The sequence below is a fragment of the Rossellomorea sp. LjRoot5 genome (assembly GCF_964253455.1).
Lineage (GTDB): Bacteria > Bacillota > Bacilli > Bacillales > Bacillaceae_B > Rossellomorea.
In genome coordinates, this window is record NZ_CAXUQN020000001.1 from 4,075,759 (window position 1) to 4,191,101 (window position 115,343).

At 43.8% G+C, this 115,343-nt stretch carries 98 protein-coding genes, 3 rRNA genes and 4 riboswitches (1 of these 105 running past the window's edge); of the genes, 16 read left to right on the forward strand and 85 right to left on the reverse strand.

Annotated elements, in window-relative coordinates; all coding sequences use genetic code 11:
• Positions 1 to 533 precede the first annotated feature (533 nt).
• The 7 genes from thiT to ACSQ2E_RS20845 form a co-directional block, all read right to left on the reverse strand.
• Positions 534 to 1,130, reverse strand: coding sequence for an energy-coupled thiamine transporter ThiT (gene thiT, locus ACSQ2E_RS20815; protein WP_435993788.1), 597 nt, complete (start codon positions 1,128 to 1,130; stop codon positions 534 to 536).
• A 72-nt stretch (positions 1,131 to 1,202) separates the two neighbouring features.
• Positions 1,203 to 1,301, reverse strand: a riboswitch (TPP riboswitch).
• Positions 1,302 to 1,370: 69 nt separating this feature from the next.
• On the reverse strand, positions 1,371 to 1,670 hold the full coding sequence (locus ACSQ2E_RS20820) for a hypothetical protein (protein ID WP_435993790.1): 300 nt from the start codon (positions 1,668 to 1,670) through the stop codon (positions 1,371 to 1,373).
• A gap of 269 nt (positions 1,671 to 1,939) precedes the next feature.
• Positions 1,940 to 2,305, reverse strand: a complete 366-nt coding sequence (locus ACSQ2E_RS20825) for a thioredoxin family protein (RefSeq protein ID WP_435993792.1) — start codon at positions 2,303 to 2,305, stop codon at positions 1,940 to 1,942.
• Between the two features lie 4 nt (positions 2,306 to 2,309).
• Positions 2,310 to 2,852, reverse strand: coding sequence for a histidine phosphatase family protein (locus ACSQ2E_RS20830; protein ID WP_435993794.1), 543 nt, complete (start codon positions 2,850 to 2,852; stop codon positions 2,310 to 2,312).
• A 79-nt stretch (positions 2,853 to 2,931) separates the two neighbouring features.
• Complete coding sequence (locus tag ACSQ2E_RS20835) at positions 2,932 to 3,747, reverse strand: ZIP family metal transporter (RefSeq protein WP_435993796.1); 816 nt, start codon at positions 3,745 to 3,747, stop codon at positions 2,932 to 2,934.
• A 221-nt stretch (positions 3,748 to 3,968) separates the two neighbouring features.
• Positions 3,969 to 5,591 (reverse strand): hypothetical protein, encoded by a 1,623-nt coding sequence (locus tag ACSQ2E_RS20840; protein WP_435993798.1) that lies wholly within the window; start codon positions 5,589 to 5,591, stop codon positions 3,969 to 3,971.
• Positions 5,592 to 5,593: 2 nt separating this feature from the next.
• Positions 5,594 to 6,379 carry an ABC transporter ATP-binding protein gene (locus ACSQ2E_RS20845; RefSeq protein ID WP_435993800.1) on the reverse strand — a complete coding sequence of 262 codons (786 nt, stop codon included), beginning with the start codon at positions 6,377 to 6,379 and terminating at the stop codon, positions 5,594 to 5,596.
• Positions 6,380 to 6,849: 470 nt separating this feature from the next.
• Here ACSQ2E_RS20845 and ACSQ2E_RS20850 point away from each other — a divergent pair, with 470 nt between their 5' ends.
• The 5 genes from ACSQ2E_RS20850 to ACSQ2E_RS20870 all read left to right on the forward strand — a co-directional run bounded on the left by ACSQ2E_RS20850 (position 6,850) and on the right by ACSQ2E_RS20870 (position 11,661).
• Positions 6,850 to 7,245: a GntR family transcriptional regulator gene (locus tag ACSQ2E_RS20850; RefSeq protein ID WP_034760902.1), complete on the forward strand. Its 396-nt coding sequence runs from the start codon at positions 6,850 to 6,852 to the stop codon at positions 7,243 to 7,245.
• On the forward strand, positions 7,232 to 8,134 hold the full coding sequence (locus ACSQ2E_RS20855; RefSeq protein ID WP_435993803.1) for an ABC transporter ATP-binding protein: 903 nt from the start codon (positions 7,232 to 7,234) through the stop codon (positions 8,132 to 8,134). The genes ACSQ2E_RS20850 and ACSQ2E_RS20855 overlap by 14 nt, the downstream gene beginning before the upstream one ends.
• The gene (locus tag ACSQ2E_RS20860; protein WP_435993805.1) at positions 8,106 to 10,070 is read left to right on the forward strand and encodes a DUF6449 domain-containing protein; all 1,965 of its coding nucleotides are present in this window, start codon (positions 8,106 to 8,108) and stop codon (positions 10,068 to 10,070) included. Before ACSQ2E_RS20855 ends, ACSQ2E_RS20860 begins: the two co-directional genes overlap by 29 nt.
• Positions 10,071 to 10,093: 23 nt before the next feature.
• Positions 10,094 to 10,627 carry an RNA polymerase sigma factor gene (locus ACSQ2E_RS20865; protein ID WP_435993807.1) on the forward strand — a complete coding sequence of 178 codons (534 nt, stop codon included), beginning with the start codon at positions 10,094 to 10,096 and terminating at the stop codon, positions 10,625 to 10,627.
• A gap of 167 nt (positions 10,628 to 10,794) precedes the next feature.
• Positions 10,795 to 11,661: an STAS domain-containing protein gene (locus ACSQ2E_RS20870; RefSeq protein WP_435993809.1), complete on the forward strand. Its 867-nt coding sequence runs from the start codon at positions 10,795 to 10,797 to the stop codon at positions 11,659 to 11,661.
• A 66-nt stretch (positions 11,662 to 11,727) separates the two neighbouring features.
• Here the strand turns inward: ACSQ2E_RS20870 and ACSQ2E_RS20875 are convergent, their stop codons facing one another.
• Complete coding sequence (locus ACSQ2E_RS20875; protein WP_435993811.1) at positions 11,728 to 14,472, reverse strand: GTP-binding protein; 2,745 nt, start codon at positions 14,470 to 14,472, stop codon at positions 11,728 to 11,730.
• Positions 14,473 to 14,718: 246 nt separating this feature from the next.
• On the reverse strand, positions 14,719 to 15,909 hold the full coding sequence (locus ACSQ2E_RS20880) for an MFS transporter (protein WP_435993813.1): 1,191 nt from the start codon (positions 15,907 to 15,909) through the stop codon (positions 14,719 to 14,721).
• 522 nt (positions 15,910 to 16,431) lie between these two features.
• Between ACSQ2E_RS20880 and pxpB the strand changes: the two genes are divergently transcribed.
• The 3 genes from pxpB (at position 16,432) to ACSQ2E_RS20895 (ending at position 19,371) form a co-directional block, all read left to right on the forward strand.
• Complete coding sequence (pxpB, locus tag ACSQ2E_RS20885) at positions 16,432 to 17,151, forward strand: 5-oxoprolinase subunit PxpB (RefSeq protein ID WP_435993815.1); 720 nt, start codon at positions 16,432 to 16,434, stop codon at positions 17,149 to 17,151.
• Positions 17,148 to 18,152, forward strand: coding sequence for a biotin-dependent carboxyltransferase family protein (locus tag ACSQ2E_RS20890; RefSeq protein ID WP_435993817.1), 1,005 nt, complete (start codon positions 17,148 to 17,150; stop codon positions 18,150 to 18,152). Before pxpB ends, ACSQ2E_RS20890 begins: the two co-directional genes overlap by 4 nt.
• Before the next feature lie 76 nt (positions 18,153 to 18,228).
• Positions 18,229 to 19,371 carry an NRAMP family divalent metal transporter gene (locus ACSQ2E_RS20895; RefSeq protein WP_435994675.1) on the forward strand — a complete coding sequence of 381 codons (1,143 nt, stop codon included), beginning with the start codon at positions 18,229 to 18,231 and terminating at the stop codon, positions 19,369 to 19,371.
• Between the two features lie 173 nt (positions 19,372 to 19,544).
• On the opposite strand, the gene ACSQ2E_RS20900 is transcribed toward ACSQ2E_RS20895, so the two are convergent.
• From ACSQ2E_RS20900 to ACSQ2E_RS20920, 5 genes are all read right to left on the reverse strand, one after another.
• Positions 19,545 to 19,742 carry a YwbE family protein gene (locus tag ACSQ2E_RS20900; protein WP_060671570.1) on the reverse strand — a complete coding sequence of 66 codons (198 nt, stop codon included), beginning with the start codon at positions 19,740 to 19,742 and terminating at the stop codon, positions 19,545 to 19,547.
• A 42-nt stretch (positions 19,743 to 19,784) separates the two neighbouring features.
• Positions 19,785 to 20,015 carry an excisionase family DNA-binding protein gene (locus tag ACSQ2E_RS20905; RefSeq protein ID WP_435993820.1) on the reverse strand — a complete coding sequence of 77 codons (231 nt, stop codon included), beginning with the start codon at positions 20,013 to 20,015 and terminating at the stop codon, positions 19,785 to 19,787.
• A 19-nt stretch (positions 20,016 to 20,034) separates the two neighbouring features.
• A complete protein-coding gene (gene rlmD, locus ACSQ2E_RS20910; RefSeq protein ID WP_435993822.1) occupies positions 20,035 to 21,411 on the reverse strand; it encodes a 23S rRNA (uracil(1939)-C(5))-methyltransferase RlmD in 1,377 nt (458 codons plus the stop codon).
• Positions 21,412 to 21,543: 132 nt separating this feature from the next.
• A complete protein-coding gene (locus ACSQ2E_RS20915; RefSeq protein ID WP_435993824.1) occupies positions 21,544 to 21,915 on the reverse strand; it encodes a hypothetical protein in 372 nt (123 codons plus the stop codon).
• Positions 21,915 to 22,220 carry an antibiotic biosynthesis monooxygenase family protein gene (locus ACSQ2E_RS20920; protein ID WP_435993826.1) on the reverse strand — a complete coding sequence of 102 codons (306 nt, stop codon included), beginning with the start codon at positions 22,218 to 22,220 and terminating at the stop codon, positions 21,915 to 21,917. Before ACSQ2E_RS20920 ends, ACSQ2E_RS20915 begins: the two co-directional genes overlap by 1 nt.
• A 217-nt stretch (positions 22,221 to 22,437) precedes the next feature.
• Between ACSQ2E_RS20920 and ACSQ2E_RS20925 the strand changes: the two genes are divergently transcribed.
• Positions 22,438 to 22,788, forward strand: coding sequence for a hypothetical protein (locus ACSQ2E_RS20925; protein ID WP_061810366.1), 351 nt, complete (start codon positions 22,438 to 22,440; stop codon positions 22,786 to 22,788).
• A 52-nt stretch (positions 22,789 to 22,840) separates the two neighbouring features.
• Here the strand turns inward: ACSQ2E_RS20925 and ACSQ2E_RS20930 are convergent, their stop codons facing one another.
• The 7 genes from ACSQ2E_RS20930 to ACSQ2E_RS20960 form a co-directional block, all read right to left on the reverse strand.
• Positions 22,841 to 23,755: a diacylglycerol kinase gene (locus tag ACSQ2E_RS20930; protein WP_435993828.1), complete on the reverse strand. Its 915-nt coding sequence runs from the start codon at positions 23,753 to 23,755 to the stop codon at positions 22,841 to 22,843.
• 303 nt (positions 23,756 to 24,058) lie between these two features.
• A complete protein-coding gene (locus ACSQ2E_RS20935) occupies positions 24,059 to 24,856 on the reverse strand; it encodes an arylamine N-acetyltransferase (protein WP_435993830.1) in 798 nt (265 codons plus the stop codon).
• Between the two features lie 14 nt (positions 24,857 to 24,870).
• Complete coding sequence (locus ACSQ2E_RS20940; RefSeq protein WP_435993832.1) at positions 24,871 to 25,647, reverse strand: class I SAM-dependent methyltransferase; 777 nt, start codon at positions 25,645 to 25,647, stop codon at positions 24,871 to 24,873.
• A gap of 343 nt (positions 25,648 to 25,990) precedes the next feature.
• Complete coding sequence (locus tag ACSQ2E_RS20945) at positions 25,991 to 26,371, reverse strand: helix-turn-helix domain-containing protein (protein ID WP_435993834.1); 381 nt, start codon at positions 26,369 to 26,371, stop codon at positions 25,991 to 25,993.
• A 183-nt stretch (positions 26,372 to 26,554) separates the two neighbouring features.
• Entirely contained in the window at positions 26,555 to 27,121 is a 567-nt protein-coding gene (locus tag ACSQ2E_RS20950; RefSeq protein ID WP_435993836.1) for a thioredoxin family protein, read from the reverse strand.
• 420 nt (positions 27,122 to 27,541) lie between these two features.
• The gene (locus ACSQ2E_RS20955) at positions 27,542 to 27,706 is read right to left on the reverse strand and encodes a hypothetical protein (RefSeq protein ID WP_258263430.1); all 165 of its coding nucleotides are present in this window, start codon (positions 27,704 to 27,706) and stop codon (positions 27,542 to 27,544) included.
• Positions 27,684 to 28,100, reverse strand: coding sequence for a DUF4257 domain-containing protein (locus ACSQ2E_RS20960; RefSeq protein WP_435993839.1), 417 nt, complete (start codon positions 28,098 to 28,100; stop codon positions 27,684 to 27,686). Before ACSQ2E_RS20960 ends, ACSQ2E_RS20955 begins: the two co-directional genes overlap by 23 nt.
• Positions 28,101 to 28,201: 101 nt before the next feature.
• On the opposite strand from ACSQ2E_RS20960, the gene ACSQ2E_RS20965 reads away from it, so the two are divergent.
• The gene (locus ACSQ2E_RS20965; RefSeq protein ID WP_435993841.1) at positions 28,202 to 28,357 is read left to right on the forward strand and encodes a hypothetical protein; all 156 of its coding nucleotides are present in this window, start codon (positions 28,202 to 28,204) and stop codon (positions 28,355 to 28,357) included.
• A gap of 78 nt (positions 28,358 to 28,435) precedes the next feature.
• Here the strand turns inward: ACSQ2E_RS20965 and ACSQ2E_RS20970 are convergent, their stop codons facing one another.
• From ACSQ2E_RS20970 to gatC, 4 genes are all read right to left on the reverse strand, one after another.
• Positions 28,436 to 30,064, reverse strand: coding sequence for a M4 family metallopeptidase (locus ACSQ2E_RS20970; protein WP_435994677.1), 1,629 nt, complete (start codon positions 30,062 to 30,064; stop codon positions 28,436 to 28,438).
• A gap of 1,020 nt (positions 30,065 to 31,084) precedes the next feature.
• On the reverse strand, positions 31,085 to 32,515 hold the full coding sequence (gene gatB / locus ACSQ2E_RS20975) for an Asp-tRNA(Asn)/Glu-tRNA(Gln) amidotransferase subunit GatB (RefSeq protein ID WP_406685864.1): 1,431 nt from the start codon (positions 32,513 to 32,515) through the stop codon (positions 31,085 to 31,087).
• Between the two features lie 12 nt (positions 32,516 to 32,527).
• A complete protein-coding gene (gene gatA / locus ACSQ2E_RS20980; protein ID WP_435993843.1) occupies positions 32,528 to 33,988 on the reverse strand; it encodes an Asp-tRNA(Asn)/Glu-tRNA(Gln) amidotransferase subunit GatA in 1,461 nt (486 codons plus the stop codon).
• Between the two features lie 12 nt (positions 33,989 to 34,000).
• Entirely contained in the window at positions 34,001 to 34,291 is a 291-nt protein-coding gene (gatC, locus tag ACSQ2E_RS20985; RefSeq protein WP_034760864.1) for an Asp-tRNA(Asn)/Glu-tRNA(Gln) amidotransferase subunit GatC, read from the reverse strand.
• A gap of 540 nt (positions 34,292 to 34,831) precedes the next feature.
• On the opposite strand from gatC, the gene ACSQ2E_RS20990 reads away from it, so the two are divergent.
• Both ACSQ2E_RS20990 and ACSQ2E_RS20995 read left to right on the forward strand, forming a co-directional pair.
• Entirely contained in the window at positions 34,832 to 35,188 is a 357-nt protein-coding gene (locus ACSQ2E_RS20990; RefSeq protein WP_435993846.1) for a cupin domain-containing protein, read from the forward strand.
• Between the two features lie 73 nt (positions 35,189 to 35,261).
• A complete protein-coding gene (locus ACSQ2E_RS20995; protein WP_435993848.1) occupies positions 35,262 to 36,326 on the forward strand; it encodes an AbrB family transcriptional regulator in 1,065 nt (354 codons plus the stop codon).
• Here ACSQ2E_RS20995 and ACSQ2E_RS21000 read toward each other — a convergent pair.
• The 17 genes from ACSQ2E_RS21000 to ACSQ2E_RS21080 form a co-directional block, all read right to left on the reverse strand.
• Positions 36,323 to 36,778 carry a YueI family protein gene (locus ACSQ2E_RS21000; protein ID WP_435993850.1) on the reverse strand — a complete coding sequence of 152 codons (456 nt, stop codon included), beginning with the start codon at positions 36,776 to 36,778 and terminating at the stop codon, positions 36,323 to 36,325. The two genes, ACSQ2E_RS20995 and ACSQ2E_RS21000, sit on opposite strands and share 4 nt — an antisense overlap.
• Before the next feature lie 150 nt (positions 36,779 to 36,928).
• The gene (gene argF, locus ACSQ2E_RS21005; protein ID WP_435993852.1) at positions 36,929 to 37,882 is read right to left on the reverse strand and encodes an ornithine carbamoyltransferase; all 954 of its coding nucleotides are present in this window, start codon (positions 37,880 to 37,882) and stop codon (positions 36,929 to 36,931) included.
• Positions 37,879 to 40,947 (reverse strand): carbamoyl phosphate synthase large subunit, encoded by a 3,069-nt coding sequence (locus tag ACSQ2E_RS21010; protein ID WP_435993854.1) that lies wholly within the window; start codon positions 40,945 to 40,947, stop codon positions 37,879 to 37,881. Before ACSQ2E_RS21010 ends, argF begins: the two co-directional genes overlap by 4 nt.
• Complete coding sequence (locus ACSQ2E_RS21015) at positions 40,940 to 42,004, reverse strand: carbamoyl phosphate synthase small subunit (RefSeq protein ID WP_435993856.1); 1,065 nt, start codon at positions 42,002 to 42,004, stop codon at positions 40,940 to 40,942. The genes ACSQ2E_RS21010 and ACSQ2E_RS21015 overlap by 8 nt, the downstream gene beginning before the upstream one ends.
• Before the next feature lie 68 nt (positions 42,005 to 42,072).
• Positions 42,073 to 43,233, reverse strand: a complete 1,161-nt coding sequence (locus ACSQ2E_RS21020; RefSeq protein ID WP_435993858.1) for an acetylornithine transaminase — start codon at positions 43,231 to 43,233, stop codon at positions 42,073 to 42,075.
• Positions 43,230 to 44,039 carry an acetylglutamate kinase gene (gene argB, locus ACSQ2E_RS21025; protein ID WP_435993860.1) on the reverse strand — a complete coding sequence of 270 codons (810 nt, stop codon included), beginning with the start codon at positions 44,037 to 44,039 and terminating at the stop codon, positions 43,230 to 43,232. Before argB ends, ACSQ2E_RS21020 begins: the two co-directional genes overlap by 4 nt.
• A complete protein-coding gene (argJ, locus tag ACSQ2E_RS21030; protein ID WP_435993862.1) occupies positions 44,002 to 45,231 on the reverse strand; it encodes a bifunctional ornithine acetyltransferase/N-acetylglutamate synthase in 1,230 nt (409 codons plus the stop codon). Before argJ ends, argB begins: the two co-directional genes overlap by 38 nt.
• Positions 45,232 to 45,245: 14 nt before the next feature.
• Positions 45,246 to 46,280: an N-acetyl-gamma-glutamyl-phosphate reductase gene (argC, locus tag ACSQ2E_RS21035; protein ID WP_435993864.1), complete on the reverse strand. Its 1,035-nt coding sequence runs from the start codon at positions 46,278 to 46,280 to the stop codon at positions 45,246 to 45,248.
• 190 nt (positions 46,281 to 46,470) lie between these two features.
• Complete coding sequence (gene aceA, locus ACSQ2E_RS21040) at positions 46,471 to 47,751, reverse strand: isocitrate lyase (protein WP_435993866.1); 1,281 nt, start codon at positions 47,749 to 47,751, stop codon at positions 46,471 to 46,473.
• A 155-nt stretch (positions 47,752 to 47,906) separates the two neighbouring features.
• Positions 47,907 to 49,496, reverse strand: a complete 1,590-nt coding sequence (aceB, locus tag ACSQ2E_RS21045; RefSeq protein WP_435993868.1) for a malate synthase A — start codon at positions 49,494 to 49,496, stop codon at positions 47,907 to 47,909.
• A gap of 520 nt (positions 49,497 to 50,016) precedes the next feature.
• Positions 50,017 to 51,168, reverse strand: a complete 1,152-nt coding sequence (locus tag ACSQ2E_RS21050; protein ID WP_435993870.1) for a CamS family sex pheromone protein — start codon at positions 51,166 to 51,168, stop codon at positions 50,017 to 50,019.
• A 15-nt stretch (positions 51,169 to 51,183) separates the two neighbouring features.
• Positions 51,184 to 53,190: an NAD-dependent DNA ligase LigA gene (ligA, locus tag ACSQ2E_RS21055; RefSeq protein WP_435993872.1), complete on the reverse strand. Its 2,007-nt coding sequence runs from the start codon at positions 53,188 to 53,190 to the stop codon at positions 51,184 to 51,186.
• Positions 53,191 to 53,250: 60 nt separating this feature from the next.
• Positions 53,251 to 55,476, reverse strand: a complete 2,226-nt coding sequence (gene pcrA / locus ACSQ2E_RS21060; RefSeq protein ID WP_435993874.1) for a DNA helicase PcrA — start codon at positions 55,474 to 55,476, stop codon at positions 53,251 to 53,253.
• 85 nt (positions 55,477 to 55,561) lie between these two features.
• The gene (locus ACSQ2E_RS21065; protein WP_435994679.1) at positions 55,562 to 56,248 is read right to left on the reverse strand and encodes a heptaprenylglyceryl phosphate synthase; all 687 of its coding nucleotides are present in this window, start codon (positions 56,246 to 56,248) and stop codon (positions 55,562 to 55,564) included.
• A 136-nt stretch (positions 56,249 to 56,384) separates the two neighbouring features.
• On the reverse strand, positions 56,385 to 56,684 hold the full coding sequence (locus ACSQ2E_RS21070) for a YerC/YecD family TrpR-related protein (protein WP_060671598.1): 300 nt from the start codon (positions 56,682 to 56,684) through the stop codon (positions 56,385 to 56,387).
• A 21-nt stretch (positions 56,685 to 56,705) separates the two neighbouring features.
• Complete coding sequence (locus ACSQ2E_RS21075; RefSeq protein ID WP_435993876.1) at positions 56,706 to 57,743, reverse strand: DUF3048 domain-containing protein; 1,038 nt, start codon at positions 57,741 to 57,743, stop codon at positions 56,706 to 56,708.
• A gap of 30 nt (positions 57,744 to 57,773) precedes the next feature.
• Positions 57,774 to 59,513, reverse strand: a complete 1,740-nt coding sequence (locus ACSQ2E_RS21080) for an adenine deaminase C-terminal domain-containing protein (RefSeq protein ID WP_435993878.1) — start codon at positions 59,511 to 59,513, stop codon at positions 57,774 to 57,776.
• A 125-nt stretch (positions 59,514 to 59,638) separates the two neighbouring features.
• Between ACSQ2E_RS21080 and ACSQ2E_RS21085 the strand changes: the two genes are divergently transcribed.
• Entirely contained in the window at positions 59,639 to 60,091 is a 453-nt protein-coding gene (locus tag ACSQ2E_RS21085; protein ID WP_435993880.1) for a YgaP family membrane protein, read from the forward strand.
• Between the two features lie 156 nt (positions 60,092 to 60,247).
• A complete protein-coding gene (locus tag ACSQ2E_RS21090) occupies positions 60,248 to 60,361 on the forward strand; it encodes an EYxxD motif small membrane protein (protein ID WP_435993882.1) in 114 nt (37 codons plus the stop codon).
• Here ACSQ2E_RS21090 and purD read toward each other — a convergent pair.
• From purD to ACSQ2E_RS21285, 39 genes are all read right to left on the reverse strand, one after another.
• On the reverse strand, positions 60,339 to 61,613 hold the full coding sequence (gene purD, locus ACSQ2E_RS21095) for a phosphoribosylamine--glycine ligase (protein ID WP_435993884.1): 1,275 nt from the start codon (positions 61,611 to 61,613) through the stop codon (positions 60,339 to 60,341). The genes ACSQ2E_RS21090 and purD overlap by 23 nt on opposite strands.
• Before the next feature lie 234 nt (positions 61,614 to 61,847).
• Positions 61,848 to 63,383: a bifunctional phosphoribosylaminoimidazolecarboxamide formyltransferase/IMP cyclohydrolase gene (gene purH / locus ACSQ2E_RS21100; protein ID WP_435993886.1), complete on the reverse strand. Its 1,536-nt coding sequence runs from the start codon at positions 63,381 to 63,383 to the stop codon at positions 61,848 to 61,850.
• A gap of 121 nt (positions 63,384 to 63,504) precedes the next feature.
• Positions 63,505 to 64,080: a phosphoribosylglycinamide formyltransferase gene (purN, locus tag ACSQ2E_RS21105; protein ID WP_435993888.1), complete on the reverse strand. Its 576-nt coding sequence runs from the start codon at positions 64,078 to 64,080 to the stop codon at positions 63,505 to 63,507.
• A gap of 35 nt (positions 64,081 to 64,115) precedes the next feature.
• Positions 64,116 to 65,144 (reverse strand): phosphoribosylformylglycinamidine cyclo-ligase, encoded by a 1,029-nt coding sequence (gene purM / locus ACSQ2E_RS21110; protein ID WP_435994681.1) that lies wholly within the window; start codon positions 65,142 to 65,144, stop codon positions 64,116 to 64,118.
• Positions 65,145 to 65,155: 11 nt separating this feature from the next.
• Positions 65,156 to 66,577: an amidophosphoribosyltransferase gene (gene purF / locus ACSQ2E_RS21115; protein ID WP_435993890.1), complete on the reverse strand. Its 1,422-nt coding sequence runs from the start codon at positions 66,575 to 66,577 to the stop codon at positions 65,156 to 65,158.
• Positions 66,553 to 68,787 carry a phosphoribosylformylglycinamidine synthase subunit PurL gene (gene purL, locus ACSQ2E_RS21120; protein WP_435993892.1) on the reverse strand — a complete coding sequence of 745 codons (2,235 nt, stop codon included), beginning with the start codon at positions 68,785 to 68,787 and terminating at the stop codon, positions 66,553 to 66,555. Before purL ends, purF begins: the two co-directional genes overlap by 25 nt.
• Positions 68,771 to 69,457 carry a phosphoribosylformylglycinamidine synthase subunit PurQ gene (gene purQ / locus ACSQ2E_RS21125; protein WP_435993894.1) on the reverse strand — a complete coding sequence of 229 codons (687 nt, stop codon included), beginning with the start codon at positions 69,455 to 69,457 and terminating at the stop codon, positions 68,771 to 68,773. Before purQ ends, purL begins: the two co-directional genes overlap by 17 nt.
• On the reverse strand, positions 69,454 to 69,708 hold the full coding sequence (purS, locus tag ACSQ2E_RS21130) for a phosphoribosylformylglycinamidine synthase subunit PurS (protein WP_098438396.1): 255 nt from the start codon (positions 69,706 to 69,708) through the stop codon (positions 69,454 to 69,456). The genes purQ and purS overlap by 4 nt, the downstream gene beginning before the upstream one ends.
• Entirely contained in the window at positions 69,696 to 70,421 is a 726-nt protein-coding gene (purC, locus tag ACSQ2E_RS21135) for a phosphoribosylaminoimidazolesuccinocarboxamide synthase (RefSeq protein WP_435993897.1), read from the reverse strand. The genes purS and purC overlap by 13 nt, the downstream gene beginning before the upstream one ends.
• Before the next feature lie 108 nt (positions 70,422 to 70,529).
• Positions 70,530 to 71,828 carry an adenylosuccinate lyase gene (purB, locus tag ACSQ2E_RS21140; protein ID WP_435993899.1) on the reverse strand — a complete coding sequence of 433 codons (1,299 nt, stop codon included), beginning with the start codon at positions 71,826 to 71,828 and terminating at the stop codon, positions 70,530 to 70,532.
• Positions 71,825 to 72,985 carry a 5-(carboxyamino)imidazole ribonucleotide synthase gene (gene purK, locus ACSQ2E_RS21145; RefSeq protein ID WP_435993901.1) on the reverse strand — a complete coding sequence of 387 codons (1,161 nt, stop codon included), beginning with the start codon at positions 72,983 to 72,985 and terminating at the stop codon, positions 71,825 to 71,827. The genes purB and purK overlap by 4 nt, the downstream gene beginning before the upstream one ends.
• A complete protein-coding gene (gene purE / locus ACSQ2E_RS21150; RefSeq protein WP_435993903.1) occupies positions 72,972 to 73,451 on the reverse strand; it encodes a 5-(carboxyamino)imidazole ribonucleotide mutase in 480 nt (159 codons plus the stop codon). Before purE ends, purK begins: the two co-directional genes overlap by 14 nt.
• A gap of 159 nt (positions 73,452 to 73,610) precedes the next feature.
• A riboswitch (purine riboswitch) is annotated at positions 73,611 to 73,712 on the reverse strand.
• Positions 73,713 to 73,801: 89 nt separating this feature from the next.
• A complete protein-coding gene (locus ACSQ2E_RS21155) occupies positions 73,802 to 73,999 on the reverse strand; it encodes an NETI motif-containing protein (RefSeq protein WP_435993905.1) in 198 nt (65 codons plus the stop codon).
• A complete protein-coding gene (locus ACSQ2E_RS21160; RefSeq protein ID WP_060671612.1) occupies positions 73,996 to 74,547 on the reverse strand; it encodes a DUF2179 domain-containing protein in 552 nt (183 codons plus the stop codon). The genes ACSQ2E_RS21155 and ACSQ2E_RS21160 overlap by 4 nt, the downstream gene beginning before the upstream one ends.
• Before the next feature lie 1,183 nt (positions 74,548 to 75,730).
• Positions 75,731 to 75,847, reverse strand: a 5S ribosomal RNA gene (gene rrf, locus ACSQ2E_RS21165).
• 230 nt (positions 75,848 to 76,077) lie between these two features.
• Positions 76,078 to 79,014 (reverse strand): 23S ribosomal RNA (locus ACSQ2E_RS21170).
• 223 nt (positions 79,015 to 79,237) lie between these two features.
• Positions 79,238 to 80,789 (reverse strand): 16S ribosomal RNA (locus ACSQ2E_RS21175).
• Together the 16S, 23S and 5S rRNA genes form the textbook arrangement of a ribosomal RNA operon.
• A gap of 399 nt (positions 80,790 to 81,188) precedes the next feature.
• The gene (gene ptsG, locus ACSQ2E_RS21180) at positions 81,189 to 83,258 is read right to left on the reverse strand and encodes a glucose-specific PTS transporter subunit IIBC (RefSeq protein ID WP_435993907.1); all 2,070 of its coding nucleotides are present in this window, start codon (positions 83,256 to 83,258) and stop codon (positions 81,189 to 81,191) included.
• Between the two features lie 179 nt (positions 83,259 to 83,437).
• On the reverse strand, positions 83,438 to 84,280 hold the full coding sequence (gene glcT / locus ACSQ2E_RS21185) for a glucose PTS transporter transcription antiterminator GlcT (protein WP_435993909.1): 843 nt from the start codon (positions 84,278 to 84,280) through the stop codon (positions 83,438 to 83,440).
• A gap of 217 nt (positions 84,281 to 84,497) precedes the next feature.
• On the reverse strand, positions 84,498 to 85,832 hold the full coding sequence (locus ACSQ2E_RS21190; RefSeq protein WP_435993911.1) for an NCS2 family permease: 1,335 nt from the start codon (positions 85,830 to 85,832) through the stop codon (positions 84,498 to 84,500).
• A gap of 108 nt (positions 85,833 to 85,940) precedes the next feature.
• A riboswitch (purine riboswitch) is annotated at positions 85,941 to 86,042 on the reverse strand.
• Positions 86,043 to 86,208: 166 nt separating this feature from the next.
• A complete protein-coding gene (gene guaA, locus ACSQ2E_RS21195) occupies positions 86,209 to 87,762 on the reverse strand; it encodes a glutamine-hydrolyzing GMP synthase (protein ID WP_435993913.1) in 1,554 nt (517 codons plus the stop codon).
• Positions 87,763 to 87,889: 127 nt separating this feature from the next.
• A riboswitch (purine riboswitch) is annotated at positions 87,890 to 87,991 on the reverse strand.
• A 39-nt stretch (positions 87,992 to 88,030) separates the two neighbouring features.
• The gene (locus ACSQ2E_RS21200) at positions 88,031 to 90,235 is read right to left on the reverse strand and encodes a DUF4129 domain-containing transglutaminase family protein (RefSeq protein WP_435993915.1); all 2,205 of its coding nucleotides are present in this window, start codon (positions 90,233 to 90,235) and stop codon (positions 88,031 to 88,033) included.
• Entirely contained in the window at positions 90,232 to 91,347 is a 1,116-nt protein-coding gene (locus ACSQ2E_RS21205; RefSeq protein WP_435993917.1) for a DUF58 domain-containing protein, read from the reverse strand. Before ACSQ2E_RS21205 ends, ACSQ2E_RS21200 begins: the two co-directional genes overlap by 4 nt.
• 102 nt (positions 91,348 to 91,449) lie before the next feature.
• The gene (locus ACSQ2E_RS21210) at positions 91,450 to 92,406 is read right to left on the reverse strand and encodes an AAA family ATPase (protein ID WP_435993919.1); all 957 of its coding nucleotides are present in this window, start codon (positions 92,404 to 92,406) and stop codon (positions 91,450 to 91,452) included.
• A 227-nt stretch (positions 92,407 to 92,633) separates the two neighbouring features.
• Positions 92,634 to 93,461, reverse strand: coding sequence for an ammonia-dependent NAD(+) synthetase (gene nadE / locus ACSQ2E_RS21215; RefSeq protein WP_435993921.1), 828 nt, complete (start codon positions 93,459 to 93,461; stop codon positions 92,634 to 92,636).
• Between the two features lie 71 nt (positions 93,462 to 93,532).
• Positions 93,533 to 95,002: a nicotinate phosphoribosyltransferase gene (locus ACSQ2E_RS21220; protein WP_435993923.1), complete on the reverse strand. Its 1,470-nt coding sequence runs from the start codon at positions 95,000 to 95,002 to the stop codon at positions 93,533 to 93,535.
• Positions 95,003 to 95,124: 122 nt separating this feature from the next.
• A complete protein-coding gene (locus ACSQ2E_RS21225; RefSeq protein WP_435993925.1) occupies positions 95,125 to 97,659 on the reverse strand; it encodes a right-handed parallel beta-helix repeat-containing protein in 2,535 nt (844 codons plus the stop codon).
• Between the two features lie 12 nt (positions 97,660 to 97,671).
• Positions 97,672 to 99,072: a fibronectin type III domain-containing protein gene (locus tag ACSQ2E_RS21230; RefSeq protein WP_435993927.1), complete on the reverse strand. Its 1,401-nt coding sequence runs from the start codon at positions 99,070 to 99,072 to the stop codon at positions 97,672 to 97,674.
• Positions 99,073 to 99,301: 229 nt separating this feature from the next.
• Positions 99,302 to 100,489 carry an alanyl-tRNA editing protein gene (locus ACSQ2E_RS21235; protein WP_435993929.1) on the reverse strand — a complete coding sequence of 396 codons (1,188 nt, stop codon included), beginning with the start codon at positions 100,487 to 100,489 and terminating at the stop codon, positions 99,302 to 99,304.
• Between the two features lie 64 nt (positions 100,490 to 100,553).
• Positions 100,554 to 100,706, reverse strand: coding sequence for a hypothetical protein (locus tag ACSQ2E_RS21240; protein WP_435993931.1), 153 nt, complete (start codon positions 100,704 to 100,706; stop codon positions 100,554 to 100,556).
• A 720-nt stretch (positions 100,707 to 101,426) separates the two neighbouring features.
• On the reverse strand, positions 101,427 to 101,996 hold the full coding sequence (locus tag ACSQ2E_RS21245; protein ID WP_435993933.1) for a hypothetical protein: 570 nt from the start codon (positions 101,994 to 101,996) through the stop codon (positions 101,427 to 101,429).
• 194 nt (positions 101,997 to 102,190) lie between these two features.
• Positions 102,191 to 102,985, reverse strand: a complete 795-nt coding sequence (locus ACSQ2E_RS21250; RefSeq protein WP_435993935.1) for a hypothetical protein — start codon at positions 102,983 to 102,985, stop codon at positions 102,191 to 102,193.
• Between the two features lie 258 nt (positions 102,986 to 103,243).
• Positions 103,244 to 103,471, reverse strand: a complete 228-nt coding sequence (locus ACSQ2E_RS21255; protein ID WP_435993937.1) for a YciI family protein — start codon at positions 103,469 to 103,471, stop codon at positions 103,244 to 103,246.
• A 121-nt stretch (positions 103,472 to 103,592) separates the two neighbouring features.
• Complete coding sequence (locus tag ACSQ2E_RS21260; RefSeq protein WP_435993939.1) at positions 103,593 to 103,991, reverse strand: GIY-YIG nuclease family protein; 399 nt, start codon at positions 103,989 to 103,991, stop codon at positions 103,593 to 103,595.
• A gap of 603 nt (positions 103,992 to 104,594) precedes the next feature.
• Complete coding sequence (locus ACSQ2E_RS21265; protein WP_435993941.1) at positions 104,595 to 105,605, reverse strand: PD-(D/E)XK motif protein; 1,011 nt, start codon at positions 105,603 to 105,605, stop codon at positions 104,595 to 104,597.
• A 24-nt stretch (positions 105,606 to 105,629) separates the two neighbouring features.
• Positions 105,630 to 108,434 (reverse strand): Z1 domain-containing protein, encoded by a 2,805-nt coding sequence (locus ACSQ2E_RS21270; protein ID WP_435993943.1) that lies wholly within the window; start codon positions 108,432 to 108,434, stop codon positions 105,630 to 105,632.
• 243 nt (positions 108,435 to 108,677) lie between these two features.
• Positions 108,678 to 108,932, reverse strand: a complete 255-nt coding sequence (locus ACSQ2E_RS21275; RefSeq protein ID WP_435993945.1) for a hypothetical protein — start codon at positions 108,930 to 108,932, stop codon at positions 108,678 to 108,680.
• A 179-nt stretch (positions 108,933 to 109,111) separates the two neighbouring features.
• The gene (locus ACSQ2E_RS21280; protein WP_435993947.1) at positions 109,112 to 110,014 is read right to left on the reverse strand and encodes a hypothetical protein; all 903 of its coding nucleotides are present in this window, start codon (positions 110,012 to 110,014) and stop codon (positions 109,112 to 109,114) included.
• 35 nt (positions 110,015 to 110,049) lie between these two features.
• Complete coding sequence (locus ACSQ2E_RS21285; RefSeq protein ID WP_435993949.1) at positions 110,050 to 110,364, reverse strand: excisionase family DNA-binding protein; 315 nt, start codon at positions 110,362 to 110,364, stop codon at positions 110,050 to 110,052.
• A gap of 168 nt (positions 110,365 to 110,532) precedes the next feature.
• Between ACSQ2E_RS21285 and ACSQ2E_RS21290 the strand changes: the two genes are divergently transcribed.
• Together ACSQ2E_RS21290 and ACSQ2E_RS21295 are read left to right on the forward strand one after the other, a co-directional pair.
• The gene (locus ACSQ2E_RS21290) at positions 110,533 to 111,018 is read left to right on the forward strand and encodes a helix-turn-helix domain-containing protein (protein WP_435993951.1); all 486 of its coding nucleotides are present in this window, start codon (positions 110,533 to 110,535) and stop codon (positions 111,016 to 111,018) included.
• A gap of 8 nt (positions 111,019 to 111,026) precedes the next feature.
• Entirely contained in the window at positions 111,027 to 112,217 is a 1,191-nt protein-coding gene (locus ACSQ2E_RS21295; RefSeq protein WP_435993953.1) for a tyrosine-type recombinase/integrase, read from the forward strand.
• 44 nt (positions 112,218 to 112,261) lie between these two features.
• Here ACSQ2E_RS21295 and ACSQ2E_RS21300 read toward each other — a convergent pair whose 3' ends face one another.
• The 4 genes from ACSQ2E_RS21300 to groL all read right to left on the reverse strand — a co-directional run.
• Complete coding sequence (locus tag ACSQ2E_RS21300; RefSeq protein WP_435993955.1) at positions 112,262 to 112,594, reverse strand: hypothetical protein; 333 nt, start codon at positions 112,592 to 112,594, stop codon at positions 112,262 to 112,264.
• A 113-nt stretch (positions 112,595 to 112,707) separates the two neighbouring features.
• Positions 112,708 to 113,103 carry a hypothetical protein gene (locus ACSQ2E_RS21305; RefSeq protein WP_435993957.1) on the reverse strand — a complete coding sequence of 132 codons (396 nt, stop codon included), beginning with the start codon at positions 113,101 to 113,103 and terminating at the stop codon, positions 112,708 to 112,710.
• 12 nt (positions 113,104 to 113,115) lie between these two features.
• Positions 113,116 to 114,207 carry a hypothetical protein gene (locus ACSQ2E_RS21310; protein ID WP_435993959.1) on the reverse strand — a complete coding sequence of 364 codons (1,092 nt, stop codon included), beginning with the start codon at positions 114,205 to 114,207 and terminating at the stop codon, positions 113,116 to 113,118.
• Positions 114,208 to 114,462: 255 nt separating this feature from the next.
• Positions 114,463 to 115,343, reverse strand: partial view of a chaperonin GroEL gene (gene groL, locus ACSQ2E_RS21315; protein ID WP_149157832.1) — the 3' portion only. Its footprint extends 757 nt past the window's final position; 881 of the gene's 1,638 nt are visible here — the last part of the coding sequence; its start codon lies off the right edge, out of view — the gene reads right to left on this strand; the stop codon is at positions 114,463 to 114,465.

Consider the following 115,343-nt stretch of genomic DNA (forward strand, 5'->3'; position numbering starts at 1 on the left):
GCTACTTCCGTACTATGAGAACGTCTGACTTCTCTATCCACATTATCCATTTCGGAATTCCTTATAGGACAATGCCCTGACGGTAAGATAGAGATCTCACGGGGTCATCGCACTTTCCTTCTGTACATACCCAGCACCATCACTTGATAAGTTGAGCTCATTCGGCTGATTCTTTGAATGAACACCTTTAAGACTTCCCATTATTTTCGCATGGTCGCCAACTTACCCAGCCGCCGTGCTTCACACTTTTTGCATTTGGGTCTGCACATCCGACTACGGGTCTCTCGATTATCCGCATCTCCTCCGAACACAATCTCACAATTATGCCCTAGATTAGTCTTCGTTAGTTGTATCAGCACTCTAACGGAAGGACTTTCACCTTCGAGACGATGAATCTTCCGGGATTCGGGAGCCGTTTATACTACGTATCGTACTCCAACCCTTAACAATTCATCTTGAGTGTGGAACACTCAAGGTGCGACTGCCCGTCGCACGAAAAAACCGACCCTATTAAAGGATCGGTCGATAAGATTTTACGATGCCTTTCGGCTGATTTCCTGTTGATGCGACTGCACTTTGATCAATCTTGGTGCCATATTTGCTATGAACACCAACACTATGGAGCATAAAAATGCCGAACCCAACATGGTGATTCCGTTCATGACGAAAGAGAATAGCAACGGGGACATATCGTCCGGTGCATACTCGGCAAAGAACACGAACCCGGCGATAAAATGCCAGAAATAACGGGCAAGGCTTCCTGCAAATGTTGCGATCACTACCCATAAGATCGCTTTGGATCGTCGGCTGCTTCCCAGTGCGTCCTGTATCCTCCCCGCAAAAAGCCCGGCAAAGCCGATAAAAGCAAAGGCGATGAAGTACTCAATCACCATTTGAACCGGGGTCGCAATCCACGCATCCCCGAGGGCAATCTGAAGGATCCCCCATAAAAAGCCTCCTATCAATCCTGCTCTCCATCCTCTTCGATAGGATAATAGAAAGATTGGAACCATAGCAATTGAAATCGAGATACTCGGTGATAGCTTAATAGAAGGCAGCATATCGAGAATGACTGCAAAAGCCGCCATCAACGAAGCTTCAAGCAATACGACAAGTCGAGTGTTTTTCATAACAAAAATCCTCCTTATGTAATAAAACGAAACCATAAGGAGGGAGAATGAAATAATCGAAATAAGCACTATGATGCATATCTTCCACATCCCTACGCTAGTCCTAACTAACAGGTTCAGAGGGTCAGAACAGATTGTTCACTCTCAGCTTTCGCTCCCCTTGTGGTACCGTTTATAAAGTTGTTATGGTTTATTATACATGAAGAATGATATTTGAAAAGCATGATAAGGAACTTTTTCTTAAGGTGTCTCACTAAGAGGATCATGAAGGATGATGACGGGCATTGACTTAGGGGTGACCATAAATCCATATACCTTACCATCTTTGTCCTTATACGCTACAGAATAATCTCCGAACTGGGGTGAGAATTCGACGTTTTGGTATTCAAGGTCAAGTTCCTGATATTTCAGGCTCACATACAGGTTGGTGGCGATTCTTGCCGTCAGATGTTGTACAGTGGAAATCCGGTTGGCTACTATTATGAGGATGATTGCGAAACAGAGTAACATGACTTTCTTTGTCCTGGACAATCTGATCATTCATCAAGCCCCCTTTTATTTCTCATAACTACTATACTCTTATACTCTCTATTATATACCTATTCACTGAACCATGACAAAAGAGCTACTCTAATGAGGTATGTCAAAATACCCATTTTTAGCAGCTCTTTTAAGTTTTAAGATTAAATATGAAATTATAATCCAACCTATCATTTATGTTTGAGCTCTCATATTTTACATCCTAAACAACTGTTTAACCTATCCAAGCCAGACCAATCAACGTTTTCACTTACTAATCAAACGTTTGTTTAGTCGTCTAACATCTCTGTCAGGCGTGAAATCTGGCTGTGAAGTTCGTCGATTGGAACGAAGCGTGCTTTTCTGACCATTTCTTTGCCGTCTACAAATACGATGATGACGGGCACGGTGAAGATGGAAAACTCTCCTGCTATTTCCGGGATTTCTTCTGCATCGGCATGGATGGATCTCACAGATTTGAAATCCTTCAACATCTCTTCCACCTGTGGCAGGAGTGCGTGACAAACAGAACAATCGGGCCTTGATATGTATAGCAGTAGCAGTTTCTCAGCTTCCAGCTTTTCATGGATGGCTTTCAGTGAATGAACTTCTTCCATTTTCGGTTTCCCTTCTGAATTATTGTACCGATTGGGCAAGTGATCACCCTGTCCGGTCTTGATATACATACAACTTCCCGTTGGAGGGTCTCCTGAACGACGGTCCAGTAAATCCCCGCTTTCGTAATTCTTTTTTCATAAATATCATGATTCCCCCATGACCTACGATGAGCACATCTTTCCCTTCCTGGACGACCCTATCGACCACAGCACGGATCCTCTCTTCGATTTCCCGCTTGCTTTCAGGCTGGGACCGATGATTGAACCACCAGGCGAGCCTTATGAATGCTAAATGAAGGAACAGTGGCAGCTTCCTGTCAGACCGGAATATGGGAGATAATTTGATTTCCCTCAGTTCCTTTAGAAAGGTAATTTCTCCTTCATAAACCGTTTCAGCCGTTATTTGAGCCCTTGATAAGTCACTGGAATAGCAGCTTTTCCATTCAATATCTTTTAGATCAACTGTATTGCTTTCTACGCCTGAGATATCATATTCTTCCACCCACTTCATCAGCTCATCACTCGTTACATACGAAGCAGGATAACCCCTGGTTACTTTAAAATGCCTTATAAGACCAATCTTCATACAGATCCCCTCCCCCTTCCATTATACTAGTTTATGGAAGGGAAAAGGCATGCGCTTTGGGCGCATGCCTTCTGATTAATCATCCTAAAGAAACGTCCAGAATCATCATCACAACAAAACCGAGCATTAATCCCATTGTGGCCAAGTCCGTACTTCCTGAGGATTGCGACTCAGGAATCAGTTCTTCGACGACGACGAATATCATCGCTCCCGCCGCGAAAGCAAGGGCATAAGGCAGCAGCGGCTGCACCATCAGGACGGCAGCGGCTCCGATCACGGCTGCAATCGGCTCTACGATGGCTGATAGCTGACCGTAATGGAAGGATTTCAAACGGGACATCCCATCTCCCCTCAGCGGAATGGAAAGAGCTGCCCCTTCAGGCATATTCTGAATACCGATTCCGATGGCAAGGCCGATGGCTCCCACTAAGGTTGCGTCTCCGAGGCCAAGTGACGCAGCACCGAAGGCAACACCGATGGCAAGACCTTCCGGAATATTATGGAGGGTGATCGCCAGGAATAATAAGGTCGATTTTTTGAATTTGGTTGGAGGTCCTTCGGCTTTTTCCGATTCGTTCCCCAAGTGTAAATGCGGTACGACAAAGTCTAAAAGTCTAATAAATATGCCGCCAAGTAAAAAGCCGATGGCAGGGGCAAGCCATGGTATCTGACCGTTTTGCTCACTGAACTCTATTGAAGGCGCAAGCAGTGACCAAAACGATGCTGCTATCATGACTCCAGCGGCAAACCCGAGCATCATGTTCAACGTATGCTTTTCTATTTTCGTAAAGAAAAACACCGTGGCTGCTCCAAGGGCCGTCAGCCCCCATGTCACCAGACCGCCGAACAGCGCCTGCATCGTAGGATTAAATCCACTTAACCAGTCTATGAACATACGAACCACTCTCCTCCGATCAACATTTTGAATACTACCATCTTGCATCAAGGAAACTTTCTTTGTCAAAGGAAACGGCATACTACCTATTTACCAGTGCCCATTATTTTTCTATATATATGTCATTCGCTTGAAATGGTGTATGTATCGTTTATACTTTCCATACAACCATGGGGGATATACAAAAAACGCCTCTGCCTTATAAGACAGAGACGTGCTTCCTACTCAACCCTTATGGCTGTTTTCCATAAGATCAGGTTGAGGACGAGTAAAAGGAGGAGATAGCCCGGGATGCCGAACGGGATCTGAAGGGCCAGGAAATGAAGGCCAAAGAACACTCCTACGATGAGATAAAACGGCAGCACCTTCCAACTGTCACTTTGCTGAACTCCTTCAAAGCTTTCGGAAAAAGGCAACGATCCTCTCATCAATGCCAGGCAGATCACGGTAAAGATACAGGCGCTAATAAAAACGATGACGATCTCGGGGATTATCCGGAAACCAAACAGGATGATAAAGACAATGCTTATGATGGCATATAGCGGAAGGAACAGTTTCATAAGAAAGGCCTTCAATGTCCCTTTGTAGATGGACACACGGCTCGCGACTGGTGCTACTTTGTACACCCAGGATCCCTTGTATTTCCCTGAATAACTGAGCATCATCACGACTGTCGGTATGACGATGAAGCTTGAATAGATCGATAGGTACATGCTTGAAGTCAGGAGATCTTCCCTTGTTCCATCCATCAATCCATTGAAGATGAATATAAACGGCATGATGATGGCAAACCCAAGGGCGGGATACACCTTCAACTTAAATTCCCTTTCATTTTTCATCATATAATGGGCGAACCTGTAAAATGCCCGCTCTTCGCTCGACTTGGATAATACCTTCATGAGACCATCCCCGAACCGGATACGGGCTTTCTTCTTCTTACCGCCATGGGAAGATAATTTCTGAAGATTCTTCTCAAATGTCGGCAATGCTTTCACATAAACGATAAGAGCAAGGAATGGGATCAGTACCGCGGTACATGAAAGAATCAGGATCATGGTCTGGTGATTACCGTTCAGGAACCATTCAAACGGAGCTCCGAACCAGATGGGAGGCAGAAAGATATTCCACCAATCCGGTGTAAAAGAGATCGTCAAATCCACAAATTCAAAGGAACGTGCCACCACCTGATATCCTACGGCAAGTCCGATGGATAATCCGATCTGCACATAGTTGATGATATCCTTCAGTTTTTCCCCATCAAAATATTGAAGGATAAAATAATAGAGCATAGCCGTAAATACAACGATGAAGATGTTCATCAAGATGACCCCTGCCAGGAAAATGAAAAAGAAGGAAAGACCTTGATTGATCAACCCTACGACCAATGGAATGGCGGTCAGGGAACCCGTCAGGAAAAACAGATAAATAAACACATGAAGCGTTTTAGCCAGGCTGATGGTTTTCCTTTCGACAGGCTTGGTAAACAGAATCGTATGATCTCGGATGTCCAGAATGACGACTGAGAAATCAGAAATCATCGACGTCATGACGATGAAAATAAGTACGGTAAAGGTGATGCTCATCTGAAAAACATATTGATCTCCCATCACAATGAAAGGAATGACGAATAATCCAAACAGCGCATATACCCAGAGGGATTTAATAAAACGGTTTTCATCCTTCCCTTTCTTCCTTCCCTGCTGTTGGAAGATCGTAGGCACACGCCTTTGATCCATCGTCAGCTTGACTTGAAGTATCTTTCTCAACAACCTGTAATCGAATCCAAGCCTCGTAAACAATCCTTGAAACCAATCCAGAAACAATAGGGTACGAAATTCCTTCATTCTTACACCTCTTGCACAACAGAAACAATTTCCGCTGCCGTTTCTTTATGCTCATTGAATCCGGTTAATTGGTTGAAGATTTCCTCCAGTGACCCTTCCATATTCTGATTCTTCAATTCTTCAAAACTGCCATCCGCCACGATTTGGCCGTTATGCAAAAGAACGATACGGTTGCTGATCTTTTCCACAACATCCATGATGTGAGAGGAATAGAAGATGGTTTTCCCCTTTGCGGCAAGCTGGGCGAGGAGCTCTTTAAAAATCATGACCGAGTTGGCATCGAGTCCATTGATGGGCTCATCCAAAAATAAAACATCGGGATTATGTAATAAACTCGAGATGATTAGAATCTTCTGCTTCATCCCTTTTGAATAAGATGCGATCCTTGATTCATATACTTCTGATAGTCCAAACAATCCGATGAGCCTCTCCGCTTTCTCCTGCGCCTTTTTTGGTTCCATTCCGTATAGTTCACCCATGAATGTGAGGTACTCTTCTGCTGTCAGGTTATCATAAAGATCCGCCATCTCAGGCACATAACCTATCCGTTTCTTATATTCTACGGAACTACCGGATATATCTTCACCGAATAGCGTCACTTGCCCCGAACACCCTTCTTCAAGGCCGAGGATAATCTTGACCGTCGTACTTTTCCCGGCACCATTCGGACCGATATAGCCGATGATCTGTCCTTTATACACATCCAGCTGGACACCCGTCAACACTTCCTTACTACCAAACTTCTTCTTCAAATCCCTTATCGACAAAATCGGTTCACGTACGTCCATAACAATCCCCTTTTTCCTTTAGATATGCCTATATGCTAACATAAATTCCATTTTATGGTGAGAGGTTCATGTGATAAATAAAATAACGAATCATTGTGGACGTTCTCCTACCCATGCGCTTTACGTCTGTCCTCATCCATTCAATATTAGCTATAAGGTTAAGACTGTATTTAGTGTTGAATTACTATGATGTTTTCAAAAAGTTATTTCTGAAAGTTTATTGGATTTTGTATCATCTTTAAAAATTGGTACTAAGTTGATTGGAGTGGAAGGATGCTCGCTTTCCTCACCGCCAGCCCCGAGGAAAGCGAGCATCCTGGAACGGAAATCAACTACTGCTTTCTACTAAAACATTACAACAAACTATTTGAAATTTTTTTCATTCCCCCCTTCCCAAACTGGCAGAACTTGTTATATACTTTAACTGTATTAAGACACATAGTACACTACACACAGTCGGGAGGGTGGATATGTTTGAGCTTGATTTAAGAAGTCGTAAACCCATCTATGAACAATTAGTCGAAAAGCTTAAAGAATTAATCATCAATGAAGTGCTGAAGCCGGACGAACAATTACCTTCGGTTCGTACCCTGGCACAGCAGCTGACCATAAATCCAAACACAATCCAAAAAGCCTACAGGGAACTCGAATCTCAAAGATTCATTTATTCTGTGAAAGGACGGGGTAGCTTTGTTAATCCTTCAAGTCACATTCAAAACGCGGAGAAAATCATGAAAGTAAAAGAAGAGTTGTCTAAACTTTTGTCTGAAGCCCTTTACTTGGGGATCACAACGGAAGACTTAAAGCAGATGATTGCAGAAATCGAGGCAACGGTTGGGGGTAATCAAACTGATGATCGAGATTAAATCCATAAACAAAGCCTTTGAAGGCACAAAAATCTTACATGACATCTCTTTCTCTGTTCAAAAGGGATCGATCTACGGCCTGCTCGGATCGAACGGTGCAGGAAAGACCACTTTGTTGAAGACCATCGCGGGAGTGTTAAAGCCTGAAAGTGGAGAGGTGTCCGTAAACACCCAGCCCGTCTATGAAAATATCCCGACGAAGGAAACCCTGTTTTTCATTCCTGATCAACCGTTTTTCTTTGCTCATTACTCATTGACTCAAATGGCCCGTTTTTACCAGAACACTTATAGCCGTTGGGATGAGGATCGCTTTCAATCATTGAGTAAATTATTCGGGATTGATCCTCATAAAAGCCTTCATAAATTCTCTAAAGGTGTGCAGCGGCAGGCGGCTTTCATCCTGGCCCTGGCCACTCAACCCGACGTACTGATCCTGGATGAACCGATGGACGGCCTTGATCCCGTTGTCAGAAAAAAAGCCAAAAGCGTACTGATTTCAGAAGTTGCCAACCGGGACATGACCATCATCATCTCATCTCACAATCTCCGGGAAGTGGAAGATATTTGTGATCATATCGGAATTTTGCATGAAGGGGAATTTTTACTGGAGAAGGAACTCGATGATTTGAAGTCCGGCATTCACAAAGTACAGCTGGCATTCAAGGGGGCGATTCCCGAGCAGCTCTTTAGTGATCTTGATATCCTGCATAACGAAACGAGGGGAAGCGTGTCCCTCTGTATTGTCCGCGGCGACGAGCAACGGGTGAGGAGCTTGATTCAGCCCTATCGTCCAGTGATCTTTGACTTATTGCCCCTGACACTTGAAGAAATTTTTGTTTATGAAATGGAGGACGTCGGATATGCCATCCAAAACATCATGGATCAATAAAGAAATCATCGTTCAAAGCCTGCGGAATGTTGGATGGGTCGGCATAGTCTACTTTATTGGACTTCTCTTTTCTTTACCCGTCGACATTATCGGTCAGTTATCCAAGGATCAACAAAGGTACCCGGTTGCGATTTATGAAAATCTATTTAAAATGCAATACCCGATCCAGATAGGATTGTTGTTGATTATTCCAGTGATCCTATCCTTGTTCCTATTTCGTTATCTGCATGTGAAACAGGCCGGGGACTTCATGCACAGCCTGCCGATCACCCGCAGAAAATTATTTTTCCATTTTACCGGGACAGGGTTTGGGATTCTCATCCTTCCGGTTCTACTGAATACCGTGATATTACTTTCCCTTTATTCATTCACGGACCTTCAGCAATATATAGGGGTTCAGGATATTTTTGTATGGGGCGGCATTACGATACTTATGAGCGTCCTCCTGTTCACAGCCTCTACATTCGTTGCCATGGTAACGGGACTGACAGCCGTTCACGGTGCACTGACTTATATCCTGCTCCTGTTGCCTGCAGGGATGTTTATGCTCGTGTGCTACAGTTTAAAAAATCTGTTATTCGGATTTCCTGAGGACTATTTCTTTAATGTTCAAATCGAGAAATACTCACCGCTCATTAAAACGGTGTACCTAGAGAACGATCTCCTGTCCGGTACGGATGTCTTGTTATTCATCTTGATCACTCTCGTATTCTATGGTTTCTCATACGTGTTATACAAAATAAGAAAAGTGGAGACTGTCTCCCAGGCGATTGTATACCCTTTCTTGAGACCGTTGTTTAAATATGGTATCTCCTTCTGCTTCATGTTGCTCGGCGGGATGTACTTCAATGGAATTTATCAGTCCCAAGGCTGGACCCTATTCGGATATTTCTTCGGTTCCCTCATTGGTTACTACATCGGTGAGATGATTTTACAGAAACATTGGAGAGTATTCCGTCAATGGAAGGGATATGCAGGATTTGCAATCGTCATTGTTCTTCTGGGCTTTATCATTCAGTTCGATCTGTTTCAATATGAAGAGAAAGTACCAGAATTGGCAGATGTAGAAAAGGTTCATGTCAGTCAGAGCTATTATTCCCTGACGGATAACCCTGAAAATCTGATAAAAGACCCTTTTATGACTGATCCGAAAGCGATTGAAACCGTCCTGAATCTTCATGAAGCGATTGTGGATCATCAGAATCATAAAAATAGAGCAGATGAGAAAAACGAGCAGATCTTTCTCTATTACAAAATGAAGGACGGCAGCAAAATCGTACGGAATTACCTGATTGATATAGAAGATGTGAGATCTCAGTATGCTTCCCTTTATGAAATGAAGAATTATAAGGAGAAAACCGAACAACTTTATAGTGTCGACTCAGATAAAGTCGACAAACTCACCATTTATAATGAGATGGGGAATAAACCTGCCATCACCATAGCAGATCCCGCAGATATCGAGGAAGCCATCAATACCCTAAAAGAAGAAACGTACGATGATTCCTTTGAGAACCGCGACAAAATCAATCTATATAATGTTGAATTCCTAATGTCCAAGGACACTTGGGCAAACACCGGCGTTAAAAAGAACGATAAGAAGTTCATTGCATGGCTCGAGGATAAAGGATACTTAAAAGATCTTAAGATGACGGCATCTGATATCGAATGGATGTATGTGACGCAGCCAGTTGATTACAACGATCCTTTCTCTCAACCTGTGGAAGAGGCGGTCCTCGAGTTAAAGAAAGAAAACAAGGGAATCGAAGTGAAAGATGCGGAACAGATCGAATCCATTATGGATGAGCTTGTATACGATCATATGAATAGTGCGTACACCGTCATCATCAAGTACAAAAACCAAGGATCCATCCAGACTCTTGGGTTACAGAAGGAAGATGCCCCTTCCTTTATCAAAAGAGAACTGAACGATTGATTATAGAAAGTCGAGGTGACCATATGGACACACTAAATACATCTTCATCTCCTCTGAACTTCGAGGAGATGTATGATCAATTTCACAAGTTGATCTATCACATCGCTTACAACATAACGAAAGACATTCATTTATCAGAGGACGTCAGACAGGAAACGTTCCTGAAAGCTTATATTAAAATGGATACTCTTAAAGACCCGGCAAAAATAAAAACATGGCTCACTGCGATTGCAAAATGTACAGCCATCGACATCTTCCGCCAACGATCCAAGCGCAATGAAATCTGCCTAGAAGAACATGTTGAGTTCCATTCCATAGAGGATCACCGCTCCCTGGAAGATGAAATCGATGCCCGCTTCCTTAAGAGCAGCATTCAGGACCATATCACACGTCTTCCATTCACACAGCAGGAAGTCATGGCACTGAAAGTCATGGAAGACCTGAGTGACAGTGAAATCGCCACAAAGCTGAACCTGCCCCCTTCAACCGTGAAAACCCGCTTTCACCGGGCCAGGAAACAGTTGTATTCGATTGTTCAAACGAAAGTATCCGCATAACAAAAGGAGCCTCTGGGAGGGCTCCTTTTTTGAATGCATAAGTTTAAGCCACGGATAAAAAGATGTATTTTATGTATTAGGTTAGTAGCATTTTTAACCTTAATCATTGACAGCCCTTCCAATAGGTTACAAAATAGAAGAATAAGCCAATTTCAAAGGGAGAGTTTATGGATACACATTCGCCTTATTTATATGAATACTTAGTCGATCACGCCTTAGAATTTACAGAAGACTGGCTCCGATTCCAGAATATTAAAACGGGATCACATTATTCTCTTGACTCTCCTCCTGAGGTTCTGAATAAAGTCAAAGAACAAAACTCCAATTATGTTAAGGTCATAGCAAGATGCCTCTTACTTTCGAATGAGGAATCAAAAGAATTGATTTCTAACTGGACGAAGGAAACGGCAACCGACCGCAGCAAATCCAGTACAACCCTCGATGAAGTGGTGCGAAACTCAGGTGTTTTCAGAAGGGTGTATTGGACGTATGTCGAAAGATTCACAGAAGAACATTCTGAATTAAACATCCAATTAAAAGAGGTATTTGAGTGGGAGCGAAAGATTAACTTCGCCTTGGACTATGTGCTGGAAACGTTCACTTCGACATTCCTTGCGATCTTAATGAATAGGCTGCAGGCTCAGTCCACATTGATTCAAGAATTAAGTACACCCGTCATTTCTTTAACCTCGGAAGTAGGTCTGCTTCCGATCATTGGGGATATTGATACAACCCGTGCCCGAATGATCATGGACTCAACCCTTCAGCAAAGTGCAGATGCCCATCTGTCCATGCTGATCATCGACTTGTCTGGTGTTGTATTGATGGACACCATGGTGGCCCAGCAGATCTTCCGCCTCATCGATGCCTTGAATCTATTGGGAGTGAGATCCGTCATCACGGGTATCCGACCTGAAGTCGCCCAGACAGCGATCCACCTCGGACTCGATTTCTCCACCATCCATACTGAAAATTCCCTGGAACGGATCATAGCCGAAGTCATCCAGGAAAACAGCAGCTTTTTGCACAAGTAAGTTTTGAACAAAAGAAAAGACTGATTCATCCGAGGGTGACCTTTCGAATGAATCAGTCTAATTATTTTATGAAAAATGATGTGAAGCCTTGTAGCTTGCCTTCACCATGTATTCATGCTGAAGAAGTTTCACCTCAAACAGGGTGATCGGATCGAAATATTGTTCCGGATTTGCTTTCATTTTCTTCAATGAATCCTGATCGGATGCGATCGCCGCTTCCGTATCCTTGATCGTTACCTCCAGTTGCTTGAACGGCTCCGCGAAGAATGAATGAACATCCTGCTGCAGAGATTTCTCAAATAAATCAAACTGAAGGAAGAACTTGTGAACAACGGATGCCGTTATATCCTGATAGTCTTCGCTCTCCAAATAACGCTTGTACTGGTTGTATAATAATGACTTATTCTGCGGCAGTACCCCAAGTAGCTTTCCTGCGCTTTTCAGAAGGAACTGAGCCGGTTTAAACCGCAAAAGGATATTCTCTTTATCTATCTGTGCCCTCGTTCCCATTCTGCTGACGTCCCTGCGCCAATCATCAACCACTTGAAAGTCGCATTGTAAAACGACTTTATCTTTCCCAAATAGTCCGTTAAACGTTTCACTCATTTCATTCAAGTAGTCCTGGCTGTCCTGCAGCTCTTGTTTTGAAAAGGCAAGCCACTCCTCAAGGGACGTGACGTAACGAGGCATGAGATCGTCCTGGATATACTCTTGGATCCTTGTATTCATCGCATCATTTAATTCCGTATGGATTTGTTTGAAATCACTTTCTTCGCTGATCAATTCCGAGCAACCACTGAGTATCGCAGGGATTTTCTCAGAGATTTCCTTCTTCATGGCTTCCTTCTTTTTATGGAAGGAATCCTTGATGATGGAAACCTTATCGCTTTGCATGTCTCCCAAGTAGTTCTCAAATCCGTTTAGACGTGTGAGGATATCCTCATTTTTCTCAATACCCTCTTTCAACTCTTTTTCATGATTTTTACGTTTGGAGTATAGATCCCTTAACGTTTTTCTCACTAAATAAAATAATTTGCTTCCACGCTCTCCCTTAAGGGCACCGCTCTTCACATGATAATGATCCCTGAGGAACGTCTCCACATCTTTACGCTGAAGATGTACGGCTTCGAGGGACGAATAAGGCAGCACCTCTGCATCCGGGAACCATTCACGGGCTTTGTTCCGTGCAGATTCAATGATTTCTTCCGTTCTCTCTGTGTGGGATACTTTATCCATCTTATTTAATAAGAAATGTACGTTCACAGGCTGTCCGATTTCCGCTAATTTCCGTAAGGTCTGACGGTCTTCTGCATTAAACGGAGCATCGGCATTCAGGACATATAATAACCCATCGGCAGCAGGATAAAAAGCAGTCAAATCGTCAAGCTTCCTCTTACCCGTTTGAACATCGATGAGGGCCGTTCCATTTTTCTTAAGGAACTCTGAAGGTAGCTTATACTCGACAAAGGCTTCCCGCTGCATCAACTCTTCGAAGTCTGCAATGCTTTCCACCTGGTGGACCCCTTGGTCGTGAATCTCCTTCACTTCCACCTGCTGATCATGATAGCTGTAGATGATCGTTGAATCTTCTGCTTCTCCCACACTTTCACCCAAGACGGATTGGACGAAGGAGGACTTTCCACTTGATGCACTTCCTGCAATCAGTAGATGATGTTCACTCAGGTCCATCAACTGCTCTGCGATCCACTGAGTTTTGTAACCTACAGAGGCGTCATTCCGTTCGGCCCACTGGATGATTTTATTTAAGAACAGAATGACGTCTTCAAATCGGGCCTGATAGGAATTCTCCTCTAACAGAATCATTTCCGCTTCTTCCGTCACCATTGGTTCGATGCTGTAGGAAAAGACATCGTTCCAGGCCAGAACGGCTGCTGCCGGAAATAGCGGCTGCTGCTCCCTGCTCACCTTCAACCAATTCGTCAGCATACTCGGCATGAAGCCTTCAAGGTCTTTCACAAGGTAGTCACCTTCAAGGAAGCCGATATATGCCTCTTTAAAGTGGGAAAGGATTTCCTGCCAGGATTCGTTCGGAAGGATCTCCACATATTCAAAGATCGTATTCACCGTCAGCATCCATTCGATATGGGCAGCCGAGTGGCTTCTGTAACTTGCCCAGAGAGCAGATACGAGATCTTTAAATTGTTTACGGTCTTTCTCATACACGGTGATCAATAGATCATAGAAATAATCCGGAGCAAATGACCTTGTGTAACCTTGCTCACCATACTCTCTCAAAATCATGAACCATGCAGGTTCCCTCGTTCGGATCGATTCCTTCACCCCCAGTTCCACCGCTTTATTCCAGTCCCCCTGCTCCTCATAAAAAGACCTTGCCAGATCCGTGACATTTGGATAATCCGGTTCGATTGATAAGGCTTTCTCAATCGTATGATAGGCAGATTGGATCTTGTTCCTCTCAATGTAAAGGGAGAATAATTGCAGGGACACCTCCATGGTTAACATCGTACTATCGGTTTGGATGGCTGTGTATACATCCTCGGCCGATGACAGCATTCCAAGCTCATAGTAAGAATCCGCAATGTTCTTCTTAGCCCATGGTTCCAGTTCGTTCAAAATACTTTCCCATTTGAAGATGGCCGCTTCATAATCCCTGCTATGAAAATAAACTTCCCCTTGGGCATAGCGGATGTATGTTAAATCATACGGTTCGTTTTGCTGTTCTTCGACAAATGCTCCTCCAAGTACTTCTATTGGATGACGGTTCGTGTCCTGATCTACTAAAAAAGTTCGATAAAATGACTTCTCCATCAGTAATTTTTCTTCTGTCATAATGTCCTCCGTTATATGTGGGACTCCCTTGCCGGAAACCTCACAGACTTGTCTATTTCTCTCATTCTAACAGAATTTCATTGGGATAAAATTTCATTTCCTTTTCATTTTCCGATTGATACTTTCTGCCGTGATCCAATGGAATCACTTCCGTTACAGAATAAAGGACTATCCGTTACGAAAGGCTTTGAGGCACTTTCAAAACAGATAGTCCTTTATACTTACCACTATTATTCTCCCATCAAACTATGCGGAAGTTTGATGGACAAGCTTTTTCTGTTTTCTGCCTTCAAAAATCGCCACTACGAGGGCAATGAGTAAGAACAGGCTGGAAATTTGGAATAGTACACCCGTCTCGACATACTGAGCCAGCACGCCGAATACTAAACCGCTCAACCCGATACCAAGATCGATGGATGAGAAAAACATACCGTTCGCCACTCCACGTCTATGATCCGGCGTCATGGACAATGTCCAGGATTGAAGGGTCGGAATCAGTGATCCGAATCCAACGCCGAAAAGAAGACCGGATACGACGATCAGCAAATCGGAATGTGCGAAAGAAAGTGCCCACATGCCGATAAACGTCACCACGATACAGAATACCACAAGTCCCTTTGGTCCCCGTTCATCAAACCACTTTCCTGCTATCGGCCTTGAAAGGGACGCCATGATCGCATTACATAAGTAGAACAGGAAGATATGCTGTATTCCGCGCTCTTCCCCGAAGATGACGATGAATGTTACGATCGATCCATATCCAAATGTCACCATGATTGTAATGAAAGCAGGGAACCAGCTGGATTTTTCGACTAAAGAACCAAGGTAAGAAAACTTCAAGTCTTCTTTCTTCGTTTCTTTGACCACTTTAGGCGTCTGATAATGAACGATTCCCAATAGCAAGATCGCAATGACACCCAGTACACTTGATGTGATGATCAGATTCGTGAAGGTTGTCACCTGGAATAAATAGATTCCGAGACTCGGGGCGATGATCATTCCGATCGTAATCGACAAACCGTAATACCCCATTCCTTCTCCTAAACGGGATTTAGGCACCACATCGACGGCTGCTGTTCCATTAACCGTCGTGGACCAGCCCCATGCGAGTCCGTGCACAAAACGGAATAAAAGGAAGATGAACACCACACTCGACAATGGATAAATCACCGTAATCGCGAGTAACGAGACCCCCCCTATCAAAACAAGGGGCTTCCTGTCCCTGTATTCCAACATAAACCCAATGAACGGCCGGCTCAACACAGCCCCGATTGAAAACAGCGTCGTCACCAATCCAATCTCAAGCCCTGAAGCCCCAATCGATTTAATATAAGGAGGAAGCGTCGGAATCAACATCTGAAACGACATAAACACAAACAAATTCCCCACCATCAACATAATAAAAGACCTCGTCCATAGAGGATCCTTCACCTTCATAAAAAAACCTCCCTTCCCATCTATCAAACCCCACCAGCAGATGGGGATATTATTTCGGATTACTAAATAATAGCACATAAAACACAATTGCGATACGAAATAAAACAACGGAAATGTGTAAGTTATTAACAGAATGCAAATAGTAACAAATGGACCAAATTCATTATTATAGTGAAAATAAATCTCAACTGTTTTTTGGCTTATTCCGAGTAGAGAAGGGCAGCCGAAAGAGCAAATTCATTTGCTCCTTTCGGTTGCCCTTCTCTACCCGGCCTTTCAGCCCAAGCTGAAAGGCGAGTGAAACGAACGTTTCACTCGAATAAGCCAGAAAACGCATACTAGGATCAAAGTCATAATCCATTCAATTATTCAGCTAATTCCCAAGCTTTTATTGAAAACACAAAGAATTATACTATAATAACAACATGGTCAAACTTTCTGAATAATCTTTTTTACGTGGCCACTCATACATATTTACTTTTTATTTCCTATAAACATACAATCGTGAATGGAGGTCATTCCTTGAATTATACGTTACGCCCATTAGGCGACCACGCTGTCGTCATCCAATTAGGCAGCTCGATTCAACAAGAAACACACAACCTGGTGAAAGCGGTAACAAACATAATCGAAACCCAATCATTCCACTGGCTGGTAGAATTCATCCCGGCCTTTACAACCGTCACACTCTATTACGATCCAATCAAAATCACCGAATCTCACAAACCCTTTCAAAACACGCTTCCATATAAGGTCGTCTGTTCTGAAATCGAACACATGCTTTCAACTCTGAAAACCGAAGAAAACGAAGAAGCAAGAATCATCGACATCCCCGTATGCTACGGAGGAGAATTCGGGCCTGACCTTGAAGAAGTAGCCACCCATCATCAACTATCCACTGAAGAAGTCATCACGAAACACATAAACGGTGACTATCTCGTATACATGATCGGCTTCGCTCCCGGATTCCCTTATATCGGCGGCATGTCTCCGGAAATCGCGACGCCGAGAAGAAAGTCCCCACGCCTGAAAATACCGGCAGGCTCTGTTGGGATAGCGGGGGAACAAACAGGGGTATACCCCATCGAAACACCAGGGGGATGGCAGCTGATCGGCCGTACACCCGTAAAACTGTTCCAACCTGATAACGCCGATTCACCAAGCTTACTGAAAGCCGGGGACCGAATCCGCTTCACTCCGATTTCCCTTGAAGAATATAAAGCATTGGAGGAGGAACAATGATTAATATAATCAAACCCGGCCTCCTGACGACCATTCAGGACTTAGGAAGGTACGGATACCAAAAATATGGCGTCATCGTGAGCGGAAGCATGGATCCCCTCGCCCACAAAATCGCGAACCTGCTCGTCGGCAACGATGTGGACGAGGCCACCCTTGAAATCACCCTGATGGGACCTGTCCTTGAATTCAAGGAAACATCCCTTATCTCGATTTGCGGGGGAGACCTTTCTCCGACCATTGATGGGAAGCACGTTCCTTTAAGAAGATCCCTGTTGATCAAAGCAGGAAGCATCCTGAAGTTTGGATCATGCACAAATGGCTGCCGCAGTTACCTGGCGATTGCAGGAGGTTTTAACGTTGAAAAGGTCATGAACAGCAGATCCACATATGTAAGGGCGGGAATCGGAGGATTCGAAGGTCGTCCCCTTCAGGCGGGCGATTCCCTTAAAGCAGGAACCCTCAACAAAGAATCTGCCAATATGATCGACTATCTACTTCCCTATGTGGAGAAGAGTGACTTCACGGAAATTGACTGGTCGATTTCATCTGAATTCATTTCTTCCTATCATCAGAAGAAAGCCATTCGGGTGATTCCTGGAACGGAGTACGGTTTATTTTCCGAAGAGAGCCGCGAACAGTTTTTCAAGCAGCCATTTAAAGTGTCTTCCCAATCAGATCGGATGGGATACCGCCTTGAAGGTCCGTCCCTCCATCTTGATGAGGAGTTCGACATGATTTCAGAAGCGGTGGTGTTTGGAACGATTCAGGTCCCGTCGAATGGGCAGCCGATCATTCTGTTGGCTGACCGGCAAACGACGGGAGGCTATCCGAGAATGGGATACATTGCATCCGTGGATCTTCCCCTCATTGCTCAAACGAAGCCGGGAGAAGATATTACATTCACGAGGATCTCCCATGAAAAAGCTCAGGAGCTATACATAGATCGCGAGCGCCAATTAAACCATTTAAAGCAAGGAATCGCCTTGAAGTTTAACTCTTAATCCAAACGACAACAAAGGAGAGAACCCCTTGAAGAAAAAATCGAATTTCAGCCTATTACTGGGAGCAGCGTTCCTGATGGCGACCTCCGCCATCGGACCGGGCTTCCTGACTCAAACAACCGTTTTTACTGAAAAGCTTGCCGCAAGTTTTGGTTTCGTCATTTTAATTTCCATCCTTATCGATATTGGCGCACAGCTGAATATCTGGCGCATCATCGCCATTTCTGAAAAAAGGGCACAGGATATCGCAAATGATGTCCTTCCCGGATTAGGATATTTCCTTGCCATCCTCATCGTGGCAGGGGGCCTTGCCTTTAACATCGGAAATATTGCCGGAGCTGGACTCGGTACGAATGTCCTCTTTGGCATTTCCCCTAAAATGGGTGCCTTATTCAGCGGAATTGTCGCTGTCGGGATCTTCCTGGTAAAGGAAGCGGGCAGATTAATGGACAAATTCGCTCAAATCCTGGGATTATTAATGATCATCCTTACGGTATATGTCATGTTTACAGCGAATCCACCTGTCGGCGAAGCCGTAACGAAAACATTCGCTCCCGACACCATCGATTTTCTCGCAATTATCACCCTGGTTGGCGGGACCGTCGGTGGATACATCACCTTTGCCGGGGGGCATCGATTATTGGAGGCTGGGATAACAGGGAGAAAAGCTCTTCCTGAAATCACAAAAAGCTCCGTATCAGCCATCGGAATCGCGTCCATCATGCGGATCTTTTTATTCCTTGCCGCGTTAGGGATCGTGGCTCAAGGGTTTACTTTAGACCCTAAAAATCCCCCGGCATCTGTATTCCAGCTGGCTGCTGGTGATATCGGGTACAAAATGTTCGGAATCGTTATGTGGTCTGCCGCTGTGTCATCCGTTGTCGGGGCAGCTTATACGTCTGTATCCTTCATCCGTACATTCAGCCCGCTCCTTGAGAAATATCATAAGTGGCTGATCGTCGGTTTCATTACGATTTCAACCCTTGTTTTCGTGATTGTCGGTAAACCCGTTGCCATCTTGATCCTGGTCGGCTCCCTCAATGGATTGATCCTGCCGATCGCCCTCGGTGTCATGCTGATTGCCGCACATAAAGCAAAAATCGTCGGTGACTACAAGCACCCGATCTGGATGACGGTATTCGGTGTACTGATCGTCGTGGCCATGTCTTATATGGGTGTGTACTCGTTGATCCAGGGCATCCCTCAATTGTTTAGTTAAGAAAAAAAGGAAAGACCTCAGCTCCCTTTCATGGGACCTGAGGTCTTTTTGTGTCGGCTGACTTTTTTGTACCTGGTACAATCCATCTTTTTTGTACCAGGTACAATCCAACCTTTTTGTACCTGGTACAATCCACCTTTCAAGACATAGAAAAAAGAGACCGCTCCGGCCTCTTATTTCTGAATGATATTCTTCACCCGGCCAACCTGTCCATCTGCTAATCGGACTTTGATGCCATGTGGGTGATTCGGGGAATTCGTTAAAATGTCTTTCACAATTCCCCGAGTCAATTTGTCTGTTCGCTGGTCTTTTTTCAGGACGATGTCCACTTCAAGACCCGGTTTAATATTGGATCGCTGTTGTCCGTTCATTGTATTCTCCATTTCTTAAGGGATTTCTGGATTCGTCCAGGACTAGTCTTCATCCTTCACATCGATATCTTCAGGAATCGGTTCACTTAAATAGTCAGCAAGCTGCCGCTTCATTTTTTCCATTTGCTCCAAATGCTGATTGAATTGATCCCTGAATAGTAAATATTGTTCTCCGTCATGAACTGCCCGTATCTTCTTCTGCTGCACGAGGCTTTCGATATACGATTCAGGCAGGGACAGATATTCGGCTGTTTCTTTGATGGTGAGATACATGGCTATCTTCCCTCACTTTTTATTCAACTAACTCTATCTTCGCAACGGCTTCACAGTGCATAGTCTGTGGAAACATATCGACCGGCTGCACCTCCGATGTTTTATACCCGCCGTCTTCCAATATTCTAAGGTCACGGGCAAGGGTTGCCGGGTTGCAGGATACATAGACTACGCGCTTCGGCTTCATGGCAAGGATTGTGTTCAGGAGTGCTTCATCACAGCCCTTTCGCGGTGGATCCACGACAAGGACATCTGCTTTGATCCCTTCCTTATACCAATCGGGGATGACGACTTCTGCAGGTCCCGCTTTGAATTCCACATTCGCCATACCATTCAACTCGGCATTTTGCTTTGCGTCTTCAATCGCCTGTGGAACGATTTCCACCCCATATACCTTCTTCGCCTTTTGAGCGAGGAATAATGAGATCGTCCCGATTCCGCAATACGCATCGATGACCGTTTCTTCCCCTTGCAAATCGGCATACTCCAACGCTTTATCATAAAGCACTTTCGTCTGCTCCGGGTTCACCTGATAGAAGGATCTTGCTGAGATCGCGAACTTCACGTCACCGATATAATCGTGGATCACTTCTTCCCCCCAAAGGACGCGGGTTGTATCACCCATGATTACGTTTGTTCGTTTAGGGTTCACGTTATGAACGACCGATTTCAAGCCTTCTATATTTTCGATAAGTACTTCGACTATCGCCTTCTTGTGTGGAAGCTCAGGCGTCCGCGTGACCAGTACCACCATCACCTCACCCGTCGTATACGCCGTCCGGGTCATAATATGGCGGAGAGTCCCTTTATGATTCTTTTCATCATAGGGACGGACCTCCAATTTTCCACATATATCCTTCACATGCTGGATCACTTCATCATTTTTTTCATATTGAATGATGCATTTGTCCATATCGATGATTTCATGACTACGCTTTTGATAGAATCCTGCTACAAACCGTCCGTCCTTTTCCCCTACAGGAACCTGGGCTTTATTGCGGTAGCGCCACGGTTCTTCCATTCCCAGAACCGGGTGCACGTGCAGGTCATGAAGCTTACCGATACGCTGCATGACGTCCCTTACGTTCTTCTCTTTCGCTTCCAGCTGACCTTCATACGTCATATGCTGGATTTGGCAGCCTCCACATTCCCTATAGATCGGACACGGTGGTTCCTGACGAAACGGACTTTCTTTCGTACGTTCTGACAGTCGGCCGAACCCGTAGCCTTTACTTGTTTTCACGACTTTGACCCGGCCTTCTTCCCCGGGCAGGGCATTGGGGACGAATAATGGGTATCCGTCGACCTTGGTGACTCCATTTCCGTCATGTGTCAAATCTTCAAATACAGCTTCATCTATATAATCATTTTTTTGAACGGGTGCTTTTTTACTCACGTATATCTTCCTTTACGAATTCCTTTTTAAGACTCTACTGATTGTACCATAAATGGATAAGGAGAATGAAATGGATAGAGGTCCGTCCCTCTCTATGAAAAAAAGCATCGACTTAGCCGATGCTTTTTACATTCAGGATGAGGTGGGTTCTTCTCTGTCAACGGACTGAATGGATTCGATTGCCTGTTTCAGATAAAGCTTGAAGACTTCACCTTTTTCAACTCCGGTCTCTGCGAGGGATTCCATGATGCATTTGAAATTATCGATGAGATGATCCGATTTCATGCCCCTGCTCACAAGCACACTGTTCAGCCAGAGGGCATAATCGGAAAACACCTTCGACTCGCCTACATCGGCAGCAGACTCCAGATAGTTGAAATGATGAATGTTATCTTCATAGCATTTCTTCCGTCCCGCTTCTCCATATTTATCTTCCAATTCCGGGTATCGATCGTACAATTTCACAACAGCTTCATCTATCACACGTTTATATTTATTTTCCATCAGTGCGCCACCACTTTATACCGGTGAATGGATGGGATGATGGATGCCAATTCCTGATCCGGGTATTTCTTTTCCAGATCATGAATCCGCTTATAGTCTTCACTCTGTACCCATTTCATGAAGTCTTCTTTCGTATCCCACTCCATATGGACCGTGATCTCTCCCGGCTTTTTCTCATTTTGCAGCAGGAGAAACCGTTGAAATCCTTCTGCTTCGTCTACCAGACCTGAGCGGGAATGATAGATTGAAATGACTTCCTCTGCCTTCTCATCAGGCACTACAAATGTTGAATGCACGATATACATTAAATTCACCCTTCTCAGTGGCACATGATCAGACATGCTTTTTATTCACTGTAACACAGTCAGTGAGTGCCGGGGGATACAAAATTTAACAGACTTTAAAAGAAAGATACATAATGTACATTTTCTAGTTGGGATGTAAAAACTTACCGCGTTTTATCCGATCTACAAAGGGTACAATGGTATGTGCAACAATTCTAGAAAGAGAAGGTAGATATACATGAACCCAGACTTCTTAGTAAACCTTATCCTCGTAGGGAATGTTTTTCTTGGAGTGTTATTCGCTCTCAAGTCAAGAAGGTGGTGGCTACCCTATATACTGATCGGACTCACCTTTTTAACCTTGACCTTTGGATTCGGGATATCCCTTTTGCTGAATAAAGAATCGATCCTTGCCTATTTATTTGTGTTCGTCGTCGGGCAATTGATATGGGTCTTTGCCTTTGTGATTGTCGCCCATCTATTGTCCTGGATCGTTAGGAAGGTTCCTTTCCGTCATAAACAACAGATAGGATGGGGCTTTTTGATCGGATTTCCATTGACGTTTTCAATTTTTTTGTTCGTTAACTAGATAATCATCATACAAAAAAGGAATGCCGTAACCCCAACGGCATTCCTTTTTATCATTCTGCTTTATCTTCCGGACGGATCTTATCAAGTGGGACGAAGACTTGTAGGTGACGGTACAGGTTTTCGAATTCGGCTGGAAGAACCCCTCCAAGCTCGCCGTCCACATTCAGCTGCACTTTTTCTTTCGCCTTGATCTTGATTCGGTTGGCTTGTGTGTATATGACGTTCGGATCGTTCACATGCTCTCCCCGTACTGCCAGGGACGCAATGCGGATAAATTCCGCCAGATTCGTTTTCTTCAGTATCAGGAGTGAAAATAAACCGTCATTGATTGAGGCATCTGGAGCAAGTTTCTCGAAGCCCCCGACCGAGTTGGTCAATCCGATGAGGAAGAGCATCGCTTGTCCTTCAAACAACTTTCCGTCATATTCAATTGATACATCTGTCGGTTTTATGGAAGGAAGCATTTCAATACCCTTCAAATAATAAGCAAGCTGCCCCATCATGGTTTTAAGCTTACTCGGTACTTCATAGGTCAATTCCGTGATTCTTCCCCCGCCAGCAATATTGATGAAATAGCGTTCATTCATGCGTCCGATATCGACAGGGATCGTTTCACCCTTCGTAATCACATCAATGGCAGAGCTGATATCCTTTGGAATATGCAGGGCACGGGCGAAGTCATTCGTTGTCCCCATTGGAACAATCCCAATCTTCGGCCGGTAATCCTGTTCGGCTAATCCGTTGACGACCTCATTTAACGTACCGTCCCCACCTGCAGCCACGACGATATCATATTTGCGTTCGACAGCGATTCGTGCCGCTTCCGTTGCATCTCCTTCACAAATGGTTGCGTGAACAGATGTTTCATATCCTGCCTGCTCCAATTTGATTAATACTTCAGCCAGATGCTTTTTAAAAAGCTCCCGCCCCGAAGTCGGATTGTATATTATTCGTGCTCGTTTCATACCCATCATCCTAATCTGTGTTAATTAAAAAAATAACTCGTCCATGTATAAACCATCTTTTAACATCATATACCAATTTAAATAATTCATGCAAAATATGTTCAAAAGGCAGGATTTTTCAAATCGTCCACCGGTCAATATCATAACTCTTTTCACTCGAAAAATCTAATGAAATATGAAATTTCTTATGCTCGAAGGGAGCTAGTTTGATCATTGTCAGAAAGAATACATAAATGGAGGCACTCACTAGAAATGAATCAAAAAAAATAACCCTTTAGAATATCACCATGATATTCTGAAGGGTTATGGGAATAGATGTATGTTCCGTTTTTGCAAAAATCGGATGGATTCTTCCAGGGACTTCATATCAAAATGATAGACTTCGCCAATGATGTCTTTCCATTTATCCAGATCCTTCATTTGATATTCACGGATATTCCGGTAGGTCATGACCTTCAACGTCCGGTTACGGAGAAAATAGCACTGACTGCCCTGGAAGCGGACGGCCGTGATCCTTCTCATGGTGATGTTGTCATCGGAATCCAGATAGGATGCCTGAATATCCGTCTCCAAATCTTCTTCTTCAAGCGGTATCCACTCGATGGTCTTTTTTACAAACGTCTTCCCGTTTGAACGGCGATCGACTTCGAACTCCCGGATGTCCTTCTGTGTAAAGATGATCTCCTCCCCAAAGCCGTGAAGAAGATGCTTCTGTCTCGCCTCAAGCTCGACCGGCTTCATAATGGGAGAACCATAACCCACATCAACATACAACTTACGGTTATCAATCGAGATCATCAGTCCCAGGTGACCCGGGTTCACTCTGACAAATTGACAATGGAAACCTAATTTTTTCAACAGCCTTCCAAAATTAATATTCAGCGTAAAGCAAGTTCCTCCCCATCCTTTCAGATGGAGATTTTCTGCAAATGTCTCTAACGAAGGGACAAAGGATCCACCCTGGGAGAAATAATAAAATTTACTGAATGTCTCATAGGGAATCCGTATCAAATGCTGTTGGATCAGCCGCTGTAAGTAGTTCAACGTAGGAGGCTCTATATCCATATTTAAATAGTTCACATATTTTTTTACTGCTTCCAAACCGATCACTCTTTCTACTTTTTCATCAGGCAGACTGTAAACTGGTGCTGAAGAGTAAACTCATGGAGAGAATCGTGACGTCTGGACAAGAAAGTATGTAATGATTGCAGTAATCCTTCTTTCTCCGTATCCTCTAAATGAGAGAGCCAGGAAAGGGACCCTACGCGCTCGCACCAGGACTGTATGGTGAAATCAACCATATAGTAAAATGTATAAAAATCTTTGATCGTAAAGTCCGCTTGCTGCCATTCTAACAACCACTCCACGGGAATGCCATTCACTTGATTGCCCTGATCAGCTTTTGCTTCCGGGGTTTCACCGATATATTCATGTAAAAACGTCATCGTATCCTTTACTACTTCCTGAGTCGGAAGGAAGCTTGAATCGCTTACAATAAACGTTCCTTTCTCCTTCAAAATCCGCTTCATTTCATGTATCGCTTTCGGGCGATCGAATAAATGCCAGCTTCTATGGCTCATCGTTATATCGTAATAGTGATCTGGCAGATTCGTTGATTCTGCAGTGCCGGTCAGATAAGGGATCTCAAGGTATTGCCTGCTTTCCAATGCCTTGGCTGTTTTCCTCAGGTCAATGGAAGGCTCGACACCGATCACTTCGGCTCCACGCTTATGTAGCTTTCTTGTCAAAGCTCCGGTACCTGAACCAATTTCAGCCACTTTCCTTCCTTCCCACACAATTCCTCTTACCTTCAACGTATCAAAAAATTGATGCGGAATATCATCACAAGACGCAGCGTAACGGGAGGTCACATTACTAAAATTCACTTCCATTCACTCTCTTCCCCTATCATAATTGATTTTCACTCTGCTGAACGTTACGATTTCATGTCAACTCCATCACAGCCGCCTGCACAAAGAGCCTTCCTACATACTACATTCTGTATGCCAAGGGGAAACTCCTGCCGAGGGACGGACCTCGCTTCCCTTTATATCGTCATAATTTGGAATCCTTTAATTGATCGGTTACTTTATGAAATTAGCCTATTTGGCCAGGTGATAAACCTAATAGGATATTATATTTCTATCATTTTAGAGGGGGATTTCATTAAGAAATGGAGGTCCGTCCCTAAAAAAAACGGTCATCTGAGATGACCGTTTGCTGTGCACGTGTTCTTTAGTTGTTGGCTCCTGCTGCGATCCGCTTTACGTTTTGTTCGGCGGTTTTCGTGAGGTCCGGGGTGAATCCGTTTTTCATCCGCTTGTTTTCTTCGTTGAAGTAGTCTTGGACTTCCTGGTCGAATTCTATTTCAATAAGATCACGAATGTCTGTAATTCTGAGGGCGATCATAATGGATACAAGGTGAGCCACTGTTAAGGATTTCTTCTTGAAATTCACTAACTCATTGATCGTAGCCACTCTTAATCCTGTTAAGCGATGAAGATCGCCTTGAGTCAATCCTCGTTCACGCAGGATTTCTCCCAATTTAATGTGAATTTTATGGGGAAATTTATTTAGCGTTTCTATAACAATTGTATTTGTCTTTTGGTGAATCATGATGCTTCAGCTCCTCATCCTATATCATATTAACTTGAATACACCCATTCGTGAACCGGCAATAAATACCATCCCAACGGGTACTTATGACCATTTCCTTTTGAGCATCCAGGAAGCATCATGAACCACCTGAAAGAAGACCTCCGAAACGTATTCCGGGGGCTCCTGCCATATTCTAACGTTTTACATCAATATATTTTGAACGAGGCTCGTCTTCAAGCTTTCGTACACTTCCTGCCAGACCTCTCTATCCTTGATGTACTGAGAGGTCAAGCGCTGGATCATCTCTTTCTGCTTTTCAGGGAAAAGTTCATGATCCCTCGGGGGAAGCTTCGCCCGCTCATCATCGACGATCTTTTTCATCATTGGAGCTCTCGGCCCCCACACAAGCTTCTCCTGACCTTCCTTATCAATAAAAATGAAGATCGGAATGGCTCTCGACGTTCCATTGGTTAGATATTGATCCATCAGTTCAAGATTTTCGTCCCTCAGTATCATCCGAACGTCCAGATTGGCCGCCTCCGCAACAGTAAGAAGAATCGGGATGTTCAGCATGGCGTCACCGCACCAATCCTCCGTTATGGCAATCACCCTTAAAGATTGCTCTCCCAGTTGATTCAACACATCTACGTCTTCTTGCGGAATCTTAAAGCCCTTTCGAATGGCTTCTGTATTTTCTTTATGAGCACTCATATTCTCTATGTATTCTTCCGGTGTCATTCCTTTATCAAACCATTGTTCCAAGTTCATTCATTTTCCTCCTCCAGTGGTTCTCAGGCAGTGAATCACTGTGCTCTTTTCTTGGAAATTCTCTCTCTAGCATATGCATGTTTGTCGTAATCTACAAGTGAAAGTCATATAGAATTCAATCAAAATTTCAATTGTACGATTATGCCTGTAGGAATATAATATAAGAAAAGCAACTTCGTGAACAGGTTCGAATGAACTGGCCCCTGACGAAACTTTTCCATAAAAAAAGGAATAGCTGCGCTAAGCTACTCCTAAAGCCATTTTTCCAGAGGGGGTTGGAAATAGGTAAGTATGGAAAAAGGTATCTCTTTCTTGCCTCTTTCCCTGACAGAAAAAAAAGCTGACTCAATTGTCAGTTTCATCCTCTCATTTTTTGGTTAAATTAAATGGGTATAGGACGACTCTTTCCATTGAACCATCTTAGACATTCTGTGATTTTTCAATTATTTTTGCCACTTTATTGTAGTAGTAGTTCAGCTCGACTAGGCTATCTGCCTCCTTCAGCCGCTTAAGGTAGTGGTTCGCTTTTTCATAGTCTTCTGGTGGCAGTTCAACCTTGATTCTATTTTTCTTCCACTTCGCCAACAGGTTTCACCTCATTATGGTTTGGAGATCCTCCCTTAGAGGTCGGTTCGAGCTGATAATGAGATAGCTCTTGAATGTAGGATGCTTTGGTACTTGCTAAATTTTGTTCGATTTTTCGTGTGATGACGGAACTTCCCCCGATTCCCGATAATAAACTGATATAGATGACGTACCACATCGGGACGGTGTCCACCACCGGTAACACGGACAGATACCCTGCCAGAACCCCTATGATAATATCCTTCGTTGAGCCAAAAAGATAATGTTTTTCACCCTGGTCATCGATGAATTTTCGCGGAAAAGTGAAATGACCATTTTTGAAAACCAGAATATGTCCTAAGCCCCCAATACCACCCATCAACATTGGCAACAAGATCACTTCGAATAAGGACATTCTATCCACCCTCTGGAATCATTTACTATTATTATATATTATTTACAGAAAATTCAGAATAGATAATTGGACGCAATTTTGTCCACTAAAGGAGCGCCATTATGAGAAAAATTGTGATGAAAGTCTCGTCAGTCGACAAACTTCGATTTCAAAACTATATGATGCAGCTAAAAAGAGCCGAAACGAAAGTAGAAGCAGATACTTATTACCGCTTAGCCAAACAGATCCTGGAGAAGGCAAAAAGGAAACGAATATGATGATTCCTTACTGTGCTCCTTGTAAAAAACTCAAAAAAAAGAAGAGCCACTACAGCCCTTCTCTCTGAGTCCGCCTTTTTAGTTGACACCTACCGCATTATACGCAGCATTCACACTTGCCACTTCAGCACTGCCAGAACCATATAAATCCGTTGCCGCCTGAACCGCCGCCGAACGCAGCTGGCTGTAGTTTGATGATGGTGTCAAGTATTGAGTCAGGGCACGATAATAAATCTTCCCGGTCTTGTCCGTTCCGATTCCCGTTACCTTCACCCCATAGTGTGTACCACCTTGACTTAACAGGTAAGCCGCCTTATTCCCGATTCCGCTGTTGATATGAACCCCGCCATTATCCTGTGTCCCTGTGTATCTTACTGAATAGTGATCGGGATCACCGTATTTGGCCGGATCAGACATGGATCGAAGCGCATCTCCACCCTTATTAGGTGTATAAATGTCTTCCCCGATCTCCCAATCCGGATTATTATTTGCGTCGTACTCTACCAATGTTCCAAAAATATCCGACATAGATTCATTGATGGCCCCTGATTCATTTTGATAGATAAGATCGGCTGTTGTATCCGTCACGGCATGCGTCAGCTCATGGGCGATGACGTCAAGTCCGCCGGATAATGATACGAACGTCGATCCATCCCCATCACCGTATACCATCTGCTGCCCATTCCAGAATGCGTTATTATAGTTTCTTCCGTAATGGACAGTCGATTTCAAGGCTGCTCCATTTCCGTCATAGCTATTTCGGTTATGGGTATTTTTATAATAATCGTACGTGGTTCCTGCATAATAATGGGCATCTACCGCTGCTGCGTCATAGCTTGCGTTAAATACATTGTCGCTGTCTGCCCACAGGGAGCCGGGAAGACGTGTGCGGTTTGAACCGTCATACGTGAAAATGCCATTTCCTCTCGTACGATCCTGTAAATAATAGGTGGAAGACGAAAGATACGTATTGAGTGATTTCGTATCTCCCAATACGCCCTTACCAGATCCGACAGTGTCCGTGCCTCCAACAGCTCCGCCACCGCCGCCGGGTTTACCTGCTCCGTTATTTGCCTCATGGATTTCATTCACCTTGGCAAGGATATCGCCTGTGACAGCATCCACGAAATAATTCCAGTTCCCAGGCTCCGGTGACAGGAAATTATAGTTTACGAGATAGGCATAATGAGCTTCCCCGTCTTTCACATAGATTACTGAATCAGATTTTGGGGCATATTCATAATCAGGCTGACTGCCTACTGCCTTAATCAAATCCTTTTCAGCTGTTGAAACAGCTTCTTTTTTTGATAGCTTCTTCGTTTGTTTCAGGTTTTGTTTCTCATCCAGGTTCGCTGCAGGTGCTCCCGATAATGCTGTGAGAACTCCATCTTTATTTACGTGGGCAGTCAGAACAGCCCCATAAACAGGAGTTCCCTTATATACTTGCTGGATGCGAAGATATGTAAATCCCAGATCATCCTTCTGCTTTTCTACTACTTTGAACGATAATGTTGAATCACCTTTAAACTTAAACGTCTTTTGTTTGGCTGTTAAATAATCAAATACCACTGTTTCCGGAGCCTTTGAAGACGCCTTTGTTAATTGACCCGAAATAAATTGAGGAGTCCCCATCTGTGAATTGAAATTCACTTTCTCACTGACACTCGAAGCTCCAAATGCTTCTTGTGCTAATACCGGACTCATCATTAATCCTGCTGTTAATCCTAATGCAACGACTTTTTTCTTCAATTACAACACCTCTTTATAAGAATTTTCTAACTATTTAAAACATTAGATATACTATAATACAAGCCTCCAACATTACGAACGAGCCGAAAGACCTAAAATTCACCTTTTCCAACATCGGGTTAAATGACCTATTCAAAACGGGCAAAAACCACTTCAATCAGGAAAACTTGAACAAAAGAGGCTGGGACAAAAGTGTTTTGTTAAATGAAAACCCGAACGATCATTCGAAATTTTTTTTGAAAATCGAAATCGTTCGGATTCATCATTTGGTTATTTACTTAAATTGATGCTTTGGGATGGAATGTGGATATTGCTACACCATTGCATACACCAACTCTTATTCTATTAGTTGCAGTGACCGATTACAGGTAATCATACAAATACTCTTTTTCACCTGGTATGAATGGTCCATTCTGCCCCGGCACACCCCAAATGATCTAACATTCGAAAACGATAGTCTTTCTATTCATAACAACAACCTTAGTGAAATGGACGTATTATAATTGCTAAAGCATATCCAATGTATATAGCAGGATCCAGCTGTTGATTGGAGTGCAAGACGAAGACTCCTACGGGAAAAGCGGAATAGGTGAGACCCCGCAGGAGCGAAAGCGAAGCCACTGAAAAAGTAGTCACTTTATAAAAATGCTGTTTTTTAGGGGGTCAAATATGTCTCCCTACCAGTCTATCGTCGCTTAGAAGCGAATCTGGAGCCTCGTTTTTTAAACATCATTTTTCATCTCTAAAATGCTGGACTTTTTCAGTGGCCTCAGCGAAAGCTGTGAGGAGGCTCGCCTTCCGCCCGAGGAAAGCGAAGTCTTGCACGGAAATCAACAGCGGTGAAACAAGTGACCCTAACTGATTTTTGATTATTCGTCTTTAGATAAAATGGATATAGTTACGTCCAAGCCTTTTGCACAAAGAAAAGCCCCCAGAAAACCAATTGGTTTCAGGGGGCAATTCAATCAAAAGTAATGATTAACGTTTTTGAATTTCTTGAAGTAATAGTTTGTTTACAAGCGGCGGATTGGCCTGACCTTTTGTCGCTTTCATGATTTGACCGACAAGGAAGCCGATGGCGCGGTCTTTTCCGTTCTTGTAATCTTCGATGGATTGTGGATTCGCATCCAGAGTTTCCGTCACGATCTTGAGTAAGGCACCTTCGTCAGAAATTTGAACAAGACCTTTGTCTTTCACGATTTGCTCAGGATCTCCACCGTTTTCTACTAATTCCTTGAACACTTTCTTCGCAATCTTGGAAGAAATCGTTCCTTTTTCGATCAACTCAATCATGCCTGCGAGTCCTTTAGGAGTCAGCTTAACATCCTCCAGTTCCTTCTGCTGTGCATTCAGGTATGCCGAAACTTCACCCATCAGCCAGTTAGAGGCAAGCTTCGCATCCGCACCTGCTTCAACGGTATCCTGGAAGAAATCAGACATTTCCTTCGTCAAAGTCAGAACCATGGCATCGTACGCAGGTAAGCCAAGTTCCTCTACGTAGCGCTTTTTACGCTCATCCGGAAGCTCAGGGATCTCTGCACGGATGCGGTCCATCCACTCTTGGTCGATATGCAGGTGTAGTAAATCCGGTTCAGGGAAGTAACGGTAATCATCCGAGCCTTCCTTTACACGCATGAGAATCGTTTTACCCGTCGATTCATCAAAACGGAGCGTTTCCTGCTGAATCATCCCACCTGATAATAGAACCTTTTCCTGACGGACGATTTCGTATTCCAATCCTTTTTTAACAAAGTTAAAAGAGTTCAGGTTTTTAAGCTCGGCTTTCGTTCCGAACTTCTCCTGACCGATTGGGCGCAGGGAAATGTTGGCGTCACAACGAAGGGATCCTTCTTCCATCTTACAGTCTGAAACGCCTGTGTATTGAATGATGGATTTCAACTTCTCAAGGTACGCATACGCTTCTTCAGGAGTACGGATATCCGGCTCGGATACGATCTCAATCAGTGGTGTTCCTTGACGGTTATAGTCGACAAGGGAATAGCCGTCGCCTGAGTGCGTCAGTTTCCCTGCATCTTCTTCCAGGTGCAGACGAGTGATCCCGATGCGTTTCTTCTCACCGTTCACTTCAATCTCGATCCAGCCATTCTCACCGATCGGCTTATCAAATTGAGAAATTTGGTACGCTTTCGGATTATCAGGATAAAAATAGTTTTTACGGTCAAACTTTGTATCCGTGGCGATCTCACAGTTCAATGCGATCGCTGCTTTCATACCGAACTCAATGGCACGTTTGTTAACGACCGGAAGAACACCAGGGTATCCAAGGTCGATCACGTTTGTATTTGTATTCGGCTCTGCTCCGAAATGGTTCGGTGCCGGAGAAAACATCTTACTGTCCGTTTTTAATTCTACGTGGACTTCTAGTCCGATTACTGGTTCAAAGTTCATTGATTTCACCCCTTACAGTTGTGGTCTTTTTGTATGGAAGTCTGTAGCCTGCTCGAATGCATGAGCTACGCGATAAATCGTGCTTTCGTCAAAATGCTTTCCGATGACCTGCAGTCCAAGCGGCAGTCCCGTTGAAGAGAATCCACAAGGAACCGAGATTCCCGGCACGCCTGCAAGGTTTACTGGAATCGTTAAAATATCATTGGCATACATCGTTAATGGATCATCGATCTTTTCTCCGATTTTAAATGCAGGAGTCGGCGTTGTCGGTCCGATGATGACGTCATATTTCGCAAATACATCTTCAAAGTCTTTCTTGATCAGCGTACGGGCCTGCTGTGCTTTCTTGTAATAAGCATCATAGTAACCAGAGCTCAATGCAAACGTTCCAAGCATGATACGACGCTTCACTTCGTCCCCGAAGCCTTCTGCACGTGTTTTTTTGTAAAGATCAAGAAGGTTCTCTGCGTTCGGCGTACGGTATCCGTAACGAACACCATCGAAGCGTGCAAGATTGGCAGACGCTTCAGAAGATGCTAATAAGTAATACGTTGAAACACCGAATTTAGAATGAGGAAGGGAAACCTCTTCCCATGTTGCACCCATGCCTTCCAACACTTTCAGTGAAGCAAGAACGGCCTGGCGGGCTTCTTCCCCGACACCTTCACCTAAATATTCTTTCGGAACAGCAATTTTCAAGCCTTTTACATCACCTGTAAGGGCCTCTGCATAATTCGGAACCTCTACATTCGCTGAAGTGGAGTCATTCGGATCAAGCCCGGCGATTGCCTGCAGCAGGTACGCGTTGTCTTCTACATTACGAGTGATTGGTCCGATTTGATCAAGTGAAGATGCGAATGCTACCAGACCGAAACGCGATACGCGCCCGTATGTAGGCTTTAATCCGACAGTGCCCGTGAATGCTGCCGGCTGACGAATCGATCCACCTGTATCAGATCCAAGTGAGAAAGGAACTTCCCCAGCTGCAACAGATGCTGCTGATCCACCTGAAGATCCGCCTGGAACCGTTTCAAGATTCCAAGGGTTGCTCGTCTTTTGGAAACCGGAGTTCTCAGTAGATGAACCCATCGCAAACTCATCCATATTCAATTTACCGATCGTGATCGTATCGGCACTATGTAATTTATTGATGACCGTCGCATCATAAATCGGATTGAAGTTTTCAAGAATTTTACTTGCACAGGTTGTACGAAGACCCTTTGTAACGATATTGTCCTTAATTCCGATCGGCATTCCGAAAAGAAGGCCTTTACTTTCATCCGTACCAAGCTTCGCATCCATTTCCTTCGCTTTACTGCGGGCATTTTCTTCATCCAATGTTAAAAACGCCTTTACTTTATCTTCCACGGCATCGATTCGTTTGTACGACTCGTCAACAAGATCTGTGACAGATACTTCTTTCTTATGTAAAAGTTCATGAAGCTCTGATAATTTATGGTCAAATAATGACATGAGGTCCCCTCCTTAGTCCAAGATCGATGGAACGCGAACTTGTCCATCTTGTTTGTCTGGTGCGTTCTTCAATACTTCTTCACGTGGCAGTCCTTCAACAGGCTTATCTTCACGCATCACGTTCTTCATATCCAGTACATGACTCGTTGCTTCCACATTTGAAGTATCTAATTCATTCAGCTGCTCGGCAAACCCGATAATCGCATCCAGCTGAGTTGTAAACTTCTTCGCTTCATCTTCAGTGATGGCTAGTCGTGCAAGGTGTGCTACATGCTTTACCTGCTCTTCAGAAATTCTAGACATCTTCTTCACCTCCGTATATGTTCGAACACTCACAATACTATTGATAATACCAAAATTCGCTTCATTAAAGCAACTATGATAAGAGATAACCATTGTTAAGGACATGGCTGATTCTTGCCCATACCTCCGTCTATTCTATCACGAAATGAGGGGTGGGTGTGATTTTGTGAGGGATACTGGTTTAGACTGTCCGCCCCTGTATAAATGATAGGGATAGATTATCTTTTTTAGCTGGGGAGTGGTTCTTCATGGTGATTCATGGACGATTTGGCGTGGATTCTATGATTGAGATCTTCCTTCGCGATTTTCTGAGCGAAGTCTCTGCTAATTTATGGAGGAAAAGGATGTCAATAGGGGGCATGGGGAATAGATTGCGTCATTATGGCTGATGATTGCGTCATTTTTCAAATAATTGCGTCATTATTTTATTTATTGCGCCATTTTTCTTTTAATTGCGTCAATTACCATATGATGGAATAAATTTACACTATTAAAGGACTACCCGTCCCCGAAACCGAATCTATAAAAAGAGGTGATTTCATGAAAATACACAGTTTCAAACAAAATACCGGAAAATCCATTCAGCAATTCAACAGCCAAAATGTGACTATCCATCCTTTGTTAAGGCCTGTTGAGCCGTTTCAGATCGGTTACTTATATCTAGAAGCCAACAGCGTGCTGGGCATGCATCCCGCTATGTGCGATCAGCTTCTGATGATCACGTCTGGACGTGGATGGGTGAGGGTCGAGGGAGGAGAAAAGATTACAGTGGAACCGGGCATGGCGGTCTTCTGGCAGGAAGGTGAAATGCATGAATCCGGATCCGATGATGGTATGACTGCCATTGTAGCCGAAGGAAGCAGTCTCGCCCCCGAGCGATACCTCCCTACCAACTAAAGCATTCCATTTGCTTCCTCTCCTTCATTTGATTACCTTTAAATAGAGTACGTAAATGGAGAGGGTTTTCTACATGCATCCAATTCTATCAGCCTTCATAGCAGGGGTTATAGGCGGCGGGCTGTTCACGCTCCTGCATCTTCCTCTGTCCTGGCTTCTAGGTTCCATGGTTTCTGTCTTTCTCATTAACAAATGGACAACATTTGAGCTGGCATGGCCATCTTATCTCAGGGATCTTGGATTGATCATTGTCGGCTATGCCATCGGGCAGTCGTTCAGTCAGAAAACGATGATTGAAATCTTCACTCAGCTTCCTTCCATGCTGACGATGACGGTTGCGATCATTGCCTTCAGTATGGTCCTTGCTTACATCACGTCCAAAATGACGGGAATCGGTTTGTCTTCGACGATTACCGGTAGTATTCCTGGTGGGCTTTCACAAATGGTGGCTCTCGGGGAGGAAATGAAGAATATTGACTTAACCGTCGTGACGATCCTTCAGGTCATCAGGCTGTTATCGGTCATCTTTGTGGTACCGTTCATGGTGTTCAGTCCCCTATTAGCTGGAGGGGGGACGGGTCCCGGTCCTGCGGGGCGCCCCTTTGAGCTTCCTTCTTTTCCCTTGGGGTTTGTCCTTTTTTTTATGATTGCCATTGCAGCAGGCTTCATGGCTAGAAGAATCCACTTGCCTACCCCGACCTTACTTGGCCCGATCCTGGTGATCGGCGGCTTCATGGTGGCTGAATTGCCGGTCCCGCATATGCCCGGACTGTTCATTATCCTTGCTCAATTATCCCTGGGTATTTATTTTAGTTTCATGATGAATTTCTCGTCATCCAAATCGATGGGCAAGTTTATCTTATGGTCGTTATTTACTTCCCTGTGCCTGCTTTTAGGTTGTGTGGGACTAAGCTTTTTATTGAGCCGCTGGCATGATGTGTCTTTTTTGACCGCGTTCATTAGCATGGCTCCCGGGGGTATGGCAGAGATGGCACTGGTCGGACAAGCCGTCAACGCAGATCTTTCCATCATTACCGGATACCATTTATTCCGGATTTTATTTATTCTGTTCATCATCCCAGCGATTTTGAAAGGGCTTTTTAAACTCTCGATTTTTCAAAAAGGCAATCACGATTAGAAAAGCTTATTTTTAATGGATGAGAATAGGCTTTTCTTTTGTTTTTGCTTTGGCTTGGATTTTGCTTCAACCGCTTTCTCACTTTTTTTCTGCACATATATCTCTTCCTGATCAATGGCATGATCATAAGCGAGAACGAGTCCGATATCCGTTTCGATTTCCTTATTGGTAACCATGGAAAACGACACGTGATACGAATCGGCAAGCTTGATGTATTTAGATAAAAAGGTGTAGCTCATGTTACCATTCAGTAAAAGTTTTGCATCAGGATGCTTTTTCAAATGATCCTGAACTTCCTTGTATATTCCCTTTTCCCTCACCTGACTTTGGGTAAGGGCAATGACGATCCGCTCTCTCAGGGTCCCCAGAAACTTCCTTCTTTCATCAGGCTTGGTTTGTTTTTGTCCATATATTCCATTTTCCAAATAATCATCCATTGTTGGCTTACTCAAAAACATTGCACCTCCAAAACGTCTTATTTCAGTTTCTCCTACACTATATGTTTACATGTGTTCATTTGGTTCTGTCCCATTTTCTCTTATGGGAATGCTTTCAGGCAACTAAAAGGGTCCGCTCTGAAACGTGAGCGGACCCTCTGCCATTTATATAAACAATGATTGTAAAATCGCCTTCTGAACATGCAATCGATTCTCCGCCTGTTGAAATACGGCGGAACATGGACCGTCGATGACGGCTGCAGTAACTTCTTCTTCCCGGTGTGCCGGAAGACAATGGAGGAATGTCACATTGGGAGAAGCATGACTCAACAGATCTTCATTCACTTGATATCCTTTAAAGTCCTGGAGGCGCTTGAACGCTTCCTCTTCCTGCCCCATACTGGCCCAAACGTCCGTGTAGACGACATCAGCACCCTTCACCGCTTCATTCGGATCATGGGTCAGGGTAAAACTCCCTCCGCTGTTCACGGCCAGATCCACCGTTTTCCCTATGATATCTTCCTTCGGTTCGTACCCTTTAGGACAAGAAACGACGACCTCCATCCCAAGCATGGTACAGAGGATCATAAAGGAATGGGCCACGTTATTGCCATCGCCGATATAGACGACCTTCACCCCTTTCAACGTCCCCTTGGTTTCCAGGATCGTTAGGGCATCGGCCAACGCCTGGCATGGATGATACGTATCGCAAAGTCCGTTGATGACGGGGACACTTGCGTATTCTGCCAACTGTGTCACCTTCTCCGTCTCGAATGTGCGAATCATGATCCCGTCCACATAAGATGACAGGACGCGTGCCGTATCCGCAATCGACTCTCCTCTCCCAAGCTGGATATCACGGGAATTCAAATAGATGGCGTGACCTCCCAGTTGGAGCATTCCCGCTTCAAATGACACTCGTGTTCTCGTGGATGACTTTTCAAAAATCATTCCGAGAGTCTTTCCTTCGAGGCTCTTCGAGTAAGGGTTTTCCTTCAAGTACTGAGCCAATGATAAGAGTTCATGGACTTCTTCAGCTGTGTAATCGAGCCACGTGACGAGGTCTCTTCCTTTTAACGACATTTTCTCCGGAGAGGGTGCAATGGTTGAATGATTCATACTCGGCTCACTCCCTGTATGGATTTTGAATGAACTAAAGGCTTCTGTTGAACATGTGCGTTTTTGCTCCGCATGAAGGCTTGCAAGGTTTCTATTTCGGTTATAACGATGACACCTGCTTCCAAAGCAGCAATTCTTCTCTTCTTCATCGTATCCGTTTCCTCATTATTGAAGTAGACACATGCATGATCGGTTTTGATCCATTCACTGAATGATGGTTCTTGAGCCGTTTGATATTGCTTAGCCTGCTCACAATCGACGTACATGGTTCCCCCTGCTTCCACTCCCCCATGCAGCTCTTCAAATACTTTGTATAGAGCTTCTTCAACGGTTTCACCGAGACAAAGCCCCTCTCCCGTCGACTTCATATTCGCACCGAGGATCTGATCGATCTCCGGCAGGGCATGGGATGAGAACACGGGATACTTCACCCCGACTCCTTTTATTTCGGAAGGAGGGTCAAAAGCATCGATGGTCAAACGCTCCCCGCACATGAGATCCGTGGCCATATCGATCAACGGAAAGCCAAGGACCTTACTGACGATCGGTACGGTGCGGCTCGCCCGGGGATTGACTTCTAATACATACACTTTTCGACTCTGCAGCAGGAATTGAATATTCATGATCCCTTTATACTGAAGCGCGGATACGATATTACGGGCATACCCTTCGATCGTCTCCTTGATTTCCGCCGAGAGGGATTCGGAAGGGAAGATGGACATGCTGTCCCCCGAGTGGACGCCCGCCCTTTCAATATGCTCCATCACACCGGGAACATAGACGTCCTCCCCGTCTCCAACAAGATCGATCTCAACTTCCCGACCTTCTTTAAATTCATCTACTAATATAGGAAAATATTCTTCATCTGCGGTTTGGATGAAGCGCTGCATTTCCTCAAGGCTCTTCACTTTCACCATCCCTTTGCCACCGATGACATAGGAAGGGCGACATAGAAGAGGAAAGGCCAGATTTCCGGCAACATGTATCGCTTCTTTTTTACTGTGGCAGATGTCCCCTTTCACACGGGGGATCTCACATCCATCAAGCAGTTGATAAAAACGCTCCCGATCTTCAACTTGGTCAATGATATCGGAAGAGGTCCCGAGCAGTGTGATTCCCTCCCCTTCTAACATACCGGCAAGGTTCAACGCCGTTTGTCCACCAAATTGAATCAGTACGGTATCGACCTTCTCATGCTCGATGATGGAAAGGACCGCTTCTTTCGTTATCGGTTCAAAGTATAATCTGTCTGCAGTTTCATAATCGGTACTGACGGTTTCAGGATTGTTATTCACCATGATTGTGGTGTACCCGTGCTCTTTCAAGCGCTGGATGGTCTTGACGGCGCTGTAATCAAATTCGACTCCCTGGCCGATCCGGATCGGCCCCGCCCCGATGATCAGGACTTTTTTCTCCCCTGGTAAAGACTCGATTTCATTTGTCCCATAATACGTTGAATAGGCATAGTTCGTGATGGCCTCAAACTCCCCGGCGCACGTATCGACCATTTTGAATACGGGAATGATTCCTTCTTCCATTCTTAAACCGGCGATATACGCTTCAGTCATTCCCGTCAGTCCGGCAATGGTTCTGTCTTCAAACCGTAACTCCTTCGCTTCTTTCAATAGCTTTGCACTGAAGGAAGAGCTTCTTAGCTTATGTTCCATATTAGTAAGATTGCTCATAACCGACAGGAACAGCTTATCGATCCCTGTCATTCCGTGAAGGGATTCGATTGATCGTCCCCCTCTTAACAATTCCATCAGTTCAAAGAATCGTGAATCCGTCGGCGTCACTACCTTTTTCTCCAATTCTTCCAATGATAGATCGGACATCCCGCCATACAGGCTCTCAAGGGAAAGGTCCAACGATTGAAGCGCCTTTTGAAACGCCGCCTCTAATGAGCGCTCAATCGCCATCACTTCTCCCGTTGCTTTCATCTTTGTGCCGAGTACCCGATTGGCTTCAGGAAATTTATCAAACGGCCATCTCGGGAATTTTACCACCACGTAATCAAGAGCAGGTTCAAAGCTTGCATAGGTAGTCCTGGTCAGAGGATTGATAATTTCATCCAATGTGTAGCCGACCGCAATCTTCACTGCGACTTTGGCGATGGGATAGCCCGTTGCCTTGGATGCAAGAGCCGATGATCTGCTCACACGCGGATTCACTTCAATGACATAGTATTGGCTGCTGTTAGGGTCTAAAGCAAATTGTATATTGCATCCTCCCACTACTTCCAATGCGCTGACGATCTCAAAGGCGGCCGTCCGGAGCATATGAAACTCCCGGTCTGTCAACGTCTGGGATGGGGCAACAACGATGGAATCACCCGTATGGACCCCTACCGGATCGAAGTTTTCCATATTGCAGACCGATATACAATTTCCTTTCGAATCTCTCATCACTTCATACTCGATTTCTTTGAAACCGGCGATGCTTTTTTCCACAAGCACTTGATGGATCGGACTCGCTTTCAAACCGGATAGAACGAGTTTTTTGTATTCCTCCATACAAGAAGCAATCCCGCCGCCTCTTCCGCCTAACGTATAAGCAGGACGGACTATAATCGGAAGGGCAATCTCTTCAGAAAAAATGAGGGACTCTTCCAGGTCATGGACGATACTGCTTTCGGCCGTCGGGTGACCCAGTTCATCCATTAATGAACGGAACTTTTCTCTGTCCTCCCCTTTTTGGATCGAATCAACGGACGTACCGAGCAGTTTCACACCGTACTTCTCAAGCACTCCTTTCTCATCGAGCCCCACGGCCAGATTCAAGGCGGTCTGCCCACCGAGACTTGCTACCAACCCATGTGGCCGTTCCTTTTCAATGATGGAGGTCAAGGTCTTTACGGTCAGTGGTTCACAATACACTGTGTCGGCATAAGCGGTATCCGTCATGATCGTGGCCGGATTATGATTTACAAGCACCACTTCATAGCCCTCTTCTTTCAGGGCAAGACACCCTTGTGTGCCGGAATAATCAAATTCAGCCGCCTGCCCGATGATGATCGGTCCCGATCCGATGATCAGGATTTTTTGAATACTGGAATCTTTAGGCATACATTTTCTCTCTCCCCGGTTGTTTAATCGATTGATAGAATTGCTGGAATATCCACGAAGCGTCTTCAGGTCCAGGACGTGCTTCGGGATGGAATTGAACGGAAAGGATCGGCTTACTATGATGCTGAAGGCCTTCAAGGGAACCATCATTGACGTTCATAAATCGAGCTTCAAGCCCTGTCCCGATTAAACTATCTTTCTTCACGACATAATTATGATTTTGTGATGTGATGAACACCTCACCCGTATTGTTGTCCATGACCGGGTGATTCGCCCCTCTGTGCCCGAATAACAATCGTTCCGTTTCCCCTCCCAGTGCAAGGGCGATCAATTGATGACCCAGGCAGATTCCAAGCGTCGGCATTTCCAGGATTTTCTCTTTCAGCTGTGGTAAGAAGGACATCATTTCCTTCGGATCCCCAGGGCCGTTGGATAAAACCAGTCCATCGACATCCAGCTGATCCAACTGAGCCAGTTGGTGATACGGGATGACCGTCACGAGACAATCCATTTTCAACAAGCTTGATACGATCGATTTCTTAACACCGAAATCGACGACGGCGATATGCTTGCTGCCGCTTCCCATTTGAAAAATTTCTGAAGCAGCGACTTTTTCGATTTGGCCGGTGAGTGTTTCTTCCTCAGGAAACACTTCTGTATATGAAATGCATGCATTTTGACTTCCCTCATGACGGATCTCTTTCACAACCTGTCTCGTATCAACCCCTGTCATAAAAGGAATCTTCCATTTTCGAAGATAGTCCTTAAGGGACGAAGCGGCTTTATAGTGGGAAAATAATTCAGCTGAACCGAGCATGACGACCCCTTTCACCTGAGGCTTCCCGCTTTCGAAATCGTCTTCGTTCACACCGTACTGGCCGATGAGGGGGTAAGTGAAAACGACGATTTGATCCTTATAGGAAGGGTCTGTCAGCACTTCCTGATACCCCGTCATTCCTGTAAAAAATACAATCTCACCCTGAACAGGTTCCTCTTCCTCCATCATGACTTTCCCTGTAAAAATGCTGCCGTTTTTCAAACATAAGTACCCTTTCATGAGTTGACCTCCTCTGATGAATAAATAATTGTATTTAAGTATTTTTATACATTCGCCGTTAAAAAAATTCAGCAGACTTCCGCTGATTGATGTTGCTTGATTGTACGGACTAAAATGTGAAGAGCCTGATCGAGTTCCGCTTTGCTGACCGTCAATGGTGGTAATAACCGGATTACATGTGCTCCTGCCGGAAGGGTCAATAATCCATTATGACGGAGCTCGGCAATGATATCACTCACTTCCTTATCGAAGGAGATACCAATCATGAACCCGATCCCTTTTACTTCTTGGACAATGCGATATTCCTGGAGCTGAAGGGTTAGCTGGTCCATAAAATACTGCGATTTATGTTGAACATCTTTCAGGAATTCATCTTCAAAAATGGTTTCCATGGTTGCTTTCACTGCCGCCATCGCTAACGGATTCCCTCCGAATGTCGATCCGTGTGTCCCTTGTGAAAAGGATGAGATGAGTTCTTTCTTCCCCATCATGGCCCCCACCGGGAATCCGCTCCCGAGTCCTTTCGCAACCGTGACAATATTCGGATCCAGGGAATAGTGCTGGTAAGCAAACGGCAATCCCGTACGTCCCGCCCCTGTCTGGACTTCATCGATGATGAGTAACGCATCCAGTTCGCGGCATTTGGCTTCAACGGCCTGCAAAAAGGAAAGTGTTCCCGGGTTGACTCCCCCTTCCCCCTGGATCACTTCGAGCATGATGGCCGCCACATCCGCGTCCTTCACATCTGAAAGGGTCTCCTCATCGTTATAAGGAAGATATTCAAAGGTCGGCAGCAAGGGACCGAATCCGCTATGGATCTTCTCCTGTCCGGTTGCACTCATTGTTGCGAATGTACGGCCGTGAAAGGATTGCTTAAAGGTCAGGATCTTCGTTTTTCCTGTATGTTTCTTCGCAAGCTTGATCGCCGCTTCATTCGCTTCCGCTCCGCTATTGCAGAAGAAGACGGCATCAAGGCCGCTTGCAGAAGCGAGGAGTGTGGCGGCCTCTTCCTGTTTCGTGATCGTGAACAGGTTCGATACATGCCAAAGTGTATCCATTTGTCTCTCCACTGCTTCTTTTACAACAGAAGGGGAATGCCCTAAGTTACAAACGGCGATTCCAGAGATGAAATCCAAATAGGATGTACCATTATGATCCTGTACCTCCGTACCTTTACCCGAGACCAATTCAATGTTTAATCGATTATACGTTGGGAATACATGACTCATATCGCCTGCACCTCTTTTCCTTCTGTAATTCGCGTGCCGATCATTTCCCCATCCTGGATGATGGAGTCCTGGCATCCGACAATCATCACTTCATTAATATGTTTGTTCAAAACAGATAGAGCCGCCTGCACCTTAGGGATCATTCCACCGTAAATCACGCCGGATTCAATATAATGCTGAATGACATCGATTGTTACACGTGAAACAAGTTCACCGTCCTTCAAGATTCCAGCTACATCGGTGACAAACACCAGTTTCTCTGCCTTCAGCGCTTGGGCGACGGCTGCTGCAGCAAGGTCTGCATTCACATTCACCCTTTCTCCTTCGCCTGTCGTTGCAAGAGGGGCGATCACCGGCAAGTAATGTAATGATAGTAGATTGTGCAGCAGCGTAAGGTTGACCTCTTCAATTTTCCCGACAAACCCAAGAGACTCTTTATCTATGAAACTCGCCTTGAGTAAATGGGCATCGTATCCGCTTAACCCGATGGCTCTTACCCCTTCACGGTTGAGTTGATGGACCAATAGACTGTTCACCTTGCCCTTTAATATCTGTTCGGCAATACCGAAAACATCCTTCGTGGTCTTTCGCTGACCGTTAATGAATGTGGACTCAATTCCAAACACGTTAAGTGTTGCCGTAATATCAGGACCCCCGCCGTGAACGAGAATCACATGATAGTGCTTCTGAAGATCTTTTATGCTTTTATAGAAAAGGGACGATAGCTCAGAAAGAATACTTCCACCGAGTTTCACTACAATCACAGGTTTATGTTCGGTAACTTGCATTGATTTTGACGTAATCATACGTAAGGTCGCACCCCCAGGCTTTTCCGATTCCCTTTCCACTCTGCAGTGATACCGAAATGCTCACATGTTCAGCTTGCATGTACCTGCTGACTTCTTCTTCATTGAAAGGTTGAGGAGTCCCCTTTGAAAAAACGAGTGTGTCCCCGATGCGGATATCACATTGATGAGGGATTAGGTCGACTCCGCTATGTCCCAGCGCCCCGACGATCCTTCCCCAGTTCGGGTCCCCGCCGAAGAGGGCCGTCTTCACCAGATTGGAACCGACGATTTTTTTTGCTAAAATGTTGGCATCTTGATGAGACGGGGCTCCTGTCACATTCACTTCCACCAGTTTGGTTGCGCCTTCCCCATCTCTTGCGATTTGTTTCGCCAGATCTTCACATACAAGGGTCAGTCCTTTTTGAAAGTGAGTCCAGTCAGGATGATCGTCGTGAAGGGCAACATGTTCCACCATGCCATTCGCCAGACTGATGACCATATCGTTGGTGGATGTTTCCCCGTCCACGGTGATTTGATTAAAGGATTGATCGATGGCTGTTTTAAGGGCAGTCTGCAGTACGTCCGATGAAATGGTGGCGTCGGTTGTGATAAAGCCGAGCATCGTCGCCATATTGGGGTGAATCATCCCCGAGCCTTTCGCACAGCCTCCGATGGTGACGGTTTTCCCGTCGATCATTACCTGATAGCACGACGACTTCTCGATTGTATCCGTGGTGAGGATGGCCTGTTGGAAAGACTGTGCACTTTCTGGATCCGCATCGACCTGAATTTCACTGCAGCCCTTTTTCATCTTATCCATTGGAAGCCATTCTCCGATGACACCTGTGGATGCAACAGCGACGTACTCTTCGGGAATCTGGAACCGTTCGGCGGTCCATTCCCTCGTTTGATATGCATCCCTCAACCCTTGTTCACCTGTACACGCATTTGCAATGGCACTATTTACGACGATTGCTTGTAGTTTATGAGATTGGGAGATGCTTTCCTGTGTGACTTTGAGGGGAGCCGCTTGAAAATGACTTTGCGTATAAACCGCTCCGCATTGTGCAGGTTTCTCACTGTAAATGACACCGAAATCTTTTTTAGCATATCGCAGGCCGGTATGCATACCGCCAGCTTTATATCCAAGAGGTGACAGAATCGTTCCTCCCTTGATCGGTTTCACTGTTTCTTCTTTTACCAGTTTCATTGATTCTCCCCCTCTTATGGATAAATTGGATAGTGATGAAGACCGGTCATTTCGTCTAACCCCAGCATCACGTTCATATTTTGCACCGCCTGACCTGCCGCGCCCTTTACCAAATTATCAATCACTGACACAATCGTCACCCGGTTCGTCCGTGGATCGGCTTTGATGGATAGGTCACAGAAATTCGTGCCGAATACTTCTTTGGTGCTCGGGAACTGCCCGACCGGACGGATCCTGACGAATGGATGCTTTTCATAAAAGCTTTGATAGCGGGTATGTAACTGCTCAGTGGTGCAGGTGTCCTTTAAGTCCGCGTACATCGTCACCATGATCCCCCTGGTCATGGGAATGAGATGGGTTGTGAATGTGATCGGGCCCGCTTCACTGCTCCATTCCTTCAATTGCTGTTCAATTTCAGGAGTGTGCTGGTGCTGATGGACTTTATAGATTCGTAGATTTTCCTGAGTTTCAGCGAAGTGACTGGATTGAGTCGCTTTCCTTCCCGCCCCGGATAAACCGGTTTTGGCATCGACGATCAAGGATTGAGGTTCTATAAGATCCTGTTGATAAAGCGGAGCCAGCCCCAGCAGGGTCGCTGTCGGGAAGCAGCCGGGATTGGCAATCAGGTCCGCTTCCCGGATGGCGCGTCGATTGATTTCAGTCAGTCCATAGACGGCTTTCTCGAGGACATCCTGCGGAGCAGATTCTCCTTTATACCACTCTTCATACTCACCCGGATCCTTTAAGCGCAGGTCTCCTGAAAGATCGATCGCTTTTGCCTTTTTTCCGATGAGCTTATGAGCAAGCTCCTTTGAAACGCCGGAAGGCACCGCCAGGAATACGAAATCAAGCTGTTGCATCTCTTCAATCATGATCGGCTTCACTCTTTCTTGGGAAAGACCGGATAAATGCGGATACTGTTCCGCATATGAACTTCCTTCCAGAGAAGATGAATATAAAATACATACATTCACATTCGGATGATTCGACAACAGACGATACAACTCCACACCACCATACCCAGTACTCCCAACAATACCAACCTCCAACACCTCTCACCCCACACAATAAATTTAAATTAGGTCTAATTATATGAGTGTATATTAATAAAATCAATAGTATATTTATAAATAATTCTATAAAGTTACTTTATTCACAAATTCACTCCGATAGTACTAGAAACATATAAAGGTCCGTCCCTGGGTAGGGACGGACCTTTATATGTATTTGAATAATATTTTAGAATTGTGCTGCCTCTGTAGATCCTTTCAGGGCCGTTGTGGAGGATGTTCCACCTGAAATCACCATGGAGACTTCGTCGAAATAGCCGGTTCCGACTTCGCGCTGATGCCTTGTAGCGGAATATCCATGCTTTTCACTTGCAAACTCTGCTTCTTGAAGCTGTGAATAGGCAGCCATACCGCGATCTTTGTAGCCCCTCGCAAGCTCGAACATGCTGTGGTTCAGTGCGTGGAAGCCCGCAAGTGTGACGAACTGGAATTTATAGCCCATTTTACCGAGCTCCACCTGGAATTTGGCAATCGTTTCATCGTCCAATTTCTTTTTCCAGTTAAAGGACGGGGAACAGTTATAAGCAAGTAACTTTCCTGGATGTTCAGCATGAATCGCTTCTGCAAACCGGCGTGCTTCCTCAAGACTCGGCTCTGACGTTTCACACCACACAAGATCTGCATAAGGAGCATATGCAAGACCTCTCGCAATTGCCTGATCTAGGCCGGCGTTTGTACGGAAGAAGCCTTCAGGCGTTCGATCGCCCGTGATAAACTCTGCATCATACGGATCGACATCGCTCGTGATCAAGTCTGCGGCATTGGCATCAGTACGGGCAACGATCAACGTTGGTACACCCATCACGTCCGCAGCAAGACGGGCGGAAATAAGATTCTTTACAGAAGTTTGAGTGGGAAGAAGCACCTTGCCTCCCAGATGACCGCACTTTTTCTCTGAAGAAAGCTGGTCTTCAAAGTGGACCGCAGACGCTCCTGCTTCAATCATGCCTTTCATTAATTCGAATACATTCAACTGTCCGCCGAATCCCGCTTCTGCATCGGCAACGATCGGTACGAACCAATCAATCGATTCATCCCCTTCTACATAATGGACCTGATCTGCGCGCTGAAGGGCCTGGTTGATCCTCTTTACGACAGATGGGACTGAGTTTGCCGGGTACAGACTTTGATCGGGATACATATGTCCTGATAAGTTGGCATCCGCTGCAACCTGCCACCCGCTTAGATAAATGGCTTTGAGTCCGGCTCTTACCTGTTGGACCGCCTGGTTTCCTGTCAGGGCACCCAGTGCATTGATATAATCTTCCTCATGAAGCAAATTCCATAGTTTCTCAGAACCCCTGCGGGCAATTGTGTGTTCGATATCAATCGATCCCCTTAGTCGAATAACATCTTCCGCTGAGTAAGGACGGGTGATCCCTTTCCATCGTTGATCCATTTCCCAGTTTTCCTGAAGTGCCGTTACACGTTCGTTATTTGCTTTTACCATATTAAATCTCTCCCTTTTTCGTATTTATACATACAGGTGTATGTTTGATGAGTGATCTTGCGTCTTTGGTTTAGGTCCGTCCCTCATCCAGGTGAAGCGGTAATTGAATAAAGTAATTAGACCTGTTCTACCAACAGTTGACTGAGTCCGACCCTTTAAAGGATTCGGTAGCCGGGAATGGTGAGGAAGTCTGTGAACTGGTCATTCTGGATGAGCTGATCGAACAGGTCGGCGGCTTCAGAGAATCTTCGTTCCTTATATCGTTCTCCTCCCAGTTGACTTTTGAGTTTTGTCAGTTCTTCCTGCTTCAGCTGTTCGTAGAGTTCCATGGTGATATGCCGGCCATCATCGAGGATCCCCTTCGGATGACGTATCCATTGCCATAGCTGGGCACGCGAGATTTCTGCCGTGGCCACATCTTCCATCAAGTTATGGATCGGTGCCGCTCCTTGGCCGCTCAGCCAGGATGAAATGTATTGAATGCCTACATTAATGTTGAGGCGGACACCCTCTTCGGTAATCGCTCCTTGAGGAACTTCAAGAAGCTCCTGTTCAGATACTTCCAGTTCCAGCAATGTTTTCTCTTCAATCTGGTTTGCTTTTTTCATTTCCCGATTGAATACGCCCATGGCAACCGGTACCAGACCAGGATGCGCGACCCACGTTCCATCATGACCATCCCTTGCTTCCCGTTCCTTGTCTGCTTTCACTTTATTGAACGCTTCTTCGTTCTTGACAGGATCGTTCTTGACAGGGATCTGTGCCGCCATACCGCCTATTGCAGGCGCTCCCCTTCTGTGACAGGTCTTAATCGTAAGCAGGGAATATGCTCTCATGAATGGCGCCGTCATCGTGACCGATGAACGATCGGGAAGAATCACATCTTCCTGTTCCCGAAGCTTTTTGATATAGCTGAAGATATAATCCCATCTTCCACAATTCAACCCGGCTGAGTGTTCTTTTAACTCATAAAGGATTTCATCCATTTCAAATGCCGCTGTGATCGTTTCAATCAGCACCGTCGCTTTGATCGTCCCTTTGGGGATCCCGACATACTCTTGTGCAAAGACGAATACATCATTCCAAAACCGCGCTTCATGGTGACTTTCTAATTTAGGTAAGTAAAAATAAGGGCCTTTATTCAGTGAAGTCAAGTGAGTCGCATTATGAAAAAAGAATAAGCCAAAGTCGACAAGGCTTCCTGATAGAGACTTTCCATCCAGTTCGATGTGTTTCTCTTCCAGGTGGAGCCCCCTTGGTCGCACGATTAGTACGGCATGTTCTTCTTTTAATTCATAACGCTTCCCGTTTGTCTCGAAGTCTATCGTGTGGTGTACAGCGTCTCGGAGATTGATTTGTCCTTCTATGAGGTTCGTCCATGTGGGTGATGTGGCATCTTCAAAACATGCCATGAAACATTTCGCTCCTGAATTCAGAGCATTGATGACCATTTTGCGATCAACCGGGCCTGTGATCTCCACCCTTCGATCCTGCAGTCCTATCGGAATCGGAGCAACCTTCCACTCACTTTGGCGGATTGATTCGGTTTCCTTTAAAAAGTGAGGAAGTTCCCCTCCATTGATCCGCTCCTGCTTCTTCTCTCTGTTGCGTAACAACTCCTTGCGTTTCTCCCCGAACCTGCGCTCCAGTTGTTCTAAAAACTGCAGAGCCTCAGAGGATAACATTTCATCAAAGCCCGGTTTAAGTTCTCCGGTTACCTTGATACCAACCATTTGAGTCGACATAGAACGAATTCACTCCTTGAGGGTATTAAACAAATGTTTATTGTTATAATACAGATTAATTAACATGTTTGTATTGTATAACAGATGGGTTGAATTTGGAACACTTTTTTCAGAATTTTCATTCGACATTTTTCGCACTGGTTTTCATAACACAAAAGAGGTCCGTCCCTCATCGCATTAAAGCGCTGAGGGACGGACCTTCAGTAATCATAACCATCTCAATATTTATAGTTTGTTCTCCAAGTCCTTCATTCTCTTCTCCATTTTTTTATTCTGTTCATAGACAAGCGTTGCAAATGTCAGGGACGTTCCAGCCACTATAAGAGCGATAAAACTCATCATCTCAGCTACCTCCTTTTCTCCAATTTGGTATATAAAGTCTTTCCTTCCGATCCACTCGATTGGTTCACTAATCTTTCTACGTATGAATCGACTTGATAGTTTCATTTTTTTGGAAATAGAGAAGGTCCGTCCCTTAAAAAAAAGAACTAACCCTTTTCTGGATTAGTTCTCTCTCTACTTATTCGTAAATGTGTAAATAGGTTTCTTTACTGCCCGGTTTCTTGACGATCAGCGCTTCCGGTCCATACGATGAGGAGACGAGGAGTTCTACGTCCCAGCTGTCCGGGGTCTGTTTGCCGATCATATTGGTCAGGTGCTGGGCGAATCCGATGGTTTCAGCTTTCCCCTGGAAGGACAGGGCCACCTCAAATTCCATTTTGGACAGCTTCTGATCTTGATAGAGTGCTTGTCCTGTCAGTCCTGTGTATACAGGAAAATACTTTTCGATGTCCGTTTTCAGTTCGTTAAAAACTTTGTAATCGTTCGGATGGTTCTCCTGGGCTTCCGGGGAAGGGAATAAATAATAATCTTCATTGATCCCTTTCCAGTCCTGAATGCCGTTTTGGTCCGGTTCCACGGTTGTGTAGGCAAAGAAGTGACCAGGGACGACCTGATCTTTCGGAGCCTGCTTATAAAGGGAGATCATAATCGGCACGTTTTGAAGTTCTTTTTTCTGACGTAGGCGATTGAGTACTTCACCCGCGATTTTCGCTCCCTGCTCTTTCAAAACCTCATTGGAAATATTCTTTACTGTTCTGGTCCCATTTGACATATTGGTCTCATATTGAACAGAATTCAGGGACAGGGCGATAGCCACTCCGCCAAGACGCACCTTGTTATCTTCTTTTTTCATTAAGTAATTATGTTCAACTACATGAGCCAAATATATGGGGGCATTTTCCCCTTTCGCCTGCACGGGGTTTAGCCCCACATTATCAGACTCCTTCAGACCTTTTTCCTTCAGCTGTTCACTTGTGTACTTTCGTTGCAGCCAGCTATCAACCATTTTCTTGTTCAGAAATTGACCTTCTTTGAAGAAATATTCATCCGTCGAAAACCGATTCTGAGCAACCCTTAGTAAGCCCGTCTCGATTTCATTGATATCATATCTGGAACCGAGATCATTCACGACGACGCCCCGGGTATTACTCGTTTCATACGGGAGCATCGTCTTGTAATATTCTTTCGAAATTTGGAAGCTTGGTATGATGGCCTTCTTGGCTTCGCTATCCTGATTTTCCTGAACGACCTGATCCTGTTTCTCAAATGTCGGAGCACAACCTCCCAGTAATACTAATGCGGAGAGAGCAACCGAAATCCCTTTTTTCATTTCTCGTTACACCTCTTATCGGTTAAGTTCTTCCATCAGCTTATCCTCATCCCAGACTTCTATATTTAAGTCATTTGCTTTTGTAAGCTTCGATCCCGCTTCTTCCCCTGCAATCACAAGATCGGTTTTCTTGCTGACGCTGCCGGTTACTTTCCCGCCGAGCATTTCAATTTTTTCTTTTGCTTCATTCCGGCTCAATCGTTCGATTTTCCCTGTAAGGACTATGGTCTTGCCTACAAAGTACGAGTCGACGTCACTTACTGATACAGGCTTTGGACCTTTGTATTCAAGGTTCACTCCGGCATCTTTCAGCTCCTGAATGAGTTCTTTCACTTCATCGTTTTCAAAGTAAGCGACAATGGCGTCGGCCATTTTATCCCCGATTTCATTCACATTCGTCAGTTCTTCTTTCCGGGCGTCCATCAGCCTGTCCATTGAGTCGAATTCCTGCGCCAACGTCTTCGCGGCTTTGGCTCCTACGTGGCGGATCCCCAGGCCGAATAACAGCTTCTCCAGGGAGTTCCCTTTCGACGTTTGAATGGCTTCCAACAAATTATCAACGGATTTCTCACCCATCCGCTCCAGCTGAAGAAGCTGATCGCGCTCCAGTCTGTATAAATCGGCAACGTCTTCAATCAATTTTTCCCTGAACAGCTGACTGATCACTTTTTCACCCAGCCCATCGATGTTCATGGCATTGCGTGATACAAAGTGAATGAGCCCTTCACGGATTTGTGCGGGACATTTCGGATTGATGCAGCGGAGGGCCACTTCCCCTTCAAGTCTCACAAGTTCACTTTCACATTCCGGACAATGAGTCGGCATCAGGAATTCCTGTTCGTCACCGGTTCTTTTGTCTTCCAGTACGTTCACCACTTCGGGAATGATGTCCCCCGCTTTTTTAATGACGACGTGGTCACCGATTTTGATATCTTTCTCTCTGATCAGATCTTCATTATGGAGCGAGGCACGCTGGACGGTCGTTCCAGCCACACGGACCGGCTCCAGGATGGCCGTTGGCGTGACGACTCCTGTACGTCCCACGCTTAGTTCAATCTCCTTCAATACCGTGACGACTTCTTCGGCAGGAAACTTGAACGCAATGGCCCATCTGGGGCTTTTCGCGGTTGTTCCAAGTTCCTGCTGCTGATCAAGGGAGTCGACTTTAATGACGATCCCGTCAATGTCATAGGATAGATTCGGACGTTCATCTGTCCACTTCCCGACAAATGCAAGGACTTCTTCAATGGTCTCACATCGTTTGCGTTCCGGGTTTGTTTTAAACCCGAGTTTATCAAGCGTGTCCAATCCCTCGCTATGTGAGTCGATTCCTGTATCCCCGATATCAGCCAGGGCATATAGGAAAATGTCGAGATTCCGGGATGCCGCGATTTTCGGATCCAGCTGGCGGAGTGAACCTGCCGCTGCGTTACGCGGATTAGCAAAGGGTTCTTCCCCTTTTTCTTCTTTGATCTTATTCAGTGCTTCGAAGGATCCTTTCGGCATGAATGCCTCTCCTCGGACTTCGAAGGACATTTTCTCCGAGGTTTTCAACGGGATGGAACGAATGGTTTTCAGATTCGATGTGATGTCCTCACCTATGGATCCATCCCCACGTGTAGCCCCTTGGACGAAAGCCCCGTCTTCATACCTGAGAGAAACGGCCAAACCATCGATCTTCAGCTCGCAAACGTAGGAGAAGTCCTCCCCGACCGCTTGACGGACACGGCGGTCAAAGTCACGAAGATCTTCTTCATTAAAGGCATTTCCAAGGCTCAGCATCGGCGTTCTGTGTTCGACTTTTTCGAAAAAATCGAGAATGGTCCCACCTACACGCTGGGAAGGAGAATCCGCTGATTTCAATTCCGGAAATTGGTCCTCGAGTTCGATGAGTTCCCTGAGGAGTTGATCATACTCTGAATCCGGGACAGAAGGTTTGTCGAGAACATGATATTCATAATTATATTGATTCAATCGTTCGTGAAGTTCATTGATACGCTTTTCGGCTGATTGTCGATCCATTTCCACAACCCTTTCTTGCTTATATTCGGTTATAGCTGGAAGGGGATCCCTTCCGACCTATTATGCTTTTTCAATTGGGGCAAATTTGGCCAGGAGACGCTTGACTCCCATCGGACTCGGGAAAGCAATATCGAGCTCGACACTGTCTCCTGATCCCTTCACACTGACAACCGTTCCTGTTCCCCACTTCTTATGCTGAGCCTTATCGCCGACCTGCCATGCAACGGATTCTCCACCCGTCGTGGTTTGGACCGGACGTGAAACTGGCTTTCTGGGAGCAGGGCGGGAAGGTGATTTCGCCGCTGATTTCCCGAAAGGAGTAAAGGCACTTTTCTTCTCTGCCATCACATCATCCAGCAAGTCCGCAGGAATTTCATTGATGAAACGGGAAACCGGGTTCATCTTTGTCTGTCCGAAGAGCGTCCTCATCTGGGCATTGGTCAGGAAGAGCTGTTCTTCCGCACGGGTGATTCCCACGTATGCCAAACGGCGTTCTTCTTCCATTTCATCCTCTTCCATTAGGGAACGGCTGTGAGGGAAGACCCCTTCCTCCATCCCCATCAGGAATACGACAGGAAATTCAAGACCCTTAGCTGCGTGCAGGGTCATCAGGATCACGGAATCCTTCGGCTGGTCGTCCTCATCAAGCTTATCGATGTCTGCGACTAATGCAAGGTCCGTTAAAAATGCCACTAGACTCTTATCGTCGTTGGATTGTTCAAAGCTTTTCGTTACAGACAGGAACTCGTCCAAGTTCTCGAGCCTTGATTGAGACTCAATGGACTTTTCCGCTTTCAGCATATCGGTGTAACCTGATTTTTCAAGAATCTCTTCTACCAGTTCCGTGACAGACAGATACTCCTGCATACTTGTGTAGCCTTTCACCATTTCCATGAATTCAATCACGGCTTTGGTGATCTTGGGACTGAGTCCGATGAAGTCGGCTTCTGCGAGAGCCCTGAACATGGAAATATCATGATCCTGTGCATAACGGGCAATCTTATCGATCGACGTAGCCCCTACTCCCCTTTTCGGAACGTTAATGACACGCTGAAGGCTGATATCATCATCCGGATTCGAAATGAGCCTGAGGTACGCCAGGATATCCTTGATCTCTTTTCGATCGTAGAATTTGATGCCTCCGACGATGGAGTATTCGATATTTGATTTTAAAAGCACTTCCTCCATGACACGGGACTGTGCGTTGGTACGGTACAAGATGGCAAAATCAGAATACTTCTTCTTACCGGTTTCCATCAATTCCTTGATTTTCCCTGTGACGAATTGAGCTTCGGTCTGCTCCGTATCCGCCCTGAAGTAGGAAATCTTTTCACCGTCATGATTTTCTGTCCAGAGATTCTTCGGTTTACGATTTGAATTCTTCTGGATGACTTCGTTCGCCGCCTGGAGGATCCGCTTCGTTGAGCGATAATTCTGTTCCAGGAAAATGACGGTCGCTCTCGGATAATCCTTTTCAAATGAAAGGATATTGGCAATGTCCGCACCGCGCCAGCGATAAATCGACTGATCGGAATCCCCTACGACACACAGGTTTTGGAAACGGGAAGCGAGCAGTTTCACGAGCATATATTGCGCCCTGTTCGTATCCTGATACTCATCCACGTGGATGTACTGGAATTTCCGCTGATAATATTCCAATACTTCCGGTACACGCTGGAATAATTGGATCGTCGTCATGATCAAATCATCAAAATCAAGAGCCTGATTCTTGCGTAAACGCTTCTGATATTCTGTATACACATCAGAGACCACCTGATCATAGTACCCGCCTATTTGCTTCGATAACTCTTCAGGTGTCGTCAGCTCATTTTTTGCAGAGCTGATGGACCCGAGAAGGGAACGGGGATCAAATTTCTTCGGATCGATATTCTTTTCTTTTAAAATTGATTTAATGACAGACTGCTGATCAGTCGAGTCAAGTATCGTGAAGTTTCGGTTCATCCCGATTCGATCAATATCACGTCGCAGGATTCGCACACACATACTGTGAAAGGTTGAGATCCAAATGTTCTCAGATGCCCCGCCCAGGATGTTTTCAATACGATCTCTCATCTCTCTCGACGCTTTATTGGTAAAGGTAATCGCTAAAATATTGTAAGGATTGATCCCTTTTTCCACCATCAGATACGCAATCCGATGCGTGAGTACCCTTGTCTTCCCGGAGCCTGCCCCTGCCATGATCAGTAACGGCCCTTCCGTCGCCTTCACAGCTTCTGCCTGCTCGGGATTCATTCCATTCAACAGTCGATCAGTCAAAAATTGCATAGTCTAAACACCACCATAACGAACATATGTTCTATATTTGTATTTCTATTATATATTAATCAGGGAAGGACTTCCAGTTCGATCCTTAACCTTTCACTGCTTTTACCGTCTTTAAAGCTTCTTTCAGATTGTCATATACAGCATTTCCAACGACCACAACATCCGAGACAGCAGCCATTTCCTTCGCCTGCTCCCGGGTTTCAATTCCCCCGCCGTAGAATAATGTCGTATTTTCCAGTGAATCCCTTACCTCTTTTACCGTTTCAACATCTCCATATGTACCACTGTACTCCAGATAAAAGATCGGCAGGTTGAACATTCTTTCAGCCATCATGGCATAGGCTGCCGCGTCTTCACTTGAAATGTCTGTGTTCGCTTCCGTTACCTTCGCCGCCTTGCAATCACGGTTCAATATACAATATCCTTCTACAAGAATTTCGTCCCAATTCATGATTTCTCCATATTCCTTCACAGCCTGATGATGCAACCCAGTCACCCAGTTCATGTTCTGACTGTTCATCACCATCGGAATGAAATACAAATCGAAGCCCGGAGTAATCGACTCCAAATTTGATACCTCCAGAATACAAGGAACCGTATATCGTCTCACTCGTGCCATCAAATCAAGAACCTTTTCAAGGGTTACACCGTCCGTTCCCCCTACGATAATCGCGTCTGTTCCTGATTCACATACTGCTTCTAAATCTCCATCATCTATTGTCTTATTCGGATCTAGTTTAAACACATGGCGCCACTCTTGGACATCATACATACTCTGTTCCCCCATTCATACAACCATCTAACGTATTATATCATTTGTATGAAACTGTCGCATTAACTCGTCTGATGTTAAGAATTACTATTTCAACAAAAACAAAGACCGCTCGTCATAGACAGCGGTCCTTCTCTTATTTTTCTTCCTCATGTACACGATCCAACACCAATTGATAAGCATCATTACCGTAATTCAAGCAGCGCTTCACACGGGAAATCGTTGCCGTGCTTGCACCTGTTTCGGTTTCAATCTTGTGATACGTCTTCCCGTCCTGAAGCATACGTGCAACTTCAAGGCGCTGGGCAAGAGATTGAATTTCGTTGATCGTACACAGATCATCAAAGAAACGATAACATTCTTCAAGATTTTGCAGGGAAAGAACAGCGTTGAATAACTGATCCAGCTCCTTGCCTCTTAATTTATTTATTTGCATTAAAAAGACTCCTTTTTCCTTCTATTCTTGATAGGATACCGAATTCGTCAACCCCGGAGAGCTTGGAATGACGTTGATCCACGTCGAGCCCTTCCGCAGACTCACAGGTTTATTCTTTTCATAAGGAAGGATCCGGCCATTCACATTCTTCCATTGAAGCTTCCGGATCTTTCCTTCCTGTATCAAGTAAGCATTTCCACCCGATTCGAGGTCAATATCCCGTCGTCCAGCGTCATCGACAATCTTATGTGGAGCTTCTACGATGAAAAGATTTTCAATAAGGACGGGATCTTTCGACTTATAGTCGATGGTCTGTTCCCCATTTGAAAAGCGCTCGTATCGGCCTTCTTTTTCGTTAAAATCATACACAGCATTAAACAGGGGATTATGATTGTATGAAATCATCACGGAATTGGCAGCTTCCCCATTAATCTTCCCTTTGTCACTAAAATTCAGTGCCTCAGGCGGCCGCTCCATATCAAAGCCGTTCTTTTCGGCTCCCTCTTTGATATGTTCATATGTGATATAGGAATTATGGGGGGCTTTCCGGAAGCTTGCACGCTTAAATAAAGTCCCGTCATATTGGATTCCGTTAAGATCATCGATAAAACCATTGGTCAGCATTTCTTTCGCCTCAGGACTGTATCCGTGAGCGACATACAGACTGTCATATCCCTTTGCAAGCTCTACATAGTAATCTCTCGCACTTCGGACAGGGCCGATCTCTTTCGGCATCCTGCTTTGGAAAATGGCTAAGAAACGGGTGATATCCCCCTCGGCTAACATTTCATACACAATATCCGCTTCCGACAGTCCGGATTGAGGTCGGGCCTTCGGGTGGTTATTCACCATCACGGCGATCGCCCGGTTCATTGATTCTTCCTTTTCAGCCACCCCTGTTAAAGGATACTGATTCACTTCTTCTGTATCTACGCCTGTCTCTTCCTTCACCACTGGAGTTGCGGCTTCTTTATCAGATTCTTTCTTTATCTCTTTATCTGAACTACATGCGACAAGTGCGAACGAGCTTAACGCAATAATCAAAGCTCTTTTCAGCATGTTTTTGACACCCCTATTTACTTTACTATTTTAACGCATTATTGTTGGAAAGAGTACCGTTTTCTTCATTACATCATAGATTCCCTTTTGTGTCATCCTTATATAAGGCAGATGAGTGGACTGAAGGAACAGCAATGTATAAATCGGATCCGAGAAGCGGTAGCCCCTCTCTTTTAACAAGCCTTTAAGTGTTTTTTCTTCCTCAATCAGCTCGGGCATTTCTTTCTCTGATAGCAGTCCGCTTAATGGCAAGGGGATCTCGTGCAGGATCTCACCGTTCTCTGCAAGAACGATCCCGCCACCGATTTCTTTCATCCTGTTGAAAGCTGCAATCATATCAGACTTACTTTTTCCAATCAGGATAATGTCCCCTGTATTGGAGTAAGACGACGCAAAGCCCATCACACCCTTAGAGAATCCTTTAATCATGGTGCTGATCCTCCACTCGCCATGCCGGTCCAACAACATGAGGAAGGATTGGTCATGATCCGAATCAAGCAATTCCTCTGATGGATTGATGGAAATCGAGTATGGCTTCGTGATCACATCATTCACCATTTCGATCCCGAACGGCATGGAGAATTGGAGATCGTCATACCCCACTTCCCAATCAAGGGATAACGGGGTGAATCCGTTTAGCCCCCAATTGATTTCGGTCATGTCTTGCATCTGTTCTCTGTCTTTACGGACCCATGTACCTTTTGAGAGCACGGAGACCGGAGTCGGGTCATCCTTTGACCGGAGGAAGTTAATATTTGCGACCCGGCCAGTAGCGATCATCCCGTGCAGGTGGGTGATATTGTAATAATTGGCAACATTGTAACTCGCCATATTATAGGCTTCGATTAGCGGTATGCCCTTGTCGATGGCCATTTTGATCATGAAATCCAGAACACCTTGTTCATAAAATCCCGGTGTCGATCCATCTGTGGTAAAAAGAAGGGAATCGTATGAATCGATGCCTTTTTCCTTTAGTCCGTCTAACAGAGCCGGTAAATCCGGTCTGATCGATGAATGACGCAGTGTAACCGTCAACCCTTGGATCAGTCGCTTGTATACATCCTCACCCGTCATAGCTTCATGATCGCCGTCAATGCCCAATAACCGAAGCTTGGCGATCGTCTTGTCGGAAGCCCCCGGAAGATGTCCTTCCACGATTTTCCCCACCCGTTTAGTTTCCTGCATCCAGTGAAGGATCAGGTCATCTCCTTCGAGGAGACGCGGCCATGCGGTCAGTTCCCCGCCTTGCAGCACCGAATCATGTTCGAGCCACGATTTCACTTCCCCATTTGAGAACGTAACCTCTTCATCCACCATCTCGGTTTGTGAGTCAAAACGCGTCCACCAGTACATCGTGACAGGCATTTTGCTGAACTCCCCCAATAAAGTAAACGCTTTCTTTTTTTCCAATTGTAAAAACATCATCAGGTTATCATTGACGAATGTTGTTGTACCGGTTTGGGATGCATACTTGGAAAAGGATTGGGGATTATAAAGCTGAAACGGGTGTACATGCGGTTCGATATATCCGGGAACGAGGTACTGTGAGTGACAATCCATTACTTCGCATTGCTCAAGGTTATCCGGAAGTTGATCCCCAGTATAGACAATCCTGTCTCCGTAAACCCAAATATGTCCCTGCACCCATTTCTTTAACGTCGAGTGAAGGTATGTTGCATTTTTCAAAAGAAGACTGGGAGACAATTCTCCATTCAGTACTTGTACATGTTCTCGCAGTTGTTTGTTTTTCCATCTGTAGCGCTGTTCCAATGTGAACACTCCTCTAGTGGAATGGTATTAGTTTAAGTTTCAATTTATGTTAACATATTTTACTATTTAACGCATTAAAGGTTTACAACGATTACGTGAATTTTTGATTAAGGAGGAATTTACAAATGAAAGTATCATCAAACATCGGGATCATCAATGCTCTGATCCGCATCACATTTGGATTTACCATTTTAGCGTGGAGTACATCAAAGCTTGCAAGACGTCCATGGAGAGACTCCTATCTTGTCATGGCGGTAATCGGCGCCATGAAAGTCGGAGAAGGAATTCTGCGTTATTGCCCAGTCACTGCCCTGTTTGAAAAAGGTGGAGATGGAGAAGGCAAAAACGGCGGTTTCGGAGGATTTAAAGCAAAGGATATGATGAACTTTAAAGACATGCTGAAATCTGACAAAAAGAATCACACGGACAACGGGCACCAGCACGAGCAAACTCACGAACACAACCAAGACCCGCTGCAAAACACCAAAAAAGAATCCAACTTCAACCCAGAAGAACTCACCAACCAGGAAGTCCAGGAAGCACTGAATGGTTCTAAAGGGACGGACCTGCATTCTTAGGGTCTTTAAAGAAAATTCGTCCTGAGAAATCCCGTAACAGCGGGGATCCTGTTGATCGGGTCCCTCCAAAATGGCAGGATTGCCGAGGTCCGTCCCTCTCTATAGGACATCCCTCGGCAATTTTGCCTCTATATATTATTAAAGGAGTTGTTTGTATTGTTCTGGGAATATTTAACCGATATGTCGTATGTTCTGTTTTCGTTGATCGGCGGCATCGTCGCCATTGCCTATGTGTATGTTCGTAAATCTAGGAAGAAACGTGTTCGATAGCTTTCCGACCGATATCTCTTCTATAGAACAAGCCTTTACACTCTGCTTTGGCTAATTCCTTATAAACGGCGGTTTGCGCTTTTTCTACAGTGGGAGCGGAGGACGCGATTAGTAACACTCTCCCACCATTTGAAACAAGGGTATTCTGGTCATTGAATTCGGTTCCTGCATGATACACCATCGTTTTATCGTCCACAGACTTTTCAAGATCAGGCAGTGGGATTCCTTTCTCATAGGCACCTGGATAACCTTCTGCTGCCAGCACCACCCCAAGGACCGCGTCATCTGACCATTCCAAATCGACAGGCTTCCCTTCGATGATGCTCTTCACTACGAGACCGAAATCAGAAGCCAGACGCGGCAGTACTACCTGCGTTTCCGGATCTCCAAATCGCGCGTTGAATTCGATCACTTTCGGGCCCTCACTTGTCAACATAAGCCCGGCATATAATATTCCGGTAAATGAACGATCCTCTTTCACCATCGCTTGAGCAGTCGGGTGGAGGACCGTGGAAATGGCTTCCTGCACAACCTCTTCCGAAATATGCGGCACCGGGGAATAAGCACCCATGCCACCTGTATTCGGGCCCTTATCACCGTCATAGGCTCGCTTATGATCCTGTGCGATCACCATGGGATATACCGACTCACCACTTACAAAAGCCATGAGTGAAAATTCTTCTCCAAACAAGCATTCTTCCACCACCACTTTCGAGGAGGCTTCCCCGAACTTTTCATCCAGAAGCATTTCTTCCAATGCACTGATGGCTTCTTCCTCTGTTTCCGCAACGACAACACCTTTACCTGCCGCAAGTCCATCTGCCTTCACGACTATCGGGGCACCGGCTTCCTTCACATATTCGATCGCTTTCTCCACGCTTGTGAACACTTCATATGCTGCCGTTGGGATATTGTACTTCTTCATTAATTCTTTCGAGAACGATTTGCTTCCTTCGATGATGGCCGCTTCTTTCGTCGGTCCGAATATGTGCAGGCCTTCTTCCTGGAAGCGGTTGACGATTCCATCAAGCAACGGATTTTCCGGGCCAACAAACGTATACGTTATGCCCTCATTCTTGGCAAAATCAATCAGTTCCCTCACGTCGGATTCAGTGTATGGGAGATTTGTTGCGACGCTTGCGATCCCTGCATTACCGGGCGCACAGAATACTCCTGTCACACTTGCACTTTCCGCCAACTTCTTGCATATGGCATGCTCGCGGCCACCGCGGCCGATGACTAATACTTTCATCTTAAAAAAGCCCCCTTTAAAGAAAACCTCTCCTGTGGTGCAGATGAGGAGAGGTTTATATGTGAAATGGATGTATTGGAAAGGATTCGCACTGGAAAGAGAAATGGAATGAAGGTCCGTCCCTCATTTCTCTTCCCCTGAACCAGTTAAGAATCTTGAAAGTCCTTTAATCATAAGGTTTGTACAGTTTGTTTCATTGGATTATCGGTCAAAATCCGAGGTCCGTCCCTCACATTAATGTTTGAAGTGGCGGATTCCGGTCATGACCATGGTGATGCCGTATTGGTCTGCTTTTTTGATGGAGTCTTCGTCACGGATGGAGCCTCCGGGTTGGATGATGGCGGTGATGCCTGCTATGGCAGCGGCTTCTACGGTGTCGTCCATAGGAAAGAATGCGTCAGATGCCATGGCGGCTCCTTTGGCTTTCACACCGGCTTGCTCGAGTGCAATGTTTGCAGCGCCTACGCGGTTCATCTGTCCTGCACCGACTCCAACTGTCATATGAGCATCTGTCACAACAATTGCGTTCGACTTCACATGCTTCACGACTTTCCAGCCGAGCTTCATAGCGTCCCATTCCGTTTCCGTCGGTTCACGTTTTGTCACGACTCTCAGGTCTGCATCGTCAAGGGTGAACGTGTCATCCGCTTGAACAAGCAATCCTCCTTCAACGGTTGTTAACTTGCGCTCGATTTTGTTTGTGGTTTCAAATGGAACCGTCAATAATCGGATATTCTTCTTGCCAGAAAGGATTTCAAACGCTTCATCACTGAATGCCGGCGCGATGACGATTTCCAGGAAGATCTCATGAAGCTGCTTCGCTGTTTCTTCATCAACGATACGATTCAACGCGACAATCCCTCCGAAGATGGATGTGGAATCCGCTTCATATGCTTTCGAAAACGCTTCGTGGATGGTCGAGCCAACCCCGACACCACACGGATTCATATGCTTCACTGCAACCGCCGCAGGTTCTGTGAACTCTTTTACAATTTGAAGGGCTGCATTGGCATCATTGATATTATTATAGGAAAGCTCTTTTCCGTGAAGCTGCCTTGCCATGGCCACTGAAAATTCAGAGCCGAGGGGCGCACGGTAGAATGAAGCTTGTTGATGAGGGTTTTCTCCATAACGGAGCGTCTGCTTTAATTCATACGTTCTTGTAAAGCGTTCAGGATTCTCTTCACCTGAGATGTCTGTCATGTATTCAGCGATGAAAGAATCGTAAGCTGCCGTATGGCGGAATACCTTGGCGGCCAACTTGCGACGTTTTTCCAGTGAGGGTTCACCGTGAAGCTTTAGTTCTGCAATGATTTCATCATAGTCCAACGCATCGACTACGACCGTCACATATTGATGATTTTTTGCAGCCGCACGAAGCATCGTCGGGCCACCAATATCGATGTTCTCGATCGCTTCTTCTTCACCGACATTCGGCTTTGCGATGGTTTGCTGGAACGGATAAAGGTTGACACATACGAGGTCGATTCCTTCAATCCCCTGTTCCTCCATCTGCCTGAGGTGACTTTCTTCCCCGCGTTTAGCAAGTAGTCCACCGTGGATATTGGGATGAAGGGTTTTGACACGACCTTCCAAAATTTCCGGGAATCCTGTTACTTCTTCCACTCCCATGACGTCTACGTCATTTTCCAATAGGAGTTTCTTCGTTCCGCCAGTCGAAATGATGTCGTATCCCAATGTCTTCAATTCCTTTGCGAATTCGATGACACCACTTTTATCTGAAACACTGATCAATGCTCTCTTTTTCAATGTCTGATCCTCCTCTGCCTGCTGTAATGCTGATATTAATTCATTATTATCTCAAAACCAAGGTCCGTCCCTCATCACTTTACCACACTACCAAGATAAAGCAACCGATCTCTTCCCCGCTTTAGTGTCCGGTGGTGAGGAAGAGGTGGTTCAGGGTGGTTGGGTAGAGGTGATGTTCGACGTGCTGGATTTTGTCCTGCAGTGACTGCCTGGTTTCACCTGTTGTGACACGGACAATTTCCTGTGCAATGATTTCTCCCGTGTCCATTCCTGCGTCTACGAAATGAATCGTGACGCCTGTGATCTTCACTCCGCCTTCGATGGCTTGTCCTATGGCGTCCTTCCCTGGAAAAGAAGGGAGGAGTGAAGGATGGATATTGACGATCCTTCCACCGAAACTCTCGAGAAGAGTTGGACCGATCAATCTCATATACCCTGCCAGAACAATAAAATCAACACCCAAATGAGCCAGCTCATTCAGGATCTCCTGTTCAAATGCCTGCTTGTTCTCATAATCCTTTGCCCGAAAGACGAATGTCTGTATTCCTGCCGTTTGGGCCCGGTGTATGACAAACGCACCCGGCTGGTCACATACAAGAAGTCTGATATTCGCCTTAAGGGTTCCACTTTGGACCGCATTTACCAAGCTTTGAAAATTACTTCCGCTTCCTGATGCAAAAATGGCAATCTGTCTCATGACTCGCCCCCGTTATTGACATGCTCATCCTTCACTTAACGAACGAAGTGCACCCCGGTTCCTTTCGACACACGTCCAATGATAAAGGCGTCTTCACCCTGTTCGTTGAAAAATTGAAGAATGTCTTCCGCTTCATTTTCTTCTACTGCTAACACAAATCCGATTCCCATGTTGAAAATGTTGTACATTTCTCTGCGGGGGATGTCCCCATAGTGTTCAAGGGCAGTGAAGATGGCCGGAATATCCCAGCTGCCTTCTGTGATCTCAGCTTTCAATCCCTCCGGCAGCATACGTGGGATATTCTCAATGAAGCCCCCGCCGGTGATATGGGACATCCCCTTGATGGAGAATTGTTTCAGAGCTGCTAATACCGGTTTTACGTAAATTTTCGTCGGTGTAAGCAATGTTTCCTCTAGTGTGGTCCCAATTTCCGGTAATGATTCTTCCAAAGAAAACGACTGATCTTCGAAGAATACTTTCCTCACTAAGGAGTACCCATTACTGTGTATACCACTGGACCCCAGTCCGACTAACACATTTCCTTCAGAAATTTTCTCGCCCGTGATGATCTCTTTTTTCTCACAGGCCCCTACAGCAAAGCCGGCGATATCATATTCTTCATCTGAATACATGCCCGGCATCTCGGCAGTCTCTCCACCGATCAGCGCACAGCCCGCTGCTTCACATCCGTCCGCGATTCCTTTTACAATACCTTCTATCTTCTCCGGGAGTGCTTTCCCGGTCGCTATATAGTCTAAGAAATACAGTGGTTCCGCTCCTTGAACGACAATGTCATTCACGCACATGGCCACACAATCGATCCCGATCGTATCGTGTTTGTCTGCCATGAAGGCAAGCTTCAGCTTCGTCCCGACCCCGTCTGTGCCCGAGACGAGAACGGGTTCATTCAAGTTCAAGGAAGATAAATCGAACATTCCGCCGAAACTCCCCAATTGACCAAGAACGCCTTCACGGGCCGTCCGTTTCACATGTTTCTTGATCCGGTCGACGGATTCGTATCCCGCTTCAATATCTACTCCTGCCTGACGATACGCATTTGCCATCATGATTCCCCCTATTTCACTAACTCTTTTTCATGTGGATGAAGTGTATCCGGGTAGATCTCCGTTGGATACTTCCCTGTAAAGCAAGCCATGCATTGACCGCGGTTCTCTGATGAATCGTCCCGCCCGATCGCTTTGATCACGCCGTCCGGACTCAGGAACGTCAATGAGTCCGCTCCGATGATCTGGCGCATTTCCTCCACTGAGTTGGAAGACGCAATCAGTTCTTCATGAGTGGATGTATCGATCCCGTAGAAGCAAGGATTCTTGATCGGCGGTGAACTGATGCACACGTGAACTTCCTTCGCTCCCGCTTCCTTCAGCATCGTCACAATCCGTTTCGACGTCGTTCCCCGGACGATGGAATCGTCCACCATGACGACACGTTTGCCTTCAACCACTCCCCTTACAGGAGAAAGCTTCATCTTCACACCCTGCTCGCGAAGAGATTGAGACGGCTGAATGAATGTACGCCCTACATAACGATTCTTGATCAGTCCCATTTCATATGGGATGCCTGATGCTTCCGCATAGCCGATGGCACTTGAGATGCTCGAATCAGGCACTCCAGTTACAACATCCGCTTCAATCGGAGCTTCTTTCGCGAGTTCCATCCCCATCCGTTTTCTCGCGGAATGGACGTTGATACCCTGGATATTGCTGTCCGGTCTTGAGAAGTATACGTATTCCATCGTACACATCGCATTCCCGCCTGAAAAACTAAACCGTTCTGAGGTCAATCCCTCATCATTGATGATCACAAGCTCCCCCGGCTCGATATCCCGTACAAATTCAGCCCCTACGATATCGAAGGCACATGTTTCAGACGCTACACAGTAAGCATCCCCAAGCTTACCGAGAGATAATGGGCGAAGACCGTGTGGATCAAGTGCCACCATCATCTCTGTTTCTGTCATCACTGTAAACGCATAAGCACCCTTCAACATGGTCAATGCGTTTTTGACACGGTCTTTCAGGTTGCGGTACCCGCTTCTTTTGATTAAATGAGCCAGTACTTCTGTATCCGAACTTGTTTGAAAAATACTCCCCTGTCCTTCAAGCTGGTGCTTCAAGGCGTTCGCATTGACGAGATTCCCATTGTGGGCTAGAGCAAGGCTGCCATTCTGAGAGTTAAAAAGGAGAGGCTGAACATTTTCATAGCCTCCGCCCCCGGCAGTCGCGTATCTCACATGACCGATGGCCGAATCCCCTTCAAGCTTCTCGATGGTACCCTCCTGGAACACTTCCGTTACGAGGCCTTCCCCTTTTAGGCAGCGCAACGTGTCCCCGTCGGACACGACAATCCCTGTTCCCTCTTGTCCCCTATGCTGCAGACTATGAAGTCCGTAATACGTAATTTGTGCGGCATTGGGATGTCCCCATATCCCGAATACTCCACATTCTTCGTTTAAACCTTTGATTTCAGCAGGCATGGGATCGCTCCTTTCCAAGCTGATTCCAATTCTTCAACGGACGCTTCTAAAATGGTGTCCCCATTTTCCAATGACACCTTGATTGTTCCAAGGTCGGTCACGTCACCAATGACCTTAGCATCCGGAACGAGCTTCTCAAACTCATTCTTGTTTTCCGATTTGACTGTAACGATGAACCGTGATTGTGTTTCACTGAAAAGGTCTGCCACATTGCTTTCTCCTGAAACGTGAACCTTTGCTCCCAATCCTTTTGTTCCAAAAGTCGATTCTGCAAGAGCAACGGCGAAACCACCTTCAGAGATATCATGGGCAGATGCCACAAGACCTTTCTGAATCGCTTCCAGCAGCTGCATTTGCCGGCGAAGCTCGGTTTTCAAGTCGATCGTCGGTGCCTGACCGAAAATCTTTCCTTCTGTCAGCTTTTGCAGCTCACTTCCACCGAACTCTCCACGTGTTTCACCGATTACATAAATGGTGTCCCCGGCTTCCTTAAAGCTTTGAGTCGTAATATGGTCAACATCTTCAATGAGACCTACCATCCCTACTACAGGTGTTGGATATACCGCCGTTCCCATTGATTCGTTATATAAAGAAACATTCCCGCCGATGACCGGAGTCGATAGCTCACGACACGCCTCACTCATCCCGTCAACGGACTTTTCAATCTGCCAGAAGATTTCCGGTTTCTCCGGGTTTCCAAAGTTTAAGCAGTCTGTAATCGCCAGTGGGATCGCTCCTGAGCAAACAATATTACGCGCTGCTTCCGCTACGGCAATCTTTCCTCCGACTTCTGGATCCAGGTACAGATAACGAGAATTACAATCCGTTGTCATGGCAAGGGCTTTTCTTGTACCGCGTACACGTACAACCGCTGCATCAGAACCAGGACTGACAACCGTACTCGTTCGTACTTGGTGATCATATTGATCATATACCCATTCTTTACTAGCAATCGTCGGCTGTTGCAACAATGCTTTAAGCGTTTCTTTATAATCTTCCACCTTTGGAGCGCGCGTTTCCATTGCCTGAAACTCTTTATAATATGCCGCTTCCTGAGAAGGCTTGTGATAAACTGGCGCTTCCTCAGCAAGTGCATCAACCGGAACATCTGCCACCACCTCACCTTTGTGAAGAAGGCGAAGGCGTTTATCGTCCGTTACCTTTCCGATGGAAACCGCTTCTAAGTCATATTTAGAAAAAAGGTCGACAATCTCTTGCTCACGGCCTTTTTCCACGACGATCAGCATGCGCTCCTGTGATTCTGACAGCATCATTTCATATGCCGTCATGCCTCTTTCCCGCTGTGGTACAAGGTCCAGATCCATTTCGATTCCGGATCCCGCTTTACTTGCCATTTCAGCGGATGAGCTTGTAAGACCCGCCGCTCCCATGTCCTGAATTCCCACAAGGGCATCGTTCTGAACAAGCTCGAGACACGCTTCCAGAAGTAATTTTTCCATGAATGGATCGCCCACTTGAACTGCCGGGCGCTTCTCTTCTGATCCTTCATTTAATTCCTCGGATGCGAAGGTGGCCCCGTGAATGCCGTCGCGGCCTGTTTTCGCCCCGACATACATGACGGTGTTTCCGACACCATGGGCCTGACCCTTTTTAATATCCTTATGGTCGATCAACCCGACACACATGGCATTTACAAGGGGATTTCCTTCGTAAGAGGCATCAAATTGAACTTCCCCTCCGACAGTCGGGATCCCGATACAGTTCCCATATCCTGCGATTCCGGCTACGACTTCTTTAAATAGATACTGAACACGAGGAGAATCCAACTCTCCAAAGCGTAAAGAGTTGAGGAGTGCGACAGGTCTTGCCCCCATCGAAAATACGTCTCGTATAATACCCCCGACACCCGTTGCCGCTCCTTGATAAGGCTCGATTGCCGACGGATGATTGTGACTCTCGATTTTGAACACCACTGCTTGATCATCGCCAATATCAACAATTCCAGCTCCTTCTCCAGGTCCTTGAAGAACCCGTTCGCCTGTCGTTGGGAATTTCATCAGTACAGGCTTCGAATTTTTATAGCTGCAATGCTCTGACCACATAACAGAGAAAAGACCGGTCTCTGTGTAGTTTGGCGTTCTTCCGAGGATGTTTTCCACCATTGAAAATTCTTCGTCTGTTAAACCCATTTCACGATAAAGCTGCTCTTCTTTCACTCTTGTTGAAGTTGGTTCAAGCATTAACGACATGTTTTTCCCTCCAGTGTTTCACAATCGATTGAAATAGTTTCTTCCCGTCTTCACTACCTAGTAAAGTGTCCATCGCGCGTTCCGGATGAGGCATCATCCCTAGAACATTTCCTGCTTTATTTGTAATGCCTGCAATGTTTTCCACGCTTCCGTTCGGATTTTCATCGGTATACGTGAATACAATTTGATTGTTTTCCTTAAGTGTGATCATTGTCTCTTCGTCACAGAAGTAATTTCCTTCACCGTGAGCGATCGGAATGTGGATCACATCATTCTTTTCATAGCCATTCGTAAACATCGTCTCATTATTCTCAACGGTTAACGGTACTGTTTTACAAATGAACTTCAAGCTGTCATTCCGGCGCATGGCCCCAGGCAGTAACCCCGTTTCCAGTAAAACCTGAAATCCGTTGCATACACCAAGAACCGGCTTACCTTGCTCTGCCGCTTTCACAACCTCTTTCATGACGTTCGAGAAGCGGGCAATCGCTCCTGAACGAAGGTAGTCCCCATACGAGAATCCACCCGGTAATAGGATCGCATCATAGTTTTCCAGATTATCAGCATCGTGCCAAACGTAATCCACTTCTTCACCGATCTCGTCCTTGATCGCATGGTACATATCGATGTCACAGTTAGAGCCTGGGAATACAATCACTGCAAACTTCATTGAGCGACACTCTCCTCGATTTCATATCGGTAATCCTCGATTACGGGGTTCGCAAGCAGACGATGACACATCTCTTCAACCGTTGCTTCCACATTCTCAACAGTTTCTGGAAGAGTCAACTCCATATACTTTCCGACGCGCACATCTTCAACACTTTTAAATTCCATGGAATGCAGCGCTTGTTTCACAACACTTCCTTGAGGATCTAAGACACTTTCTCTCAGTGTGATATAAACCTTTACTTTGTACATAGCTCGTTTCCTCCTAAGCGTTCTAAAATGATAGAGTATACTTCTGTTAAACTTCCAATATCTCTTCTGAAAACGTCCTTATCAAGCTTCTGGTTCGTTTCTGCGTCCCATAATCGGCACGTGTCTGGTGAGATTTCATCCCCTAATAGAATCGCTCCATCACGGTCTTTCCCAAACTCCAATTTGAAATCCACGAGAGTGACTCCCACTTCTTTGAAAATCCCTTGAAGGACCTCATTCACACCAAGTGCCATTGTTCTGATCTCTGCACGTTCTTCCCGGGTAGCGATCTCAAGGAAATCAATATGATCATCCGTGATCAGGGGATCTCCCAAATCATCGTCTTTATAATAAAATTCGATGATCGGCTTTTGAAGGGGTGTTCCTTCATCTTTTCCAATTCGTTTTGACAAGCTTCCGGCAATCACGTTCCTGACCACCACTTCAAGTGGAATGATGTTTACACGTTTAACCAGCTGCTCATCCTCTGAAATCTGTTTAATAAAGTGACTCTGAATCCCTTTTTCAGCAAGCTTTGAAAATAGCAGGCTTGAAATCTTATTATTTAAAACCCCTTTACCGTCGATATCCGCTTTCTTCTCCCCGTTAAAAGCAGTGGCAGAATTCTTATACTGAATCCAAACGACGTCTTCATCTTGCGTGGCGAAAATCTGCTTCGCTTTGCCTTCATATAAAAGCGTTCCTTTTTCCATATGAAATCCCCCTAATCCCTGAATATTGCCAATCTTCAGTCTATATTTTCATAAAAAAAGGAAGGGATTCTGCTAAAAACCCCTGCCTTATTCTTTTGTCAGAAGGACTTACTCCACTAAGCCGCATCGTTCAAAAATTGTATCCACATGTTTTAAGTGATAGTTGTAATCGAAGCAGTCATCAATGTCTGCCGGCGAAAGCTTGGATGTGATAATCTCATCTTCCTCGATAAGAGAACGGAAGGCCACTTGCTTCTCCCATGCCTCCATCGCTTTCGGCTGAACCGTATCATAGGCTTCTTCCCGGGTCATCCCTTTATCGATAAGGGCCAGAAGGACACGTTGTGAGTAGATCAAACCTAGTGTACGATCCATATTGCGCTGCATATTCTCCGGGAAGACCGTCAAGTTCTTGATGATGTTTCCAAAACGGTTCAGCATATAATTAAGGGCAATCGTCGCATCCGGCAGAATCACACGTTCTGCTGAAGAGTGAGAGATATCACGCTCATGCCATAGAGGTACATTCTCATACGCTGTCAGCATGTATCCCCTGATGACACGGGCCATTCCCGTCATGTTCTCAGAACCAATCGGGTTACGCTTATGAGGCATGGCCGAAGATCCCTTTTGACCTTTGGCAAAGAACTCTTCCACTTCACGGGTTTCACTCTTCTGCAGTCCGCGGACCTCAACAGAGAACTTTTCGATGGACGTCGCAATCAGTGCGAGCGTTCCCATGTAATGAGCGTGACGATCACGCTGTAAAGTTTGGGTAGAAACAGGTGCCGGCGTAATGCCAAGCTTTTCACACACATATGACTCCACAAATGGATCGATATTCGCATACGTTCCAACGGCACCGGAAATCTTTCCGAACTCAACTCCATCTGCCGCTGCCTTGAAACGTTCCACGTTACGCTTCATCTCTTCATACCACAGGGCAAGCTTCAGACCGAAAGTAGTCGGCTCAGCATGAACACCGTGCGTACGTCCCATCATGACCGTATGCTTGTGCTCGATTGCTTTGTTCTTTAAGATTTCAACAAAACGTTCCAAGTCTTTCAGAATGATGTCGTTCGCCTGCTTAAGTTGATACGAAAGGGCAGTGTCCACAACGTCTGTAGAAGTCAGTCCGTAATGAACCCATTTTCTTTCTTCTCCAAGTGTTTCTGAAACAGCTCTTGTAAAAGCAACCACATCGTGACGAGTTTCTTCTTCGATTTCCTTGATACGATCCACATTGAAACCTGCGTTCTCCCGGATCTTCGCAACATCCTCTTTCGGAATGTCCCCGATTTCAGCCCATGCTTCGCAAGCCAAAATTTCCACTTCAAGCCATGCTTGAAAACGATTTTCCTCTGTCCAAATTGCTCCCATTTCAGGGCGTGTATAACGTTCTATCATACCAATCGTCCTCCGATCTTTTCTTGCACCTTCCAAATTCCAGCTTCGTTTATGTTCATCAACGTCTCTTCCACATCATTTGTTAAAAGAGTGACATGACCCATCTTCCGTTTCGGCTTTGGTACGTCCTTTCCGTACAGATGAATAAACCAGTCTGGATGTTTTGGAACAGCCTTCATAATAGGCTCGATATGCTCTCCTAATAGATTAACCATCACAGCGTTCTTTAATAAGGTCGGTTGAACAAGCGGCCAGTTACAAACCGCTTTGATATGCTGGGCAAATTGAGAGAAATCACATGCTTCAATCGAGTAGTGACCGGAATTATGAGGTCTTGGAGCCAGCTCGTTGATATAAATGTCTCCATCTGCCGTCAGAAACATCTCAATCGCCAGCGTCCCGACAAGATCGAGAGTCTCACTAATTCTCTTTGCCATCCCGATTGCTTTATCTGCCACTTCTTCACTTACCCTTGCCGGCGCAATCGTTTCATGCAAGATGTTATCGACATGAATATTTTCCACTACCGGAAAATTCGTTTGCTGTCCATCGGGATTACGTGTCACGATCACGGATAACTCTGTTTCAAAAGGAATCCATTTCTCCAGCACACACGGACCATTTTCCAATAAAGCAGCGGCTTCCTCTATTTCCTCCGCTTTCCGGATCACATACTGTCCTTTCCCGTCATAACCGCCCCTCGTCGTTTTCAAAACCACTGGATAGCCAAGCTTTTCTATATTATCATAGATGTCCTTCTGTTGTTTAATCACAGCATATGGAGCCACTTCCACCCCTGCAATTGTCAGGGCTTCCTTCTCCATGATGCGATCCTGTGTAATACGGATCAATTCCGCCCCTTGAGGTAAATAGGCGCGCTCTGACAACCATTTCAGCGCTTCATAATCGATATTTTCAAATTCATACGTAATCACATCGCACACTTCGGCCAGTCTATATAGAGCGTCATACTGGTCAAAGCCTGCCGTGATCACAAGATCTGCCACCTGTGCACATGGTGAGTGCGGCGAAGGGTCTAATACAGCCACCCGGAAGCCCCTTGCCTTCGCATCAAGCGCCATCATCCGGCCAAGCTGTCCGCCACCGATGATCCCGATCGTCTGTCCTGGTAAAATCGTCTTCTTAATCAAGGTCATCACTACTTTCCATCACTTTTTCCCGTAGTGCACTTCTTCTATTTTCCAACGTTTCCGCCAACTCTGCATTTTCAATTGAAAGGATCTGTGCAGCAAGGAGTCCGGCATTTGTGGCCCCAGACTTCCCAATCGCCACCGTCGCAACAGGGACGCCCCCCGGCATCTGAACGATCGACAACAGTGAATCCATTCCATTCAGTGCCTTAGACTGAACCGGTACACCGATCACAGGCAATGTGGTCTTCGCAGCCACCATGCCCGGCAAATGAGCAGCCCCGCCTGCACCTGCAATAATGACTTTCACTCCTCGGTCTCTTGCACCTTCCGCAAATTCAAACATATAATCAGGCGTCCTGTGAGCCGATACAACACGTTTCTCAAATGGAATCTCAAACTCCTCCAATACCTCACACGCATGCTTCATTGTTTCCCAGTCCGATGTGCTTCCCATGATCACTGAAATCATAATGGTGACAGGCACCTCCCGTAGTTTACCTTAGTCCCTTTTCACAGAAAAATACCCAGATCAATTGTTCTCTACACTCGGAGAGAAAGCAATTGATCTGGGTATTTTAAAGAGAATGGTCCCGTTTTATCCGATAGGGCCCACAAACGCACTCGTATCCAGACAGCTACTTTCCCTCATAGTCCGACCATTTACGGTAGTCAGGTAGAGACTCATGGGCCATATTCCCATTATTATATGAGGGCATTCGGTTTATTTGTCTCCATCATAACGTGATATTGAGACTCTGTCAACGAATAATCGAACAATAATAAAAGTCTGAAAATTATTGTTCGGATTTGAAGCGTTTACTACTCTATCTTCTTTCCTTCAAATACAATTGTCTGCCTAATAGGGACATACTCCGTTTCATTTCCTTCTTTCTGTTCCTCAAAAACAGGCTTTTCCATCCGTTTTACGGGCATATAGCCCATTTCCTTCATACGATCCAGGCAGTCTGCAATCGTCTCGTTTTCCTGCACTTCAAATAATAATTTCTTTTTACTCATTCTTTTAATTTTCCTTTACGTATATTTCGCACCGTCTTCACCCAGAACCCTCCGTGAATCGCTTTCGGTTCATAAGCAATGATGAATGCTTTCGGATCCAGCTCCTTAATTGTATCATACAGCTTCATCTCATACTTTCTCGGAGTGAGGATCTGCAGGGCCATCCGATTCCCCTCAAGACCATTCGCCTCCCAGTTCGTCACCCCGTATCCACGGGCACGAAGCTCATTCGGAAGTGCCTTATCATACTCCTTCGTAATCACATTCACCGTGATATACCCAAGAGCAAGCTTCTCCTCGATCTTCATGCCGACGATCACACCAAGACCATACCCGACCGCATAGGCAATCAGATTCTGAATCTCATTCAAATTGTCCAGTACAAGCCCGAGGCCCACAACATAAATAACCACCTCAAACGTACTCACAAACGCAGCAATATATCGGTAACCCTTTAACGTCAATATCATCCTGATCGTAAAGAAAGATACGTATACAACATTGATAATTAAGATGATTGCTACCATCACAAAACTATTGTCTAACACCAAGATGCTCCTCTCTCCACTACTACCTGTAGTATGCTCAAATTAAGTTTCTATTTTACTAGAAAAAATTCATAATATGAACCACTTCATGAAAAAATTTATGTGATTACTCTATGACAATTTCTAGAAAATCCGAAGTCTTATTACGTGTGTTTCCTGTTTTGGGCGGATTGAAACATGTGGTGGGTTGGTTGGGGTGGATTTGAGGTTGGGCTGGGGATGGGGAGGGGGCGTGGATTTAGGGTTGCGTTTGTGAAACATTGAACAATATATATGACTTGGATACTATGGTGTCTAAATTGGTAGATTCCTCTTCAAGTATTGATAGAGAACGTTATTCTTTCATTAATTTGTTGCTATCTTGTTAATATTCTTTGATTGAATTATGAGATTCATATAAAAGTCTGCTATTTTCATTGAATGAAAGAAGCAAGCTAAAATAATTGCGTCGTTTTGGAGGGTGATTGCGTCATTTTTTTATTTATTGCGTCGTTTCAAATATTAATTGCGTCATTTTTTCTTTTATTGCGTTTTTTACCAATTTATACCTTAAATATATTGTCTTCACATCCACTTGTACAATCAAAATCAAAAAAGGGTAACTCCTAAGAGCAGCTACTCTTTTCTTTTTGCCTGGTGAGGTCCTACTCTCACAGGGGGAGCCCCCAACTACCATCGGCACTGAAGGCTGCGGCTAGTGATGAGCGGCGAATCTCTTCGTCCGCTTCACTCGTTCAGATCCTCGTGTGGGAACCACACTCCGGTCTTCTCTCCCTCGCGTCCTCGACCTTCTTGCTCCTCCCTACCCTCACACTGCGGTTGAGGAGAGATCGGATAAATCCTAATGTCCTTCGAACAAAAATCAAAACCAAAAAAGAGTAACTCCTAAGAGCTACTCTTTTTCCTAATTGCCTGGCGACGTCCTACTTTCACAGTGGGAGCCCCCACCTACCATCGGCACTGAAGGCTGCGGCTAGTGATGAGCGGCGAATCTCTTCGTCCGCTTCACTCGTTCAGATCCTCGTGTGGGCACCCACACTCCGGTCTTCTCTCCCTCGCGTCCTCGACCTTCTTGCTCCTCCCTACCCTCGCACTGCGGTCGAGGAGAGACCGAATGTTCTTCGAACAAAAAATCAAAACCAAAAAAAGAGTAACTCTCAATGAGCTACTCTTTTTCCTATTTGCCTGGCGACGTCCTACTCTCACAGGGGGAGATCCCCCAACTACCATCGGCGCTGAAGAGCTTAACTTCCGTGTTCGGCATGGGAACGGGTGTGACCTCTTCGCCATTGTCACCAGACGACTATTCAATTGAAGGAATTGTTCCTTCAAAACTAGATAAAGAATTGATGTCAAGAAAGCCGAATATCGACCAATGTTGTATCTACTATTACAAGTAGACAGTAATCCAGCTCCGGCGGCTAGAGACTCGAGGTCATTTCAGTTCAATCAGCTGAGGGTAAAAAGCACCCTCTTCTGATTGCCCAGAAATGCTTGTCGTCTCTGTTCAAGCCGCCTCCGCTTTATAATGTGGTTAAGTCCTCGATCGATTAGTATCAGTCAACTCCACATGTCGCCATGCTTCCATCTCTGACCTATCTACCTAGTCATCTTCTAGGGATCTTACTCACTTACGTGATGGGAAATCTCATCTCGAGGGGGGCTTCATGCTTAGATGCTTTCAGCACTTATCCCTTCCGCACATAGCTACCCAGCGATGCCTTTGGCAAGACAACTGGTACACCAGCGGTGCGTCCATCCCGGTCCTCTCGTACTAAGGACAGCTCCTCTCAAATTTCCTGCGCCCACGACGGATAGGGACCGAACTGTCTCACGACGTTCTGAACCCAGCTCGCGTACCGCTTTAATGGGCGAACAGCCCAACCCTTGGGACCGACTACAGCCCCAGGATGCGATGAGCCGACATCGAGGTGCCAAACCTCCCCGTCGATGTGGACTCTTGGGGGAGATAAGCCTGTTATCCCCGGGGTAGCTTTTATCCGTTGAGCGATGGCCCTTCCATGCGGAACCACCGGATCACTAAGCCCGACTTTCGTCCCTGCTCGACTTGTAGGTCTCGCAGTCAAGCTCCCTTGTGCCTTTACACTCTGCGAATGATTTCCAACCATTCTGAGGGAACCTTTGGGCGCCTCCGTTACTCTTTAGGAGGCGACCGCCCCAGTCAAACTGCCCACCTGACACTGTCTCCCACCCCGATAAGGGGCGCGGGTTAGAATTTCAATACAGCCAGGGTAGTATCCCACCGATGCCTCCACCGAAGCTTGTGCTCCGGTTTCCAAGGCTCCTACCTATCCTGTACAAGCTGTACCAAAATTCAATATCAGGCTACAGTAAAGCTCCACGGGGTCTTTCCGTCCTGTCGCGGGTAACCTGCATCTTCACAGGTACTATAATTTCACCGAGTCTCTCGTTGAGACAGTGCCCAGATCGTTACGCCTTTCGTGCGGGTCGGAACTTACCCGACAAGGAATTTCGCTACCTTAGGACCGTTATAGTTACGGCCGCCGTTTACTGGGGCTTCGATTCGCACCTTCGCTTGCGCTAAGCACTCCTCTTAACCTTCCAGCACCGGGCAGGCGTCAGCCCCTATACTTCGCCTTACGGCTTCGCAGAGACCTGTGTTTTTGCTAAACAGTCGCCTGGGCCTATTCACTGCGGCTCTCTCGGGCTTGCACCCTACCAGAGCACCCCTTCTCCCGAAGTTACGGGGTCATTTTGCCGAGTTCCTTAACGAGAGTTCTCTCGCTCACCTTAGGATTCTCTCCTCGCCTACCTGTGTCGGTTTGCGGTACGGGCACCTTTTTCCTCGCTAGAGGCTTTTCTTGGCAGTGTGGAATCAGGAACTTCGCTACTATAATTCGCTCGCTATCACAGCTCAGCCTTCTAAGATGACGGGATTTGCCTCATCATCAGCCTAACTGCTTAGACGCACATATCCAGCAGTGCGCTTACCCTATCCTCCTGCGTCCCCCCATTGCTCAAACGGAAAAGAGGTGGTACAGGAATATCAACCTGTTGTCCATCGTCTACGCCTATCGGCCTCGACTTAGGTCCCGACTAACCCTGAGCGGACGAGCCTTCCTCAGGAAACCTTAGGCATTCGGTGGATGGGATTCTCACCCATCTTTCGCTACTCATACCGGCATTCTCACTTCTAAGCACTCCACCAGTCCTTACGGTCTAGCTTCGCAGTCCTTAGAACGCTCTCCTACCACTGACACCTAGAGGTGTCAATCCACAGCTTCGGTGATACGTTTAGCCCCGGTACATTTTCGGCGCAGAGTCACTCGACCAGTGAGCTATTACGCACTCTTTAAATGGTGGCTGCTTCTAAGCCAACATCCTGGTTGTCTAAGCAACTCCACATCCTTTTCCACTTAACGTATACTTTGGGACCTTAGCTGGTGGTCTGGGCTGTTTCCCTTTCGACTACGGATCTTATCACTCGCAGTCTGACTCCCATGGATAAGTCTTTGGCATTCGGAGTTTGTCTGAATTCGGTAACCCGATGAGGGCCCCTAGTCCAAACAGTGCTCTACCTCCAAGACTCTTACACATGAGGCTAGCCCTAAAGCTATTTCGGAGAGAACCAGCTATCTCCAAGTTCGATTGGAATTTCTCCGCTACCCACACCTCATCCCCGCACTTTTCAACGTGCGTGGGTTCGGACCTCCATTCAGTGTTACCTGAACTTCATCCTGGACATGGGTAGATCACCTGGTTTCGGGTCTACGACCACATACTAAATTCGCCCTATTCAGACTCGCTTTCGCTGCGGCTCCGTCTTATCAACTTAACCTTGCATGGGATCGTAACTCGCCGGTTCATTCTACAAAAGGCACGCCATCACCCGTTAACGGGCTCTGACTACTTGTAGGCACACGGTTTCAGGTTCTATTTCACTCCCCTTCCGGGGTGCTTTTCACCTTTCCCTCACGGTACTGGTTCACTATCGGTCACTAGGGAGTATTTAGCCTTGGGAGATGGTCCTCCCAGCTTCCGACGGGATTTCACGTGTCCCGCCGTACTCAGGATCCACTCAAGAGGGAATGAAGTTTCAACTACAGGGTTGTTACCTTCTTTGACGAGCCTTTCCAGACTTCTTCGTCTACTTCATTCCTTTGTAACTCCGTATAGAGTGTCCTACAACCCCAAGAGGCAAGCCTCTTGGTTTGGGCTATATCCCGTTTCGCTCGCCGCTACTCAGGGAATCGCAATTGCTTTCTCTTCCTCCAGGTACTTAGATGTTTCAGTTCCCTGGGTCTGCCTTCCATACTCTATGTATTCAAGTAAGGATATTGTTCCATTACGAACAATGGGTTCCCCCATTCGGAAATCTCTGGATCAAAGCTCACTTACAGCTCCCCAAAGCATATCGGTGTTAGTCCCGTCCTTCGTCGGCTCCTAGTGCCAAGGCATCCACCGTGCGCCCTTCATAACTTAACCGAATTGGTTGTTACATCAGGTTTAAAACCTAAAATGGCGATACTCGGTAATTTCTTGACTATCAATTTATCTTTATCTAGTTTTCAAAGAACAAATCCTTTTTTATCTCGTAAGAGACAAAAAGTTTTGATGGTGGTTATTTTGCTTTCGCAAAAAACCTTGTTAAACCATCAAAACTGAACAAAACTTCGACGTGTCAAACGTTTTTGTAAATCTTCCTTAGAAAGGAGGTGATCCAGCCGCACCTTCCGATACGGCTACCTTGTTACGACTTCACCCCAATCATCTGTCCCACCTTAGGCGGCTGGCTCCAAAAGGTTACCTCACCGACTTCGGGTGTTACAAACTCTCGTGGTGTGACGGGCGGTGTGTACAAGGCCCGGGAACGTATTCACCGCGGCATGCTGATCCGCGATTACTAGCGATTCCAGCTTCATGTAGGCGAGTTGCAGCCTACAATCCGAACTGAGAACGGTTTTATGGGATTGGCTAAACCTCGCGGTCTTGCTGCCCTTTGTACCGTCCATTGTAGCACGTGTGTAGCCCAGGTCATAAGGGGCATGATGATTTGACGTCATCCCCACCTTCCTCCGGTTTGTCACCGGCAGTCATCTTAGAGTGCCCAACTGAATGCTGGCAACTAAGATCAAGGGTTGCGCTCGTTGCGGGACTTAACCCAACATCTCACGACACGAGCTGACGACAACCATGCACCACCTGTCACTCTGTCCCCCGAAGGGGAAAGCCCTATCTCTAGGGTTGTCAGAGGATGTCAAGACCTGGTAAGGTTCTTCGCGTTGCTTCGAATTAAACCACATGCTCCACCGCTTGTGCGGGCCCCCGTCAATTCCTTTGAGTTTCAGTCTTGCGACCGTACTCCCCAGGCGGAGTGCTTAATGCGTTAGCTGCAGCACTAAGGGGCGGAAACCCCCTAACACTTAGCACTCATCGTTTACGGCGTGGACTACCAGGGTATCTAATCCTGTTTGCTCCCCACGCTTTCGCGCCTCAGTGTCAGTTACAGACCAGAAAGTCGCCTTCGCCACTGGTGTTCCTCCAAATATCTACGCATTTCACCGCTACACTTGGAATTCCACTTTCCTCTTCTGCACTCAAGTTCCCCAGTTTCCAATGACCCTCCACGGTTGAGCCGTGGGCTTTCACATCAGACTTAAGAAACCACCTGCGCGCGCTTTACGCCCAATAATTCCGGACAACGCTTGCCACCTACGTATTACCGCGGCTGCTGGCACGTAGTTAGCCGTGGCTTTCTGGTTAGGTACCGTCAAGGTGCCGCCCTATTCGAACGGCACTTGTTCTTCCCTAACAACAGAGCTTTACGATCCGAAAACCTTCATCACTCACGCGGCGTTGCTCCGTCAGACTTTCGTCCATTGCGGAAGATTCCCTACTGCTGCCTCCCGTAGGAGTCTGGGCCGTGTCTCAGTCCCAGTGTGGCCGATCACCCTCTCAGGTCGGCTACGCATCGTTGCCTTGGTGAGCCGTTACCTCACCAACTAGCTAATGCGCCGCGGGTCCATCTGTAAGTGATAGCTAAAAGCCACCTTTCAACATTTCCTCATGCGAGGAAATGAGTTATCCGGTATTAGCCCCGGTTTCCCGGAGTTATCCCAGTCTTACAGGCAGGTTACCCACGTGTTACTCACCCGTCCGCCGCTGATATCAGGGAGCAAGCTCCCTTCAATCCGCTCGACTTGCATGTATTAGGCACGCCGCCAGCGTTCGTCCTGAGCCAGGATCAAACTCTCCGATAAAAGTTTGAATAGCTCTTTAAAAATGAATCTAGAATTAACGTTGACGTATTGTCTTGTTTTGTTCAGTTTTCAAGGTTCAATGTGTAAGTGCTTCTCTCGAAGCGACTTGACCATCATACCAAGAATGCAGTGTGTTTGTCAACAACTTTTTTTGAGATGTTTTATCATCCTGCTGAATGTTGTGATGTACCCGCTGCTCTCTTCCGACGGTTTTTAAAGTATATCAAGCTATTAGATATTCGTCAATAGATTTGATAGATTTATTTCGAAAACTTTCAAACCTTTCTAATAAGGTTTCGTGATTCTTCTATTAAAACATCCTCTTTCTTCTATATATGGTCAAAAACAAAACTGGCACACCTTCCGCTATGGATAGTGTGCCGGTTTTTTATAGAATCATTAGTCGATCTTAATTACGTTTTCGTCGTTACGATTCACTTTACCAGACTTCTCGATTGTTACTTGTTGACCTTCTTTTAGGTTAGTGAAGATAATCGGTGTCATGATGGAAGGTGCGTTTGCTTTGATGTAGTCAAGATCCACTTCCAGTAATGGTTGACCGGCTTCTACCTGGTCTCCCTCTTTTACTAGCGCTTCGAATCCTTTCCCTTCCAGTTTCACTGTATCGATTCCCACGTGGATCAGGACTTCACGGCCTGCTTTGGACTCAAGTCCGATGGCATGCTTTGTCGGGAAGACGTTTACGACTTTACCTGTGATAGGAGAAACGATTGTTCCTTCTGTCGGTACGATCGCGAAACCGTCACCCATCATTTTACCTGAGAATACTTGGTCAGGCACTTCTGTGATGTCTTTGATTTCACCTGTGATCGGAGCTACAAACTTTTCGTTATTGCGTTCAGTTTGAAGAGCTTCCGGATTCACCTCTTCGATTTGTTGCTCTACTTCTTCGTTTGCGTTTGTTTCTACTTTTCGTGGCGTTTTTCCACGGATGATGTCTTGCATTTGAGATTTGATTGTATCTGATTTAGGTCCAAAGATCGCTTGAATGTTGTCTCCAACTACAAGTACACCTGAAGCACCTAACTTTTTCAGACGATTTTTATCCACGTTTTGCACGTCATTGACAGAAACACGAAGACGAGTGATACATGCATCTAAGTGAGCAATGTTCTCTTGTCCGCCCATTGCTTCAAGGATATTGTACGGAAGATCGCCCGCTGAACTTGCCGGAGCGTCATCTTCGTCTTCATCTACATCTTCACGACCCGGAGTCATAAGATTGAACTTGCGGATAGCGAAACGGAATCCGAAGTAGTAAATGAAAGCAAACACAATACCTACCGGGATGACGATCCAGGCATTCGTTTGCGGATTGATCAATCCGAATAGTACGTAGTCAATTAATCCACCCGAGAATGTCATACCGATCTTTACATTTAACAGATGCATCGTTAAGAATGATAAACCTGCGAAGATACAGTGTATTCCAAATAGTACAGGTGCTACGAATAAGAATGAGAATTCGATTGGTTCTGTAATACCTGTCAAGAATGAAGTCAAGGCAGCAGAAGCCATGATTCCACCTACAACAGCTTTACGTTCCGGCTTAGCTTCATGGTAGATCGCTAGTGCCGCTGCTGGAAGACCGAACATCATGAATGGGAATTTACCTGTCATGAATGTACCGGCAGTAAGGTCTTGTACACCATCTTGAATTTGTTTCATAAAGATTGCCTGGTCCCCACGTACAACGTCTCCCGTTGCAGAGGTGTAAGAACCGAATTCGAACCAGAATGGAGCATAGAAAATGTGGTGTAATCCAAATGGAATAAGTGAACGTTCGATTACACCGAATACAAATGCTGCCAATGCTCTATTTTCACCAAGCATAAAGTTTGAGAATGTGTTAAGACCGTCTTGAATCGGTGGCCAAATCAATAGCATCAATAATCCTAGTACAACGGAAGATGCCGCTGTTGCAATTGGAACAAATCGTTTACCTGCGAAGAATCCTAAGTATGAAGGAAGTTCGATTTGATAGAAACGATTGTACATTGACGCCGCCAGGATCCCGACGATGATACCGCCGAATACACCTGTTTGTAAGGTTGGGATACCGAGAACCATTGCAAATGCCGGATCTACGTTATCACCTGTAACATCAGGAATACCTAATCCTTCTACTGTACCCATCGTTACGTTCATGATGAGGAAACCAACGATAGCCGCTAAACCGGCCACCCCTTCTCCACCGGCGAGACCGATGGCAACACCGACTGCGAAGAGCAGTGCCAAGTTTCCGAAGATAATTCCACCCGCTTGTTCCATTACGCTGGCAACGGTTTCAACGCCGCCGTTATTAAGGAATGGAGCAATGTCTAGAAGCGTTGGATTTTGAAGAGCATTACCAAACGCTAGTAAAAGTCCTGCTGCAGGTAAGATCGCAACTGGAAGCATTAATGCTTTACCGACTTTTTGTAATACACCAAAAGCCTTTTTAAACATGTGAGTTTCCTCCCTTTATTTTTCATTTTTCGACTAATTAGATGATTGCGCCAAACAAAAAAGGCATGAGAAAAGAGGATAATGAACGTATATGGATAGACTACCCCAAAATACACGTTTCAATTATCTTCTTCACTCATGCCTGATCGAATCAGTAACACGTAAGAAAGATAAGTACATTAATTCACTTTATTTTGAATCCGTTGAAGATGCATCGTGAGGTATACTGCCTCTGCATCGTACACGGGCTTTTGCAATGTTTGCTGCATCATCTTAATCAGCTTCCATGATAGATTATAGCAGACAGGATATTCTTCTTTCAACAGTTTTGCTATTTTTTCTGGTTCTTCTACTCTTTCTCCCCGTAAAACCCGTTCAATCGTATAACGGATATGTCGTATGAGCCTCATATAATCGACGCTTTCTTTGTTGATTTCAACGTCCAGCTGTAGTTCGATCATCCCTATCAGACGACTGATCAACTGAGAATGCTGGTTCACTTCGGAAAGATCCTTGTTCATCATGGCGCTGTGAATATGAAGGGCAATGAACCCCACTTCCCCTTCAGGCAAATGCACATCGGTCATATCATTGATCATGCCGACGACTTCTTTCGCTATTTCATATTCAAAAGGGTACAGCGTTCTCGTTTCCACCAGAAACGGATTCCTGATCTCCATCCCTCTCATCAATCGGTTAATGGCAAATAGAATATGGTCTGTAAGGGCAATATGGATATGCTCGTTAAGAAATGAATTGGTTCTTTTCCTGATCAATTCGATGGCAGAGATAATGACGTTTGACATATCCTCATTTAAAAAAGGAAGAAGGTTTTTGTATTGCTCCTGTTCTTTTTCCCCTTTTAGGACAAACATCTTTTCGGCAATATCATTTTGGATGGGATCACCCTTTTTCCGGTTGAACCCTATCCCTTTCCCGATCAGCACGACTTCTCCGTAGCTCTCGTGAACGGCAATCAAAACGTTGTTATTTAAGGCTTTTTTTACATTTAAAGTAGACATACTCAATTCTCCCTATATATTCGACCATTTTCGACACTACCCGATTCCATGATTTTAACGAAAACTGACCCTTTTTTCAATTGATACTTCTTACCTTTGTACTACTTTCTCTACCTTTGTCGCTATTCCCTTTATTTATTTTCTACACTTTCTCTGATAAAAACCAAAAAGAAGCTGATCTGTAAGAGATCAGCTTCTGATGAATGGTTGTCTAAACTTATACCAGGAAGATAAAGTACAGTACAAAGATCACAAACAGGAAGTACATGATTGGATGGATTTCTTTCACGCGACCCTTCATGATCATCGTGATCGGGTAGAAAATGAACCCGATGGCGATACCTGTTGCAATGCTGTACGTTAGGGGCATGGCGACAATGGTCAGGAATGCCGGTACAGCTACCTCGAATTTCTTCCAGTCGATTTCACCTAGTGACGATACCATCAGTACCCCGACAATGATGAGTGCCGGTGCCGTCACAGCCGATGTGATGACGGCAAGTAACGGGAAGAAGAAAATCGAAAGGACGAAAAGGATGGCAGTCACAACGGATGCGAATCCTGTCCTTGCTCCAGCTGCAACCCCTGCAGATGATTCAATATATGACGTTGTGGTCGATGTTCCTAAGATAGCGCCGACTACCGTTGCACAAGAATCTGCGAATAACGCTTTTCCTGCACGCGGTAATTTGTTCTCTTTCATCAGGCCTGCCTGATTGGCTACCGCTACGAGGGTACCGGCTGTATCAAAGAAATCGACGAATAAGAACGTCAGGATGACCACTAGCATTTGGATTGTAAAAATACTGCCTGCATCATTGAACAATGGTTCCAGCGCTGCCCCGAATGTCGGAGCAAGACTTGGTGCCGCGTCCACTACTCTTTCCGGTGTATCGATAAGGCCCGCGATCATTCCTACGACGGCCGTTACGACCATCCCGATGAAAATCCCGCCTTTAACGCCCCTTGTCATCAGGATCACCGTAATGATGATACCGAAAATGGCAAGTAACGTGGTTCCCTTCGTTAAGTCTCCAAGTCCCACTAATACTGCATCGTTGTTTACGATGATTCCTGCATTTTGAAAGCCGATGAAGGTAATGAACAGCCCGATTCCCGCTCCGACGGCGTATTTCAATTCGGCTGGGATCGAGTTTATGATTTTTTCCCGGATGCCTGATAACGTCAAGGCAATGAATATCAGTCCCGAAATCAATACTCCCGTTAAAGCAGATTGCCAAGGTACACCCATCGTCAATACGACCGTGTAAGCAAAGAAGGCATTCAAGCCCATCCCTGGTGCGAGAGCAATCGGATATTTCGCGATCAATCCCATGATTAACGACCCGATGGCCGCTGCTAATGCTGTTGCCACAAACACTGCACCGTAATCCATTCTCATGCTGTCCGGAAGATCCGGAACAGATTGAAGGGTCAACGTGAGCGGGTTAACGATTAAGATATAGGCCATCGATAGGAAGGTGGTCAATCCCCCGATGATCTCCCTTTTATAATTCGTTCCTAACTGGTCGAACTGAAAGAAATTCCTCATTCTTGTACTCCTCCTATAGAGTCGCCGTAGAAAATAAAAAAACCTCGAACTACCAGAGTTCAAGGCTTTGACTGTTAAGATCCAGATTGATAGCCGCTAAAAAAACGGTCCTATCATCCATCACCTCGTAGTCAAGCCATTTACGGTAGCTTGGTAGAAACGCTCGGGCCTTATTCCCGAAATTATACGACGTAATACTTTTATAATGTTTTGTTATGATTACAGTACTATTGTACCAACATGAAATGAGCCCGTCAATACAAAATACGAACATTATTATATATTTTTCGATTTAATGTTCGTTTAATACAAAAAACGACAGGTGTCCTCCGTCTTTGTCGAAACGGAAGAACCTGTCAGCTTTACAACTATTCCATTACTCCCACTCAATCGTTGCAGGTGGCTTACTCGTCACATCATACACCACGCGGTTGATATGATCGACTTCGTTCACGATGCGTGTGGAAATTTTCTCAAGGACATCCCATGGGATACGCGCCCAATCAGACGTCATACCGTCTATGGACGTGACAGCACGGATTCCGATTGTGTAGTCATAGGTTCTTGCGTCACCCATGACGCCGACACTTCGGATGTCAGGAAGAACGGTGAAGTATTGCCAGATGTCACGGTCAAGTCCTGCCTTTTTGATTTCATCACGAAGGATATAATCAGACTCACGGACGATTTCAAGCTTCTGCTCGGAAATTTCACCTAGCACACGGATACCAAGACCCGGTCCCGGGAATGGTTGGCGCCATACGATTTCATCCGGAATACCGAGTTCAGAACCTAATGCACGCACTTCATCTTTGAATAATGTGTTCAGCGGCTCAATCAGTGTGAACTGCATATCTTCAGGAAGCCCGCCGACATTATGATGAGACTTGATCGTTTGCGCAGTCGCCGTTCCGCTTTCAATGATATCTGTATACAACGTACCTTGCGCAAGATATTCGATGCCTTGAAGCTTCGTCGCTTCATCATCAAACACGTAAATAAATTCATTCCCGATGATTTTACGTTTTTGCTCAGGGTCGGATACACCTTTTAATTTATTCAAGAAACGATCCTGGGCATCCACTTTAATCACGTTCATATTAAAGCCGTCAGCGAATGTCTTCATCACACTGTCAGCCTCGCCTTTACGGAGAAGGCCGTGATCGACGAAGATACATGTCAATTGATCACCGATTGCTTTATGGATCAATACGGCCACTACAGATGAATCGACCCCGCCGCTTAATGCGCAAAGGACCTTTTTGTCTCCCACGGTTTGACGGAGCTTGTCCATTTCCATTTCGATGAAGTTCTCCATGGACCAGTCGCCTGTGCACCCACACACTTCGAATACAAAATTCTTCAGCATTTCGTTTCCATGTTCTGAGTGTCGTACTTCAGGGTGGAATTGCACCGCATATAACCCTTTCTCCTCGTTACTCATAGAAGCGATCGGGCAAGATGGATTCGTTGCGTTCACATCGAATCCTGCAGGAGCTTCGACTACAAGATCCCCGTGACTCATCCATACGACTTGCTCTTCGGAAAGATTCGAGAATATTTTGGACTGTTTCTCAATATTGATGGCTGCCTTCCCGTACTCACGGTGCTTCGCACGTTCCACTTTCCCACCAAAGTGCATCGTCATAAGCTGCATGCCATAGCAGATCCCAAGAATCGGAACATCAAGATCAAAGATGCGCTCATCACAACGGAATGAATCTTCACCGTACACACTGTTCGGACCGCCGGAGAAGATGATCCCCGTCGGATTCATTTCCTGGATTTCTTCAAGGGTAACTGTATGCGGATGGAGCTCACTGTAAACACCAAACTCACGAATTCTTCGCGTAATTAATTGATTGTATTGACTTCCAAAGTCCAAAACGACGATCATTTCCTGATTGTGCAATTCTTCTTTACCAAGCATTCAGTTCACCTCTTCAGTTTATTTACCTACTACCATCTATTGTTGTTAGCATTCCAAAAAAATATAAAAAAAACTAGACTTCGCCTTAAAAAAGGCAGAATTCTAGTTTTTTGCATACACGGATGTCAACTAAGAACACTGCCTTCATAGTCCAGTCATTTAAGGTGACCGGGTAGATACTTTCGAACCGTATTATCGAGGATATACGAAGGATGCTAACGAACGCTATTTGAATTTGACATCATTTTATACTTTGTGGTCAATCGGGTCAACCGGTTGTCCTTTTAATTAAATTTTCCCATAATTCCCTCATCTTCATCCAATCTTCTGATGTTGGGCTCTGACCGTATAATATACGTTCATAATTATTGGTCAAACTGGTCATTTCACGGGTACCGAAGAACTGATCGATATATCTGGAATAGCCCCGTAATGTCTGACCATCATCCATTTTCAATCCGTATCTTCCCAATTGTTTCATGAGGGACAGATAGGCTTCCGAGAATACGTCATCTGATGACTTCCTGCGGTAATAGAAAATCAGGACATAAGGCATCCAGCGCCTTCTCACAAGGTATAATGCAATCGCAATGATGATCAGGAGAATGGTTCCCATCACGATCTTGCCCCAATTGTCCGCAATGAATGACGTGATATCATCCCAAAGCTTCGATAAAGAAAAACCATCACCGGAAGATGCGATATCTTCTTCAGGCTGCAGGGGTTGTTTCGGTGCTTCCTTTTTCTCCGGAATAGGGACTTCATTATCATCTGAATCGGGTATATCAAGGTCATACTGATAAGAAACATTGTTGCTGAAACCGACAGTAGGCTCAAACGGAACCCAGCCCACTTCCGGGAAGAACACCTCTACCCATGAATGGGCATTGTTGTTCGATACTTCGTAGAGTTTATAGGTGGAATCTACCTGCCTGCTATATTCCCCTTCTGTATAGCCTTTAGCCCATCTTGCCGGAATCCCGAGTGAGCGGACCAGCACCACCATGGATGTAGAGAAGTTATCACAATAGCCACGCTGTGTTTCAAAGAGAAATTGATCTACGTAATCCTGCTCTTCTTCCGGGACAGGAACATCAAACTGATCATACACATAGGCTTCCTTTGAAAAGTACCCTTCGATCGCCCTTACTTTGTCATACCAATTATCCTCTTCCGCCGTAATCTCAACAGCGAGGTCCTTGACTCGCTGAGGAGTCGTATCGGGCAGCTGGGTGTAACGATCGACGAATTCAGGGACCTGCATGATCTCCTGCTCTTCATTGGCCGCCTTCATCTTTTTCTGGGAATAAGACGGGGAGCGGTAGGACAACTTATACTCTTCAAGCTTAACCGTTTCATCGGCTTCTTTATAAGTCGTCACTTTTTCATCTATGGGATTGAAGCTGAAATACCCATTTTTATTCCCGGTGATCGTTTCTACCCCATAAGGATAAGCGACATGGGAATAGGTACGCTCGACCATGACCTTCTCACTTTCCAGGTCCCGCTCTTCATCCGATTGGGGTGACGGAATCGGTACCTTTTTCCCCGAATCAAACGTGAGTGGGTCCTTTTGATCGTCAGAAATCGACTGCTCCCATCCTTTCCCCGTATATAAATCCTTCGATTCAATTTTCCAGTAATGCTCCCGCGTCACCTCTGCATTGAAAATGACTGTGGGATCACCGACAAAGGGACCCCCAAGCTTAGTATCATCCGTATCGTAGCCAATCTTGCTGACACCACTTCCACCTGCCCCCTCAGAAAAGGATTGAAGATACGGGACAGGATCCGGCCAGATCGGGTCGGCTTTAGGTGCCGCAAAAGCAACAACCGAGCTGATCGTAAGCATCACCGTCAGTGGAACGATCCAGCGATGGCGGCTCATCTTGGAACCAAGGAGCTTCTCTCTTTGCACCAGCCTTTCAAGAGCCAGTAATCCCATGAGAAGAAAGCCGAAAATGACGACCCGTATAATCGATTTATCCCCTTCATATACAGTGAAAGTGTCAATTAAACACACATAAGTGACCGTCATTACATAAAACAGAAGAATCGTTTTTCGAACAGATAGCCAGTAATGGATCAAGTACGTCATCAGCCACAGAAGCACAAAGAACAACAAGCTTCTATACTCAAAAGACAAACTTGGCCATTCGCGCCCGAGGGTCAGTCCGAGATTCTCCCATAAATCATGACTGAACTCCTTGAACCACTTGGGAGAGAAAAAAGAGCCCATATAATACAACCCATGCAGACTGTACAGAATAAAAAGGATCTTCACAAATGCCGTGATAGCATAATGAATCCGGAAATAAGACAGGGTGAGGGCCAAGGCAATAAAGACAATAAAATAGGTCAGGCTTGCTGTGTCCGTTACAACTTTAAGTGGTTTTAACCACTCCCATAAAAGTAGAAATCCAAAGAAATAGGTCACGATCTTGAAATAGGAGTTCGCTGTTTCTTGCCTCATGCCCGTTTCACCTCCAGAAATGCCGAGGAGAAGTCGCCTTCAAAGCATACCTGCAATCGTATGCCGCGCGAGGAGGCATAGGCTTTCAACGATTTCTCTTCTGCGGTGTAAGCATCCCCTGCCCTCTTTACCAGAAAGATGACGACAGAGCTGTTCCGCTTCGCATATTCGTTCACGCTCATGATCATTTTTTTTGAGACGGATGAGGTCACAAATAGCACCGCCGCTGATTGAGAATAGTTCAATCCCGCTCCCTGCAGGACTTTCCATAGAGCAAACGGGCTGTCCTGCCTCACTTTCGCCAAGTGATAATTCAGCTGACTCAAGTGCTCATCTCCCCCCCGGATGGGGAAAGAAACATGATCTCCACCAATTGACACAAGACCGACCTGAGCCCCTTTTTTGACGATGGACCTGATCATCGATGCCGTAAAAGTCACCATCGCTTCAAACGTTTGTGAGGACTCCCTGTCGAGTACAATGAGGACATCGTGTGACTGGCGTTCCTCAAACTCCTTCGTCATCAGCTCATTGGTCCTGGCAAAGGTCTTCCAATGAATCCACGAGAAGCGGTCACCCGGTTGATACTCACGGATACCCGTCGCCATCGTCGTATCCTTTTGGATCTTCACGCTCGAAGTCGTCATCCCCTGGTCATATCGATTCTCAAGCGGTCGGTAAGGGACATCGACGATCGACGGGTAAACGAGGAGCCTGTCCACGCAATCCACCGTGGCTTCCTTTTCGAAAACACCAAAGAAATCACCTGTTTTGAGCCTGACTTTAGAAAAGATATGTTCCCCTCGGGGAAGCTCATCGATGTAATAGGTCAGTTTGATTCGTTTTCTGAATCCGGGATGAATCATCGCTTTCGCTTTTTGGAAACCGGACTGATGAAAGACAGAATCAGTCACCACATCCTCCAATACCAAATAAAACAGAGGAAACGGCAGCTTCCGGGTCAGGGTGATCGTAACCTTCAGTTCGTCCCCGGCCTTGTACTCAGCAGATTCAAAACTCCGCTCCACATAAAACTCCGATAACGGATATAAGAACACAAAAATCGAATAAAGGGAAAACGGCAAAAAACTGTAGAACAAAAACCAGCTCACAAACCCACCCTGAAACATCGCATATGAAAAAGTCACGCCCATCAAGATAAGAAGGAGCAAAAACTTCCCTAGCGGTTTAATAAATTGAAGTTTCGTCTTCATCTATCTCACAAGCCTTTGTACCGGGACCGGTATTCGCGCCATGACTCTCTCCACCACTTCTTCAGGGGTAATCCCTTCGTATCTCGCTTCCGACTTCATAATGATCCGGTGAGAAAATACGAATGGCGCCAGAAATTGAACATCGTCGGGAACGACATAATCCCTGCCTCTTAAGTAGGCATAGGCCTGGCATGCCTTCATCAGGGCAATCGATCCACGGGGACTTGCTCCCAGATACACATTGGCATGGATCCTTGTACGGTTCGCAATCTCTACAATGTATTTCTTAATGGTGTCATCCACCAATACTTCCTTGACATCCCCTTGGATATATCTCAATTCCTCAAGGGTCATAACAGGCGCCAATTCATCGATCGGTGGAGTCCTTTGGGCACGGTGAAGAACCTCCATCTCTTCTTCAGGTTCCGGATACCCCATCTTCATCTTTAAAAGGAATCGATCAAGCTGAGCCTCCGGAAGCGGATAGGTCCCTTCATATTCAATCGGATTCTGGGTCGCCATAACGAAGAAAGGCTTATCAAGCTTCCGTGTCATCCCGTCAATTGTGACGCTGCTCTCTTCCATTCCTTCAAGTAAAGCGGACTGTGTCTTCGGTGATGTACGGTTGATTTCATCCGCAAGAATGATGTTCCCCATGATCGGTCCAGGTCTGAAATTAAATTCCATCTCTTTCGGGTTATAAATCGATACCCCGATCACATCGGAAGGCAGTAAGTCCGGCGTAAACTGAATTCGCTTAAAGCTCGCTCCAACCGATTTCGCCAATGCGCGGACCATCATCGTTTTCCCTACACCCGGAACGTCCTCAAGCAATACATGTCCCCCGGCAAGCAGGGAAACGATGCTCAGTTCCGCTACCTTCCTCTTCCCGATCATGACTTTCTCTATATTATCAATGATACTTTGTAACTTTGGATTCACTGTCTCATGTGACATCGTACCCCTCCTGAATGATTCAAACTCATCTTTAACTATTACTACTTTCGTTTAAAAAGTCGAAAATCCTCTATAAAATGGGAAATTGGTAGATTATTTTTAGGGAATTGGTAGGATATGAGGGGCATCGAGGTGAAGGTCAGTTCTGATTTTCGTAGCGGCATCTTGCTGTCATTCAATTTAAAAAGCCGATTCTCCATTATACGAGAATCGGCTTTTCCACTTGACTATTTCCAAAAATCATCAAACACCGTGACCGGCAGATGACGTTTGTGTTGAGTTTTCAGGTAATGACCTTCAATGGTTTTCTTAGCTTCAGCGGGTACTTCTTTCCCTTCCAGGTAATCATCCAGCTGATCGTACGTGACGCCAAGGGCTTCTTCATCCGAGAGCTGCGGACGGTCTTCTTCCAGGTCCGCTGTCGGTTTCTTATTGTATAAGTGTTCCGGACAGCCAAGCTCAATCAAAAGCATTCTCCCTTGACGCTTGTTCAGGCGGAAAAGGGGGACGAGATCTGACGCTCCATCGCCATATTTGGTGTAGAAGCCGGTAACTGCTTCAGCAGAGTGATCTGTACCGAGCACCACGCCATTTTTCATGGCGGCAATGGCAAATTGCACCTTCATCCGTTCACGCGCCTTTTCGTTCCCTTTGACAAAGTCGGAAAGCTCGACCCCGTTCTTCTTCAACGTTTCTACGCTTGCATCGACTGCGGGTTGTACATCGACCGTCATCGACACGCTCGGGTTGATGAATTCCAAGGCATCAATGGCATCCTGGGCATCTCCCTGTTCCCCGTAAGGAAGTCTGACGGCATAAAAAGCATAATCCGATGATGCTGATTCCTGATTCATTTCATCGATGGCCATCTGTGCAAGTTTACCTAATAAAGTAGAATCCTGACCTCCTGAAATTCCGAGGACCAGACTTTTCATGAACGAATGCTTCTTCAAGTATGCCTTCATAAAGTCGACGCTGCGACGGATTTCTTCCTGCGGATTGATTTCCGGGGAGACCATCATTTCTTCTACGATTTGTTTTTGAAGAGAATCCATTTCTTCACACTCCATGTTAGGTTTTATTACATCATATTATATCTCTTTATCTTGCCCAAACAAAGGGAATCTCACCAATTTCTGCTTTGTTTTTCTTTCACTTCGGCTTTTACACGATGAATCAGATCCATCTTATTGTTCCAGCACTCTTCACTTAAATCCACTGGGTACTCTTCCGGGTTCATGGAACGCTTATATTCATCCCATAACAATTCAAGATTTTCATTCACGAAGCTTCTCATTTCTGATAATGGAGGCGTATCATATACAAGCTCACCGTTCTTGAAGACCTCCACATGAAGTTCCCTCGCTTCAAAATTCGTGACGAACTTACTGATATACGTATGCACAGGGTGGAACATTTTCAACCGTTCCTGACTTTCAGGGTGCTCATGCTCCAGGGCAATATATTCGCCCTCTGATTTATGATTAACCGTATTGACGATGCGGTAAACCCTTTTCATCCCTGGAGTTGAAACTTTTTCGGCATTGCTCGAAATTTTGATCGTGTCTTCCATATCACCTGACTCATTTTCAATGGACACGAGCTTATACACGGCACCTAAAGCAGGCTGATCGTAAGCTGTGATGAGCTTCGTTCCGACACCCCATACATCAATCTGTGCTCCTTGAGCCTTCAAGTTCAGGATCGTATACTCGTCCAGATCATTCGAGGCAATGATTTTCGTATCCGTAAAACCTGCATCATCAAGCATCTTACGGGCGATCTTCGATTGATACGCCATGTCGCCGCTATCAAGACGGATCCCCTTGAAGTTAATCTTATCTCCAAGCTCCTTCGCGACTCGAATCGCCGTCGGGACACCGGACTTTAACGTGTCATACGTATCGACTAAGAACACACAATCCTTGTGGCTCTCCGCATACTTATGGAACGCCTGATACTCATCACGGTAAGCCTGAACCATGGCATGAGCGTGGGTTCCCGAAACAGGCATACCGAATAACTTCCCGGCCCGGACATTACTCGTCGCATCAAAGCCCCCGATATACGCAGCACGGGTCCCCCAAATCGCTGCATCCAGCTCATGGGCACGTCTCGTCCCGAACTCCATCACCACTTCATCCTGTACCACCTGCTTGATCCGGTTCGCCTTCGTCGCAATCAACGTCTGGTAGTTCACGATATTCAATATCGCCGTCTCCAATAACTGAGCCTGAGCAAGAGGCGCCTCTACACGGACAAGCGGAACATTCCCAAACGCAATCTCCCCTTCCTGCATGGAGCGGATTGTCCCAGTAAAACGAAGCTCCGCAAGATATTCCAGGAACGCCTCCTCATACCCCAGCTCCCGTAGGTACTCGATATCACTTTCCGAGAAATGAAACTTTTTCACATAATCAATGATCCGTTCAAGCCCTGCAAATACCGCATATCCATTGCCAAAAGGCAGCTTTCGAAAGAACACTTCAAAAACAGCCTTTCGATTATGGAAATCATCATCCCAGTAAGCCTTCGTCATATTTATCTGATACAAATCTGTATGCAACGCTAAACTATCATCTGCATAGTTCGTCATGTATTTCTCTCCTTTAAGCTATAGCCAATTGTTGAACATGATTGAGTCTTTTCTATTTTAACCAATATTGGGTGGGATATCGAATGATAGGAACTAAAAAAGAACTGACAATTGTCAGTTCTCTAATCTTGAATAACACCAAACTCTTTAAACACCGCTAAAGGCTTCATATATTCCCATTGAACGGTACCATCGATTGCACTCCCACTTGTGTGAGTAGGAGCTGACTGCCCAGAAGTTCCGGCAAGTGTACATTTATAAACAAACCCGCTTGAATGGATGAGGTCGTTTAGCGAATAGGATGTGTTCGGACTCCATGCATTCGTATTTGCCTGGCCTGATTGAATACAAATCCATCCTAAGTTCCCTCCTGCTTCAGGCATCGCATTATAAATTATCTCGCCTCTAGAAAAAATACCCGATGAAGGAGAAGTGACCGAGTGAGTAGTAGGATCAAATAATTTGTATCTAACTAGATTAGGAAGTGTCAGGATGATATTATACGTTTTATTGTTTGTGATATGAGCTTCCCATACTTCTTTGTCATTTTTAAAATAAGGGATTGTGATTGGTGTATCTCCTTTAAATTCAATTATGTTTCCAATTATTGACGCGATGATTGAATCGGTAATATAGTTATTATCAAATAACGATTCAATATTACTATTACTTATTTCAAACCGACACTCATGAAAGCCTACCTGCACACCCTCTGAAATGTTTGACATTGCTTGAAAGAAGTAAGGCATTTTTGTTGATTTAAAATGACATTGATTAAACATCATATTATTTTTTCTTTTCTCACTGTTGACACAAGTGGATTGGACAAGGGAATCTACAAAATGACAGTCTTCGAATTGTACAGTGTGAAAGTGCTGATACGTCCGAAACCTGCAGTCATTGAACTCACAACCCAGGATCGAGATCTTACTTGGCACTCCAGTGTTAAGTGTGATCAGTAGGTTCTTAAATTGACAGTTTTCGAAATCATTAGAAAAATGCACCTCTGGTTGGATTTGATCGCCAGGGTCAGCATAAAAAGTACAGTCACTGATTTTAGTCGCAGCCTTTAGTATCGCACCTCCTACAACCAATTTCACTATATTATCCTTATACAGAGCATTCCCCAAAGAACCTATGCCATTTTTAAAGAAATTGTTTGAAACAATAGTATTATAGCTGGGGTTTTCTACATTAAAGCTTCCTTCAATATAATTATTTGAAATAGTTACAAAAGCATTCTTTTGACCGCCTGCCCCGAATAAATATAAACCTGCCCTTCGCATATAATTTCCTTTAATAGTGGCAAATTCCTGATCGTATACAACAATTCCAGAGCCACCCATATTTGTGATGACATTGTTTTCAATAAACACCGAGTATCCCCTGGTCAATATCCCATGAAAACCTCCAGTGATTAAGTTATCTCTAATGATACTGTTGTCACCATATGAATCTTCCTGGTTAATTGCATACTTTGTAGAATCAGGAAATTGCGGAGCACCATCTAAAAAATTCGTATTGAACTTCCCGTTATCACGAATACGATTATTTTTAATAATACAATACGAACCACCCATTGTGATTCCGCCGCGGTGACCATCATAAATTTCATTGAATTCCACCACATTATGTGCAGGCATCCCTCCAAAGTTTGTAAAAATATTCAGGTTCCTGCCAGGATCGGATTCATTTCTAAAGATGAATTTGATCTTCTTGGCTCTTTTAGGGATCGAGATAGGAAATAGCACACGCATATTGGTGGTTCTGCCTATAAAAGTATTATCCTCTGTATAAAAAGCTACATTGAATTCTTTGTTATTTAAGCTGGTTTGCCTCGAGTACCCCTGTCCCGAAAGAGAGATCACACTAAATTCACCCTCAGGTATTGGAACATAATCGGTAATGATGCTATTAGTCGATGGAATGACTACCCCACTTCCATCGATGTCCCCAAGGACCGGAGTACCCGGAATGCTTCCCCGAATCCATCCAACTGAAGTGAAATTGACATTGTCCCCCGCATACCCACTTATATCGCAGTGACTCAAAGAACAATAAGAAGCTCCATACGTGAAGGATACTCCATATGTGTGTTCTACATATTTCTCACTCGGATCATTGAAACTGCGTTCATACATATCGCCTATTATTTTCCCATTGGTTAAATGGGCATTTTTTACCTGGTGAAACTTAAAGGATACTCCGGCAAACAAATGTATCGCTCCAGAAGTTCGCTCATCATATGGGGATTTATTGTCAGAGTCATACATCACTTTTAAAGTTGAGCCATTTAGATTAAATGTCATGTTATCCACTAAGTTAATCGACAAAGGGTAACAGATGGAATATTCACCCCTCGGTAACATAACGAGTGTAAATTCTTTGCCATGTGCATATTTTAAAGCCCGGTTAATGCCTTTAATGTTGTTATAGGCTTTATGATAATCTTCTTCAGAATACGGTTTCTGTGGCAAACCTTTCTGAATCCCCCAATGCTCTAAATCGATTACATATGTTCCATGCCCATATCTTTCTGAAAATAACTTCTCCGCAAGGTTCTGGTTTTTATTAATGAATACGGAATCTGCTATTGTTATAGGAAAAGCGAGTGTCCCTTCTTCATCTATCAATTTTTTTATTTTACCATCCAACATTATCACCCCTATTTAATTCTCAATAAAAGAACTTCCATGTATGATTAGAGCAGGAGAATTATTTAGTATATCCGTTACATAATGATTGGTGGATTCATTGGTAAAATCATAATCAGATTTAGGGGTTAAATCTCCCCGCCCGTTTCTAACATACAGCTTCACGCGATACAATAACCCCTGCATAGTTGTCGTGTTATTCTTACTTGCGAATAAGTTAAAACGATCAGTAATTTCGCTCTCATTTACACCCTCAATCCGAACGGTTACGAATTGTCCGGAAGGGATGATTGCATAACTTGTACTCGCTTCAAATCTCCCATTTACATATAAATCGCACCCGGATCGACGATAGCTGGCACCATTGTGCTGTGTATAAATTTGAATTCCGGATGTCGCTCCCTCTATTAAATAGTTACTCCAGGAATTGACTTTGGGATTGAGGGAACATTGAATTTCCATAGCGTCAAAGGTGATTTGAGGCGTTTCTACATAGTCGCTTCCTTCTCTTAAAGATAAAACTACATCACCTTGAGTCTTAGAAACGATTGTTCTACCATTGGATTCCTGGTTATTTTCATTTCTCGTAACGACTCTGATTGAATATTCAGTGGAACTCGTTAGTTGTGTAATATCGAATGATGTTTCAGTTGTAGCACCTACCAGAGATTCCCCTACAAATACTAGATATTCTAAAGAATCTTTCGTCCTGAAGTTGGGTTTCCAAGTGAGTGTTATAGAATTTTTCGTAATATTAAGTGCTTGAAGTTCAATGACGTCCAGTGGAATGACGTAACGAATAGGCTCGTCCATAGAATAGTCTTCTAATCTTAAAGAACCTCCCCCAACATTTTGTTTACCGGCTTTCCACTTACCCTGGGAATAAACCAATATATCCCCATCCGTCAGTTGATTAGGGATCAGTTCGATATCCAGGAGATCAGACAGGCTATGACTATGAGCAGCATCCACTTTAGAATCCCAATAAGCCTTCTCATCATCCGTCACAAATCGATGATTTTCATCTTCAGTTATCATACTTGCCGGATGTGAGTCAGGATGGATGTATCCGCTATTTTCTTGTTCTTCGCCGTCAATGGTAAGTTTGTTCGAGGAGGAGATTCCTAATCGATCGAGAGTGGGTTTATTAGAGTGGGAATGACTTGAGGTGGTTAAATCATTAATGGCTGACTCATGTGTTGAAAGTTTGCTTAAGTCTATTGAGGGCTCTGTACCTGTTTGTGCTATTTTGTCCAAGATGGATTTATTTGTATGGATGTGCTTCTCTTGATCTAGTTGGTTCAACCTGATTTCTAGTTGGTCCATTTCCGCTTGAATTCCACTGTCATCATACACAACTATTTCCGTGTCATTAATGATAATCTTTCCATTATTATTTGTTTCGTTGACTGCCATCTACACAGCCTCCTTAGTATATTTCGTAAATTTACATATGTTTATCCAGTTACCATTATTCACTTCCCTTGAAAATAGTAAAAAAGTAACAGTTGGACATGCTTTATTTTATGCACATTCCGTTAAGTTGTGATTAGAATGGGGAAATATCCATTCTTTTGTCCCTAAGGAAATAAATGAATATTAAATAGAGCCACCCGGTAGTTGCCGGGTGGCTCTATCGCATTCTTTATAGTTGTTTTGTAAGAGCTTCTAGCAGTTCTTCCTTACTCATTACAGCTTCTCCCCCACCTTGAACAAACGATTCTTTCCCGCCGCCTTTTCCATTGATAAGTGGGAATACTTTTTGTGTGACTTCTCTTAAGTTAATAGTCGGAAGCGATCCCTTAGCCGTTACGAGCTGAAGCTTTTGATCATTATGCACGACCAACAACACAATCGCATCTTCTAACTTAGAAATAACGTGCTGGGCAATCTTCTGAAGTTCCTGGATTGGCCTGTCATTGTAAGCTCTTTGGATAAGCATATAGCCATCTTTTTGGACTCCTGGTAACCCTTCAGCTTCATACGTCAAAAGCACCTCTTTCAATCCTTCCAGTGCTTTCTCCTGTTCTTTCTGTTTGGAAATCAGCTGCTCGGCCGTCGATACCATGTTTTCTTCCGGGGACTGCAGGACACTTGTGAGCTCTTTCAGGATTCCGTGCTTACGGTGCATTTGATAAAGGACCCGCTCTCCGCACACAAACTGCAGTCGGATATGGCCTTTGTGCTTTTCCCAATCGAGGATCTTGATGGCCCCTACTTCACTTGTGGACCTTGGATGGGTTCCCCCGCACCCGTTATAGTCAAAGTCCGGGATGATGACGAGACGGATCTCGCCTGTGACGGTTGGTTGCTTTCGTAGCGGATAGTCGTACAGTTCTGCTTCCGTCACCCACTTCGTCTCGATCGGCCGCGCTTCCCTTATCATCCTGTTGGCGAGTTCTTCTGCTTGCAGAGCATCTGATTCGGTAATGTCACTTACGTCTAAGTCGATGGTGAGGACTTCTTTTCCGAGATGAAAGCTGATCGTCTCGTATTGCAGTGTTTCTGCAAATGCGGCAGACAGGATATGCTGACCGGCATGCTGCTGCATATGATCGAATCGTCGTTCCCAATCGATCTGCCCTTCGACAACTCCTGAAATATCTTCAAACGGTTCTTTTATGTAATGACGGATTTCTCCGTTCACCTCTTCAACATTGATAACCCGCTTATCCTTTAATGTTCCCGTATCATGGGGCTGGCCGCCACCTGTCGGGTAGAAAGACGTTTGCTCTAATACGACGTACCAGCCTAAATCATCCTGCTGTTGATCCTGAATAGATGTGTGAAAGGTTTTTATATAGGCATCTTGATAGTATTGTTTGACTGTCATCGGTAACCCTCTTTCTGAACTGTTCTACACATACTTTATCATAAGAAGGATGGGTGGAACCACGTCAGTCCTTTGGTTTCTTCTCAATCGATATCGGCACCGTCCCGACCTGCTCCCACGGAATCTCCCATCGCCTTTCGAATTCTTCCTTTGCCCGCTCGTCTCCTTCAATGACCCGTTCTACCAGCGTCCTGAGTTTCATCGTTGAATAGTTCACGTTATCACCTGCTTTGGTTTAGTTGAAAAGTAGAAGTCACACGGAGTATACGTAAATTGTTTCGGTATGGATGTGTTTTTATCATACTTTTTGCCTATATGGTGATGTTTTAAACCCTTCAACTCTCTCCGAACGCAAAAAAGTGGTCATTCCATAAGGAATGACCACCTTCATCTGGATAACTCCAGGAATCGGGGATGATGATTACATCATGCCGCCCATTCCACACTCTTAACAATGCAATAAAATTGATAATATACTTCCTTTAAAATTAGGGTTTTTCAAAGACTTATTTAAACTAAAGACCTTAAATAAGAATAAATTCGGTCATTTATCGGTCACCTAAATAAAAAAGCTACTTAATTAGACTAAAGTAACTTCTGTCAAGAAAATGGGTATTAAAAAATGAGATGCCAATTTGTCAAAATCCTACCGCACTTCGTTTGGTGGGGCATTCGAAATGATCAATCAACCCCATGACTGATCCATTCTAACGCCAAATGGCTGTTTTATGAGATAGAATCCAGGATTGAATGTTGATAGTTTCTCTCAAAGTTATTAGGGGACAGATACCCCAACTTAGAATGCTATCTTTTCTCGTTATATCCCCGATACTTGAACAAGGACGGCTGCTTGTTTAGCAAACGCCCCCGGTAGCTTAATAGCATTTATTTCATTCACATTCAATAAATCTATAAAAATCACCCTGTTTTATGGCTTCTAAAAAATTACGTGTTTAATATTTCTATTTACCGAATCATCAATTTCTGCAACTGAATTGTTGAAAGAAAATTGAGCATTAACAACATCTTGAATATTCCTAATATTTTTTAATGACTCCATGTACATATTATGAATTTTAATAAAATCAATGTTGTTGTCATTAATTTTGTTACTGCCAGAATGAGCTATCCTCATTTCATTCCCAATAGCTATTTCATCTGTATTTCTTTCATAATTAGAAATCGTACTTAATTGATTTATGTTTTGTTCATTACGACCAGCAACTATAAACGATAGTTTAGTCCCTTCATATTTATCACTGTTTAATATTTCATTAATTGATTTAGTAATAGTATTAAGCCCACCTTTTTTTATATCAACCTTACAAGTAGCTAAAATATCTTCACAAGCCTCTTTAATACCAGTATAAGCAATAACTAAATTCTCTCTGGGCCTTACAAATTTTAAGATATTTTCATTAATTATCACACCCTCAGGTGTTCTACCTCTTCCATCGGCAGTAACAGATACAAAATTTGCTCCCACAACTGCTGTAACAAAACTCATGATTTATCAGTCTCCTACCACTAATTTTTTAAAAAGTATAATATTTATCTAAGATTAATACTCTCACCCGTTAATTGACTACACATATAATTATCATTTAAAAGAATATTCCTTTCTTCCCTACGTAAATCGCAATACCTACTACTACTCCTACTACGAATCCCCCCTTTATCTTACGCAGAAAAAGCAGCCCATTATTGGTTGCATTTCCGTTCTAAAATAGGTTGTTGTAATTTATAAGGTACAAAAGGATTAAACTCTAATCCATTCACCTGAATTTTAAAATGATTCTTGAATTGATTATATGACATTAAAGTACTTATATCTGAAATATCTCCTAACTCAAAAACAATTAAGTGCTCTACATCAATACTTATTCCATCGAAAACAATTCTTAACTCTTTTTGAAAAGAGAACTCTATAGGTTTTCTAAAAAAACCATAGTGCCCATGGAAGGTGTTTGTATCCACATACTCCACTATCCCAGGCACAGCTTTATATCTCCCCCGGAACTCTTCAAACACTTTGTTTATTCTATACATAAATTCCTTATAATCATTAATTACTAAAGCATACCCTCCGAACTCTTCCACTCTAGGATCAACTAAAGTTGTAACATTTCCCCTTTTATAGTCCTCTATAAGTTCAGAATGAATTGCAAAGATACAAAAAACCGGTGTGCTTCTCATATTTCCTGTGCTCATTTTTCCGGGACCTATCATGGCAGAAGCAAGTTTATCTGATAGTAACTTCCCTTGAGGGTCAAAAAGATACATCTTTTCCCCTCTTTCCATTAGAACTTCAGGCTGAATTAATTCAGAGGTTGCTTCAAACCCGTCATAACGTTTAGCTGTATCTAACTCTTTGCTCTCTCGTTCCATTTTTTGATAATAACCTAAGGGCAGACTTCGTATTCTTCCTCGTTGAAGTGCCCTCATATGTTCATATTTTCCAAATTTTATAAGATAATGTATATTGATTGGTTCCATGATCTAAAATAGCTCCCCCTTATCCTATCCCCATATTACAGTACAAATTCTACCATATACTAGTTAGTAATATTGATTTTCACTTCCGTCTGAACTGGTTAAAATCGGTTTCAAGGATTTAATCACTAAATTCAGTTTACCTAAATACACATTCTTCATTTAGGGGGGAAAATGCGGTTATACCACGTTAAGCATAGTAGAGCATGAAAAATCGGTTCCTTAAAAACGTTTAGGAACCGATTTTCTGATTTAATTTATTCAACTAAAGCCCCCGTTAGCAGGGGTCTTATTTTCGAAATTACTCATTCTCTCGCCCCATCTCTTTACTTCATAAGTAAAGGCTCGATTTATTAATGTGGGGTCTTTTCCAATCAAGTTCATTACTTTATCTTCGTTCTCCACTTCAACAACAATAGTTCCGCCTGTTAAATCCTCAAAAGGTCCAGCCAGAACAACTTCACCTTTATTATAATGTTTTTTGGACAAAAAAGGTACTTCTGTAGGTAGTTAAGTCAACCTAAAACTTGCCGCTTGATTTGCAATATTATTTTTTTAACGACTATAATTATACTAATTTGTCTTTTACTTTGAAGGACACTTATTTACATTAGCACATTTCATTACTATCATTCAGAAATTGTGTAAGTGCTTTGATTTTTTCTTCCACATTTTTCTGGCGATCACTTATCCCATTTTGACTTAACGGCTTCCTTTTCTTTATTAATTCCCTCTCTCTTTTCTTCCGAGATGTGCAATCACTATTTTCTTCGATTATGCTAAATTTTAATGTTATACCCGGATTATCAATTGTTTCATATGTAAAACCAAAATACTCTGGTTTACTTTTTAACTTATACAGATGGGATGCACTTCGTACTAAAACAAAAACTGACTCACCTATATAAAGGACTTCAGATTTGTTATTTTGATTGATGCTAATCTGATAAATGCCTGCACCAATCGCTTGAATAAAATCATCTTGGAAAAATTCAACTTTGATATTCATCTTTATCACCACATTCTTAGAAAATTTTCTATTGTCTCTTTTAATCAATTTCAATTTATATCTATTTAAGAACAATTTAATCTTTGTTGCCTTCAAAATCACTAAAGCGTACTTATTTTGTGTTAAATTGAAGATGTCATCTATATTTTGGACCTTTTTCCAGGGTCAAAAATGTAATCTTTGAGCTGTTTTTGTCTCAAAACCGCCCCCTAACCATTACATGTTGTGGTCAAACCCTACTTTTTCTCGCCATATCCACTTTATATTTTCGCCATAAATCATCCATAACCTTTTTTCTTTGTTATTAGGTAATTGGAAGATATGCAACAGCAGCAATAATTAACCAGCCCATTTTTCTCCTCCTTTTAGCGATTCTTCTTTAAACGACAATTATCCTGCTCCTTTAACGGAACAATTGCTTTATCCCATATGAATTTCGTTTTAGAGGATTATTATAAAGAGCAGCAGGTGCTTCGGGACCCACTGCTCTTTTTGTTATTTTCATTGCTGATACTATTGCTATGTCGACTGTTAAAGGAATAACGAATAAGCATTTTCTAATCAAAACCGAACCCGTTATAATTAGACGTGTTCATTTTTATGTTATTTTAACCTCGATACCACCTCTTCTCTCTCCACTTTGAACTCTGTACAAAAAGACAAATCTACAATATAAGACACTTTTAATACTCCTTTTCTTAAGTCTTCTGGTACCAATCTTGGAAACTCACCTTCTACATTAAATATTGCCTTTTTTCTAATTGTGTACTGTTCTGTATATATAGATTCATGTAAATCTATATAACCAAAGTCTTCTAATTTAAAATTAAATTGTTGATGCACAGTGGGATCCTGGTGTAACAAACTTCTTATTTGATTAATAACTTCTGGTAAAGTGATCCCCCTATTAGGTGTTTTTTCTAATACTAAATAGTATAAGTAAAGATTCTGTAAACCCGTATCATCTAGTTGAAGCTCTGTGCTTATTTTAACTTGATCAGTCGTGTTGTATAGAGAAGTTTTAACTTCTATATTAACTTCACTAAAAGAATAATCATGGTTAGCCCCAGTCGGTCCTAACCAACCATCGACTACTTGATTTTTGTTAACGTTCTCTTCTAATAATTCTTTCATTACAATTAATTCACCGAATAAGCCCCTTTGTATTTCTTGGCTTAATACAGAACTATTTTTCCGCTCTAAAAATTGCTGCCATTCATTTAATCGCTGAACAAATGAAATGACTGCTACTCGTTTCTTGTTAACTTTTTCAATGGTTTTCATAAGATCGAGTGCAAGCGTTGAAAAAATCTCTCTATACTCAAACTTAGTTACAGTTAGCATAATGTCAACATACTTATTCCCTCTAGTAGAATTGCAAAATTCTACTGTGTATCCTTTAGATTCTTGAATCTCATTAATATTGGGAACAATTAGAACTGGGACAGAAAAGGTAAGCATCCGTCTTCTAGTATTAGCATTTAGACAAAGGTAAAGATTTACATCCTCTACCCAAATACCTAACCGTTCAAGGACTCCTTCTGCGGTTTTAGTCCGAATAAGTTCATTTTCCATGTCTGACCAAATATCTTCAGGATTTAAGGGGAATACCACTGTAGCACTTCCTCTCAATAACTATTAATGTAATTTTGATATATAAGTCTCATTTGCTAAGTATTTTACTTCTGTTGCTCGTGCAGTCTTCGGAAAGCTTATAGCAAGTCCAACAATTGGATCACATTGCTTATCTAACACATAGGATGGGTCAATAATGTAGATCATTAGAAACCCTGCAGTTTCTGGCCGATTGTAACGGACATGTGGACCAATTGGATAATTGTACTTATCTGGGTCTACTCCTTTTTTTGTTGCTCTGTATGTTTTAAAATCATCAAGAGCCTTAGAGTAAAGTTTTGGGTAATACTCCTTCAAATCTAAAGATTCATGACGGTCTGTGATTAAATGTGCTTTTTCTACCTGATATATAGATGGATTGGATTGAATCCCATCCTTTCTAATCACCATTCCTACCTCTTTTTCTAAGTTTCCAATTTTAACTCGTTTTACTTTGTTCTGTATTACAGAGTTCCCTTCCCTTACACTTACAGTATCTTTTGTGTTACTCATTATTTGAACAGTCCAATTAGTTAGATTACCAATGGATACTTGCTCATTTATATAAGTTTGAAGCACATCTGGAATAGTTTTTGTTGAGAATGGATGGTTTATGTAGCCTGTAATTAATTCAAGTATTTTATCTGGTTCTATTCCTGCCCACTGAAAGTATTCTTTATCCTTAGGAGTCCCTAAAGAAGATATCCACCTTTCTAAAAAGTGAAAATTCTTAGCGATAATTTCTTTATCTTTATAAAAGAAGGTATGATCTGCTAGAGTTCCACTAAAACTAACAGTTACTTCTTTACTGGCTCTTCTTTTATTTGGCGCTGTTATATGAAGTCCCTCCGGGTGCATACGTACTTTTAATCCATACTCTTCAGGTGGTTCCCTTCTTGACTCCATAATATCGATCTCCCTTTTTAGTTCTTCTTCAATACGAGCCATATGAACATGTGCGCTTACTAGGTCTTCAGTGGTATAAAGACGACATAAATCGATATACCCCTCTTTATACCCAAAAAAGCGCCCCATTTGAACAAGTGCATCCCCTGCACTAGCAAAACGTAGTATATAAGAGACCGATAATCCTTCAATGGTCAATCCTCTTGATAACAAGTCTCCTCCTACCGCAATGACATTTAATCCATTTTCTTTGTAATCGCTGTAATTTAAATACTGTCTTCTTTGAGAATTAACTGACCGGACTTCAATAACCTGAGACATTTTGTAAAGACGATTTTTAACTTTGGTCCATTCCACAAGCTTAATTTTCCTGTCCTTCACCTGCTGAACAACTTTGTTTGTTGTAGGAATAAAGTTTTCATGAAACAACTTAAAAAACTGGTTGTAAATAGCGGATTCCTTCTCTTTTAATCTATTCTTTATTGATCGCAATTCATCCGTAATCAAATCTGCAACGTCACACTGAATACCTTTAAAACGGGTTAAATGAACAAGCATAGAATTATGATCATTAATATAACCTCTTTCTTTACGAATACAACTAGCAAGAATGAATACCCTAATGGCTTCGCATAGGCTTTCTGGTAAACACTCAATCTTATGATCAATTTTGTGGCCAGTAGGTATTTTACAATCTGCATCTTGAACAAAGGAAATAATAGGCAAAGCCTCTTTTTTCTCAATACCATCTTCTTCATTTGCAGCTAACCCAAATACTTCAGATGGCCCATAGTAATGATCAGACTTCGCCAGGTTAACAATAAAGTCTTTAGGAAATAAACTTGGTCCGAATTCTTTTAGATTTTCTTTATTAGTTTTTTTATCAATAAACACATTGGCATATGGTGTGGCTGTATAGCCTATGTAAGAGCTTTGATGAAACATATTTAATATCTTTCGAACACTACCATTAATTGATTTCACTTCGTTTTCTTTTGCTGTATTCAATGAATAATAGTCGCACTCGTCATCTATTAACAATAGCGGAACATCTTTGATGTAGTGAGCTCCTGTATTCTTATCTATTTTTGCATTCCTTTTTAACCAAGAGAGCACATTCTTCAAGATGACTCCATTTTTTTTCACTACTAGTAGGATTGTATCTCCTCCTACTTTAATATTTGTTTCTGCGAGGATACGATTGAAATCACCTTGATGTTCGTTTTTTGTTAAAGAATGAACTACTGGCATTTCGCTTTTTCTTTTTGCTAATATACATAAAGACCCCTCCTCACCTGCTTCCTCTTCTACCACAAACTCACCAAAGATACCTTCATTGATTCTATTTTGAGTTTGCGTTCTTAGCCCCTCATCGTGCCCCCCTAAAATGATTACAACCTTCACACCTACATCAATACTCTTGCAAGTCAGTGCAATATAATTAGTTGTTTTTCCACTTTGGATTGAACCTGCCACCATTCCCCTCGTATCCCACTTACCAGAAGTTTTAGGATCCCCTAATAGTTCTAGTATCGTATCTGTTCTACTATCGGTTCTTGAAACAACTAAAGATGGTATTTTTTCGACATGCTCCAAAAAATACTCGTATTGTTCCCAAAATGTCCAATCTATTTCCGGCTTAACTTTGTTAAGCCAAGGCTTTTTCTTAAAAGAATTTGAACTTTTAATTATCGAATCTCTTTCCTCTACTAATACATTTATATTAGCTTCTAGCTCTTGAGCCACTCTACCTTTATCATATGACGCACCAGGGTCAATAGCGCTCATCATGTTTTCGACTTTTTCTAGTATTTCTTTTTTGTCTCTTGATTCAAGAACCCTATTCTTTTCCGGAAGAAATTGAATAATAGTAAATAAGTTTCTTATAGCAATCTTTGTATTGACCATTTCTCGCGTTTTCACTTAAGCATCTCCTTGCTCTAATTCAGATTGTTTTAACATTATTGACTAATACCGGAAAAATAATCAGAAAATTTATTTTATAATTTTTTTCAAAAAATAGAGTTACCACAGTAGCCTTATGAAGATTATTCTTCTGCTAAAATAAGGCTTTAGATACAAGAAGGAGTACTACTCGTATCTAAAGCCTTATTAAAATATGAATTTATATTTTTAAAATTTTATGCTTGCTTTGTACTTTAAAGATCAACCTTTAGCATTTATTAGAGACCATATAAACCTTTGTCTCCTCCTTCTTTTTTCGGGCGAGCTAATCCAGGGATACTTTTTTTCATATAAAACAATATCGTATTCTAAATATAAAGCGGTTCTTCCTTTTGAAACATATTGAATTGGTTCAGGAAAATCTTTTTCATGTTTTCTTTCATGAATACTCTGCCTAGGCATTTCCCACCTCTCAGTCAAATCAGAAATTGATAATAGTTTCGGGACATCTCTCACAAAAATTCTCTCCTTTTTCCCAAAGGCTATTCAGCAAGCTGAACGTTTTTTCGCTATTAGCGAAAACCCATATAAACGACTGACAGTTGTCAGTGTGTAAATGGGCACTTTGTCTTTGTATGACTGTGTGATAATTTCCAAACTAATGTATTTCTCAGATTTAATAATTTATTTATTAACTAAGATATCTGTAGAATAGCCTCACCCTTTTCTCTGTCTTCATAGGAATTAACTTGAATAGAAAGTCGTTCAAATTCATTGTATAAAGAAGCAAATAGATAATTTTCTTTATTTTCGATTTTAGGATCTTTCTTTATTTTTCTTATACTTTTTAGTAAAACATTATTTAATTCTTTATCAAGGTATTCTATCTGTAAGAAATCCTGTCTCTCATCCTCAACCTTCTTCTTTGCTCTAAAAATTATACCCACCCAACACTCCATCTCCTCATAATCAGAACTGAATACATCTAAGGTATTAAAAGTTTTTGGAGGTATATAATCCTTCAAGCTCTCTTTTAACAACTTCTCTTGTTCAATATTTCTATTTTTTTCACTTTTATTAAATAATATTGTATTAGAATCCTCTATTTCAGATTCTAGTATTGTATCTTTATTAATAACCTTTTCATTTTTATCATTCTTTACATTATTGTTTGTGGTTAGATGTTGGTTATATGATGGTTTTGTCGTGGTTATTACTTGGTTATTCAGTTGGTTTATTGTTGTAACCTCAGATTGATATTTATCATAATTTTCAATGGTTAATAACGTATATCTGTTAGTTGTTTGCTTGGTTAGGAACTTGAGCTTTTCAAGTTTAGTCAATGTTGTCCTAACTACCTGTTCTGTAATTTCTTTATCTTTTCCAAACCATTCATTAACAATCGTATTTCTTGAAGTAACTAATTGTCCTCTATTTACTTTCACTTCAGTATCAGAGTACATATCGTACCAGTATCTATCTTTATGATTTGCATTTAATAATAAGTAAATTGCAATTAATTTTTGCTTTGCGTTTAACCTGGAAAACGTAGAGCTTTCCATAATAGCTCTATACAACTTGATCCACCCTTGCTGCATTGTATTTCCTCCTTTCTATATAAGTAACACTTAAATCAACTTTTTAATTGACTTTGTACCTTTATAAAAAACTTCAAATCATTATTGGTGGGATTCATACATTCAGTTATTTCATCTAAGAATTCATCTACTTCAGTTCTTTTAAACAAATATTTGCTACCGATTTTATAATACTTCAAACCATTTTTAATAAAACGTTCTTCTATTACCGGTTTACTTATATTAAGATACTGAGATAATTCGTTATAGGTTAAAAAATATTTTTGTTTAGCAAGTTTTTCAACATGCTTATTTATTGCATCCTCTAACAACGTGTTAACCATTCTTTCGTCAATTGTAATGTCTAGCATTTAATCACTCCTAATTTGTAATTCTTGGTTTACAAGCATTTTAAAATTTTTTCGCTTTCCTTTATATACTTTGTAATTCTTGGTTTACACCCCCTTGTAAAACAATTCTATTTTTAATTTTTATTTTTGTCAACCATGGTGTACAATTAAATTAAGAGGAGGGATAGCATGAATGATCTTGGTAATTTCCTTAAAGAACTTAGAGGTAAGTTATCGTTAAGAGAAGTACAAGAAGGGACAGGAATAAGTCACACTTACTTAAGTACCTTGGAAAAAGGATATGATCCAAGGACAAAAAAACCACGGAAACCAACACCAGAAGTCTTACAGAAGTTAGCTCGATTTTATAAAGTGAAGTATTCTGATTTAATGTATTTAGCTGGCTACTTAGATGAAAGTTCATCAGACCAAAGTGATTTTACTCCTGAAGAAAAAAAAGAAAAAACAAAAGAATATATTTTAAAAATTAAAGCCATTGATGAAGAACTATCCAAAATAAGTAAAAATAAGTCAAGTGAAATTAGACTCAATCAAAATTCTCTAGACTTGAATACTCTCTTACAAGAGGAAGTGAATTTATTCTATAAAGACATGAAGTTGAGTAATGGTGATAAGGAAAAAATAAAAACTTATTTAATAACACTTTTGGAATAGGTGATCATATGGCCCGAATATACAAGAAAAAGAACAAAAAAGGGGTTAGTTGGGGTTACAGAGTTTATTTAGGTACCGATCCTTTAACCGGGAAAGATATTAGAAAAAGCAAGGAGGGATTCTTAACTCAAAAAGATGCAAGACTTGCAGCTGCTCTTTTTGAAAGGCAGATCCATAATAAGGATTATATACAGCCTTCAAGAATGCTATTTGCAGATTTATGTAAGGATTGGGAAAATCATTATAGCCAAGATGCAAAAGAAAGTAGTGTGAGAGCAAGACATATAGCCCTTAAGAAAGTAATTAATGAACTAGGACATGTTCCTCTACAAAAAATTTCCAAAAAAGCATATCAAGATATGATAGACAAACTATCTACTCAATACAGCTACAACTATATCTCTAGTATTCATAGTTCTGCCTCTATGGTATTTAGCTACGCTGGCTCCTTAAAATTAATTAAAGAATTACCTACAGATGGGATAAAACTTCCCAAAAAAAAGATAAAAGTGTCTGACCTAGAGAAAAACAATTATTTATCTGACAAATTTTTAGAAAAAGAAGAATTGGAAGAGTTTCTTTCAATCACTAAATCAGACGGATTAGAAGGTGATTTATTAGCCTTTACAATTTTGGCATATACTGGCTTACGTATCGGTGAAATGATAGCTTTAACGTGGGGAGATATTGACTTCGAAAACCACACTCTCCGTGTAATCAAAACTTATTATAATCCAACAAATAACAAATTAAAATACACTTTACTTACTCCAAAGACAACAGGTTCAATACGCACAATCACACTTGATCCAATATTGATACAGCTGTTAAATAAACATAAAAAAGAACAAGAAATAATAAAAACAGAAAACAAGCCCCTCTATATAAATAATATGTTTATCTTTGCTACCAATGAAGGGTATCCTAAAACTATTAAACACTTAACAATAAGAATGCAACGTATCTTAAAGAAAACTAATATATCTAAGCAAATCACTCCTCATTCATTTAGACATACTCACACTTCTTTGTTAATTGAAGCTAATGTGCATATAAAGGAAATACAAGAACGGCTTGGACATAGTGACATCAAAACAACAATGGATATCTATGCACACATGACAAAGACAATAAAAAAAGAGGCTTCAGATAAGTTTAGAAACTTAATGAAAGACCTCTCTATTAACCTGATTAAATAACAAAACCCATTGTAAACAATGGGTTTTAAATAACCAATAATTTATTAAATTCCGAGTGCCGCACCAATTGTAATTAGAGAACCGATACTCCCAATTGTATCCCTAATCCATGTCCAATATTTTTTTGCCCGTTCCTTATCGTGCTCCTTTAATGCTTGTTTGAGGTTTTCATAGTGACCTAAAGTTTCTTCAGTTTCACGTTCACCTGAAGTATGATGTATGATATCTTCTCTTAACTTAATAAGAGATTCTTCTGAAATTCCATGTGAATAATTATATTGTTGCTTAATATCTTCAGCTTTAACTTCAGCGTCATCTCCTACGTTTACTCCGGCCATATTTCCGTGATTAGTAATACTCCGACTCTTATTCTCCATAAGTAAATCTCCCTGTACATATATTGATATTCCTGATTCTCGTAATAAGTCACTTCGAACATTTGAGATATCTATGTCTTTAAGTGAGACGGGGGTGCTATCTCTTTCTTTAACTATAGAGCTTTTAGTAGGCTTGGTGTTTTTTTTTTCATACTTCTTATATCTTTTCTATATGTCTCTGCAATACTAAACACAGGGAAAACTAAATTTTCATTGACTAATATTTCCCTTTCACATTCAGCACATTCGATATACTTTCCAAAAAATTCATCTATGTGAGCAACTCTTTTTATTAAGCTGCTACAATCATAATAAGGACAGCGAATTTCCCACTGTATACTAAGCCTTTCATCTAAGGTTAGTTCGAGCAAGTAATCAAAAACAACATCTAAAGGTAGGTCAGTAGCTTTACTTACAGCAGTTGGATAAAACCTCTTCACTCTGGAATATGCAATCTCATCTATTACACGTTCAATTACTTGTTTATCCCTGTAATGTAACTTCACCACTTTCCTCACCTCCTAGTCATTTGGGAACAATATTACCTTTTCTCTAACCTCATTTATTACTTCTTCAGTGGTTTTGTTTGATTTAAAATATATTGACTTAGGCTTAACACCCACATTGATTGAAAATTCTTGTACGACATTGTTTATTTCGACAGTGAATTTTACATATCCTCCAGATGCTTGAAGGTATGGTCTTAGCAAATTATAAAATGGGGTATGGCGAAGATCATTTTCGTCTACTTTTAAACCTAAGTTCCCCATTCCCGCAAGTATAATCGCAATAAACGGAGAAGTCAATAACTCATCACCAAGTGTAGATTTAGCTTCTTCCAGCTGTTGTTGTAAAGCATCAATATCATCATATTCATAATATTGATCAATAGCACCAAGAATATTTACAATTGCGTCATTTTCTTTCTCACTGAAAGTATCGATAAACGTTTCTGGAAATGCTTTTGATTCATAAAGCCTTCCATTTTCTAATTTGTCAGCAATCGACTCAATTTCCGAACCAAATGGCGCTAAAAAATTAATCTTATCTAGTGTGATTTGTTGATTAACATAACTTGCTACAATGCCGGCAATTTTTTCAGCGTCTTCTGGCTTTTCACGTACTTCCACCAAATTAACTGTTTCATTTATATAAACTGTAGCCGTTTTTGTAGTAGGTAAAACCTCAATATCTTCTCCATAAATCCTTCGCGTACCATCCTGATATATAAATCTAAGATAATAAGAAGAAGCGTCTATCTCGACTGCACTCCTTAAAATTGGAGATGGTCCTAATTGAGCTGTATCATAAGGAATTTTCTGTTCAAAAGGATTATAGTCTTCTTTACTTATTATGCCTTCCTTTAATCCTTCTAACGAATCGCAAGTAAACCAAGAAACAGACGTATTACCAGCAAAAAATTTATTATAATAACCTGATAAGACCCTATCCCTCTCTTCAGAAGATTTACTTCTTAGATCTCCCCAAATATTTCTAGCCAAGTTAAATGCACGATCATTAGAATCTAGTGCTAATAATGTGCTAATTTCTTCTAAATTTTTCTTCGGTAACTTAGCTATATCCGCAAAAGTAATAGCCTCTGCTATCTTCATTATATCCCCCCCAATTACTTATAAACATAATGTAACGACTTTCAATGGAACATATTTCAATTATTTCAAATTAATAGGGTGAATTCAACACATTTTTATTCTCTCATCACTAATGAAAAAAGAGGCCTATAGCAAGTTAAGAACTCGCTATAAGACCTCTAATAATTTTATTAAGGTAAAAACGGTCACTATTTCGGACTCTTAAATGGAATCAATCTTAGCAAACCCCTATATAATAGGGTTTTTAAGATTGAATTACATCATGCCGCCCATTCCACCCATGCCGCCCATACCGGACATATCCGGCATACCGCCGCCGCCTTCTTCAGGAATGTCCGCTACTACTGCTTCAGTGGTTAGGAACATTGCTGCAACAGACGCTGCGTTTTGAAGCGCAGAACGAGTTACTTTGGTTGGATCTACGATACCTTTTTCGATCATGTTGACCCACTCACCAGTAGCTGCGTTGAATCCGACACCTACTTCTTCCTTCTTCAGACGTTCTACGATGATAGAACCTTCGAGTCCAGCGTTGTGAGCGATCTGACGGATTGGCTCTTCAAGAGCACGCAACACGATGTTGATACCAGTTGCTACATCTGCATCCGCTTCGATTGATGCTACTTTATTGTATACGTTCACGAGTGCCGTACCACCACCGGATACGATACCTTCTTCTACTGCTGCACGAGTAGAGTTCAGGGCGTCTTCGATGCGTAGTTTACGCTCTTTAAGCTCAGTTTCAGTTGCAGCTCCGACTTTCACGACTGCCACTCCACCTGCAAGCTTAGCAAGGCGCTCTTGTAATTTTTCCTTGTCGAACTCAGAAGTAGACTCTTCTAATTGAGCACGGATTTGGTTTACGCGAGCTGCAATTTTTTCTGGATCTCCAGAGCCTTCAACGACAGTCGTGTTTTCTTTCGTTACGACTACTTTCGCCGCGCGGCCAAGTTGAGTGATGTTGGCAGATTTAAGGTCTAAACCTAGATCTTCTGTGATCACTTCTCCACCAGTAAGAACCGCTAAATCTTCAAGCATTGCTTTACGACGGTCCCCGAAGCCAGGAGCTTTAACGGCTACAGCGTTGAAAGTTCCGCGAAGTTTGTTCACAACAAGTGTTGCAAGAGCTTCACCTT

What these genes read in the sequence shown, in the direction of transcription:
- thiT (WP_435993788.1), bottom strand. Translation starts at nt 1,130, where the DNA reads ATGAAAAACACTCGACTTGTCGTATTGCTTGAAGCTTCGTTGATGGCG.
- ACSQ2E_RS20820 (WP_435993790.1), bottom strand. Translation starts at nt 1,670, where the DNA reads ATGATCAGATTGTCCAGGACAAAGAAAGTCATGTTACTCTGTTTCGCA.
- ACSQ2E_RS20830 (WP_435993794.1), bottom strand. Translation starts at nt 2,852, where the DNA reads ATGAAGATTGGTCTTATAAGGCATTTTAAAGTAACCAGGGGTTATCCT.
- ACSQ2E_RS20835 (WP_435993796.1), bottom strand. Translation starts at nt 3,747, where the DNA reads ATGTTCATAGACTGGTTAAGTGGATTTAATCCTACGATGCAGGCGCTG.
- ACSQ2E_RS20840 (WP_435993798.1), bottom strand. Translation starts at nt 5,591, where the DNA reads ATGAAGGAATTTCGTACCCTATTGTTTCTGGATTGGTTTCAAGGATTG.
- ACSQ2E_RS20845 (WP_435993800.1), bottom strand. Translation starts at nt 6,379, where the DNA reads ATGGACGTACGTGAACCGATTTTGTCGATAAGGGATTTGAAGAAGAAG.
- ACSQ2E_RS20850 (WP_034760902.1), top strand. Translation starts at nt 6,850, where the DNA reads ATGTTTGAGCTTGATTTAAGAAGTCGTAAACCCATCTATGAACAATTA.
- ACSQ2E_RS20855 (WP_435993803.1), top strand. Translation starts at nt 7,232, where the DNA reads ATGATCGAGATTAAATCCATAAACAAAGCCTTTGAAGGCACAAAAATC.
- ACSQ2E_RS20860 (WP_435993805.1), top strand. Translation starts at nt 8,106, where the DNA reads ATGCCATCCAAAACATCATGGATCAATAAAGAAATCATCGTTCAAAGC.
- ACSQ2E_RS20865 (WP_435993807.1), top strand. Translation starts at nt 10,094, where the DNA reads ATGGACACACTAAATACATCTTCATCTCCTCTGAACTTCGAGGAGATG.
- ACSQ2E_RS20870 (WP_435993809.1), top strand. Translation starts at nt 10,795, where the DNA reads ATGGATACACATTCGCCTTATTTATATGAATACTTAGTCGATCACGCC.
- ACSQ2E_RS20875 (WP_435993811.1), bottom strand. Translation starts at nt 14,472, where the DNA reads ATGACAGAAGAAAAATTACTGATGGAGAAGTCATTTTATCGAACTTTT.
- ACSQ2E_RS20880 (WP_435993813.1), bottom strand. Translation starts at nt 15,909, where the DNA reads ATGAAGGTGAAGGATCCTCTATGGACGAGGTCTTTTATTATGTTGATG.
- ACSQ2E_RS20890 (WP_435993817.1), top strand. Translation starts at nt 17,148, where the DNA reads ATGATTAATATAATCAAACCCGGCCTCCTGACGACCATTCAGGACTTA.
- ACSQ2E_RS20895 (WP_435994675.1), top strand. Translation starts at nt 18,229, where the DNA reads ATGGCGACCTCCGCCATCGGACCGGGCTTCCTGACTCAAACAACCGTT.
- ACSQ2E_RS20900 (WP_060671570.1), bottom strand. Translation starts at nt 19,742, where the DNA reads ATGAACGGACAACAGCGATCCAATATTAAACCGGGTCTTGAAGTGGAC.
- ACSQ2E_RS20905 (WP_435993820.1), bottom strand. Translation starts at nt 20,015, where the DNA reads ATGTATCTCACCATCAAAGAAACAGCCGAATATCTGTCCCTGCCTGAA.
- ACSQ2E_RS20915 (WP_435993824.1), bottom strand. Translation starts at nt 21,915, where the DNA reads ATGGAAAATAAATATAAACGTGTGATAGATGAAGCTGTTGTGAAATTG.
- ACSQ2E_RS20920 (WP_435993826.1), bottom strand. Translation starts at nt 22,220, where the DNA reads ATGTATATCGTGCATTCAACATTTGTAGTGCCTGATGAGAAGGCAGAG.
- ACSQ2E_RS20925 (WP_061810366.1), top strand. Translation starts at nt 22,438, where the DNA reads ATGAACCCAGACTTCTTAGTAAACCTTATCCTCGTAGGGAATGTTTTT.
- ACSQ2E_RS20930 (WP_435993828.1), bottom strand. Translation starts at nt 23,755, where the DNA reads ATGAAACGAGCACGAATAATATACAATCCGACTTCGGGGCGGGAGCTT.
- ACSQ2E_RS20940 (WP_435993832.1), bottom strand. Translation starts at nt 25,647, where the DNA reads ATGGAAGTGAATTTTAGTAATGTGACCTCCCGTTACGCTGCGTCTTGT.
- ACSQ2E_RS20945 (WP_435993834.1), bottom strand. Translation starts at nt 26,371, where the DNA reads ATGATTCACCAAAAGACAAATACAATTGTTATAGAAACGCTAAATAAA.
- ACSQ2E_RS20950 (WP_435993836.1), bottom strand. Translation starts at nt 27,121, where the DNA reads ATGAACTTGGAACAATGGTTTGATAAAGGAATGACACCGGAAGAATAC.
- ACSQ2E_RS20960 (WP_435993839.1), bottom strand. Translation starts at nt 28,100, where the DNA reads ATGTCCTTATTCGAAGTGATCTTGTTGCCAATGTTGATGGGTGGTATT.
- ACSQ2E_RS20965 (WP_435993841.1), top strand. Translation starts at nt 28,202, where the DNA reads ATGAGAAAAATTGTGATGAAAGTCTCGTCAGTCGACAAACTTCGATTT.
- ACSQ2E_RS20970 (WP_435994677.1), bottom strand. Translation starts at nt 30,064, where the DNA reads ATGATGAGTCCGGTATTAGCACAAGAAGCATTTGGAGCTTCGAGTGTC.
- gatB (WP_406685864.1), bottom strand. Translation starts at nt 32,515, where the DNA reads ATGAACTTTGAACCAGTAATCGGACTAGAAGTCCACGTAGAATTAAAA.
- gatA (WP_435993843.1), bottom strand. Translation starts at nt 33,988, where the DNA reads ATGTCATTATTTGACCATAAATTATCAGAGCTTCATGAACTTTTACAT.
- gatC (WP_034760864.1), bottom strand. Translation starts at nt 34,291, where the DNA reads ATGTCTAGAATTTCTGAAGAGCAGGTAAAGCATGTAGCACACCTTGCA.
- ACSQ2E_RS20990 (WP_435993846.1), top strand. Translation starts at nt 34,832, where the DNA reads ATGAAAATACACAGTTTCAAACAAAATACCGGAAAATCCATTCAGCAA.
- ACSQ2E_RS20995 (WP_435993848.1), top strand. Translation starts at nt 35,262, where the DNA reads ATGCATCCAATTCTATCAGCCTTCATAGCAGGGGTTATAGGCGGCGGG.
- argF (WP_435993852.1), bottom strand. Translation starts at nt 37,882, where the DNA reads ATGAATCATTCAACCATTGCACCCTCTCCGGAGAAAATGTCGTTAAAA.
- ACSQ2E_RS21010 (WP_435993854.1), bottom strand. Translation starts at nt 40,947, where the DNA reads ATGCCTAAAGATTCCAGTATTCAAAAAATCCTGATCATCGGATCGGGA.
- ACSQ2E_RS21015 (WP_435993856.1), bottom strand. Translation starts at nt 42,004, where the DNA reads ATGAAAGGGTACTTATGTTTGAAAAACGGCAGCATTTTTACAGGGAAA.
- ACSQ2E_RS21020 (WP_435993858.1), bottom strand. Translation starts at nt 43,233, where the DNA reads ATGAGTCATGTATTCCCAACGTATAATCGATTAAACATTGAATTGGTC.
- argB (WP_435993860.1), bottom strand. Translation starts at nt 44,039, where the DNA reads ATGATTACGTCAAAATCAATGCAAGTTACCGAACATAAACCTGTGATT.
- argJ (WP_435993862.1), bottom strand. Translation starts at nt 45,231, where the DNA reads ATGAAACTGGTAAAAGAAGAAACAGTGAAACCGATCAAGGGAGGAACG.
- aceA (WP_435993866.1), bottom strand. Translation starts at nt 47,751, where the DNA reads ATGGTAAAAGCAAATAACGAACGTGTAACGGCACTTCAGGAAAACTGG.
- aceB (WP_435993868.1), bottom strand. Translation starts at nt 49,496, where the DNA reads ATGTCGACTCAAATGGTTGGTATCAAGGTAACCGGAGAACTTAAACCG.
- ACSQ2E_RS21050 (WP_435993870.1), bottom strand. Translation starts at nt 51,168, where the DNA reads ATGAAAAAAGGGATTTCGGTTGCTCTCTCCGCATTAGTATTACTGGGA.
- ligA (WP_435993872.1), bottom strand. Translation starts at nt 53,190, where the DNA reads ATGGATCGACAATCAGCCGAAAAGCGTATCAATGAACTTCACGAACGA.
- pcrA (WP_435993874.1), bottom strand. Translation starts at nt 55,476, where the DNA reads ATGCAATTTTTGACTGATCGACTGTTGAATGGAATGAATCCCGAGCAG.
- ACSQ2E_RS21065 (WP_435994679.1), bottom strand. Translation starts at nt 56,248, where the DNA reads ATGTATGATGTCCAAGAGTGGCGCCATGTGTTTAAACTAGATCCGAAT.
- ACSQ2E_RS21070 (WP_060671598.1), bottom strand. Translation starts at nt 56,684, where the DNA reads ATGCAAATAAATAAATTAAGAGGCAAGGAGCTGGATCAGTTATTCAAC.
- ACSQ2E_RS21075 (WP_435993876.1), bottom strand. Translation starts at nt 57,743, where the DNA reads ATGCTGAAAAGAGCTTTGATTATTGCGTTAAGCTCGTTCGCACTTGTC.
- ACSQ2E_RS21085 (WP_435993880.1), top strand. Translation starts at nt 59,639, where the DNA reads ATGAAAGTATCATCAAACATCGGGATCATCAATGCTCTGATCCGCATC.
- purD (WP_435993884.1), bottom strand. Translation starts at nt 61,613, where the DNA reads ATGAAAGTATTAGTCATCGGCCGCGGTGGCCGCGAGCATGCCATATGC.
- purN (WP_435993888.1), bottom strand. Translation starts at nt 64,080, where the DNA reads ATGAGACAGATTGCCATTTTTGCATCAGGAAGCGGAAGTAATTTTCAA.
- purM (WP_435994681.1), bottom strand. Translation starts at nt 65,144, where the DNA reads ATGGCAAATGCGTATCGTCAGGCAGGAGTAGATATTGAAGCGGGATAC.
- purF (WP_435993890.1), bottom strand. Translation starts at nt 66,577, where the DNA reads ATGCCTGCTGAAATCAAAGGTTTAAACGAAGAATGTGGAGTATTCGGG.
- purL (WP_435993892.1), bottom strand. Translation starts at nt 68,787, where the DNA reads ATGTCGTTAATGCTTGAACCAACTTCAACAAGAGTGAAAGAAGAGCAG.
- purQ (WP_435993894.1), bottom strand. Translation starts at nt 69,457, where the DNA reads ATGAAGTTTGCAGTGATTGTATTCCCAGGCTCTAACTGTGACATCGAT.
- purS (WP_098438396.1), bottom strand. Translation starts at nt 69,708, where the DNA reads ATGTACAAAGTAAAGGTTTATATCACACTGAGAGAAAGTGTCTTAGAT.
- purC (WP_435993897.1), bottom strand. Translation starts at nt 70,421, where the DNA reads ATGGAAAAAGGAACGCTTTTATATGAAGGCAAAGCGAAGCAGATTTTC.
- purB (WP_435993899.1), bottom strand. Translation starts at nt 71,828, where the DNA reads ATGATAGAACGTTATACACGCCCTGAAATGGGAGCAATTTGGACAGAG.
- purK (WP_435993901.1), bottom strand. Translation starts at nt 72,985, where the DNA reads ATGACCTTGATTAAGAAGACGATTTTACCAGGACAGACGATCGGGATC.
- purE (WP_435993903.1), bottom strand. Translation starts at nt 73,451, where the DNA reads ATGATTTCAGTGATCATGGGAAGCACATCGGACTGGGAAACAATGAAG.
- ACSQ2E_RS21155 (WP_435993905.1), bottom strand. Translation starts at nt 73,999, where the DNA reads ATGAGTAAAAAGAAATTATTATTTGAAGTGCAGGAAAACGAGACGATT.
- ptsG (WP_435993907.1), bottom strand. Translation starts at nt 83,258, where the DNA reads ATGTTTAAAAAGGCTTTTGGTGTATTACAAAAAGTCGGTAAAGCATTA.
- glcT (WP_435993909.1), bottom strand. Translation starts at nt 84,280, where the DNA reads ATGTCTACTTTAAATGTAAAAAAAGCCTTAAATAACAACGTTTTGATT.
- ACSQ2E_RS21190 (WP_435993911.1), bottom strand. Translation starts at nt 85,832, where the DNA reads ATGAGGAATTTCTTTCAGTTCGACCAGTTAGGAACGAATTATAAAAGG.
- guaA (WP_435993913.1), bottom strand. Translation starts at nt 87,762, where the DNA reads ATGCTTGGTAAAGAAGAATTGCACAATCAGGAAATGATCGTCGTTTTG.
- ACSQ2E_RS21200 (WP_435993915.1), bottom strand. Translation starts at nt 90,235, where the DNA reads ATGAGGCAAGAAACAGCGAACTCCTATTTCAAGATCGTGACCTATTTC.
- ACSQ2E_RS21210 (WP_435993919.1), bottom strand. Translation starts at nt 92,406, where the DNA reads ATGTCACATGAGACAGTGAATCCAAAGTTACAAAGTATCATTGATAAT.
- nadE (WP_435993921.1), bottom strand. Translation starts at nt 93,461, where the DNA reads ATGGATTCTCTTCAAAAACAAATCGTAGAAGAAATGATGGTCTCCCCG.
- ACSQ2E_RS21220 (WP_435993923.1), bottom strand. Translation starts at nt 95,002, where the DNA reads ATGACGAACTATGCAGATGATAGTTTAGCGTTGCATACAGATTTGTAT.
- ACSQ2E_RS21225 (WP_435993925.1), bottom strand. Translation starts at nt 97,659, where the DNA reads ATGTTGGATGGTAAAATAAAAAAATTGATAGATGAAGAAGGGACACTC.
- ACSQ2E_RS21230 (WP_435993927.1), bottom strand. Translation starts at nt 99,072, where the DNA reads ATGGCAGTCAACGAAACAAATAATAATGGAAAGATTATCATTAATGAC.
- ACSQ2E_RS21235 (WP_435993929.1), bottom strand. Translation starts at nt 100,489, where the DNA reads ATGACAGTCAAACAATACTATCAAGATGCCTATATAAAAACCTTTCAC.
- ACSQ2E_RS21245 (WP_435993933.1), bottom strand. Translation starts at nt 101,996, where the DNA reads ATGAGTTTTGTTACAGCAGTTGTGGGAGCAAATTTTGTATCTGTTACT.
- ACSQ2E_RS21250 (WP_435993935.1), bottom strand. Translation starts at nt 102,985, where the DNA reads ATGGAACCAATCAATATACATTATCTTATAAAATTTGGAAAATATGAA.
- ACSQ2E_RS21260 (WP_435993939.1), bottom strand. Translation starts at nt 103,991, where the DNA reads ATGAATATCAAAGTTGAATTTTTCCAAGATGATTTTATTCAAGCGATT.
- ACSQ2E_RS21280 (WP_435993947.1), bottom strand. Translation starts at nt 110,014, where the DNA reads ATGCAGCAAGGGTGGATCAAGTTGTATAGAGCTATTATGGAAAGCTCT.
- ACSQ2E_RS21285 (WP_435993949.1), bottom strand. Translation starts at nt 110,364, where the DNA reads ATGCTAGACATTACAATTGACGAAAGAATGGTTAACACGTTGTTAGAG.
- ACSQ2E_RS21290 (WP_435993951.1), top strand. Translation starts at nt 110,533, where the DNA reads ATGAATGATCTTGGTAATTTCCTTAAAGAACTTAGAGGTAAGTTATCG.
- ACSQ2E_RS21295 (WP_435993953.1), top strand. Translation starts at nt 111,027, where the DNA reads ATGGCCCGAATATACAAGAAAAAGAACAAAAAAGGGGTTAGTTGGGGT.
- ACSQ2E_RS21300 (WP_435993955.1), bottom strand. Translation starts at nt 112,594, where the DNA reads ATGGAGAATAAGAGTCGGAGTATTACTAATCACGGAAATATGGCCGGA.
- ACSQ2E_RS21310 (WP_435993959.1), bottom strand. Translation starts at nt 114,207, where the DNA reads ATGAAGATAGCAGAGGCTATTACTTTTGCGGATATAGCTAAGTTACCG.